The organism is Streptomyces sp. NPDC045021, assembly GCF_056432645.1.
Genome location: NZ_JBWKIQ010000001.1, coordinates 969,102 through 1,084,444, shown reverse-complemented (window position 1 = coordinate 1,084,444; position 115,343 = coordinate 969,102). Strand labels below are relative to the sequence as shown.

Annotated in this window: 97 protein-coding genes; 53 read left to right on the top strand and 44 right to left on the bottom strand. The window is 70.3% G+C overall.

Going from position 1 to position 115,343, the window contains the following annotated elements:
• Positions 1–248: 248 nt before the first annotated feature.
• Complete coding sequence (locus tag AC07DC_RS04780; RefSeq protein ID WP_478911831.1) at positions 249–770, bottom strand: CU044_2847 family protein; 522 nt, start codon at positions 768–770, stop codon at positions 249–251.
• Between the two features lie 495 nt (positions 771–1,265).
• Between AC07DC_RS04780 and AC07DC_RS04775 the strand changes: the two genes are divergently transcribed.
• The 3 genes from AC07DC_RS04775 (at position 1,266) to AC07DC_RS04765 (ending at position 3,931) form a co-directional block, all read left to right on the top strand.
• Positions 1,266–2,558: a molybdopterin-dependent oxidoreductase gene (locus AC07DC_RS04775; RefSeq protein ID WP_478912612.1), complete on the top strand. Its 1,293-nt coding sequence runs from the start codon at positions 1,266–1,268 to the stop codon at positions 2,556–2,558.
• Positions 2,555–3,043 carry a hypothetical protein gene (locus AC07DC_RS04770; RefSeq protein ID WP_478911829.1) on the top strand — a complete coding sequence of 163 codons (489 nt, stop codon included), beginning with the start codon at positions 2,555–2,557 and terminating at the stop codon, positions 3,041–3,043. Before AC07DC_RS04775 ends, AC07DC_RS04770 begins: the two co-directional genes overlap by 4 nt.
• A gap of 171 nt (positions 3,044–3,214) precedes the next feature.
• Positions 3,215–3,931 (top strand): flavodoxin family protein, encoded by a 717-nt coding sequence (locus AC07DC_RS04765; RefSeq protein WP_478911827.1) that lies wholly within the window; start codon positions 3,215–3,217, stop codon positions 3,929–3,931.
• A 321-nt stretch (positions 3,932–4,252) separates the two neighbouring features.
• On the opposite strand, the gene AC07DC_RS04760 is transcribed toward AC07DC_RS04765, so the two are convergent.
• Entirely contained in the window at positions 4,253–5,506 is a 1,254-nt protein-coding gene (locus tag AC07DC_RS04760) for an AI-2E family transporter (RefSeq protein ID WP_478911825.1), read from the bottom strand.
• 301 nt (positions 5,507–5,807) lie between these two features.
• Here AC07DC_RS04760 and AC07DC_RS04755 point away from each other — a divergent pair, with 301 nt between their 5' ends.
• Positions 5,808–7,955: an MMPL family transporter gene (locus tag AC07DC_RS04755; RefSeq protein WP_478911823.1), complete on the top strand. Its 2,148-nt coding sequence runs from the start codon at positions 5,808–5,810 to the stop codon at positions 7,953–7,955.
• Between the two features lie 385 nt (positions 7,956–8,340).
• On the opposite strand, the gene AC07DC_RS04750 is transcribed toward AC07DC_RS04755, so the two are convergent.
• Together AC07DC_RS04750 and AC07DC_RS04745 are read right to left on the bottom strand one after the other, a co-directional pair.
• The gene (locus AC07DC_RS04750; protein WP_478911821.1) at positions 8,341–9,093 is read right to left on the bottom strand and encodes a hypothetical protein; all 753 of its coding nucleotides are present in this window, start codon (positions 9,091–9,093) and stop codon (positions 8,341–8,343) included.
• A gap of 456 nt (positions 9,094–9,549) precedes the next feature.
• Positions 9,550–11,109: a flavin-containing monooxygenase gene (locus tag AC07DC_RS04745; protein ID WP_478911819.1), complete on the bottom strand. Its 1,560-nt coding sequence runs from the start codon at positions 11,107–11,109 to the stop codon at positions 9,550–9,552.
• A gap of 563 nt (positions 11,110–11,672) precedes the next feature.
• Here AC07DC_RS04745 and AC07DC_RS04740 point away from each other — a divergent pair.
• A complete protein-coding gene (locus AC07DC_RS04740; protein WP_478911817.1) occupies positions 11,673–13,709 on the top strand; it encodes a S8 family serine peptidase in 2,037 nt (678 codons plus the stop codon).
• A 74-nt stretch (positions 13,710–13,783) separates the two neighbouring features.
• Here AC07DC_RS04740 and AC07DC_RS04735 read toward each other — a convergent pair whose 3' ends face one another.
• The 4 genes from AC07DC_RS04735 to AC07DC_RS04720 form a co-directional block, all read right to left on the bottom strand.
• Positions 13,784–15,268 carry an alpha/beta fold hydrolase gene (locus AC07DC_RS04735; RefSeq protein ID WP_478911815.1) on the bottom strand — a complete coding sequence of 495 codons (1,485 nt, stop codon included), beginning with the start codon at positions 15,266–15,268 and terminating at the stop codon, positions 13,784–13,786.
• A gap of 88 nt (positions 15,269–15,356) precedes the next feature.
• Positions 15,357–16,721: a carotenoid oxygenase family protein gene (locus AC07DC_RS04730; RefSeq protein WP_478911813.1), complete on the bottom strand. Its 1,365-nt coding sequence runs from the start codon at positions 16,719–16,721 to the stop codon at positions 15,357–15,359.
• A gap of 43 nt (positions 16,722–16,764) precedes the next feature.
• On the bottom strand, positions 16,765–17,205 hold the full coding sequence (locus tag AC07DC_RS04725; protein ID WP_478911811.1) for an SRPBCC family protein: 441 nt from the start codon (positions 17,203–17,205) through the stop codon (positions 16,765–16,767).
• 85 nt (positions 17,206–17,290) lie between these two features.
• A complete protein-coding gene (locus AC07DC_RS04720; RefSeq protein WP_478911809.1) occupies positions 17,291–18,781 on the bottom strand; it encodes an MFS transporter in 1,491 nt (496 codons plus the stop codon).
• Positions 18,782–19,033: 252 nt separating this feature from the next.
• On the opposite strand from AC07DC_RS04720, the gene AC07DC_RS04715 reads away from it, so the two are divergent.
• Positions 19,034–20,425, top strand: a complete 1,392-nt coding sequence (locus tag AC07DC_RS04715; protein ID WP_478911807.1) for a cytochrome P450, cyclodipeptide synthase-associated — start codon at positions 19,034–19,036, stop codon at positions 20,423–20,425.
• The gene (locus AC07DC_RS04710; RefSeq protein ID WP_478911805.1) at positions 20,401–22,410 is read left to right on the top strand and encodes a sigma-70 RNA polymerase sigma factor region 4 domain-containing protein; all 2,010 of its coding nucleotides are present in this window, start codon (positions 20,401–20,403) and stop codon (positions 22,408–22,410) included. The genes AC07DC_RS04715 and AC07DC_RS04710 overlap by 25 nt, the downstream gene beginning before the upstream one ends.
• 57 nt (positions 22,411–22,467) lie before the next feature.
• On the opposite strand, the gene AC07DC_RS04705 is transcribed toward AC07DC_RS04710, so the two are convergent.
• The 5 genes from AC07DC_RS04705 to AC07DC_RS04685 all read right to left on the bottom strand — a co-directional run bounded on the left by AC07DC_RS04705 (position 22,468) and on the right by AC07DC_RS04685 (position 26,401).
• Entirely contained in the window at positions 22,468–22,869 is a 402-nt protein-coding gene (locus AC07DC_RS04705; protein ID WP_478911803.1) for a DUF4234 domain-containing protein, read from the bottom strand.
• Between the two features lie 211 nt (positions 22,870–23,080).
• Entirely contained in the window at positions 23,081–24,013 is a 933-nt protein-coding gene (locus tag AC07DC_RS04700; protein ID WP_478911801.1) for an amino acid ABC transporter permease, read from the bottom strand.
• Entirely contained in the window at positions 24,010–24,675 is a 666-nt protein-coding gene (locus tag AC07DC_RS04695) for an amino acid ABC transporter permease (RefSeq protein WP_478911799.1), read from the bottom strand. Before AC07DC_RS04695 ends, AC07DC_RS04700 begins: the two co-directional genes overlap by 4 nt.
• A 78-nt stretch (positions 24,676–24,753) precedes the next feature.
• Positions 24,754–25,581: a glutamate ABC transporter substrate-binding protein gene (locus tag AC07DC_RS04690; protein ID WP_478911798.1), complete on the bottom strand. Its 828-nt coding sequence runs from the start codon at positions 25,579–25,581 to the stop codon at positions 24,754–24,756.
• 40 nt (positions 25,582–25,621) lie between these two features.
• Positions 25,622–26,401, bottom strand: coding sequence for an amino acid ABC transporter ATP-binding protein (locus AC07DC_RS04685; protein ID WP_478912610.1), 780 nt, complete (start codon positions 26,399–26,401; stop codon positions 25,622–25,624).
• A 547-nt stretch (positions 26,402–26,948) separates the two neighbouring features.
• Between AC07DC_RS04685 and AC07DC_RS04680 the strand changes: the two genes are divergently transcribed.
• The 5 genes from AC07DC_RS04680 to AC07DC_RS04660 are packed head-to-tail and all read left to right on the top strand — an operon-like array spanning position 26,949 to position 30,561.
• Complete coding sequence (locus tag AC07DC_RS04680; RefSeq protein WP_478911796.1) at positions 26,949–28,565, top strand: sensor histidine kinase; 1,617 nt, start codon at positions 26,949–26,951, stop codon at positions 28,563–28,565.
• Positions 28,566–28,601: 36 nt separating this feature from the next.
• Complete coding sequence (locus AC07DC_RS04675; protein ID WP_478911794.1) at positions 28,602–29,030, top strand: roadblock/LC7 domain-containing protein; 429 nt, start codon at positions 28,602–28,604, stop codon at positions 29,028–29,030.
• Entirely contained in the window at positions 29,027–29,407 is a 381-nt protein-coding gene (locus AC07DC_RS04670) for a DUF742 domain-containing protein (protein WP_478911792.1), read from the top strand. The genes AC07DC_RS04675 and AC07DC_RS04670 overlap by 4 nt, the downstream gene beginning before the upstream one ends.
• Positions 29,382–29,975: a GTP-binding protein gene (locus AC07DC_RS04665; protein WP_478911790.1), complete on the top strand. Its 594-nt coding sequence runs from the start codon at positions 29,382–29,384 to the stop codon at positions 29,973–29,975. The genes AC07DC_RS04670 and AC07DC_RS04665 overlap by 26 nt, the downstream gene beginning before the upstream one ends.
• 25 nt (positions 29,976–30,000) lie before the next feature.
• Positions 30,001–30,561 carry a GAF domain-containing protein gene (locus AC07DC_RS04660; RefSeq protein ID WP_478911789.1) on the top strand — a complete coding sequence of 187 codons (561 nt, stop codon included), beginning with the start codon at positions 30,001–30,003 and terminating at the stop codon, positions 30,559–30,561.
• Between the two features lie 7 nt (positions 30,562–30,568).
• Here the strand turns inward: AC07DC_RS04660 and AC07DC_RS04655 are convergent, their stop codons facing one another.
• The 19 genes from AC07DC_RS04655 to panD all read right to left on the bottom strand — a co-directional run bounded on the left by AC07DC_RS04655 (position 30,569) and on the right by panD (position 51,446).
• Positions 30,569–31,783, bottom strand: a complete 1,215-nt coding sequence (locus AC07DC_RS04655) for an acyl-CoA dehydrogenase family protein (RefSeq protein ID WP_478911787.1) — start codon at positions 31,781–31,783, stop codon at positions 30,569–30,571.
• A gap of 206 nt (positions 31,784–31,989) precedes the next feature.
• Positions 31,990–34,344, bottom strand: a complete 2,355-nt coding sequence (locus AC07DC_RS04650; protein WP_478911786.1) for an FUSC family protein — start codon at positions 34,342–34,344, stop codon at positions 31,990–31,992.
• A gap of 93 nt (positions 34,345–34,437) precedes the next feature.
• Positions 34,438–35,298 (bottom strand): class I SAM-dependent methyltransferase, encoded by an 861-nt coding sequence (locus AC07DC_RS04645; protein WP_478911784.1) that lies wholly within the window; start codon positions 35,296–35,298, stop codon positions 34,438–34,440.
• A gap of 153 nt (positions 35,299–35,451) precedes the next feature.
• Positions 35,452–35,982, bottom strand: coding sequence for a hypothetical protein (locus AC07DC_RS04640; RefSeq protein ID WP_478911783.1), 531 nt, complete (start codon positions 35,980–35,982; stop codon positions 35,452–35,454).
• A gap of 264 nt (positions 35,983–36,246) precedes the next feature.
• Positions 36,247–36,822 (bottom strand): NADPH-dependent FMN reductase, encoded by a 576-nt coding sequence (locus tag AC07DC_RS04635; protein WP_478911781.1) that lies wholly within the window; start codon positions 36,820–36,822, stop codon positions 36,247–36,249.
• Between the two features lie 70 nt (positions 36,823–36,892).
• Positions 36,893–37,345 (bottom strand): PPOX class F420-dependent oxidoreductase, encoded by a 453-nt coding sequence (locus tag AC07DC_RS04630; protein ID WP_478911780.1) that lies wholly within the window; start codon positions 37,343–37,345, stop codon positions 36,893–36,895.
• Between the two features lie 29 nt (positions 37,346–37,374).
• Positions 37,375–38,115: a methyltransferase gene (locus tag AC07DC_RS04625; RefSeq protein ID WP_478911779.1), complete on the bottom strand. Its 741-nt coding sequence runs from the start codon at positions 38,113–38,115 to the stop codon at positions 37,375–37,377.
• Positions 38,116–38,117: 2 nt separating this feature from the next.
• Complete coding sequence (locus AC07DC_RS04620; RefSeq protein ID WP_478911777.1) at positions 38,118–38,900, bottom strand: cyclase family protein; 783 nt, start codon at positions 38,898–38,900, stop codon at positions 38,118–38,120.
• Between the two features lie 16 nt (positions 38,901–38,916).
• Complete coding sequence (gene ilvE / locus AC07DC_RS04615; protein ID WP_478911776.1) at positions 38,917–39,819, bottom strand: branched-chain-amino-acid transaminase; 903 nt, start codon at positions 39,817–39,819, stop codon at positions 38,917–38,919.
• Between the two features lie 70 nt (positions 39,820–39,889).
• Positions 39,890–41,548 carry an FAD-dependent monooxygenase gene (locus tag AC07DC_RS04610; protein ID WP_478911774.1) on the bottom strand — a complete coding sequence of 553 codons (1,659 nt, stop codon included), beginning with the start codon at positions 41,546–41,548 and terminating at the stop codon, positions 39,890–39,892.
• The gene (locus tag AC07DC_RS04605; RefSeq protein WP_478911772.1) at positions 41,545–42,714 is read right to left on the bottom strand and encodes a tryptophan 2,3-dioxygenase; all 1,170 of its coding nucleotides are present in this window, start codon (positions 42,712–42,714) and stop codon (positions 41,545–41,547) included. Before AC07DC_RS04605 ends, AC07DC_RS04610 begins: the two co-directional genes overlap by 4 nt.
• Before the next feature lie 79 nt (positions 42,715–42,793).
• Entirely contained in the window at positions 42,794–43,957 is a 1,164-nt protein-coding gene (locus AC07DC_RS04600; RefSeq protein WP_478911770.1) for an aminotransferase class V-fold PLP-dependent enzyme, read from the bottom strand.
• Entirely contained in the window at positions 43,954–44,733 is a 780-nt protein-coding gene (locus AC07DC_RS04595; protein ID WP_478911769.1) for a tryptophan 2,3-dioxygenase family protein, read from the bottom strand. The genes AC07DC_RS04600 and AC07DC_RS04595 overlap by 4 nt, the downstream gene beginning before the upstream one ends.
• Positions 44,734–44,782: 49 nt before the next feature.
• A complete protein-coding gene (locus tag AC07DC_RS04590) occupies positions 44,783–45,721 on the bottom strand; it encodes an LLM class flavin-dependent oxidoreductase (RefSeq protein WP_478911767.1) in 939 nt (312 codons plus the stop codon).
• On the bottom strand, positions 45,718–47,061 hold the full coding sequence (locus tag AC07DC_RS04585; protein WP_478911765.1) for a hypothetical protein: 1,344 nt from the start codon (positions 47,059–47,061) through the stop codon (positions 45,718–45,720). Before AC07DC_RS04585 ends, AC07DC_RS04590 begins: the two co-directional genes overlap by 4 nt.
• Positions 47,061–48,263: a hypothetical protein gene (locus AC07DC_RS04580; RefSeq protein WP_478911763.1), complete on the bottom strand. Its 1,203-nt coding sequence runs from the start codon at positions 48,261–48,263 to the stop codon at positions 47,061–47,063. The genes AC07DC_RS04585 and AC07DC_RS04580 overlap by 1 nt, the downstream gene beginning before the upstream one ends.
• 36 nt (positions 48,264–48,299) lie before the next feature.
• A complete protein-coding gene (locus tag AC07DC_RS04575) occupies positions 48,300–49,571 on the bottom strand; it encodes an MFS transporter (RefSeq protein WP_478911761.1) in 1,272 nt (423 codons plus the stop codon).
• Entirely contained in the window at positions 49,568–50,956 is a 1,389-nt protein-coding gene (locus AC07DC_RS04570) for a DUF6002 family protein (RefSeq protein WP_478911759.1), read from the bottom strand. The genes AC07DC_RS04575 and AC07DC_RS04570 overlap by 4 nt, the downstream gene beginning before the upstream one ends.
• A gap of 70 nt (positions 50,957–51,026) precedes the next feature.
• Positions 51,027–51,446: an aspartate 1-decarboxylase gene (gene panD, locus AC07DC_RS04565; protein ID WP_478911757.1), complete on the bottom strand. Its 420-nt coding sequence runs from the start codon at positions 51,444–51,446 to the stop codon at positions 51,027–51,029.
• A gap of 789 nt (positions 51,447–52,235) precedes the next feature.
• Between panD and AC07DC_RS04560 the strand changes: the two genes are divergently transcribed.
• The 13 genes from AC07DC_RS04560 (at position 52,236) to AC07DC_RS04500 (ending at position 67,418) form a co-directional block, all read left to right on the top strand.
• Positions 52,236–53,009 (top strand): hypothetical protein, encoded by a 774-nt coding sequence (locus AC07DC_RS04560; RefSeq protein ID WP_478911756.1) that lies wholly within the window; start codon positions 52,236–52,238, stop codon positions 53,007–53,009.
• Between the two features lie 25 nt (positions 53,010–53,034).
• Positions 53,035–57,420, top strand: a complete 4,386-nt coding sequence (locus AC07DC_RS04555) for a non-ribosomal peptide synthetase (RefSeq protein ID WP_478911754.1) — start codon at positions 53,035–53,037, stop codon at positions 57,418–57,420.
• A complete protein-coding gene (locus AC07DC_RS04550; protein ID WP_478911752.1) occupies positions 57,417–57,770 on the top strand; it encodes an acyl carrier protein in 354 nt (117 codons plus the stop codon). The genes AC07DC_RS04555 and AC07DC_RS04550 overlap by 4 nt, the downstream gene beginning before the upstream one ends.
• Positions 57,767–58,528: a thioesterase II family protein gene (locus AC07DC_RS04545; protein ID WP_478911750.1), complete on the top strand. Its 762-nt coding sequence runs from the start codon at positions 57,767–57,769 to the stop codon at positions 58,526–58,528. The genes AC07DC_RS04550 and AC07DC_RS04545 overlap by 4 nt, the downstream gene beginning before the upstream one ends.
• Positions 58,522–59,145 (top strand): LysE family translocator, encoded by a 624-nt coding sequence (locus AC07DC_RS04540; RefSeq protein ID WP_478911748.1) that lies wholly within the window; start codon positions 58,522–58,524, stop codon positions 59,143–59,145. Before AC07DC_RS04545 ends, AC07DC_RS04540 begins: the two co-directional genes overlap by 7 nt.
• Before the next feature lie 137 nt (positions 59,146–59,282).
• Positions 59,283–59,834 carry a PadR family transcriptional regulator gene (locus tag AC07DC_RS04535; protein WP_478911746.1) on the top strand — a complete coding sequence of 184 codons (552 nt, stop codon included), beginning with the start codon at positions 59,283–59,285 and terminating at the stop codon, positions 59,832–59,834.
• 22 nt (positions 59,835–59,856) lie between these two features.
• Positions 59,857–61,557, top strand: a complete 1,701-nt coding sequence (locus AC07DC_RS04530; RefSeq protein WP_478911744.1) for an acyl-CoA dehydrogenase — start codon at positions 59,857–59,859, stop codon at positions 61,555–61,557.
• Positions 61,558–61,705: 148 nt separating this feature from the next.
• A complete protein-coding gene (locus AC07DC_RS04525; protein WP_478911742.1) occupies positions 61,706–62,647 on the top strand; it encodes a hypothetical protein in 942 nt (313 codons plus the stop codon).
• Positions 62,648–62,795: 148 nt separating this feature from the next.
• Complete coding sequence (locus tag AC07DC_RS04520; RefSeq protein ID WP_478911740.1) at positions 62,796–63,881, top strand: S-(hydroxymethyl)mycothiol dehydrogenase; 1,086 nt, start codon at positions 62,796–62,798, stop codon at positions 63,879–63,881.
• Positions 63,881–64,519, top strand: coding sequence for an MBL fold metallo-hydrolase (locus AC07DC_RS04515; protein ID WP_478911738.1), 639 nt, complete (start codon positions 63,881–63,883; stop codon positions 64,517–64,519). The genes AC07DC_RS04520 and AC07DC_RS04515 overlap by 1 nt, the downstream gene beginning before the upstream one ends.
• Positions 64,520–64,658: 139 nt before the next feature.
• On the top strand, positions 64,659–65,021 hold the full coding sequence (locus AC07DC_RS04510; RefSeq protein ID WP_478911736.1) for a bifunctional 3-phenylpropionate/cinnamic acid dioxygenase ferredoxin subunit: 363 nt from the start codon (positions 64,659–64,661) through the stop codon (positions 65,019–65,021).
• A complete protein-coding gene (locus tag AC07DC_RS04505; RefSeq protein WP_478911734.1) occupies positions 65,018–66,190 on the top strand; it encodes an NAD(P)/FAD-dependent oxidoreductase in 1,173 nt (390 codons plus the stop codon). Before AC07DC_RS04510 ends, AC07DC_RS04505 begins: the two co-directional genes overlap by 4 nt.
• Before the next feature lie 91 nt (positions 66,191–66,281).
• Positions 66,282–67,418, top strand: coding sequence for an aromatic ring-hydroxylating oxygenase subunit alpha (locus AC07DC_RS04500; protein WP_478911732.1), 1,137 nt, complete (start codon positions 66,282–66,284; stop codon positions 67,416–67,418).
• Here the strand turns inward: AC07DC_RS04500 and AC07DC_RS04495 are convergent.
• Positions 67,406–68,152: an IclR family transcriptional regulator gene (locus AC07DC_RS04495; RefSeq protein ID WP_478912608.1), complete on the bottom strand. Its 747-nt coding sequence runs from the start codon at positions 68,150–68,152 to the stop codon at positions 67,406–67,408. The genes AC07DC_RS04500 and AC07DC_RS04495 overlap by 13 nt on opposite strands.
• 203 nt (positions 68,153–68,355) lie before the next feature.
• On the opposite strand from AC07DC_RS04495, the gene betA reads away from it, so the two are divergent.
• A complete protein-coding gene (gene betA, locus AC07DC_RS04490) occupies positions 68,356–70,014 on the top strand; it encodes a choline dehydrogenase (RefSeq protein WP_478911730.1) in 1,659 nt (552 codons plus the stop codon).
• Entirely contained in the window at positions 70,011–70,832 is an 822-nt protein-coding gene (locus AC07DC_RS04485; RefSeq protein WP_478911728.1) for a methylenetetrahydrofolate reductase, read from the top strand. The genes betA and AC07DC_RS04485 overlap by 4 nt, the downstream gene beginning before the upstream one ends.
• Positions 70,833–70,908: 76 nt before the next feature.
• Here AC07DC_RS04485 and purU read toward each other — a convergent pair whose 3' ends face one another.
• Positions 70,909–71,781: a formyltetrahydrofolate deformylase gene (purU, locus tag AC07DC_RS04480; protein WP_478911727.1), complete on the bottom strand. Its 873-nt coding sequence runs from the start codon at positions 71,779–71,781 to the stop codon at positions 70,909–70,911.
• Between the two features lie 196 nt (positions 71,782–71,977).
• On the opposite strand from purU, the gene AC07DC_RS04475 reads away from it, so the two are divergent.
• The 8 genes from AC07DC_RS04475 (at position 71,978) to AC07DC_RS04440 (ending at position 85,407) form a co-directional block, all read left to right on the top strand.
• Positions 71,978–73,453 (top strand): aldehyde dehydrogenase family protein, encoded by a 1,476-nt coding sequence (locus AC07DC_RS04475; protein ID WP_478911725.1) that lies wholly within the window; start codon positions 71,978–71,980, stop codon positions 73,451–73,453.
• Between the two features lie 66 nt (positions 73,454–73,519).
• The gene (locus tag AC07DC_RS04470) at positions 73,520–74,614 is read left to right on the top strand and encodes a quaternary amine ABC transporter ATP-binding protein (protein WP_478911723.1); all 1,095 of its coding nucleotides are present in this window, start codon (positions 73,520–73,522) and stop codon (positions 74,612–74,614) included.
• Positions 74,614–76,626 (top strand): ABC transporter permease, encoded by a 2,013-nt coding sequence (locus AC07DC_RS04465; RefSeq protein WP_478911721.1) that lies wholly within the window; start codon positions 74,614–74,616, stop codon positions 76,624–76,626. Before AC07DC_RS04470 ends, AC07DC_RS04465 begins: the two co-directional genes overlap by 1 nt.
• Positions 76,627–76,649: 23 nt before the next feature.
• Positions 76,650–77,639, top strand: a complete 990-nt coding sequence (locus AC07DC_RS04460; protein ID WP_478911719.1) for an ABC transporter substrate-binding protein — start codon at positions 76,650–76,652, stop codon at positions 77,637–77,639.
• A 263-nt stretch (positions 77,640–77,902) separates the two neighbouring features.
• Entirely contained in the window at positions 77,903–80,350 is a 2,448-nt protein-coding gene (locus tag AC07DC_RS04455) for a GcvT family protein (protein WP_478911717.1), read from the top strand.
• A 15-nt stretch (positions 80,351–80,365) separates the two neighbouring features.
• Positions 80,366–81,598 (top strand): sarcosine oxidase subunit beta family protein, encoded by a 1,233-nt coding sequence (locus tag AC07DC_RS04450; protein WP_478911715.1) that lies wholly within the window; start codon positions 80,366–80,368, stop codon positions 81,596–81,598.
• Positions 81,599–81,611: 13 nt separating this feature from the next.
• Positions 81,612–84,809, top strand: coding sequence for a sarcosine oxidase subunit delta (locus AC07DC_RS04445; protein ID WP_478911713.1), 3,198 nt, complete (start codon positions 81,612–81,614; stop codon positions 84,807–84,809).
• A complete protein-coding gene (locus tag AC07DC_RS04440) occupies positions 84,802–85,407 on the top strand; it encodes a sarcosine oxidase subunit gamma (protein ID WP_478911711.1) in 606 nt (201 codons plus the stop codon). Before AC07DC_RS04445 ends, AC07DC_RS04440 begins: the two co-directional genes overlap by 8 nt.
• 37 nt (positions 85,408–85,444) lie before the next feature.
• On the opposite strand, the gene AC07DC_RS04435 is transcribed toward AC07DC_RS04440, so the two are convergent.
• Together AC07DC_RS04435 and AC07DC_RS04430 are read right to left on the bottom strand one after the other, a co-directional pair.
• On the bottom strand, positions 85,445–85,894 hold the full coding sequence (locus AC07DC_RS04435; protein WP_478911710.1) for a DUF7144 family membrane protein: 450 nt from the start codon (positions 85,892–85,894) through the stop codon (positions 85,445–85,447).
• Between the two features lie 136 nt (positions 85,895–86,030).
• Entirely contained in the window at positions 86,031–86,282 is a 252-nt protein-coding gene (locus AC07DC_RS04430) for a hypothetical protein (protein ID WP_478911708.1), read from the bottom strand.
• Positions 86,283–86,369: 87 nt separating this feature from the next.
• Between AC07DC_RS04430 and AC07DC_RS04425 the strand changes: the two genes are divergently transcribed.
• The gene (locus tag AC07DC_RS04425) at positions 86,370–87,758 is read left to right on the top strand and encodes a VWA domain-containing protein (RefSeq protein ID WP_478911706.1); all 1,389 of its coding nucleotides are present in this window, start codon (positions 86,370–86,372) and stop codon (positions 87,756–87,758) included.
• Positions 87,759–87,817: 59 nt separating this feature from the next.
• Here AC07DC_RS04425 and AC07DC_RS04420 read toward each other — a convergent pair whose 3' ends face one another.
• Positions 87,818–88,747 (bottom strand): SMP-30/gluconolactonase/LRE family protein, encoded by a 930-nt coding sequence (locus AC07DC_RS04420; protein ID WP_478911704.1) that lies wholly within the window; start codon positions 88,745–88,747, stop codon positions 87,818–87,820.
• Positions 88,748–88,877: 130 nt separating this feature from the next.
• On the opposite strand from AC07DC_RS04420, the gene AC07DC_RS04415 reads away from it, so the two are divergent.
• Entirely contained in the window at positions 88,878–89,378 is a 501-nt protein-coding gene (locus tag AC07DC_RS04415) for an Lrp/AsnC family transcriptional regulator (RefSeq protein WP_478911702.1), read from the top strand.
• Between the two features lie 90 nt (positions 89,379–89,468).
• Positions 89,469–90,437: a DUF4232 domain-containing protein gene (locus AC07DC_RS04410; protein ID WP_478911701.1), complete on the top strand. Its 969-nt coding sequence runs from the start codon at positions 89,469–89,471 to the stop codon at positions 90,435–90,437.
• On the opposite strand, the gene AC07DC_RS04405 is transcribed toward AC07DC_RS04410, so the two are convergent.
• The gene (locus tag AC07DC_RS04405) at positions 90,438–90,965 is read right to left on the bottom strand and encodes a MarR family winged helix-turn-helix transcriptional regulator (RefSeq protein WP_478911699.1); all 528 of its coding nucleotides are present in this window, start codon (positions 90,963–90,965) and stop codon (positions 90,438–90,440) included.
• Positions 90,966–91,134: 169 nt separating this feature from the next.
• Here AC07DC_RS04405 and AC07DC_RS04400 point away from each other — a divergent pair, with 169 nt between their 5' ends.
• Both AC07DC_RS04400 and AC07DC_RS04395 read left to right on the top strand, forming a co-directional pair.
• Complete coding sequence (locus AC07DC_RS04400) at positions 91,135–92,046, top strand: haloalkane dehalogenase (protein ID WP_478911697.1); 912 nt, start codon at positions 91,135–91,137, stop codon at positions 92,044–92,046.
• A 106-nt stretch (positions 92,047–92,152) separates the two neighbouring features.
• The gene (locus AC07DC_RS04395) at positions 92,153–92,767 is read left to right on the top strand and encodes a nitroreductase family protein (protein WP_478911695.1); all 615 of its coding nucleotides are present in this window, start codon (positions 92,153–92,155) and stop codon (positions 92,765–92,767) included.
• A gap of 61 nt (positions 92,768–92,828) precedes the next feature.
• Here the strand turns inward: AC07DC_RS04395 and AC07DC_RS04390 are convergent, their stop codons facing one another.
• The gene (locus AC07DC_RS04390; RefSeq protein ID WP_478911693.1) at positions 92,829–94,115 is read right to left on the bottom strand and encodes a serine hydrolase domain-containing protein; all 1,287 of its coding nucleotides are present in this window, start codon (positions 94,113–94,115) and stop codon (positions 92,829–92,831) included.
• Between the two features lie 143 nt (positions 94,116–94,258).
• Complete coding sequence (locus tag AC07DC_RS04385; RefSeq protein ID WP_478911691.1) at positions 94,259–95,143, bottom strand: sigma-70 family RNA polymerase sigma factor; 885 nt, start codon at positions 95,141–95,143, stop codon at positions 94,259–94,261.
• 103 nt (positions 95,144–95,246) lie between these two features.
• On the opposite strand from AC07DC_RS04385, the gene AC07DC_RS04380 reads away from it, so the two are divergent.
• Both AC07DC_RS04380 and AC07DC_RS04375 read left to right on the top strand, forming a co-directional pair.
• Positions 95,247–96,008, top strand: a complete 762-nt coding sequence (locus AC07DC_RS04380) for an SDR family oxidoreductase (protein ID WP_478911689.1) — start codon at positions 95,247–95,249, stop codon at positions 96,006–96,008.
• Positions 96,009–96,423: 415 nt separating this feature from the next.
• A complete protein-coding gene (locus tag AC07DC_RS04375; RefSeq protein ID WP_478912606.1) occupies positions 96,424–98,910 on the top strand; it encodes a SpoIIE family protein phosphatase in 2,487 nt (828 codons plus the stop codon).
• Positions 98,911–98,962: 52 nt separating this feature from the next.
• Here the strand turns inward: AC07DC_RS04375 and AC07DC_RS04370 are convergent, their stop codons facing one another.
• Positions 98,963–99,610 carry a DUF1707 SHOCT-like domain-containing protein gene (locus tag AC07DC_RS04370; protein WP_478911687.1) on the bottom strand — a complete coding sequence of 216 codons (648 nt, stop codon included), beginning with the start codon at positions 99,608–99,610 and terminating at the stop codon, positions 98,963–98,965.
• Between the two features lie 72 nt (positions 99,611–99,682).
• The gene (locus AC07DC_RS04365; protein WP_478911685.1) at positions 99,683–100,102 is read right to left on the bottom strand and encodes a hypothetical protein; all 420 of its coding nucleotides are present in this window, start codon (positions 100,100–100,102) and stop codon (positions 99,683–99,685) included.
• Between the two features lie 502 nt (positions 100,103–100,604).
• Here AC07DC_RS04365 and AC07DC_RS04360 point away from each other — a divergent pair.
• Positions 100,605–101,375 carry a maleylpyruvate isomerase family mycothiol-dependent enzyme gene (locus AC07DC_RS04360; RefSeq protein WP_478911683.1) on the top strand — a complete coding sequence of 257 codons (771 nt, stop codon included), beginning with the start codon at positions 100,605–100,607 and terminating at the stop codon, positions 101,373–101,375.
• 34 nt (positions 101,376–101,409) lie between these two features.
• Here AC07DC_RS04360 and AC07DC_RS04355 read toward each other — a convergent pair whose 3' ends face one another.
• On the bottom strand, positions 101,410–101,820 hold the full coding sequence (locus tag AC07DC_RS04355) for a DUF1003 domain-containing protein (RefSeq protein ID WP_478911681.1): 411 nt from the start codon (positions 101,818–101,820) through the stop codon (positions 101,410–101,412).
• Between the two features lie 255 nt (positions 101,821–102,075).
• On the opposite strand from AC07DC_RS04355, the gene AC07DC_RS04350 reads away from it, so the two are divergent.
• The 4 genes from AC07DC_RS04350 (at position 102,076) to AC07DC_RS04335 (ending at position 105,259) form a co-directional block, all read left to right on the top strand.
• Positions 102,076–102,795 (top strand): CBS domain-containing protein, encoded by a 720-nt coding sequence (locus tag AC07DC_RS04350; protein ID WP_478912604.1) that lies wholly within the window; start codon positions 102,076–102,078, stop codon positions 102,793–102,795.
• A 219-nt stretch (positions 102,796–103,014) separates the two neighbouring features.
• Positions 103,015–103,647 carry a hypothetical protein gene (locus AC07DC_RS04345; RefSeq protein ID WP_478911679.1) on the top strand — a complete coding sequence of 211 codons (633 nt, stop codon included), beginning with the start codon at positions 103,015–103,017 and terminating at the stop codon, positions 103,645–103,647.
• 54 nt (positions 103,648–103,701) lie between these two features.
• Positions 103,702–104,622 carry a universal stress protein gene (locus AC07DC_RS04340; RefSeq protein ID WP_478911677.1) on the top strand — a complete coding sequence of 307 codons (921 nt, stop codon included), beginning with the start codon at positions 103,702–103,704 and terminating at the stop codon, positions 104,620–104,622.
• A 181-nt stretch (positions 104,623–104,803) separates the two neighbouring features.
• A complete protein-coding gene (locus AC07DC_RS04335) occupies positions 104,804–105,259 on the top strand; it encodes a pyridoxamine 5'-phosphate oxidase family protein (RefSeq protein ID WP_478911675.1) in 456 nt (151 codons plus the stop codon).
• A 37-nt stretch (positions 105,260–105,296) separates the two neighbouring features.
• Here the strand turns inward: AC07DC_RS04335 and AC07DC_RS04330 are convergent, their stop codons facing one another.
• Positions 105,297–107,012, bottom strand: a complete 1,716-nt coding sequence (locus tag AC07DC_RS04330) for a sensor histidine kinase (protein ID WP_478911673.1) — start codon at positions 107,010–107,012, stop codon at positions 105,297–105,299.
• A gap of 279 nt (positions 107,013–107,291) precedes the next feature.
• On the opposite strand from AC07DC_RS04330, the gene AC07DC_RS04325 reads away from it, so the two are divergent.
• From AC07DC_RS04325 to AC07DC_RS04300, 6 genes are all read left to right on the top strand, one after another.
• Positions 107,292–108,005: a response regulator gene (locus AC07DC_RS04325; RefSeq protein ID WP_478911671.1), complete on the top strand. Its 714-nt coding sequence runs from the start codon at positions 107,292–107,294 to the stop codon at positions 108,003–108,005.
• A 195-nt stretch (positions 108,006–108,200) separates the two neighbouring features.
• Positions 108,201–108,656 carry a Crp/Fnr family transcriptional regulator gene (locus AC07DC_RS04320; protein ID WP_478911670.1) on the top strand — a complete coding sequence of 152 codons (456 nt, stop codon included), beginning with the start codon at positions 108,201–108,203 and terminating at the stop codon, positions 108,654–108,656.
• Between the two features lie 189 nt (positions 108,657–108,845).
• The gene (locus AC07DC_RS04315; protein ID WP_478911668.1) at positions 108,846–111,239 is read left to right on the top strand and encodes a phosphoketolase family protein; all 2,394 of its coding nucleotides are present in this window, start codon (positions 108,846–108,848) and stop codon (positions 111,237–111,239) included.
• A gap of 92 nt (positions 111,240–111,331) precedes the next feature.
• The gene (locus AC07DC_RS04310) at positions 111,332–111,565 is read left to right on the top strand and encodes a DUF5133 domain-containing protein (RefSeq protein WP_478911666.1); all 234 of its coding nucleotides are present in this window, start codon (positions 111,332–111,334) and stop codon (positions 111,563–111,565) included.
• Between the two features lie 186 nt (positions 111,566–111,751).
• The gene (locus AC07DC_RS04305) at positions 111,752–114,067 is read left to right on the top strand and encodes a terpene synthase family protein (protein ID WP_478911664.1); all 2,316 of its coding nucleotides are present in this window, start codon (positions 111,752–111,754) and stop codon (positions 114,065–114,067) included.
• Positions 114,068–114,296: 229 nt separating this feature from the next.
• Positions 114,297–115,199: an oxidoreductase gene (locus AC07DC_RS04300; protein WP_478911662.1), complete on the top strand. Its 903-nt coding sequence runs from the start codon at positions 114,297–114,299 to the stop codon at positions 115,197–115,199.
• Positions 115,200–115,343: the final 144 nt, after the last annotated feature.

Sequence of the window (115,343 nt, the reverse complement as noted above, 5' to 3'; positions counted from 1 at the left end):
GCCAGGCCGGTCCAAGGTGATTCGCCGATTTCTGTAATGCCGACCCCAACCGGGAACCCTCCTCGAACCATGACCGAGAATTCGACAGTGGGGATGCCGGACCGCAGTCGCCTCGGTCGCCGACCGCGGTGGTGCGTGCCGCGCAGCAGGGCGACCACAGGGCGCTGGACGTACTGGTGGCCGACTACCTGCCCAGACCGCGCAGCGGTGCGGGGCCGTGCTGTCGCGCAGACCCAGCCGCGGCGAGGTCACTCCTGCTGCCCCGTTCCGGCGGGCGCGGGTCCGGCAGCGGGATCGGGGGCGGAGGCGGGCGTGCGTTCGGGAGCGGTGGCGGGCGTGGGTTCGGCAGCGGGATCGGGAGCGGCGGGGGCGAGCGCGGCCCGTTCCCTGCGCGCCGCGAGGTCCCAGGAGAGCGTGACGGTCAGTCCGGCCTCGCTGCCCGCCTCGGCGATGATCCCGAACAGCTGCCCGGACTTCACGGCGAGCTTGAGGCCGAATTCCACCTCGAAGTGGTCGGGAGACCCGGCCGCGCCCTGGTTGATGCTCTCGGCCGCCCACCGGCCGACGCCCTGCACGGTGCTGCGCACCTGGTCCAGCGTCAGAGCCACGGCGGAGCCCAGCTGTGCGGCCCGGCGGCCGTCGCCGAAGCGGACATCGCCGTACCCGCCGGCCGCCCCCGGTTCCGCGGGCTGTTGGAAAGGCAGATCCCCGATGACCTCCGCCGTGACGGTGGAACCGTCCCCCAGATCGATCGTCACTGTCTCGGTCACCGGAATTTCCCTCCCCGCAGCCACCTCCGACTGATCAGCAGAATAGTTCCGGGAGGGCCCCTCAGGGGCGGGTTCCGCACAGGCGCGGCCTCTGGACGGGTTTCCGGCCGCGAAGTCCGATCCGGTGTGTGCCATCAGCGGCGTATTCCAACTCCCGGGAAGGAACCGCACCCCAACTCCTCACACGCCTGCTCTCCGGCACCCCGATGTCCACCCGAGGTACCGGCGCGGCGCTCCTGCGACGGCTTGAGGCGAACAAGATGATGGTGTAGCGCGGCCCCGCCTTCCTCCACTTTCCTCCGCGCGCGCACGCGAAGGAGTGCCGCACTGAACGCCCACGACCAGGACCACGACCATGACGAGCACGAGCACGAGCACGAGGACGAGCCCCGCAGCCCCACGCCCGGCCCCCACCAGTCGCCCGCACCCGGCCACAAGCCCGGCCCCGCACCCGGCCACAAGCCCAGCCCCGAGCCCGAGCGCCGGGCCTCCCCACTGCGTACGGCGCTCGCCGCAGGGCCGCCTCCCGGGCCCGCGCGACCGGAGTTCTGGCGCAGCCCGCTGCGGGGCCCCTGGCTCACCTCCGTGTTCGGCCTGGTCCTGCTGGTCGGGATGACGGTGATGTTCGTGACCGGTCTGCTGTCCTACGCCGCGTACAACCCGGACCTGGCCGCGGTCAACGACCAGACCCCGGACAAGGGTTGGCTCGGCTTCTACCTTTTCTCCTGGCCGACCAGCCCCACCTGGCTCTACCGCCTGAACCAGGGAGTCCACGTCACCCTCGGCATCGCGTTGATCCCGGTCCTGCTCGCCAAGCTCTGGTCGGTCATCCCCAAGCTCTTCGCCTGGCCGCCGGTCCGCTCGCCCGCCCACGCGATCGAACGACTGTCCCTGTTGCTCCTGGTCGGCGGGGCGCTGTTCGAGGTCATCACCGGTGTCCTCAACATCCAGCTGCACTACATCTTCCCCGGCTCCTTCTACACCCTGCATTTCTACGGCGCCTGGGTCTTCATCGGCGCCTTCGTCGTCCACGTGGTCTTCCGCATCCCCGTCATGGTCCGCGCCCTGCGCAGCCGACGCCTGGGCACCGAACTGCGCACCGACACCGCCGGCACCGTCCCCGAGCCACTCGACGACACCGGTCTGGTCTCTCCGAGGCCCGCCCCCGCGACGGTCTCCCGCCGCGGAGCTCTCGCCACGGTCGGTGCCGGCTCCCTCGCCCTGTTCGCGGTGACGGCCGGTCAGAGCATCGGCGGATGGTGGCGCACGACCGCGCTGCTCGCCCCGCACGGGCAGGATCCCGGCACGGGCCCGAACGGCTTCCAGATCAACAAGACCGCGGCCGGCGTCGGCATCCGCCCCGCCGACATCGGCCCCGACTGGCGGCTGACGATCCGCGGCCCCGGCCGCGAGGCCGTCCTCACCCTGGACCGGCTCAGGCAGCTCCCCCAGACCTCGGCGGCCCTGCCCATCGCCTGCGTCGAGGGCTGGTCCACCCCCGATCAGCAGTGGACCGGCGTGCGGCTGACCGACCTGGCCGCGCTCGTCGGCCTGGTCGACAGCCCGCCGGACGTCTTCGTCGAATCCGTTCAGCGCGGCGGGTCGTTCAGTTCCACCGTCCTGCGCGACAACCAGGTCCGCGACTCCCGCTCCCTGCTGGCCCTACGCGTCAACGGCGCCGACCTCTCACCCGACCATGGCTACCCCGCGCGGATCATCGTCCCCGCCAACCCCGGTGTCCACAACACCAAATGGGTCACCCGCCTCACCTTCGGAGCCACCGGATGAAGCGCCTCGGTGGCTTCCGCGTGCGCTACGGAGCATCGCCCCTGCACCTGCTCCTTCTCCTGTGCTCGCTCGCCCTGACCCTGTACGCCGGGATCCGTCTCCTCAAAGGCGATCCGCTCGGCGTCGCGATCTGGTTCGTCGGAGCGGCGCTGCTCCACGACCTGGTCCTGCTGCCGCTCTACACCCTCACCGACCGGGCCGCCCAGGCCCTGACGGGCAGCCGCCGGGGCGCCACCGGCGGGGCGCACCGGGTGCCGACGGTCAATTACCTCCGCGTGCCCGCCTTCCTCTCCCTGCTCCTCCTGGTCGTCTGGTATCCGCTGATCCTGCGCCGCGTCCCGGGCTACCACTCCGGCACCGGCCTGGACCCCGACCGCTTCCTCGGGCACTGGCTGCTGCTGACCGCCGCGTTCTTCGCGCTCTCCGCGGTCTGCCTCCTGGCTGCGATGGCCCGCCGGCGTGGAGCCGGCAAGGCTGCGACGTGACTCGACGAAGAGGAGCGCGCGGCGTGGTCGCGACGTCGGGGCGCCCGCTCCCGGCTCTCGTCAGGAGTGGTCTGCCTCTCATGCGTCCGGCCCAGCCCCGCCAGCGCCGCGGGGATTCACCTGATGAAGTGGACGAGAACCCACGCCCGTCCGACGACGGAAGGCACACCCATGCCGGACGCAGAGACCTCGTACACCGACCTGCGCGCCCTGGTCATCAACTGCACGCTCAAACGTTCACCCGAGCGCAGCCACACCCAGGGACTGATCGACGTCAGCCGCGGCATCATGGAGCGCCAGGGTGTCGCGGTCGACGTCGTCCGCGCCGTCGACCACGACATCGCGACCGGTGTCTGGCCGGACATGACCGAACACGGCTGGGAGAGCGACGAGTGGCCGGTCCTGTACAGCCAGGTGATGGCCGCCGACATCCTTGTGCTGGCCGGGCCGATCTGGCTGGGTGACAACTCCTCCGTGACGAAGCGGGTCATCGAGCGGCTGTACGCCTGCTCGTCGATCCTCAACGACGCCGGACAGTACGCCTACTACGGCCGGGTCGGCGGCTGCCTGATCACCGGTAACGAGGACGGGGTCAAGCACTGCGCAATGAACGTGCTCTACAGCCTGCAACACCTGGGCTACACGATCCCGCCGCAGGCCGACGCCGGGTGGATCGGCGCCGCCGGCCCCGGACCGTCCTACCTGGACGAGGGGTCCGGCGGACCGGAGAACGAGTTCACCAACCGCAACACCACCTTCATGACCTGGAACCTCCTCCACCTCGCCCGCATCCTCAAGGACGCCGGCGGCATCCCCGCCCACGGAAACCAGCGCTCCGAGTGGGACGCGGGCTGCCGCTTCGACTTCGAGAACCCCGAGCACCGCTGAGCGGCAAGCTCACCGGCGAACTCACCAACCACTGACCGCCCGACACCGCCTGTTCCGACCCGGCGGTGTCAAGAACCGTGAAGGGCGGGGTTTGCCGGCGCGTACGTTCTCGCGCCTCGTACTCGCCCCTGCGCGTGCCTAGGCTTGAAGGAGCGAGTGAGTCGTCGGGGGCCGACGGGGCCGACCGTGAGGGCAGACGAGGACCCGACGTATCCATCGACTGCACCGGCGACTGGACCCAGACCGTCCAGGACGCCCTCGGCGGTTCTGGGCGCGACGATATTGACCGTTATGTGGAGCTGGGCCATGTTCACAGGGGTCCTAGGATCCTCTCCCACCGTCGGGGGCCCGGTTCTGCGGTGGACCCGGTTCGCCCGTTCGGCGCAGCGCCTGATGGACCGACCAGAGGACGGACACCAGCGGAACGGCCACCACCGCGCCCACTACTCCTGCCGCGATGGCGCCGCCGATGACCGTGAACGCGACCACCACCGGATGCAGCCGGACGGCCCAGCTCATCACCATCGGGTGCAGCAGATGGCCCTCGATCTGCCCGATGATCACGATGAGGGCGACGACCATGGCCGCGATCAACGGGCCTTTGGCCGCCAGGGCCACCACGGCGGCGACGGCGAGGGCGATGGGTGAGCCGACCAGCGGGATGAACGCGGCGAAGAACTCCAGCAGAGCCAGCGGGACCGCGAGCGGCACGCCGAGAGCGAAGAGGGCTACGCCGACCAGGATCGCGTTGGTCGCGGCCACCAGCACGATGCCGTGGGTGTAGCCGGTGAAGGTCCGCCAGGCCGCGCCGCCCGCGACCGACACCCGTTCCCGCGCCGCCGGCGGAAGCTGAGCGCAGAACCAGCCCCACTGACGGTCACCGGAGTGGATGAAGAAGACCGAGGAGAACAAGGCCAGGACGAACACGGTCAGGACTTCGACCAGCCGGCTCGCGCCACTGACCGCCGTACTGATGAGGGTGGACCGGTGGCTGGACAGGAACTGCCCGATGCGGGACTGGATGTCGGTGAGTGTCCCCGGGTTGAGCCGGAACGGCGGCTGCTGGAGCCAGCGCTCGATCCTGCCGACGCCTGCCCGGAACTCCCGCACGAGCCCGGCGCTCTCTCCCGCCACTGCCCCGCCGACCAGGGCCAGTACGCCGAGGGCGAGGACGATGCTTCCGAGCAGGGTGAAGGCGACGGCGAGCGGTCGTGGCAGGACACGCGCCACGATGTCGGCCACCGGCCGGAGCATCGCGGTGATGACCAGGCCGAGGAAGGCAGCCACGGCGATCTCGTGGAACCGCCCCAGCACGGAGAAGACCGCGTACACGAGGACGCCCACCACAAGAATCCGCCAGGCGTACGCGGCAGCCGTCCGCAGGGCGGGGAACACTCGCGGCTCGCCACCGGGCCGGGGGCGGGACACCGGGCGCCTACCGCCCGGGTTCCGGGCCGGAGGAGGGGTGATGCCGCGCAGCGCTTGGCGCGATGCCTTACGGATCCGGTGCCGGCGCCCGGCGGAGGGCGCGACGGGGTCCGGATTGCCGGACTGCGGATGCGATGGCCTGGACATCCACCAGTTCGTACCACCGGGGCCCTTCCCGCAACGCCACCGGCGCGATGTTCGCCCGAAGGCACGCGGACTGTGTGGCGTAGACCGCCGGGGACGCGTCACGGGAACGGACATTCGACGGCCCCGAGCCGACGGCCCCGAGCCGACGGCTCCGAGCTGACGGCTGCGCCGTGGGCATCGGCGTCGTCTGCCGGCCTGCAAGCTCTGCCGAGTGGTTCAAAGTGTGCAAATCTGTCTGATATCAGAGGAAAGGGACCGAGGATTGGGCTCGGGCATCCTACGGCGCGCGGGAGGACCGGGCATGCGACGGTGGGCCGAGTTCGTTCTGCGGCATCGCAGGGCGGTGGTGGGGTTCTGGGGTCTCGTGCTGGTTGCCGGCGTGCTGCTGGCGGGCCGGACGACGGATCGGCTGACGATCGACTTCTCACTGCCGGGCCAGCCCGGCACCGTGACGGCGCACAAGATCAAGCAGGTCTTCGGTAGCGGCGGTGACACGAGTCCGTATCTGGTCTCGGTCACGCTTCCGGCAGGGCAGTCGATCACCGGTCACGAGGCCGATGTCAGCCGGGTGTTCACCGCGGTGGGCGACGCGGTCCCGAACGTGCGAGTGATCGACGAGGCGAACACCGGGGACAAGGCCTTCCGGACGAAGGACGACCGGACGGCCTATGCGCTGGTGTTCTACCGGTTCAACCCGTCGCCGAGTCAGAAACTGCTGACCGATCCGATCCAGTCGGCGGCGGAGAAGGCCATGCCCTCCGGCGCCACGGTCGGGGTGACGGGCCAGGACACCCTGGCCTCCGGGGGCGATGACAGCGGCGGGCCGGGGGTGCTCGGGGAGACGCTCCTCGGTGCCGTCGGCGCCCTCGCCGTGCTCGCCTTCGTGTTCGCCTCGTTCCTCGCCCTGCTGCCGTTGCTGGTGGCCGCGGTGTCGATCCTCGCGACCTTCGTGATGCTGCTGCCGCTCACCTACGCCACCGATGTGTCGTTCATCGTGCAGTTCCTGGTCGCCCTCATCGGCCTGGGTGTCGCGATCGACTACTCGCTGCTGTTCGTCACCCGCTGGCGCGAGGAGCGCGACCGCGGCCGGGACAATCACGACGCGGTCGTGGTCGCGATGGAACGGGCCGGCCATGCGGTGGTGTTCAGCGGCGTGACCGTGGCGATCGGCCTGATCGCCCTCGTCGTCCTGCCGGTCCCGTTCATGCGCAGTATGGGGTACGGCGGGGCGCTCATCCCGTTGGCCAGCGTGATGACGACGCTCACCCTGACACCGGCGATCCTGGGCGGCATCGGGCCGCGGGTCGACTGGCCCAAGATCCGCCACGAGAACCGGGCGAGCCGCACTTGGAGTCGATGGACCGCCGCCGTGGTGCGGCGCCGCTGGATCGCGGCCGGCGGCGCGTTGGCCGCGCTCGCGGTCCTGATCGGCGTCTTCTTCGGCATCAAGATCGGCCTTGCCTCGTCGGAGTCGCTGGCCAAGAGTGGCCCGGGCTACGAGACCCTGACCACGCTGAAGCGTGGTGGTGTACCGACGGGTGCGCTGACCCCGATGGAGGTACTGGTCCGCACCGATCAGGCCAAACCGGTCGCAGCCGAGTTGGCCAGGATCGACGGCGTGAGTAGTGCGTTCACGCCCTCCGGGCCGGTGGGCAACCGGGACGGGCAGAGCATCGTCGTGGTCATCCCGGACAACGAGACGGTGAACTCGAAGAGCGTCGGCGTGGTCAAGCGGGTCAAGAGCGCCACGGCGAACTTTCCCGGGGTCAGCGGTGTCGCCGGCATCGGGGCGGCGCAGATCGACTTCATGCACGCCGTCTACGGCAACTTCCCGATGATGCTCGCGATCATCACGGTGCTGACCTACGTGCTGCTGGCCCGCGCCTTCCGCTCCCTGCTGCTGCCGCTCAAGGCGGTGCTGCTCAACCTGATGTCCCTCGGGGCGACGCTCGGGCTGATGGTGATCTTCTGGCAGAACGGCCACGGCTCCAACGCGATCTTCGGAATCGCGGCCACCGGGGCCATCACGTTCTGGATCCCTCTCATGGTCTTCGCCTTTCTGTTCGGACTGTCGATGGACTACGAGGTGTTCATCCTGTCCCGCATCCGCGAGGAGTACGACGCGGGGCAGTCGACCGATGCATCCGTCATCGAGGGCGTCGGCCGTACGGGCCGGCTCGTCACCAGCGCCGCGCTGATCCTCTTCCTCGCCTTCGCCGCGCTCGCCTCCGGCCCCGGCACCGACCTCAAAACCCTGGCGACCGGACTCGGCCTGGGCATCCTGCTCGACGCAACCATCGTGCGGATGCTGCTCGTTCCGTCCCTTGTCTCCCTGTTCGGCTCGTGGAACTGGCACCTGCCCGCATGGGCAGCCCGCCCACTGCGCGTACAGCCGTCCTACCCGCACCCTGAGCAGCCTCAGCCCGAGTCGAAACCACCCATGGGCTGACTCCGAGGTTGGGGGTTCGGGTAAGACGGGTGCGCGAACCGTACGGTGATTGCCAGACCCCGCTCATGGCAGGCGGCCTGCTGCTCCACAAACGCGACGCATAGTCACCACAGCAGAGCGGCGACAACCAGCGCCTGCGCCGGGCAGCCGGCCTCCATCCGTCCGGTCGATTCACGTCTCATCCGACAAGCACATGGCCCTGATCGGGGGATGCTCTCTCACTCGATTTGGGGGCTCGGCGACGCCGGGCGTACCACCGGCGTTCCCCGTTGCGTTGCAGTGTCATGAACAGCACCCCCACAACGAAGGTGTCTCCCTTGGACCATGGCGCGCGTCCTCGGGCATACGCCGACACAGGTGTTCCGCACGGGATGCACCCGCCGATCTACACCGCTCTCGTCGTCGAATGGTGGGCTGAAGGGCGCATGCTGCCGGGTCTGCCGGATACGCAGTGGGCCGCGCTCGCAACCCCGCCCGGGAGCGGACGGCAGGCGACCGTGAACTCCGGGACGGGCTCGGGGTCGTGGGAACGCGTGGCCCCATCGTGGCCTGGCACCGATCGGGCAGACTGAGCACTCCTACCCGATATGTGCGGGTCATCCCGGTCGTCCGTCGGTACCGGGCCGCTTGCCGGCCACGGACCACGATGGCTGCGGCGGCCCAGGACGGTGGCCTGCTGCGAGACGGAGTTGATCAGGGAGGCGAGTGTCCCGCTCGCCCGCAGGAGCGCCAACTCCACGGCGGCAGGCGCATACAAGGTGCCACTGCCGTCCGGCGGGACAAGCCACCGCAGGGGCCCGGCGGCCCGCCGTGGCGCCGGGGCGGCGATCCATGCTCCGTGACCGGCGTAGCGGATGCCGGATCCGACCCAGCGGCCGGCGGGGTCGGGAGGCATGAAGAACCCCACCCGGTGGGCGGCGAAATCGGCCAGCGTGGGCCCGGGCTCCTGCTGCGGGGTGCGCAGCAGGAAGTCGACGGCGAGCAGGCCGAGCTCCTCGGGGACGCTCAGCACGTCCCAGAACCGACCGCAGGCCAGAACCGCTGTTCCTTCCTCGCGGTGCCATTGGCGCTTGCACTGCCTCGGGTCGGACGCGGCGGCGGCGAGCCATTCCACTGCTTGCCTGGCGTCGGTTCTCATGGCGCACGCTCTCCTTCGCGGGGGACGGCGTACGGCCGGCCCGGGTGTGGGCAGGCCGCAAAGTTGTGCGAAATTCCGACGGTCTGTCCGGATTCGCCAGGCACATGCTTGTAGGTATTTCTCACTGGCGGAAGAGGTGGCGCACCGTGGCGTTTTTATGGCGCGACATTCCGCCGGAGCATCGGCGTACCCCGGCTGCGGCCGAGGTTCAACCAGAGGCGCCCACCATGAAGAGATGGCTCGTGTGCATCTGCGCAGCGAAGGTCCGCAGTGCATGGCTCAGGTGGAGTTTTGCGACACAAGACCCGCTCGCACCCCTCATCAACAGCGCGAAGCAACTTGACTACGGTGCCGGCCGGTTCAACAACCCCGCCGATCAGGACGGTTAGCCAGGATGCAGGGGCGCCAGATACGGCCTCAGCGCTCGGCGGCAACATGACGACTTCGGGCGCCGCGTCATGGCCGCTCGCCCTTCTCGGGCACCGTACGGTCGTTGTGCTGCGGCCTCGCCTGTACGGGCAGGAGGGCGGGTCCGGCCGGTGTGTACCAGGTGTAGGAACCGGGGTCGAAGCGGCTCAGTCGGCGGGTGAGTCGCCCGGTGGACCACGGCCAGGCGAAGGTGTTCCGCCCGCTGGGGCTGAAGTAGTAGCTGGTGCAGCCGCCGGAGTTGTACACCGTGGTCCGCAATGCCTCCTGCACCGCGGTGTTGTGCGCGGCCTGTGCGGTCGGCAGGACGTCCAGGGCCAGGTGGCCGCCCCGGTCGAGGTGAGCCAGGGCGGCGGTGAGGTAGGTCAGTTGGGCTTCGAGGACAGTGATCGCGGAGGTGGAGCCGCCGAGCAGATTGGGCCCCAGAAGCAGGAAGAGATTGGGGAAACCGCTGACGGTGGTGCCCAGATGCGCCTGCGGTTCGCCGTCCCAAGTCTCGTGCAGAGTCCGGCCGTTGGTGCCGTACAGGCTCCGGGCCAGCGGCAGTTCACCGATGCGGAAGCCCGTCGCCGTGATGAGGACATCGGCCTGGGTCACGGTGCCGTCGGCGCCGACGACTTCGTCCCCGCGTACGGCCGTCACGGCGGTGGGGTGCAGACGAACATGCGGCTGGGCCAGGGCGCGGTAGAAGGTGCTGGACGTCAGAAGACGCTTGCAGCCCAGTCGGTACTCCGGCGTGAGCGTCCGGCGCAGCCGCCGGTCACGGACCGCGAGCCGCAGGTGCGCACGGGCACCCACCTCGATGAGGCGGGCGAGCTGCGGGTGCCGGAAGGCATAGCCGAAGCCTTCCTGCAATGCGTACTGCCCGGCGCGCAAAAGGGTGCGGACACCGGGTAAGCGGTCCAGGAACCGGTTGAACAGCGCGGGGACCGGAAGGTCGGGCTTGGGCAGCACCCACTGGGCGGTCCGCTGGAAGAGGTGCACGGCTGCCGCCCGGCCCGCGATCGCCGGGACGACCTGGACAGCGGAGGCGCCACTCCCGACCACGGCAACGCGTCGCCCGGTCAGGTCGACGCTGTGGTCCCACCGGGCGGTATGGAGCACGGGCCCCGGGAAGTCCTCGATCCCGGGAACGTCGAGGTGCTGCGGGACGTGCCACGGTCCGGTGGCCAGGACCAGTACCGCGGCGCTGTAGGGCCCGTCGCTGGTCTCCAGCAACCAGCGCCCGGCCGCCGGGTCCCACCGGGCTTCCAGCACGTGCACTCCGCAGCGCAGCACGTCGCCGAGCCCGTAGCGCTCGGCCGTCGTGCGCAGATAGGAGTGGATCTCCCGCTGCCCGGCGAAAACCCTGCTCCAGGCGGTGTCCGGGGTGAACGAGTAGCTGTAGAGCGTCGAGGGCACATCACAGGCGCAGCCCGGATAGGTGTTCTCCCGCCATGTGCCACCGAGTTGCGGCGCCTTCTCCAGAACGAGCACATCGCGGAACCCGGCCTGGCGCAGCCGGATGGCGGCGCCGATACCGGAGAATCCCGCTCCGACGACCACGACGCGCACGTCCTTGCCGGGCCGCGTGGCCTGCGCCGGGATCACAGCGATGGTCCGGTCAGGCCGGCGGCCGCGCGCCGACGGGGTGTGCGCAGTCCCCGTGAGGCCGTTCGGCAGGCGGATTCGGGCGAGAGCCTGATCTTGAACCGCGGATACCCAGTACGTTCCACCGTCGACATGGGCCGCATGATCTCGAACCGCTCACGCGGGCAGAGCGCGCACGGCTGATGCCGGAAAGGTGAAGAAACCTCACGAGCTGGGGTTCTGCTCATCTCCAGCCGCCGACAACATCACTCGAACGGAGTACTGGGCAGCGCGCTCCGGCGTGATTCCGGTGTATTCCGTGGAGGCGCAGGCCGACGCTGCGCCGGCGCTGCTCTCGAGTGCCATCCGGAGTGACAGCAAGCCCGGATGAGGGCGGCCTCCCCCCACGCTCGACGTGCGGGTGGACAGTCGCCCGCCTAGCGTTTTGGGCGAACGGAAGTAACCACGCAGCCCGGCGTGCCACCGGTTCAGACGGGCTTCGGCCATGTGGGGGTCGGCACGAGCTGTGCCGGGGCGCCACGGCTGCCCGGTGCGCGCCTTCCCCAACCCTCCGGGAGTTCGGCATGGCCCGTATCACCATCAACGGCGTCACGGTGGACCCGCTGGTCCAGGCTGACGAGCTGGTCACCGCATCCCTGACATCCGCGGACGCCTCCGCCTCGAACTACCTGCTCGTCCAGACCACGCACCCACCCACGGCCGAGGAGAAGGAACAACTCGCGGCGCACGGGGTAGTGGTCCACGAGTACGTTCCGGAGGACACCTACCTGTGCGGCTACCGGGCCACGGACCTGGACGCTGTGCGCGCACTGCCGTTCGTGGCCTGGGCGGACGTCTACTTCAACGGCTTCAAGATCGGCCGGTCGCTGCAGTCCGCCCGGCTGCGTTCGAGCGTCGCCGTGCTGGCCGATCCCCTGGAGGCGGCGGGTGACGGGACCCGCACCGTCGACATCGTCCTGCACGAGGACGTCGATGCGAGCGTGGACGGCGTACGGGACCGGATCGCGGCGGCGACCGGAGCCAGCCCCGGCGACGTACAGCCCAGCCGGGGCAAGGTGCGTATGACGATCCGCAGGGAGGACCTGCCCGCACTTGCCGCGCTCGACGAGGTGAAGGAGATCGAGGACGTCCCGGAGCGGGTGCTGTACAACACCGTCGCGGGGACGCTGATGCACGCCCACGTGTCCCTCAACGGTACGAAGTTCCAGGGTGAGGGCCAGATCGTGTGCGTCGCCGACACCGGCTTCGATCAGGGGTCGACCACCGATGTGCACCCGGCCTTCGCCGGCCGGGTCAAGCGCCTGGTCGCCCTGGGACGCACGAGCCCGGCGCGGGCGGACGACCCCGCCGGGCACGGTACCCACGTGGCGGGCTCGGTCCTCGGCGACGGGACGTCGCAGTCCATGGGCGGCGCCATCACCGGTACGGCGCCCAAGGCGCGACTGGTCCTCCAGTCCGTGATGGCCGAGAACGGAAAGCTCGCCGGCATCCCGCACAACCTGCTCGACCTGTTCGAGCCGCCCTTTCTGGAGGACGAGGTACGGATCCACACCAACTCGTGGGGCCCGGTCACCCCAGGGCTTCCGTACGGCCCGGCCGCAGGCGAGGCCGATCAGATGGTCTGGGACCACAAGGACTTCGTCATCTGTTTCGCCGCGGGCAACGACGGCACGGACCGGGACGGGGACGGGCGCATCAACCTGAGGTCCGTCAGCGGCGAGACGGGAGCCAAGAACGTCATCACCGTCGGTGCCAGCGAAGGCAACCGCCCCGAGATCCCGTTCACCTACGATGGCAGGCTGCTCAACGGACCGACCAGGTTCCCCGCCTCGCCGATCCACGGGGACAAGATGGCGGACAACCCCGCCGGGATGGCGGCCTTCAGCAGCCGCGGTCCGACCGCGGAGGGCCGGTTCAAGCCCGATGTCGTCGCCCCCGGCACGTCGATCCTGTCGACGCGCTCGCGGGTGGCACCCGACCACCAGAGCTTCGGCGTCTCCACAGACCCCGCGTTCATGTTCGACAGCGGCACCAGCATGGCCACCCCGCTGGTCGCCGGCTGTGTGGCGGTGCTGCGCGAGACGCTGGTGAAGAACGGCACCCCGAAACCGAGCGCCGCGCTCATCAAGGCCATGCTGATCAACGGTGCCGATGAGCTCGAAGGCCAGTACGTCCCCACCGAGGCGGGCCCTTCCCCGAACAACAACTCCGGCTTCGGCATCGTCAACCTCCAGCGCGCCGTCGTCCTCCCGACCGATGGCGACCGGGCGGGCTTCACCGACGCCGAGGAGCTGAACCAGGGAGAGGAACGCGAGTTCCGCATCTCCGTTCCGGAGGGGGCGGGCCACACCCTGAAGATCACCCTCGTGTGGACGGACCCACCCGGGGCGAGCCTGCAGAACGACCTCGATCTGATCGTCCGCGCAGGCGGTCAGGAACGCCACGGCAACATGGGCACGGATCCCGGTTTCGACCGTCTCAACAACGTCGAGCAGGTCCACTGGCGGGACATCCCCGCCGGGGAGGCCGAGGTCGTCGTCCGCGCCCACCGGATCACCCGGTTCGCCCAGCCCTACGCCGTCGCCTGGCGCATTCTCTGACGCGAGAGTCACCAAGGGCCGGGCACGGTCGTTCAACCCTCACCGTGCCCGGCGAAGTGGCCCGGTGCTGCTTCTCAGGTGGTGCAGATGCGGCCGGGGGCGGGCAGGGCGCGGGTGGTCAGGTAGCGGTTGGTGGCCTCCTGGACGCACTTGGAGACCAGGAACATGCTGTAGTCGTCGCCTTCGTGGCCGAGGACGACGCTGCCGGGCAGCTGGGCGGCCATGGCCGCGCCCGCGCGGTACGGGGCGAGGGCCTGGTGGGTGGACTGGACGATCAGTGCGGGCGGTGCGCCGTGGACCGGGGTACCCGCCGTGACGGGCTCGGCCGGGGTGGGCCAGCCGAGGCAGCCGACAACGGCGTTGTAGGAGCGCACGGCGCCGCCGAGATGCGGGGAGACTCGGGCGAGTTCAGTCCGCAGCTGGGTGAGCTGGGCGAGGGTCTGCACCGGGCGGGCGTTGTCGAGACAGGCGGGCACCTGTACCTGGACCGGGTCGAGGGTGTCGTCCGGGTCGTGGGTGAAGTCCTTCGCGTCGCCGCCCTGGGCGTTGACGATGGCCTTCGCCAGTTCCGGCCAGGTCGGACCGGACAGACCACCCAGGAAGTCCTGGGTGGTCTCGCGGATGTCTTCACCCGTCAGCGGCTCATGCGCCGCGTTCCCGGTCGGGATCGGGTCGCGGTCGGCACGGGCGACGAGGGCGTCGTACTCGGCCGCGACGTCCTTGCCGTGCAGGGCGCAGTCCTTCGACGTGGTGCACCAGGCGGTGAAGCGGTTGAAGGCCGTCTCGGCGGTGGCCGCCTCCTGGGTGACCCGCGAGAGAGGCGAGCCGGTGTCGTCCAGGGCTGTGTCGAGGACCATGGTGCGCAGTCTGCCGGGGTAGAGCTTGGCGTAGGTGCGTCCGAGGAGGGTGCTGTAGTGGATGCCGTACCAGTTCAGTTGCTGTTCGCCCAGTCCGATCCGGACTGCCTCGAAGTCCCGCGCGGTGCTGGTCTGGTCGACGTGGGCGATGAGCGGGCCGTTGCGGCGCAGGCAGTCTTCGGCGAAGGTCCGGTTGTGGGACACGAGCGCGTTGAACGCGGTCTGGTCCTGCGGGAAGTGGCTGACTCCGGCGGGCTTGAGCGGTTCCGCGCAGCGGATCGGCGTGCTGTGCCCGACTCCGCGCGGGTCCACCGCGACCAGGTCGAAGTTCTGGGTCATGGCGCCGGCGAAGGACGGCATGTGGATGTGCATCGCCAGTCGCAGCTGCTCGATGGAGGAGCCGCCGGCTCCGTCGTTGAGGAGCAGGGTGCCCTGGCGGTGGGCCCGGTCGTCCGCCGGGCGGCGGACCAGGGCGAGGGTGGTGCTGTCGGCGCGGGGGTGGGACCAGTCCACCGGTACCTGGATCGATCCGCACTGCATGTGCTGGAAGTCGGTGTCGGCGCAGGCGTGCCAGTCGATGCCATGGGCGGGGGTCCGGTGGTCGGCGTCCTCGGTCTGCGCGAGCGCCGGTACGGCGATGGTGGCTACGAGCGCCGCGAGGGCGGCGGCGATCCAGCCTACGTTCTTCCGGTTTCTTGTCATATCGACTTTCCTTGGTCGTGCGCCTCGGCCTGTGCGGGTTCGAGACGTTGTTGCGGGAGTTGCTCGGGCTGCTCCGGGAGGACGGGCGTCAGCCTTCGCTTCCGTCCAGGGCGGTGTCGGGGATCCAGGAGCCGTGAATGCCGGCGGTCACGCGGCGGGGCAGGTGGACGGTGGAGATCCGGTCGAGGCCGGAGGCGTCCAGGACCAGTAGTTGTGAGGCGTCCTGCTTGAGGTCGGAGACGACGGTGAGCAGATAGCCGTCGTCCTCATTGGTGGCGCCGGCCGCGGGGACGAACACCGCCTCGCTGGGCAGCCGGGCGTCGCCGACCTGGTGGATGCGGCGGGCGCCGGTGGTGCGGTCGTACTTGACGACGCCGTAGCCGCCGAAGCCTTCCTGGTCCGGGAAGGACACCGCGTACTGATAGCGGTGCTCGGCGCCCAGGTACTCCTCGTTGAGGGTCGGGAACTCCACCGCGAGGTCGTCGATGATCTGCTCGTCGACGGTGCCGGCCGTCGGGTCTATCACCCAGCGCCGGGTGTAGGAGCGGGTGTTGGGCTCGGTGCCGCGCCCGGGCGCGCCGACCCACCAGTTCCAGGAGAGCTGGAACCCCTCGCGGTCCACGGTGGGGCCTTCCAGAACGATGCGTCCCTGGCCGTCCTCATAGGCGTTGGCCGCGTGCAGCATGTTGCCGGGTTCGATGGAGAACCAGCGGATGTGCCCGGCGCCGTCGGCACCGCGGGGCATGACGCCGATACGGGAAGGCTGCTGATCGCTCCAGCCGTACGGGATGCCGGAGTGCTCGGCGGGGTCGAAGGTGACGTTGCCCTCGATGAAGACCACGTGGTGGCGGGTGATGGCGAAGTCGTGCTTGAGCGAGGCGGTCGCTCCCGGGATCTCGGCGCTGTGGACGATCTCACCCTTGGCATCGGCGACGTAGTACATCAGGTGGGGCGGGAACGGCGAGGAGCCGAAGAAGTGGAGCTCTCCGGTCACCGGATCGACCTTGGGGTGCGCGGTCATGGCGGTGTTCAGCCGACCGTTGAAGTCATGGGCGCCGACCGTCTCCAGGTCCCGGGTGAGCTCGAAGGGAAGGTTGGCCTCGCAGAGGGCCAGCAGGCGGCCGGCGTGCTCGATGACGTGGGTGCCGGCGGTGCTCGCGGTCAGGTCGGGCCCCCGGTCGGTCATGTAGGGGGCGCCGTCGAGGGCGGGGGTGTGCACCCAGCGGTTGCGGTACCACTCGGCGCGCCCCTCGCGGAGCCGGATGCCGTGGACCATCCCGCTCCCCTTGAACCAGTGGGTCGGAGTGATGCCGGGCTTGGGGTTGTGGCTGTTGCGGATCAGCCGGCCGGTCAGCTCGGGGGGCAGCGAGCCTTCGACGGTGAGTCCGGTGGCGGTGACCTCGTCGGCGACGGGGGAGTAGTGGCCGGTCAGGTAGGGCTTCGCAGCAGTCATGGCAGGAATCTCCTTCGGAGGGAGTGAGATGAGATGGTTTTGGTCAGACGGCTTGTTCGGCACGGGCCTTGAGGTGGGAGAGCCAGCTCTCCAGGGAGTCGTGGAGGGCCTTGCCGAGGTGGTCGGCCGCGGCTTCGACCGGGGCGCCGCTCCAGGACTCCTCGGTGCGGACGGTGACGTGGTCGCCGACCTGCTCGAATGTCCACACGTGGATGCCGGTGATGCCGTCGACGGGGCCGCCCCACACGATCCGCTCGTCGGGGACCAGCTCGTGCACAGTGGAGGTGATCTCCAGGCCGTGGGTTCGCCAGCTGAAGGAGTTGCCGGGCATCACGGGGCCGTTGAGTTCGGCCCGGTCGATGTCCGTGTTCCAGGTGGGCCAGGCCGCGATGTCGGTGTGCAGCTCCCACACCCTCGCGAGCGGGGCGTTGATCTCGGTGCTGAGGCGGGCAATGACGGGGGCGGTCTCGTCGATGGTGAACATGACTGCGGGTACCTCTCTCTGGATGACATGTTTCGGTGGCGCGGCTGATCCATCGGTTCAGCCGGATTCAGGAGATTGAGAAGATTCAGGCGATTCGGGCGGGTTGCGGGTCGGCAGCCGGGCCGGTGGCGGCGGTGGCAGTGGTTGCGGTCCGCGGGCTGGTGCGGCGGGTGAGGATCAGCGCGAGGAGGGCTGTTGCGGCCAGGACCGCGGCCGAGACCGTGAAAGCGGCGCGGTAGCCGGCGGTGAGGGCTTCCAGATGGGGCTGGTGGGTGGACGCGTGGGCGGTGACGGAGCCGGCCAGGGTGGCCAGTGCGGCGAGGCCGATCGCACCGCCGACCTGGCGGGTGGTGTTCACCAGTCCACCAGCCAGCCCCGCGTCCTGTTGCGGGACCCCGTCCACGGCGAATGCGGTGAGCTGGACGAAGGCGATGCTCAGGCCGAGGCCGATCAGGATGCTCGGACCGAGGATGTCGGCGACGTAGCTCCCGTCGGCGCTGATCCGTGACAGCCACAGCAGCCCGGCGGCCTCGGTGAGCAGGGCCGCGGTCACGGTCGCGGTGCCGCCGATGCGCCGGGAGATGCGGGGCGACACTGCGGCGCCGAGCATATTGGCCCCTGCGAGGGGGAGTTGGCCCGCACCGGTGACCAAGGGAGTCGATCCGAGGACCAGTTGCTGGTAGAGCGGCAGGAAGAAGAACAGGGCGATCCACACGGATCCCAGCAGCGCCATCAGCAGGTTGCCCGCCGCGACCCGGCCGGTGGTGAGCAGTCGCGGTGAGATCAGCGCGTCGGGTCGGCGAAGCTCGATCAGAGCGAAGGCCGCGAGCAACGCGGCGGCGCCGAAGAGAGCGCCGAGCACCCGGACGTCCGTCCAGCCGGCGCCGCGTGCGGTCGTCAGCCCCCAGACCAGGCAGGTCAGGGCGAGTGTGACGGTGGCGGTGCCCAACACGTCGAACCGCCCGGCCTTCCGCCCGGCTGCCGCCCGTGGCACGAGGGCAACCACGGCGACCAGGACCAGCGCCGCCCCGAGTGCGACGGCGTAGAAGATCCATGGCCAGCCCCATGCCTGGGTGAGCACACCGCCCAGCAGGACACCGCCCGCCCCTCCCGCACCGGAGACCGCGCCCCACACCCCCAGCGCCCGGCCACGACCGGGGCCGGACGGGAACAGGTCCATCGTCAGCGCGAGCGCGGCCGGGGCGATGGCGGCGGCGCCGAGGCCCTGAACGGCGCGGGAGGCGATCAGCACGCCCGGGGAGGCCGCCACTCCTGCCACCAGCGAGGACACCGAGAACAGCATGAGGCCGGCGATCAGCACCCGGCGGCGCCCCAGCAGGTCGGCCGTCCGCCCGCCCGCCAGGAGCAGCGCCCCGAACGCCAGGCCGTAGGCGTTGACCACCCAGGTGGTGCCGCCGTCCGACAGGCCCACCCCGGCGCGGATCTGAGGCAGCGCCACGTTCACTATCGAGGTGGCGAGCATGACGGTGAACTGCGCTGCGGCGAGCGCCGCGAGCACGGCCGCCGGCCGAGGGGTGGGGGGCGACTGGCCCTCTTGTCTGCGTCGGAGGTTCATGACGCGAAGCCTCGTGCCGGGCGCTGTCCACTTTCCAGGCCCGGCAGGGGCGGCCACTGTCCACTCCTGTCCGCGCCTGTCCACCCGGTCCCACCGGTGCTTGTGGAACAGGACCTGACTGACCGGCCTCAGGCCCAGGGCTTCACGTCCCGGCGGATCTCCGGGCTATAGTCCACACACCAATCTCCATGGGTGGGTCGTCGTCGAGTCATCCTGGCGGGGCGCCCGTTCCCTCGAGAGGCCGACGTACCCATGGTTGATCCTCGCTTCAGCATCCTGTCCGAGGACTTCGCCGCCGCTCCCTACCGGCACTTCGCCCGGCTGAGAGAGCACTCACCGGTGCACTACGAGCCGGCCATCGACAGTTACTTCCTCTCCCGTCATCAGGACGTGAAGCGGGCCCTGACCGATCACGAGGCGTTCACCACCGAGACGCTCCAGGTGCGCGCGGAGCCGGTGATGCGCGGACCGGTCCTCGCCCAGATGACCGGGGCCGAGCACACCGCCAAGCGAAAGATCGTCGTCCGGGGCTTCACCGGGCAGGCCCTGCAGGACCAGATACGCGCCATCCACGCCAACGCCGCCGAGCTCGTCGCGCCCTTTCTTCCCCGGGGACGGATGGACCTCGTCAACGACTTCGGCAAGCCCTTCGCCGTCTACGTGACGCTCGACGTCCTCGGCCTGGACAAGCAGGACTGGCAGCAGGTCACCGCCTGGCTCAACGGGGTCGGCGAGTTCATCACCAGCATGGTCCTCACTCCCGAACGCCGTCGGCACTGTTTGGACTGCGCCGAGCAGTTGGAGGCCTACCTCGCCCCTGCCATCGAACGGCGGCGCCGCCACCCCGGCGAGGACCTGATATCGCAGCTGTGCACGGCCGAGTTCGACGGCATCGCCATGAGCGATCGGGACGTCACCGCGCTGGTCATCAACGTCCTGGTCGCCGCGATCGAGCCCGCCGACAAGACCCTCGGGCTGCTCTTCAAGCACCTGATCGACCACCCCGAGCAGATGGCGCAGGTCCGCCAGGACCCGGCCCTGCTGCCGGCCGCGATCGCTGAGACTCTGCGTTACACCCCGCCCGTCCAGCTCATTCCCCGCCAAGCGGAGCACGACGCCGTGTTCGCCGACACCGTCGTCCCGGCAGGCGCCACCGTCTTCTGCATGATCGGCGCGGCGAACCGCGACCCCGACGCCTTCAGCGCCCCGGACACCTTCGACATCCACCGCCCGGACCTGGGCACCGCTCGCTCTTTCACCGCAGCCGCCCAGCACCTGGCCTTCGGCACCGGACTCCACCAGTGCGTCGGTGCGGCCTTCGCTCGCGCCGAGATCGAGACCGTGGCCGCGCTGTTGCTCCCCCTGCTCGACCAGGTCCGCTACAGCCCCGGCTTCCTCTACCGGGAGACCGGCCTGTACACACGCGGTCCCGTCTCCCTGTCGCTGGACTTCACACCGGTCAACAAAGGCGCACCGGTCTACGAAGGCGCATCGGCCATGGCGGAACCCCGACCCTCGTCCCGGCCTCTACCAGGTCGGCCGGCGCCTGTCACCGCGGGGCTTGAAAGGGACTTCCGGACAGCGTTCTCCGGAACTGAGACGAGCGGAGGGGAGCCGCCATGGTCTCCATCGGAGAGCGACTGAGCAGCGCGCGAGTACAGGCCTTCGTCGGCCGGGACGATGAACTCGCGTGCTTCGAGAAGGCTCTGGCCGGCGATCCGCAGGCGCCGTTCGCGTTCTACGCGTTCGGGCCGGGCGGCATCGGGAAGTCGACGCTGCTGCGGCGGCTGGCGGACCACGCTCGTACGGCGGGCCGGCTGCTCGTCGAACTGGACGGGCGTTTCGTCGGCCGGGACCCGGCCGACTTCGAGCGAGCGGCCGGCCCGTTCCTCGACGTCGCCGGCACCGTCCTGTTCGTGGACTCCTTCGAACACTGCCAGTGGCTGGAGAGCTGGCTGTGGCACCACTTCCTGCCCCGCGCCGCGGACGGCGCCCTGGTCGTCCTGGGCGGTCGGCTCGCGCCGCAGCCGCAGTGGAGCGCCGACCCCGCCTGGGCCGGGCTCCTGCACGTGACCGAATTGGAGCCGTTCTCCGAGGAGCAGGCCCGGAGCCTGCTGGTCGCCGCGCGAATCCGGCCCGAACTGCGAAATCTGGTGCTCCGCTTCGCCGGAGGCAACCCACTGGCCCTGTCCCTCGCGGCGGCAGCGGATTCGACGGGCTGGAGCAGGGAGGAGATCTGGGCGCCGTCGGCCGACGTCCTGCGCACCCTCTTGGCGGGGCTGATCGGAGAGGTGCCGACGGCGGCTCACCGCCGTGCCCTGGAGGTGGTGGCTCAGGCCCATTCGACCTCCGAGGAGCTGCTGGCCGCGGTGCTGCCCGAGGAGGACGCCCATCTGTTGTTCGGCTGGCTGAGGGACCTGCCCTTCATGGAGTCCACGCACCGAGGGCTCCACCCGCACGACGCCGCACGCGAGACCCTCGCCGCCGACCTGCGCTGGCGGGCGCCCAACGCCTTCGTGACGATGCGCCGGCGGCTGGCGGACGAGTACCTGCGCCTGCTGCGCGAGGCACCCGAGGAGCGGGTCTGGACCGTCACCGACGAACTCTTCTACCTCTTCCGTGAGGTGGAGACCCTGGCACGACTGCGCAGCTGGTCCCGCGAGGACGAGGTGCACGACCGTCCGCTGCACCCGGACGACCTCGACGTCATACTGCGCATGGCCGCGGAGACCGAGGGCCCGGCCTCCGCGGATCTCGTCCGCTACTGGGCGCGGCGCCAGCCGCAGGCCTTCAGCGTCTACCGTCTGGTGAACACGGGCCGGATCGTGGCGTTCACGGCCCGACTCGCTCTGCCGGCCCCTCCCGATCCCCAGGAGCTGGCGACCGATCCGGTTGTCGCGGCCGCCTGGGAGTACACCGATGCCACGGCGCCGGTGAGCCCCGGCGACCACATCGGCATCAGCCGCTTCTCGATCTACCCCGAGCGGTACCAGGTCCCTTCGCGCGTCATCGACCTGAGCAGTTCCCGCGCCCAGGCGGAGGCCGCCCGCGCCCGCGGCCGCGCATACGGTTTCGCCGTCTGGCGCGACGCCGATGCCTGGGCCGAGCGCGTCAGGGGCACCCTCACCGACACCCGTGCGCGACCGCGGGTCGGCGAGCACACCTACGGGCTGTTCGGCGTCGACTGGCGCCAGGTGCCCGTCGAGGCATGGCTGCACCGCTTCATATCGGTCCCCGACCTGCCTGCCCAGCCCGGACCGTCGCACGGCTCGCGCACCGTGTTCGACCAGGCCGTGCGCGAAGCCCTCTCGTACTGGCGCGATCCGGGTGCCTTCGCCGCCTGCGCCCTGATGCGCGCCCGCCTGGTGGCCGACTCCGCCGACCCCGTCGAGGAGCTGCGCGCCTTGTTGCGTCAGGCCGTCGAGGAGCTCGCCGGCGACCCGCGCGGAGTGCGGGCCCGCGAAGCCCTGACGGCGAGTTACTTCTCCGGTGCGCCCACTCAGGAAGCCGCCGCCCGCCGCCTGGGCCTTCCCTACGGCACCTACCGGCGCCATCTGCGCCAGGGCCTGGACCTGCTGTGCGAGGCCCTGTGGGAGCGGGAGCTGCACGGCCCCCACAAGGCTTCGTAGCGCCAGGCGATACGACGCCGGCTGTCCGGGGCGTGATGAGTGTCCGCGGCGTGGGCGTCAGGCGGCCAGGGGGACGCGCTCGCCTTCCTCACGATTCCCGTAGTGGGCCCAGATACGGTTCATTTCCTGCTGGTAGTACAGCGGGTACAGGCCAAGGATGAACATGAGAATGAGGCCGATCCATGGATTGCAGGTCGGTTGCATCCCGGCCGAGCGCTGCATTTGCGCAATGCGCCCACCTGTGTTGTAGACCGACACGAACGGGGGCACGATCACGATCCAACCCACGGCGATGGCCAGAACCGCCAGCCCTGGCTGGACCTCGATGCGCTCATCGAAGTCGCGAGCTTCGCGGTTCACCTTGAAGTACCAGACCAGGTGATAAATGCCCAAGGTGATCAGCGGCCAGATGAGCCAGACGAGAAAGATGTTGCGAGTCTTGCCTACGCGGCCGGTCATGAGTACCTCCGCTTCGGTGAAGGCGGTGCACAGCGGCCCAGAGCAAGCTGCGACCGACGGGGCAGCTGCGGCCGCCCCTTCGTCCACTCGTTCCGCATGCATCCCTCAGAGGCGATGCATGGTCCTACCTGTCCAGTGCAGCACGACGGGTCCCATTGCGCGCGTCAGCGGGGCTGCCGGAGCTCCGGCAGCCCCCGGACCTGCGGTGGCGTCACTTGCCGGAGGTGCCGCCCGGGCCGCCGAGGTCGTCGTGGCTCACGTGTTCGCCCGGGGTCGCCAGTTTCTCCACCGCGTCTGCGCCGACCACCGCGCCGGTGGACCTCTTGCCGCGCCGGAGCCGGCCTTCCAGCCAGCTCGCGAAGGACGTGAGCGCGAAGTTCACCACGACGAAGACCATTGCGACGACGGTGAAGCTGGCGATGGTGTTCGCGCCGTAGTTCGCGCTCATCGGGCGGACCGATGCCAGTAGCTCGGAGAAGCCGAGCAGCGCACCACCCAATGCGGTGTCCTTCACGATGACCACCAGCTGGCTGACGATCGCCGGCAGCATCGCGGTGACCGACTGCGGCAGCAGCACGTAGCGCATGACCTGGTTCTTGCGCATGCCGATCGCCTTGGCCGCGTCGGTCTGGCCCCGGGGGAGGGACAGGATTCCGGCGCGTACGATCTCCGCGAGCACGGAGGCGTTGTAGAGGACGAGACCGGTGACCACGGCGTACAGCGGCCGGCTGTCGGTGCTGACTTCGGTGTACTCGGAGTACGCCGCGTTCGCGAAGAGCATCAGGATCAGCACCGGGATGGCACGGAAGAACTCGACGACGATGCCGGCCGCACCCCGTACCCACCAGTGGTCGGAGAGTCGGGCGATGCCGAACAGCGCTCCGAGCGGCAGCGCGATGACCATGGCGAGCGACGCGGCGATGAGCGTGTTCTCGAGCCCCGGCAGGAGGTACGTCTGCCACGCGCGGGAGTCCGTGAAGAAGGGCCGCCACTTGACCCATTCGAGCTGGTTCTTGTCGGCGAGGCTCCGGGCCACCCACCAGATCACGGCGGCGAGGGCGATCAGGAACACCACCGTGAGCAGCACGTTGTTCCGTTTGGCACGCGGCCCCGGGACGTCGTACAGGGTGGATGGCGGGCTCATCGCTTGACCGACACCTTCTTGCCCACCCAGCCGAGGAAGAGCCCGGTCGGGAGGGTGAGGCAGATGAAGCCGAACGCGAAGATGGCGGAGATGAGGATGAGCTGCGCCTCGTTCTCGATCATCTCCCGCATCAGCGCCGCGGCCTCGGCGACACCGATCGCGGCGGCCACCGTGGTGTTCTTCGTCAGGGCGATCAGCACGTTCGCCAGCGGACCCACCACGGAGCGGAAGGCCTGCGGCAGGACGATGAGCCGCAGCACCTGCGGGAAGTTCAGGCCGATGGCACGCGCCGCCTCCGTCTGACCGACCGGCACCGTGTTGATGCCGGACCGCAGCGCCTCGCAGACGAACGACGCGGTGTAGGCGATCAGACCGAGCACGGCGAGCCGGAAGTTGATCGTCGTGAAGTTGTCGGCGCCGAGGGTGACGCCGAGCGTCTGGAACAGGCCCAGTGAGGTGAAGACGATGATCACGGTGAGGGGGATGTTCCGGACCACGTTGACGTAGGCGGTACCGAAGCCGCGCATCAGGGGCACCGGGCTGACGCGCATGGCAGCGAGCACAGTTCCCCAGATCAGAGCGCCGATGGCGGAGTAGAAGGTGAGCTGCACCGTCACCCAGAAGGCCCCCAACAGGTTGTAGCCCTCAAGAAAGTCGAACACGGTCTCCCGGCCTCCCGCGTGGATGAAGGGCGAGGCGCGCCGCTTCGAGGGCGACGCGCCGTCCGTGGGTCAGCTGCTTCAGCTGACGATGACGCCGATCTTCGGTGCGGGCCCGCTCTGGAAGTTGGCCGGGCCGAAGTTTTTCTTGACGGCCGCGTCCCAGGAGCCGTCCTTGACCATCTTCTCCAGGGCGGTGTTGATCTGCGCCTTGAGAGCGCTGCCCTTCTGCACGCCGATGCCGTAGTTCTCATTGCTCAGCTTGAAGCCGCCGAGCTTGAACTTGCCCTTGAAGTCGGGCTGCGCGGCATAACCGGCGAGGATCACGTTGTCGGTGGTCAGAGCGTCGATGACCTTGTTCTCCAGGCCGGTCAGGCACTCCGAGTAGCCGCCGTACTCCTGCAGCTGGGCCTTCGGCGCGATCCTTGACTTGACGTTCTGCGCCGAGGTGGAGCCGGTGACCGAGCAGAGCTTCTTGTTGTTCAGGTCCTCGGGCTTCTTGATGGAGTCGTCGTCCGCCCGGATCAGGACGTCCTGGTGCGCCAGGAGGTAGGGGCCGGCGAAATCGACCTTCTCCTCGCGCTTGGGGGTGATCGAGTACGAGGCGGCGATGAAGTCGACGTCGCCGCGTTGCAGCAGCGTCTCGCGGTCGGCGCTCTTGGCTTCCTTCCACACGATGTCGCCCGGGTCATGGCCGAGTTCCTTGGCGACGTACGTGGCCACGTCGACGTCGAAGCCCGTGTACTTGCCGTCCGGGGTCTTCAGGCCGATGCCCGGCTGGTCGAACTTGATACCGACGGTGATCTTCTTGCCGCTGCTCGAGCCGCCGTTGTCGGAACTGCAGCCGGCGGCGGTCAGCGACAGGGCAAGCGCAGCGGCGGCCGCGACGGTGACCTTGCGAAGCTTCATGGTGATCATCCCTAGTGCTCACTGGTGCTCAGGAGTCCGGTCAGTGGTGAAGGATCTTCGAGAGGAAGTCCTTGGCCCGCTCGCTGCTCGGGTTGCTGAAGAACTGCTCCGGCGTCGTCTCTTCCATGATCCGGCCGTCCGCCATGAACACCACGCGGTTGGCGGCCGAACGGGCGAACCCCATCTCGTGGGTGACGACGACCATGGTCATTCCGTCCTGGGCGAGCTGCTGCATGACCTCCAGCACCTCGTTGATCATCTCGGGGTCGAGTGCGGAGGTCGGCTCGTCGAAGAGCATGATCTTCGGGTCCATGGCCAGCGCTCTGGCGATCGCGACGCGCTGCTGCTGGCCACCGGAGAGCTGCGCGGGGTACTTCTCCGCCTGGGAGGCGACACCCACCCGGTCGAGCAACTGGCGGGCCCGCTCATCGGCGGCCTTCTTGTCCTTCTTGCGGACCTTGACCTGGCCGAGCGTCACGTTCTGCAGCACGGTCTTGTGCGCGAAGAGGTTGAAGGACTGGAAGACCATGCCCACATCGGCCCGCAGCGCGGCCAGCTCGCGGCCCTCGGCGGGCAGCGGCTTGCCGTCGATGGCAATCTCGCCCGAATCGATGGTCTCCAGGCGGTTGATGGCGCGGCACAGCGTGGACTTCCCGCCCCCGGACGGCCCGATCACGACGACGACCTCGCCACGGGCGATGGTCAGGTCGATGTCCTGGAGGACGTGGAGCTCGCCGAAGTGCTTGTTGACGTTGCTCAGTACGACCAGATCGCCCGTGGCCGGGGTGGGAATCTCCTTGGTCACCCTTACTCCGCTCATCGGCTTCATGGTCCGTCCTCCGAAAGGAAGCCGCACGCCGAAAGTGGGGGTTTGGGACCATTCGAGGAGTTGACCAGCCCTGACCTGGGCGATCGGGAGCACACTGGGCCGGCGGATAGGGTACGTCAGGCTTGGGGGAGCGCTTGGGCCGTCGCGCGCCCTCCTGCTTCGAAACCGCGCGCCGGTGACGGCGCCGCGCCTCGGCCTCGGGCCGCCCTCGGCTCAGTTGGCGCCCAACACGCCGAATATGGGAGGGTGTTGAAGCTCCCTGGAGCACGGGAGGTTCGGCCCGGCGGGATGATGGTCCCGTGGGACGGAAGTGTCAACTCCTCCCACATGTGTGGCGAGCGGTTACTAGTGTGATGGTTGTTGCCAACCGGTCACCCTCCTTGTGCTGAGGACGTTGATGTCTGAACTCCCTTCATCCGGCGTGCGGTCCGATCATCGGGACAGTGGACGCCACGGCAGATCCCAGGCTCGCGGCCGCCGTTCCCCGGAGCGTGAGGGCCCCGGGCTGCGGTGGATCGCCGTGCTGCCCGCTGCGCTCATGGCTGTGCTCGGCGGTGGTGTCGCGGGCTGGCTGATGGTCGTGGAGCCGTCCAGGTCCTTAGCCGCCATGGTGTTCGCCGGGACCGCCGTCCTCGGCGGTGTGATCCTCGCGGTGGGTGCGGCCGCCGCGCTCTCCGCCGACCGTGCGGTGGACCGCCGGGTGCAGGAGGCCCGCGCGATCAACTCGCGCGGCTGGGAAGAGCTGCAGAGCCTGGTCGCGCAGGTGCGGCGGGGTGAAACCCCCGTGCCCTACGGCCCGGCGCCGGCCACCACGGCCGGCCGGGACCGCTTCACGGCCCTGACGGACGAGCTGCGCCAGGCGCAGTACGCCGCGTGCGCCGCGGTGGTCCAGGCGGCGGCCCTGCCGGTCGCTCCGGCCAGCGCTGCGGACCAGCAGGTCGTGGTGTTCGTCAACCTCGCCCGGCGGCTGCAGTCCCTGGTCCACCGGGGCATCCAGCTGCTGGATGAACTGGAACACCAGGTCGAGGACCCGGATCTGCTGCGCGGACTGTTCCAGGTCGACCACCTCGCCACCCGTATCCGCCGGCACGCGGAGAACGTCGCGGTGCTCGGCGGCGCGGTGTCGCGCCGCCAGTGGAGCAAGCCGGTGCCGTTGACGCAGGTCCTCCGGTCGGCCGTCGCGGAGGTGGAGCACTACGCCCGGGTCAAGCTGGTCCCGCCGATCGAGGGCGAACTCGACGGCCGGGCCGTGGCCGACGTCGTGCACCTGATCGCGGAGCTCATCGAGAACGCCACCACGTTCTCCCCTCCGGAGACCCAGGTACTGCTGCGCGCGCAGAAGGTCACGGCCGGTCTGGTCATCGAGGTCGAGGACCGCGGCCTGGGACTGGATCTGGCCGCTCAGGAGAACAACAACGCGCTGCTGGCCGACCCGGAGCGCATCGACCTGGACACGCTGCTGAAGGACGGCCGGATCGGGCTGTACGTCGTCGCCGTCCTCGCCCGCCGCCACGGCGTCACCGTCCAGCTGCGCAGCAACGTCTTCGGCGGGATCCAAGCCTTCGTCATCCTGCCGCACGCCCTGGTGGGAACGGAGCGCGCACAGGAGGAGCCGCCGGCGCGGGTCCAGGCACGGCCCGCGACGCACGCGGCGCCGGTGCCGGCGGTGCCTCCGGTACTGCCGGTGCTCCCGCAACGGCAGCCCGCGTCGTCCTCGCCGCGCCCCGGCATCGGCGCCACGGCAGGCCAGCACGCCGCCGTGGCGATCGACGCGGTACCCGTGCACAGCCGCCCCCCCGTGCCGGCCCGCTCCATGGAGAGCCGACGGCCGGTCCACCCCCAGCAGCCCGCCGAGATGCGGGCCGCCGTACCGGAGCCCGCCCGGGCGCCCGAGGCGTACCCCGTCTCCGGCGGATCCGCGGGAGAACCGACCGGCCGTCCCCCGGCCGGGGGAGAGCGACCTTCGTTGCCGCAGCGTCGCGGCCAGTCCCACCTCGCACCCCAGTTGCGGAACGGCCCCGCGCCCCGCAGCGACGACCAGGGCGGCGAGCCCGATCCGAACCTGATGGCCGCATTCCGCATCGGGGTACGTGAGTCCGAGGCCAACGCCGAGCAGCCCGACGGTCTGCCGGGCCGACCGGACACCACCCCCTGATCCTGCGTCACCTTCCCCGCAAGGAGTCCTTTCACCATGGTGAGCGACGTCCCCCCTGGCCGCGACCTCGCATGGCTGCTGACCGACCTGGTCAGCCGCGTCCCTCATACCCGCAGCGCAGTGCTGCTCTCCTCCGACGGGCTCAAGAAGGCCGTCCACGGCCTTGACGGCGACAGCGCGGACCATCTGGCCGCGGTCGCCTCGGGCCTGAGGTCCCTGGCCGGCAGCGCGGGTGCGCGCCTCGGCGGAGGGCCGCACGTACGCCAGGTGGTGGCCGAACTGGAGGACGCGCTGCTGTTCGTGTCCGCAGCCGGCTCCGGCAGTGCCCTGGCGGTCATGGCCGGCCGGGACGCCGATGCCGGCGTCCTCGGCTACGAGATGAACCGGCTGATCCAACAGGTCCGGCCGAACCTCGAGACGCCTGCCCGCGCCGCGACGGCCGTTACGGGTGACGTTGTACGGTGACGGCGGCGGAAGAGCAGGACGAACCGTGGATCGACGACGATGCCGGCCGCTTAGTCCGCCCCTACACCGTCAGCAACGGCCGTACCCGCCCGACCGCGGCTCTGGACATGCTGTCCATGGTCCGCGCCACCGGGCGGGTCCCCTCGGCGCACCTGGAACCCGACCACGCCCGGGCACTGGACCTGAGCCGGGGGCCGGTCACGGTCGCGGAAGTGGGTGCGCAGCTGCGACTGCCCGTGGCCATCACCAAGATCGTGCTCTCCGACCTCATCGACTGGGGGGCGCTGACCGCGCGACCTCCGCTCCCACCCGCCGATCTCACAGACCGAGCCGTTCTGGAGGAAGTGCTCGATGGCTTACGCCGACGACAGCAGTGACCTGTTTCCCACCGCGCTGAAGATCCTGGTCGCGGGAGGCTTCGGCGTCGGCAAGACCACGTTCGTGGGCGCGGTCAGCGAGATCGAGCCGCTCAGCACCGAGGAGATCCTGACCTCGGCCAGTGTCGGCACCGACAGCCTGGCCGGCGTGGAGAACAAGACGACCACCACCGTCGCCATGGACTTCGGCCGGATCACCCTGGACCCGGCGCACATCCTGTACCTGTTCGGAACCCCCGGACAGGACCGCTTCTGGTTCATGTGGGACGAGCTGTCCGACGGTGCGCTCGGCGCCGTCGTCCTGGCCGACACCCGCCGGCTCGCGGACTGCTTCGCAGCCGTCGACTTCTTCGAACGGCGCGGCATCCGCTTCCTCGTGGCGATCAACGAATTCGCCAGCGCCTACACCTACGGGCCGGACGAGGTCCGAGCCGCGCTGGACCTGAGCCCGCACGTACCGGTCGTCATGTGCGACGCCCGCGAGAGCCGCTCCTCGACCGGAGTGCTCATCGACCTCATCAGCCATCTGCTGAACAGCGCGTCATCCCGACGCCAGCCCGCCCACTAGACATGCCCGACCAGGGAGGCCCGTCATGATCTATGACCCCGCAGAGCGGCACCTGCTGATCCCCGAGGACACCGAAGCGGTTCAGCGCGACGAGCGGCTGCGCGCGATGGGTCTGACCGACCGCCCGGACGCCCAGCTCGACGAGTTCGCCGCCCGCCTCGCGGCGACCACCGGCGCCTCGTACGCCATGGTCAACCTGTTCATGGACGGGCGGCAGTACTTCGCCGGACTGCACACGCCCTCCGGGCCGCAGACCGCCCCCGCCGCGGAGGCGGCCGCGGAACCGGGCCGGGAGATGACCTACGACCAGGGCTTCTGCCCGCACGTCGTCAACCGGCGCAAGTCCCTGGTCCTCGAGGACGTGTGCGACTACCCCCGGTTCGCCGGGAACCGGGTCGTCGACGAACTGGGCATCCGCACCTACCTGGGCGCCCCGCTCATCGACCACACCGGCACCACCCTCGGCACGATCTGCGTCGTCGACATCGAGCCCCGGCCCTGGGGCCAGAGCGGTCTGGAGACCATCAAGGCCCTGGCGGCCGAGGCCGTGGAACTCCTCGAGCAGCGCGAGGCGGGGCTCGCGTAGCGGCGGGTCAGCCGGTCAGCCGGTCGTCGTACGCCACATTGGACCGCACCACGTCGGCGAACCGTTGCGACCACTGACCCTTGCCCAGGCCCAGCGCCACCTCGCCCAGCCGCAGCAGCTGCACATCGGAGGTGCCGGCCGGAGCGAAGATGTGGTGCGCGTCGCGTACGTACCGCTCCACCGGCCGGTCGGTGAACAGGCCGCTGGCGGCGTGCACCTCCATCGCGGTGCGCGCCGAATCCAGCGCGTACTCCACATTGATCAACTTGGCGTTCATCAGTTCCGCGTCGCACGGCACTCCCAGATCGAGCAGATGCGCCGCGTGATAGGCGGCGAGCCGCGCCGTCATCAGGCGGGACTGCATCTGGCCCAATTTGAGCTTGACCGGACCCACTTCGTGGAGCGGCTTGCCGTAGCGATGTCGCTCGGCGCAGAACGCGGCGGTTTCCTCCATCAGCGCCCGGTGGATCCCGAGCGAGACGGCGGTCAGGTTCGGCCGGCCGTACAGCACGCTGGAGGAGTACGCCACGGCCAGCCCGTCGCCCTCGGAGCCGAGCAGATTCCCTGCGGGGATACGGCAGTTGTCGAAGGTCAGCTCGCCGAAGCTGAAGCCGTGGAGCCCCATCGCCGGCTGGTGCAGGCCCAACGAGACGCCGGGACGGCCCGCCTCCACCAGGAACGCCGACAGCCCGCCGGAGCCGGTATCGGTGCGGGCGACCACACCGTGCAGATCGCCGACGTGGCTGTTGCCGACGAAGACCTTGCGGCCGTTGAGCACGTAGTCGTCCCCGTCGCGCTCCGCGCTCGCCGTCATCCCCAGGACATGCCCGCCCGACCCGGGTTCGGTCACGGCGATGGTCGGCAGGCACTCCCCGGCGGCGATCGCGGGCAGCCACTGCTTCTTCTGCTCCTCGCTGCCAAAATGAACGATCTTGGCCACGCCGAGCTGGGAGGCCTGCACCATCGCTCCCATCGCGCCGTTGACCCGCGACAGCTCCTCGATGATGACGGTCTTCGCCAGGTGTCCCAGCCCCATCCCGCCGTACTGGGCGCCGATCGTGACGCCGATCCACCCCTGTTCGGCGATGAGCCGGGACAGTCCGTGTTGAACGGCCCGGGAGGACTCCATCTGCGGTATCCGGGGTCGTACTTCCGTCTCGGCGAAGATACGGACTTCTTCTCGTAGAACCTCGTGCTGCTCCGTCGTGAAGTAGCCGTGCATGTGAGCCTCCGTCAAGTCTCGCCTGCAGGCCGCGGGTTCGGCACAACAGGTGATGTCTAGGCCCACGCTGCCCCTGAACAGGTCGACAGGTTCATGGTGAATATCCCGGGCGCACCATTCAAGATCGTTTGTTGGATTGGCTGGATCTCGACCTCTTGCTGTCTGCAGGAGGATGTGCGTTCTCGCGCGATTCTGGTTGCCGTCAATCAACGACGATGATTTCGGCTCGGTCCGGCGGCGGATACCGGAGGTCGGTGGCCCGAGGCGATGCGGTCGAGGTCGGCGTCGAGGCCCTGCAGCCAGGCGCCGGTGTCGAAGAGCAGGGGGAGGGCGGCGGGAGGCGTGTCCGAGCGGGTGTCGGCGAAGACGGTGTTCTCCAGAGGCGGCAGGGCCGGCCAAGGCGTTTCGGGGAACGCGCCGACGCTCTCCAGCTGTTCGGCGAGGTGCAGGAAGCGGGCGGCGACACCGTCGGCGAAGTCCTTGGTCCGGGCGCTCGCAACGGGGCCCAGGCGCGTACCCGGCGGGCCTCGGTGATCCAGAAGTCGCTCCGCGCCGCGCACGGCATGGTGACCGGCGATGAGGGCGGCCTGCCAGTCCAGGCGATGCGACCAGGGGACCGTGGGCTCACTCTGGGCCTGCGTGTACGACGACTCCATGAGGACCAACGCGTGCCGGATCGGCTGATGGCGGTCGGCGGAACGAGCCGGGTCGTCCCGCGTGCCGGTGAGGGTGGCGACGGTGGAAGTGAGGGTCTCGGCGACGGTCCGCAGCAGCGAACCGGTGTCCCGGCGCAGTTCGTCGAGACCACCGCGGGGCCAGGCGAACAGCCCGCAGACCAGGCCGATCAGGCTGCCGGTGAAGACGTCGACGAACCGGGCTTCGGCCAGATGCCAGCCCGCAGGGGCGAGTTGGGCGAACACGGTGGAGACCGTCACCGTGAAGAGGCCCTGGGCCCAGCCGACGCCCAGGGTCGGCCCCAGACAGAAGGTGGCCAGCATGATCAGCGGCAGCGCGACGGCGTACACATCGGTGTTCCGGCCGACCAGGACGAGAATGCCCGCGGCTGTCATCGCACCCAGCAGCGTGCCGGTGAGCGCCTGCCGGACGGTGGTACGGGTCTGCACGACCGTGGTGCGCGTCAGGGTCAGCGCGGCGAGCATGGCCCAGAAGCCGTGCGGAAGGGACACGACACCGGCGACCGTCCGGGCGACGGCCAGGCCCAGGCTCATGCGTACCGCGTTCTGGAAGTAGACGGAGCGTCGTACGAGGTGGCCGGCCAACCGGTGCCGCCACAGCGCCGGCAGGCTCATCTCCGCGTACCAGAAGGTGCTGTCGGCGCGGGCCGGGGCGGCGGCCGGAGCCGGCGGCTCCCGGCGGAGCGGCCGACCAGGAGGCTGGCTCCGCTTCAGCGGCGCGGCAGTCGCGAACGCGACATCGACCGCGCGCAGCGTGGTCAGGGCCGACTCGGCCGCGTCGATCAGCTCCGCCTGACGTCGCAGTACCGCTGCTGACGTTCCCTCGCCGTGCGCCTCGCAGCGGGCGGCCCGTTCGCGCCGGAACTCACGCAACGACTCCTGGAGCGTCGAGGGTGACGGAGGAGCCGCGCCGCTGCGCAGCGCGACGGCCGCCGCGTCGGCTCCCGCTCTCACTTCGTACAGCAGTTCCTGCCCGCGGGCGCCAGGGTGCAGGTTCGGCCGCGGCGCGCCCGTGTCCGGCGCGCTCGGCTGCTTGCGCAGCAGGGACAGGTCCTGCAGGCGCGCCAGCAGTTCGCGGCAGGCCCCGCCCGCGTGGGCCAGGGCGCGCTGCCGCGCGCTGGGCCCGGCCGGCCGGTCGGCTTCCGGGATCCGGGTCGGGCGCAGCGCGTCGGCGGTCGCCCGGGCCCGGTGGCGCGCTGCCGCCGTCACGGCCCACGGAGCACGGGCCAGGTCGTCGGCGCAGCGTCCGGCCGCGTCGGCGCCGGCTGCCAGCAGCCGCGGGAAGTCCGGGCGGCGGGGGTCGGGCAGCAGGAAGCGCTCCGCCGCGATCAGCAGGGTGATGCCCAGGGTCGTACCGGCCAGGCGCTCGTCCAGGGTCTGCGGTGCGAAGGGCGGGAAGCACGGCAGGATGTAGAGCAGTTGGAGTCCTGGTACGGCCCCGCCGAGACGCGGTCCGGTCACGGCGGAGAAGGCCAGCGCGAAGCCGATGAGCGCCATGCCTGCGACAGCCGCCCAGGTCCGCACGGCCAGCAGCGTTCCGGCTGTCACCAGCAGCCAGGCGAGCGGCAGGGTGGACGCGATGGTGGCGGCGCGCTGCCGGCCCGAGCCCGGGATCCGGGAGAGGCCGGCCATGGCGATGGCGGAGAAGAGCGCGTAGGTCGCGGCCACGGGCCGGTCGAGGCCGTACAGGCAGGTGTAGAAACCCGCGCAGGCGGCAAGGGTGATCCGCACGGCGCGTCGGATCGCGGTCGGCGCCGGATCCGCGCCGGTGCGCCAGCCGGTGACGGCCAGCCGCACCGCCCGCGGACGGGACACCTTCCCGGGTGTCGGAAGGGCCGACTCGCCGTCGTCCGGTTCGGCGTCCATGGAGCCTCGTCCGTCTGCCCGTCTGCCCGTCTGCCCGTCTGCGCGCCTGCTCATCTCCAGCATCGCATCGGCCCGGGAGCGGCGCATTCCCGGTCAGGCCGGGCGGCGCCCCCAGGCGGTGATCATGCCGGGGGAGAGCTCGGCCAGCTCAGGGGAGGCCAGATAAGCCAGCGCCTCGTCCACCGTCGTCGGGTCTGCCGGCGCGGTGGAGTCCAGACCGGGTCGCATCCGCTCCCAGGTGGCCCGCCAGAAGGCGGTTACCGGCGCGTCGGGGGTCAGCGGCGGCACGTAGATCTCCGCTCCGACGTCCGAGAGCCCATGGGACCGCAGCAGTCCCGGATACTCGGTGACCCAGCTGATGTCGGTGCCGATCGTGTCGCCCAGTGCCTGCCACATGGCTTCCATCGTGCGACGGTAGGCCGGGTGCGCGGAGCGGGCCGTGGTCAGGTCGACGGCGTCGCTGACGACGAGCCACCCGCCGGGGGCCACCCACTCCGCGAGCCGCGCCAGCACGGCATCGTGCCGGGGCAGGTGCATGAGGACGAACCGACAGTGCACGAGGTCGAACCGGCCCGGTCCCAGGTTCGGATCGGCCAGGTCCGGGTCGGCGAGGTCGGCGACGACCGCGTGCACCCGGCCGCCCGGCGGTACCGCCAGAAAGCGGGTGTCGCGATCGACGGCAAGAACGCTGTCGACGCCTGCGGTCTCGGCCAGCCAGCGAGTGACGGTCCCCGTTCCGGCGCCCGCGTCCAGGCAGGCCCACCCGGGCCCGGCTCCGAGCGCGGCTAGCCGCCGGAACGTCACCTCGTCGTAGGCCAGCGCGCCGTAGTCGATCCGCGTGGACTCCCCCTGGCGCTCCGGCGGGAAGAGGTCTCTGCCGTAGTGGCCGGTCGCCGGCGGGCCGGCCGAGCGGTCGTTGCCGCCCGCAGGGGTGGACGGCGGGGAGTCGGACATCGGAGCCTCGTTTCTGCCTCGCCTTCGATCGTGGAGCCGCGGAACGGATCCCGCCACCGCTGCCGGCTGACGGTCCAGTGCGGCACACCTGCGTGGATCACGATCGCGGCCGGAGTCGTCGTCGCCCCGATCTTCAAGGCCGGCAGCCGGGGGTCAGGCGCAGCGCACACCGTTCTTGGTCGCCTCGCTCAACAGGGCTTCCACCAAGGCTGGTTGTACCCCCAGCGCCAGGAACCCCAGGGTCGCGCAACCGTTCCGTACGAACTCGAGCCGGTGGAAGGACATGAGGAGCGACTGCGAGCCCATCAGATGCATCGCTCGCACGTCGCTCCACACGACCACTTCTCGCACACCGCCGAAGACGTTGGTGACGACGAAGCCGCCCGCGAACAGGTAGCACCTGGTGAGCCCGAACCGGGCGGACACCCGGCGCCATATCAGCGTGAGGCCGAGCACGGCGAGCGCCACAACTCCTGTGACAGCGCCCTTGATGAACGCGTTCCGGGGCGTGGTGACGAACAACGTGATGACCATGGCGACGCAGAGCCCCAGGATGAGCCGCCGCGCGACCTGTAGAAGGCCGCCCCCCAGTCCCGCGACGGCATGGCTTCCCTGCGCCGTGCCGAGACCGAACCCGTGCCCGTGGCCCCGCGGGACGAAGTGCCGTCCTCGGTCCGATTCCATGATTCCCCCCGTTGGTCAACGCCCGCTGTACAGGGCGACGTTAGGAGGCGGGACGGCATTCCACCAGCGACCAGATCGCATCGGGGCCATGCGCTGGGGGAATGGGTCGGCGATCGACGCGCGGGAGCCGCAGCAGTAGCCGGTCCCCACTGCTCACCCGCCACTGCACACCCGCCGCATGCGAAAAAGCCGGGCCCGACACCCCAGGGGTGTCGGGCCCGGCAAGGGCGGGCGGGTGCTGCTGCGGGTCGCTGCCGGCGAGTGCTACTGCTGCCGCAGCGGGGACAGCGCGGTGGTGAGCCGCAGTGTCTCGTCCAGCAGGTCCTTGGCGTCCTCGTCCCGGTCCTCGGACGGCTTGAGCCGGCCCTCGCTGTCGAGCTGTTCGCGGACATAGTGGAGGGCGACCGAGGTGGTGACGGGCATCATGCGGAGCGTGGTCACCACCTGCTTGATCATCTGGACGGCCCGCAGCCCGGCCGAGGTGTTCCCGTAGCTGACGAAGCCGACCGGCTTGTACTGCCACTCGTGGTGCAGGAAGTCGATCGCGTTCTTCAGCGCGCCGCTGAAGCCGTAGTTGTACTCCGGCATGACGAAGGTGAAGGCGTCGGCCGAAGCCACCCGGGCGCTCCAGTCCCGGGTGTGCTGCTGGACGTACCGCCGGGTCATCGCGGGCTCGGGCTCGTCGAGGAACGGCAGGTTGATCTCTGCCAGATCGACCACGTCCACCTCGAAACCGCCGTGGTGGACGGCTCGTTCGGTGAACCACTCGGCGATGGCCGGGCCCACCCTGCCGGGTCGGGTACTGGCGATGATGATCTGCAGCCGCGGCGTGGCGGGCATGACGCGTCAACTCCTGTCGGTTGTGTGTCGGGCGGCTTGGGGCCGCGACCCGCGACCCCGGCCCGGCCGCTCAGCCCTCGGTCGGGCCCCAGCCGTACCAGCCGTAGATCCGGTTCACCGGCAGCCGGATCACCAGCCGCCGGTCGTCGACCATGGCCTGCCGGAACTCCGCCCAGTCGGGGTGCTCGCCCGAGATCGCGCGGTAGACCCCGACCAGCTCGTCGACGGTGGCGTCGTCCGGGGCGGCGGCCACCGGGCTGAGCTCCGCGTCACCCTCGGCCGCGATGTACGCGCCCATGTTGGGCGTGGTGACGTAGAAGGTGGCGCGCGGGTCGCGGCGCAGATTGCGGGTCTTGGCCCGGTCGTCGGTGACGGAGATTCTGATGGTCCTGGACTCCGGGTCGTAGCTGAATCCGACGTTGGACAGCTGGGGCCGGCCGTCGCGTTTGATGGTGGCGAGGACGCCCCGGGGCAGCTCGGTGAGGAGCTGTTCGAGTTTGGCCTGCTCGGAGGCATCAGTCATGCGGTGGCCTTCCTACTTCTCCATGAGGTTCAAACAGCCGGTTTCCGGTGGATTCTAAACTCGCTCCAGGGTCCGCCGCCGACAGGCAGCAGCTCCAGCAGCTGGAAGTCGATGGTCACTTCCAGCACCGCCTCGGACGAGTACAACTGCTCGATCCGCAGCCCCGCCTCCTCGCACATGGTCCGCAGCCTGGGCCAGTTGCCCAGGTCGCTGAAGCCCAGCATCAGCCGGCCGCCGTCCGTCAGATGCCGGGGCGCCTCGCGCAGATAGGTGGCGTGCGCGGTGTACTCCGGGTCGAAGAAGGCGTGGTGCAGGTCCGTCTCGTTGACGAAGTCCGCCGGTGCCTCCACGAAGTTGGAGTTCCAGAACATCAGATCGAAGGCCTCGCCGGGCTTGAGCGCTTCGAACATGTCGCTGTGCCGCACATCGACCCGGTCGGCGACCTTGTGCCGCTCGGCGTTGCGCCGGGTGTTCTCGACGGCGGCGGCGCTGATGTCGAGGGCCACCACCTCACGGCAGCCTGCGAGCGCGGCGCTGACCGCGGTGACTCCGGCGCCGGATCCCATCTCCAGGAAGGTGCCGCCCTCGCGGAAGGGCAGCCAGGTGGTGAACAGCCTGGTCACCGGGGTGTAGGTCGGGGTGAACACGCCGGGAAGGAGATCCCACTCGCGGTCGAGAAGGGTGAACAGCGAGGTGCGGTCGGGGTCGGATGCGGCCGCTACATGCCGTTGCAGCAGTTCGTGACCCCGGTCAAAACTGCGTTCTTCCATCGTCAGGCTCCTGCCGGGTCGGAGTGCTCGATCAGGGCCAGGACCCGGGCCGGGCTGCCGGAGCCGCGGACGATCGGCAGTGGCGCGGCGACCACCACGGCGCCCTGGGCGGGCAGCCGGGAGAGGTTCCGCAGCTGGGTCAGCCCGTACTTGCCCGCGCCCTGGAAGAACCAGTGGCAGGGGTAGGGCTGATCGGTGAAGGTGCCCGCCTGGCCGGCGTCCGTCCCCACGGTCTCCACGCCGATGCCGAGCAGCCCGGTGGAGTGGGCCAGCCAGCGGGCGCAGCCGGGTTCGACGCCCGGAGTGTGGCCGTCGTTGAGGAACTCCTTGGCGTTGCCGCCGCGCTCGTCCCAGCCGGTGCGGTAGAGCAGCCACCCGCCGTCGGGCAGCGGCCCGTGTTCCGCCTGCCAGGCCTCGACGTGTTCGCGGCGCAGCAGGAAGTCCGGGTCGGCCGCGGCCTGTTCCGAGAAGTCCAGGACCGCGGCCGGGCCGACCAGGCGGATCGGCGGGACCTGGGAGACATCCTCCAGGTCCTGGCCCGGCAGCCAGTGCGCCGGGGCGTCGAAGTGCGTACCGGTGTGCTCGGACAGCCGCAGGTTGTTCCAGTAGACCTCCGGTCCCGCGGCGTCGAAGTGGCTGATCGGTTCGCGGCTGAACGGCCAGGGCTGGCCGCGTTCGGGCGGCAGGCCGATCACCGGGGTGTCCTCGGACAGGGGGGCGGTGAGGTCGACGACCTCCAGCGATCCGGATCGCAGGCCGGCCACCACGGCTTTCAGTACGGACACGTCGGGTTCTCCTCGTCTACAGCGCGGTCGAGTGGTCGGACAGGACCGTGGCGGCGAACAGCGCCTGGAGCTTGCGGGTCAGCGGCCCGGGGGCTCCGTCGCCGATCGGCATCCGGTCCAGGGAGGTGATGGGGAGCACCTCGGCGAGAGTGCCGCACAGGAACACCTCGTCGGCCACGTACAGCTCGGTGCGGTCGATCTCCCGCTTCTCCACCGGCATCGCGAGTTCCTCCGAGGCGAGCCGCAGCACGGTGTCCAGCGTGATGCCCTCCAGCACCCCGCTGGTGCCGGGCGGCGTCACCAGCCGTCCGTCCCTGACCATTGCCACACAGGCGCCCGGGGCTTCGGAGATGTTGCCGCGCTGGTTCATCAGCAAGGTGGTGTCGTAGCCGTTGCGGGTCGCCTCGTGCTGCGCCAGCCGGCTGTTGTGGTAGTTCGCGCCGGTCTTGATGCGCGGCGGCATCGTGTCGTCGCTGATCCGTCGCCAGGACGAGACGCAGGCGGAGGCGCCGCGCTCCCAGCCGGGCGAGCGCGGCTGGGGCACGACGGTGATGTGCACCCCGGTCTCCTCGGTGTGCGACATCGGGTCGTAGTTCGGTCCCATCCCGAAGTACGCCACCACGCACAGGTGCAGGTCCTCCTGGAAGCCGCCGGCCCGCACGGTGTCCGCGCAGGCCTCGGCGAGGTCGGCGGCGCTGTACGGGATGTCCATCCGCAGCGACTTCATGGAGCGGCCGAGCCGAGCAAGATGATCCTCCAGCCGGAAGGCGCGCAGCCGCCCCTCGTCCGGGTTCCAGTAGGCGCGTACGCCCTCGAAGACGTTGGCGCCCCAGAAGGCGCCCTGGGAACGCGCGTGCACCACGCACTGGTCCCAGGGGACGACCTTCCCGTTGAGCCAGGCGGCGGGGGGTGATGGCATGGGGTGACTCCTTGTTCGTCGTGCCGATGTGTCGTTGTGTCGTCGGGGTTCCGGCGCGGTTCCGGCTCGGTCAGGCGACGGTGGTGGCGTCCCGGCCGGCGGTGGCGGCGGCTCCCGCGCAGCGGCGCAGGGCGGTGGTCAGGGCGTCCAGATCGCCCTCGCCGCCGGTGGCGGCGATGTGCCCGTCGGGCCGCACCAGGAACCAGCCGGGGTGGGGTCCGTAGGCGGCCCGGACGGCGCCGTCGGCGTCCACGACGACCTCGCCGACGTCGGAACCCTGGCCGATGTCGGAGTCCGGGCCGCTCTCGAAACCCGGGCCGGGCGCTCCGTCCGGCAGGACGGCGAAGGCGCGCAGCGGCACCGGGGACGGCAGCGCGGTGACGGCGTCGGCGAACTTCGCGGCGGACGGAGCGTCATCCGCCAGGTGCAGCACGGTGAACCCGTCGCCGAACGCCCGGCGTAGCCGGGTGCGCCCGGTCTCGCCGCGGACGTACCCGTCCGGCGCGAACGCCCCCACCAGCGGGTGGCCGCCGGAGGCGTCGACCAGTGGGGAGTCCCGGTAGTTGAAGGGCTCGGCCATTCGTCCGCTGTTGACCCGGCCGCGCACCGACTTCATCCTCGGGGCCAGCGCCAGCAGCACCGTGCGGGCCCATTGCCGCGCACGGCTGGGCGGGACCATGAAGCGGATGGTGGCCTCGGTGATGGCCAGGTTCTCCACCGCGGCGGCGTACCGCTCGGTGTGATAGGTCTCCAGCAGCTCCTCGCCGCTGTTGCCCGCCAGTACCGCGGCGAGCTTCCAGGCGAGGTTGTCGGCGTCCTGGATGCCGCTGTTCATACCGCGGGAACCGTACGGCGGCAGGGCGTGCGCCGCGTCGCCCGCGAGGAAGAGCCGGCCGACCCGGAAGCGGTCGACGACTCGCTGGTGGAAGCGGTACGTGCTCATCCAGTCGATCTCGTACGGGATGTCGCCGATCACGTCGCGGATCCGCCGGTCGAGCCGCCCGTCCTGCTCCTCGGCGGCGATGTCGGCATCCGGCGGCAGCTGCCAGTCGATCCGCCAGACGTTGTCCGGCTGCGGGTGCATCACCAGCTGGCGGCCGGGGTTGAAGGGCGGGTCGTAGTGGAAGTGGCGTTCCTGGGCGAGCGGCAGTTCGGCCTTGATGTCGGTGATCAGGAACCGGTCGCGGTGGCTGTAGCCGGTCCACCGCACGCCGCTCAGTTCGCGCAGCGAGCTGCGTACCCCGTCGCAGGCCACCAGATAGCGGAAGGCCAACTCCTGGGATCCGTCCGGGGTGTCGGCCGTCACCCGGATTCCGTCGTCGTCCTGCCGGATCCCGGTGACCATGTGGGACCAACGGATTTCGGTCAGCGGTTCCGCGGCGGCCCGCTCCGCGAGGAGCTGCTCGATCCGGTACTGCGAGATGTTGACGAACGGGCCGAAGCCGATCGGCCGCGGGTAGTGGGTGGAGCGGATCACCTTCCCCCGGACATAGGTCCTGGCCACCGTCCAGGTGACGCCCTCGTCGGCGATCTGCTCCGCGCAGCCGAACTTGTCCAGCACCTCCAGGACGTCGCCCTGGATCAGGCAGGCCTTGGAGCCCTGTTTGCGCAGCTCCGGGTCGCGTTCCAGGATCACGCTCCGTACCCCCAGCGCGGCGAGACGCAGGGCCAGCGACAGGCCGACCGGTCCGGCTCCGACGATCCCTACGGGTTCGGCGTCGATGCTCACTGCGGGCCTCCCTTGATGCTCGCCCCGTCGTCCGGACCTGTGCTGCGGAAGACCGGGATGGTCCGCACGTCGTACAGGTACGGCGTGCCCTCCGTGTAGCCGGTTCCGGCGCGGCCCTCGCCGAGCATCCGCACCGCCATGCGGTAGTGGGTCTGCCGCCAGTGCAGCAGGGTGGCGGCGAAGGCGTCCATCGCCGCCGTCAGCACGGTCCGCTCGTTGGGCAGCAGCCGGCCCGCCCCGTCCATGGACCGGATGACGTCGTCGAGATTGGCCTGTCCTGCCAGCACCCGGTCCCTCAGTTCCGGCACCGACAGATACGCGGCCGAGTCCAGCCGCGGTTGGTCCGGCACCCTGCACAGCGCTTCGACGGTCTTGTAGTTGCGCGACTGGATGGCGCTGGCGCCCTCGGTGTAGAGGCGGAAGGTTTGGAAGGACCCCACCTGCATGGTCGCCAGCAGCGGGAACAGCCCCGCCGACTCCCGCAGAGCGGCCTCGGCCGCCACCAGCCGTTCCGACGACGCCTCCGCGTCGCCGCCGGACAGCTGGTTCACCGCCGCGGTCAACTCCACCGCGAGCAGCGCGAATACCGTCTCGAAGGCCTGCAGGATCCGCAGGAAGAGATATTCGTCGTGCGACACGTAGACCGGCAGCATGCTGTGCGCCAAGGACTCCCGCTCGTCGTCCCGCCGGTCCGCCGAGGCGGCCCCGATCAGTTCACGGAACGCCGCCGCCGGGTCCCCGGAAGGGTCGGGGACGGGCAGCCCCATACGGGCGGCGGCCGGTGATACCGCGCGTACGCCGAGGCGGAAACGTTTGACGGCGGTCTGTGGGGACGGCCGCATCTCGGGGAAGAAACCGGTCCGTCCGGAGCCGGCCGCGTCCTCGAACTCCAGCGCGTCCAGGATGAGATGGGTGAAGAGCCGGTCCCTGCCGACCGCGGCCGCCGCGCCGTCGCGCACCGGGTCCTGCGCCGCGGGCAGCGGCAGTACGCCGAGGGCGAGGTACGTGCGGTAGTCGTAACGGCCGTCCCACTTGTCGAGTGCGGTGTCGAGGAAGGCCGCGAGGACGGGGTCGCTGTCTCCCGCCGCGCTACGGACCGCGTCCAGCGCACCCAGCAGCTCTTTCGACACGAAATGCTTGCCCACCTGGTGGTAGGCCTCGATCACTTTTCCGTACGGGAAGCTTTGAGCGTGAGGGGATAAGAGCCAGTCGTCCAGAACGAGCATTGCATTCAACTCCCGGTGGTCACACCTCTGCAGAACTCCGGTACTTGTCGATCTCCTGGCACACCGCGGCCACATCGGCGGCGGTGTTGTAGTAGTGGAACGCCAGTCGCAGGACATCGCCCCGCGGGGCGACAGCGATCCGGCGGCTCGCGAGATGGGCGGCGAGCGCGGTGGGTGACGGGTCGGCCAGCGCCAGGGACGCCCCGCGGGCGGCGGCGTCGACGGGCGACGCCAGTACTTCGCCCTGGGCGGTGAGCTGCTCGGCCGCCAGGGCACCGAGCTCACTGATGTGGCGGCGGACCGCGGACGGATCGAGGCCGCGCAGCAGACCGAGCCCGGCGTTGGCGGCGTACAGCGACGGCACCGGCGGGGTGCCGGTCTCGAAGCGGCTCGCGGCCTGCGGGAAGTCCAGGGTGCGCGGGTCGAAGGCGAAGGGGTCGGTACGGCCGAACCAGCCGGTCAGCTGGGGCGGCAGCACGGCGGCGGCGGGTTCCCTGGCATAGAGGAACGCGACGCCGGGCAGGCCCAGCAGGTATTTGGACGTGCCGGCCGCCAGGAAGTCGCAGCCCAGCTCGCCGACATCCAGCGGCTCCACACCCGCGGCCTGATAGGCATCGACGAACACCGCCGCCCCGGCCGCGTGCGCGGCCGCTGCCACGGACGACACCGGAAGCCGGGCACCGGTGCGGTAGGTCGCCATCGGCACCGAGACCAGCGCGGTGCGCTCGTCGATGGCGTCCCGGTACCCGGCCGTCCAGGCCGCCGCACCGTCCACGGCGCCCTGGTCCGGCCGCTGGTCCGGGACGAAGGCCGGCTCCGCGCCGCGAGGGCGCTGCGCCAGCCAGACATGGGCCAGCGACGGGAACTCGGCCTCCGTGGTGACGATGCGCCGGCGCTGCCCGAACTCCAGCCCGGAGACGGCCTGGTAGGCGGCAACCGAGACATTGGGCACCAGCGCGATCTGCTCCGGCGCGGCACCGATCAGGTCGGCGAAGCCGCTCCGGGCGGCAGCCGACTCCTCCTCGAAGGCGTGCCAGGGCGCGCCCTGCGAGGCCATCGCGGCGAGCATCCGGGCCAGTGCCTCGTCCAGTTCGGTGGAGCGCGCGCCCAGACTGCAACTGGCCAGGTGGACAACGGAGTCCAGCATCGGGAAGTGCGCCCGGAACTCCTCCGGCGTGGTCACAGCGGGCAACGTCCCGAGGACTCCGCGGCGGGTTCGCCGGAGGAGGCAGCGGCCGCCTCCGCTTCGACCGCTGCCTCCTCCGCGGACCGCTCGGCGTCCAGGGTGAGTCCGGTACGCACCGCCCACAGCCCGGGGAAGAACTTGTGGGCGATCAGCTTCGTCAGGACGTCCACCGGGGTGCCCTTGGTGCCGATCACGCCGTGCCCGATGATCCGGGTGGCGATCTTGTAGTGGCGCACCCGCCACAGCGCGACCCGCTCGTCCCACTCGACCATCGCCTCGGCCAGCCGGTGCAGCGGCTCGTCCGGGTCGCCCCGGTAGAGCTCGGCGAGGTCGGCCTGCCGGCTCTCGACCAGTTTGTCGAAGGCTGAGCCCAGCTCCTCGCTGCGGCGCCGTACTCCGATCCAGCCGGGCGACTCGAAACCCGAGCCGTTGCCGAGCACCAGGCGGAACTCCTGGAAGTCCCGGGGGGAGAGATGTCGCAGCATCTCCAGCTGGCCGGTGACCAGTTCGATGGCGAGCGAGCCCCGGGCGATCAGCCGTACCGCGGCCGCCGGTTCGCCGTCGGCGACGCGCAGAGCGGCCTCCGCGACTTCGGAGCAGGCGAGCTTGAGCCACAACTCGGTGGTCTGGTGGACGATCTGGAAGAGCAGCTCATCGCGGTGAGCGGCCTCTTCGGGGCTTCGTTGGAGGGCGAGCAGCGTGTCGGTGCGCATGTAGCGGGCGTAGTCGTTGTCGCCCTCGCCGGGCAGAATCGCCGGATATTCCTTGCTCATCGAGCATGTTCCCTTCGATCGTGCCTGTCAGGTCGCGGAGAGCAGGTACTCACGCATCCAGGTGCCGACTTCGGCCGGCGGCGCCGGTCACCCCGGTGATCGCCCGTTCGAAGGCCGCCGGGTCGCCCGCGTAGGTGCCCTGGCGGCGGGGGTAGTTGACGACGAGATCGGTGAATCCCAGCTTCCCGACCCGGTCGACCGTCTCGGCGAACCGGTCGGCGGAGCCGTACGGGTCGGGCAGCACCCGGCTGATGTGGACGAGCCTGCGCAGCGCGGACGGGTCGCGGCCGGCAGCGTGGCAGACCTCCGCGAACCGGTCCATCTGGTCCCGCAACATCCCGAAGGCCTCTTCGTCGGTCTGCTCTCCCGGAGCCGCGACGGCCCCGTTGGTCACCCAGATGTCCCCGTACTCCACAGCCAGCCGCATCCCTCGCGGCCCGGTGGCCGCGACGGCCATCGGGACGCGGGGCCGCTGCACGCAGCCCGGCACGACCCGGGCGTCCACCGCGCTGAAGTGCTCTCCGGCGACCGTCGTGGGACCCCCGCGCAGCAGTTGGTCGGTGAGGGTGACGAACTCCCGGAAGCGGGCGGAACGTTCCGCGGCACTCGGGGCGGGGCCGCCGAGCGTCGTGCTGTCGGTGCCGCCGGCCCCGGCCCCGACACCGAGGACGAAGCGCCCGCCGCTGAGGTGATCCACCGTCATGACCTGCTGCGCCGTGGTCACCGGGTGCCGGAAGTCCGGTGAGACCACCAGAGTCCCCAGGGTCATCCGGCGGGTGGCACCCGCCACCGCGGCCAGGGTGGTCATCGAGTCGAACCACGGCCGGTCCCGTACCGAACGCCAGGCCAGATGGTCGAAGGTCCAGGCGTGCTCCGCCCCCATGTCCTCGACGTCGCGCCAGATCCCGAGCCCTTCGGTCCCCGGGTACTCCGGCAGCACCGCGACGCCGATCCGCACGTCGGTGCCGCCGCTGAGCGGCACGGTCATGCCTCCGCGAGGAGAACGGCCAGCCGCGCGTGCGACATGGCGCTGACCACTCCGGGCCGGGGCGTCGAGACGAAGCGGGCGAAGCAGCCGGCGGGCGCGCCACCGATGCAGAACGGGCTGATCACCGAGTTGGCCGCGATCCGGACGACCTCTCCGGACTCCTCCAGCACCTCCACCGGATAGGGCGCGGTCTCGACGACCTCCTGCGCCACGTAGTAGCCGGTCTTGACGCTCTCCTCGATCAGCTCCAGCCAGGCGTCCGGGCTCATCCGCCCGCCGAAGAAGACCTCGTTTCCCGACCACCCGGTGGCGCCCTTGAGTACGAAACGGTCCTGCTTGGCGGCGAGCAGCGCGGGCAGGTTCTGGGTGCCGCCCTGCCAGTCGACGGCGCGGTCGGAGACCACCCGGGTCCAGGGGAGGTAGCGGTCCGCCAGCTCGCGGTCGGCGCCGCTCATCCACGGTTGGCCCTCGGAGACCAGCGCGAGGACCTTCTTGGAGTGCAGCAGCCAGGCGCTCTGCGAGGGCAGCATCATGAATCCGGCGTTCTGGGCCTCAAGCCCGGGGCCGGTGTCGAAGCCGACCTTGCGGGCGTCCTGCACGCTGTACTCGCAGATGCCCACCTTGTGCCGCAGCGCGCGCGGCAGCCCGAGGCCCTCCAGCAGTCCTTCCACGGGTATGAACTCGGCGTTCACCCCGTGCCCGCGCAACAGGTCCACCTGGGCGTCGAACAGCCGGGGGGTGGTCTCCGGGTTGAGCGGGCTCAGGTTGTCGACGATGGCCACCGAGGGCGGCACCCCGTAATCGGCGCAGGTGCGTTCCACCAGCTGGGCGAGGCGGGCGAAGGGGTCGATGCCGATGAAGGCGGGCCGCCCGGCGATCGCGTTGATGCGCTGCCACGCGCGGTGGTACATCTCGAAGTGCACCATGCCGCCGAAGGCACCGCTGACGTTGAACTCGATGAACTTCGGTCCCTCGGGGCCGATCACCACGTCCGCCCGGCCCATGTCGGCGCAGTGCGCCAGTTCGAAGTCGTCGTCCGGTGCGAATCTCGGGCAGTCGTCCGGGTCGATGCCGAGCCCGGCCAACCGGCCCTCGCGGGTCGGCGAGAGCTCGACGACGGCCCGGCGCAGCAGATCGAGCACGGACCTGGTGGCGCCCATCAGTTCGCGGTACGACGACAGCGGAACGACGAACGGCTGCAGCGTCACCGACGATCCGCCGACCGGCAGGCCGTCCAGTGCCTCGCGGATCACGTCGGCGGTCTGCTCGGGGGACACCCCGGTCTGCAGCGGCTTTCGGCGGTTGCCGAACCACGGTTGGGTCACCCTGGAAGCTGGCATCAGGCGGTTCTCCCTTGCGATGGTGTGGTCGTGCGGGGTCCGGCCGGGACACCGGACAAGAACGCGTCCAGGTGCTCGGTGCGTCGTTCGGTGACGTTGGCGCAGCGGTGCGACAGGTCGAAGCGGGCCGGGCGCGACGCGTCGTGGAAGTACACGGCCCGCAGCCGTCTCTCGTCGGCCGGGTCCTGCTCCAGGACGGGATTGGCCACCAGGAAGTCCCGCACCGCCGGGGTGTCCCGCCGGGCGTGCCACCACACCGCGAGGTTTCCGAGGTGATCGGGTGCCACCGCCGCCCGGGCGCCGAACTTCCGTTTCCACTGGAAGGTGCCCTGGCTGACCCAGGCTTCGGTGCCTCCGAAGTCGACATGGCGCAGCCCGCCGCGGTCGGCCCAGTCGAGCATCAGATGGTCGTGGATGCGCAGCGCACCCTCGTCGTAGAGCTGTTGGGATCCGTCCAGTACGCCGACCAGCCGGATGGTGAGGGTGCCGGTCTGCCGGTCGACGTGGCAAAGGGCCCCGGACACGCGCTTGCCGTCGAGAGTGGCGAAGGCCAGCAGCCCGCCCCGGAAGAGGCAGGCGAAAGCGCGCGCCTTGCCCTCGCTACGGGTCCGCCCGCCGTGCCGCAGCCGCATGGTGGGCAGATGCATCCGGTCGTAGAAGAAGTGGAACGACTCGTCGTCGGAGGCGAGTTCCAGGCCCCAGTCACGGGATCTGCTCTGCGCGGTGAACCACTGGCGCTCCCGGCGGGAGACCTGGCGGCGCCACTGCCCTTCGCCGTCGGGCAGGTCCACCACCAGGTGCAGCCGGAACGGCAGCACCAGGGCGGCCCGGTCCGGCAGCCGCCGGGCCTGCGCCGGGGTGCAGCCCACCGCGACCAGGTCGGAGGGGGGCAGCCAGCGCCCGGCGAGGAGCGCGGGGCGGTCCACCGGCAGACGGGTCTGGACGGGTGGGGTGCCACCAGGCGGCTGGGCCTGCCGTTCGAGCAACTGATGGATTTTGACGAGCCCGGGACGCACCCCCGCGTATCCGATGCTCGGCGCGTCCGGCCCGGGCACCGAGATCGCGCAGACCAGGGGACGAACCCGGGTGTCGAGGGCGGTGCGGGCGGCGGTGAGCCTGGGGTCCGCGCTGTGGTCCCAGGCGTAACCCGCCCGCAGCCGCCACCTGGCCGGTAAGGAAGGGGACTGTACGGCAGTACTCATCACTGTTCGTTCTTCTTCCCTCGGGCCTCACTGAGGTCAGGAACTGCCGGTCGCGGCCTCCGGGGCCGGTACCGCCGCCGTGCCGGCGGGCCGGGTGCGCAGCGCCCAGCGGCTGACCGGGACGGTCGGGATCCCGCCGACGAGGAACAGCCCGGCCAGGACGAACCAGCCGGTGACGCCCCAGTCGACGACCAGGGTGGTCATCAGCGCGGGGGCGAACATCAGGGCGGCGGCGGGCCCGGCGGCGAACACGCCCTGGTACTCGCCGTGCGCGTCGTCCGGTGACAGCCCGACGGACAGGCCCCAGCCGCTGGCGACGAAGAGGAGTTCGCCGACGACGTGCACCAGGGTCGCCGCGATCAGCAGCACGATCACCCAGGCTCCAGCGCCGTTGTAGCTGGCCGCGAAGAGCAGGCACGACAATGCGAGTGCGGCACCGCACCAGACGGCGAGCCGGGCAGCGCCGGGGACCGAGGCACCTCCCCGGCTCACCCGGTTCTGGAACAGCACGATCGCCACCGCGTTGATCGTGGTCAGTACCCCCATGATCCAGTTCGGGGCGCTGGTGTGCTCGTCGATCCACAGCGGCACGCCGCTGCCGAGCATGCCCCAGTTCAGGGCGAGGAGGGCGCTGAGACCGGTGATGGCCAGGAACGGTCTGTCCCGCAACACCATGACGTTGCGCTTGACCTTCCGGTCGCTGAGGGTCGGCACATGCGGCACCGCCCGCACGATCAGCCCGAACCCCAGGAACGAGGCGCTGGAGAGCAGGACCAGGCCGATGTACGCGGGCCTGGTGTCCAGATACAGCACCAGCGCCCCGGCGCCCGCCCCGACCGCCGCCCCGATGTGCGCCATGACGACGGTCGTGGAGATGTTCTGCAAGCGGTCCTCCTCGCGGGTCAGCGAGGAGATCAGTGCGATGCGGATGCCGGGCGCCGAGCGCTCGCCCGCGACCGCGAAGCACGAGACCAGGAGGAAGGACCAGAACTCGTGCGCCAGGACATAGCCGAGGGCGGCCACTCCTTGGGCCAACGAGATGCCGACCAGCATCTCCCTGGCCCCGAACCGGTCGGCGAGATAGCCCAGTGGGCTGCCGGCCAGCAGACCGATCACCCCGGCGATGGTGATCCCGAGGCCGAACTGCGTGGGCGACAGTCCGACCGAGCGGACGGTGAAGATGGCCAGGCACGTGTACCAGGCGCCGCTGCCGATGTTGGACACCAGCGTGGCGAGGCAGATCTTCCTGATCGGGCCGCGCGGCAACCGCGCGATCCACGGGGACCGAGCAGGCGGAACCTGAGTCATACGGCCTTGCCCTCGGCCGCGCTCTCGGCGAGTTCGGCCAGCTGTCCGACATCGGCGACCCGGCTGAGGTGCGGCGCGGGGAGCGGCGAGAAGTCGCCGTCGTGGTAACTGCCGGAACCGTGCACGAGGATGTCCTCCTCCTCCACCAGACCCCGGTCGATGCCGTTGAGCAGCCCGGTCAGCGCCATCACCAACGACCATTCCCGCAGTTCGCGCGGGTCGGCGGGCAGCACCACCCCGGCCGGCGCCAGCATGGCCCGCAACCGGGGGTAGCGCTCCAGGCACTCGGGCAGCGAGACGACGATGCCGCCGCCACCCTGCCGCCGGATGATCGGGTTCATCTCGTCCGAGGTCACCGGCCGCCGGGTGTAGAACGTCGGGTCGAGGTTCTCTCCCGGGTCGTACGCGGTGGCCGGGAAGCGCGGGTCGGTGTCCTGCCGGAACAGCCCGGTCGTGTCGTCGTACACGTACTCGGGCAGGTGCGACCGGTCGTGCGATCCGCGGTACAGGCTGAGCACCATGTCCGGGGTGTCCAGGTGCTGAACGAGGAAGTAGCGGGCGGTGGGCTCGCCGTGCCCGGCCGCGGCCAGTCGCTGCGCCCCCAGATGGTGTCCGAGCAACCCGTACGCGCTGGACACGGCGTGCACATGCAGCCGAGCGTCCGACGGGGGGAGGAACTCGTGCTCGGCGTAGGCGCGCAGGATGTCCGCCGCCTTGTAGTTGTTGATGTCCAGCGTGTACCAGAGGTTGATGCCGACGCGGTCCCGCAGATCGGCACCGTGCCCGTCGGACAGGGCGCGGGCCAGCGTCTTCACGTCCCCGCGCTCGGCCCCGTCGTACACGGCCACCGGGTTGCGGGCGCGCAGCCACTCGTCCTCGGAGAGCGGTGAGGCCCAGAGCTTCGCCCGCGAGGCACCGGGGACCACGACCAGGATGGACAGCTGCTCGGGTGTGGCCAGCCCCGTCTCATGGGCTCGCAGTACGGCGTCGCGCAGCGCGGTGGCCTTGTTGCCCGACGAGGGGGAGAGGATCATGACGCGCTCGTCGGTCCGCCGGATGTGCTCGACGGCGCGCGCGACGATGGGTAACGAGGCGAACGTCTTGGTGGTGCGGGTGCGTGGATTGCGCATCAGGTCGAGCAGCCGGACGCGTTTCCCCCGGTAGCTCCCGAGGTCACTGAAGGCCAGGTCGGAGACCTCGAAGTAGCGGGTCAACTCCTCGCTCTCCGAAGGAAGTTCGAACCCTGGACCGAATCCGGTGGCGTTCATGTCGCCGGAACTTCCCGTCGGGTTCGCACTCAGGTCGGCCAGCGCGGCACGAATCTGCGCACCGTACCTGTTCAAGGCATTTTCGACGACGACCGGGTCGGTGGTGCTGGGCAGCATGGATACACGCCTCTCGTGCCGGTGGGGAAGGAGATGGGTGTGCGGTGAACCGCCGGTCGGATGCCTCGGCTCAGCGGGGCGCGACGATGTCGCCGCGCACGGTGCCGGTGCCGGGCCGGGCGGCCGCGGGGTCGTCGCCCTGCTGGACGATGCGGTTCTGCTCGTCGACGAAGACGACGCGGGGCAGCAGCCCCTTGGCCTCGGCGTCGGGAACCGACGCGTAGCTGATGATGATGACCAGGTCACCGGGGCTGATCAGGCGGGCGGCCGCCCCGTTGATCCCGATGACACCGGCGCCGGGCGGGCCGGGAATCACGTAAGTGGTGAGCCGGGCACCGTTGTTGATGTCGACGACGTCGACCTGTTCGCCCGGCAGGAGGTCGGCGGCTTCCAGGAGGTCGGTGCTGATGGTGAGAGATCCGACGTAGTGGAGGTCGGCCTGAGTCACGGTGGCGCGGTGGATTTTCGACTTCAGCATCGTGCGGAACACGACAGAGAGAACCCTTCTGAGGGGTGGCAGGCATGCTGCCGCTGCATGAGGGAAGTGGGAAATGCGCAGGTGGGCACATGTGCGATGGCTTGGGCGCGGTTCTTCGGCGGCTCTTCGGCGGTTCCTGGGCGCGAGGGTCCGGCAGCTGGGAGGCCGGTTTCCGAGGTCATTTCCCCTGCGGGGGGACCTGATTGTGGGCGCAGAACACCAATCTGAGCGTCATCTTCTTGGAGCCAGGTCGCACATGTCAACACCCTTTCCACATGCGCGGACTCGGACGCGATGGCCGGACCGACTCCGTTCGGACGGTCCGAACGCCCGGCTCCGGGAGGACGGCGACATCGCCCGAAGCCACCGGATCACCCCCGAGATCGGGCCAGTGGTGACGCCCGGCGGGGGTGGCTCGAACACCCGTGGCCGGTTCCGGACCGGCCGTCCGCCCCGGCGGGCCCTCGTCGACGCCGTGCGGACCCCTTCCGGCTCCCGAACCGGAACCGGAGTCACGGAACACTCTCCGGAATCCGGACACGCCGACAGCACCAGGAGAACGCCCCGCCAACTGCGCGGATCCCCGGTCGTCTGCTGCCCGTCCTGCCGGAAGTACCCCGCCGTTTCACCGCTGACATGCGGAAACGGACGATGAGTCACCTCGCCGTTCGGCCGCGTCGAGGCCCGGCGCGAGTGCGCCATGACGTGTGAACGCACATGGAATCTCATTGCTCGGACACCGGATCGCTTGCTTCGCTGCTGCGGTGACCGCGATTTCGCGGCGGGGGAAGGAAGCGTTCAGTGCAGCACGCCGAACTTCGCATTTCGCACCAATGTTCCGTTGGAAAATCCGAGTTATGCCGGCTCTGCCGGGAACAGTTACAGAGCCAACTCACCAAAATCCCTGATCTCTATGCGGGCCTGGAGGCTGCCCTCCTCCTGGCTCCCGTCGCGGGTGACCGAGTCACCGGGAGCGGCAGACCGGGCATCCCGCTCAACGTCGAGGCCGTCGAGGCCCGAGCCGCGATCCGCGGCACCCTGGCCGCCTGGGCGGATCTGACCGCAGAGGCCCGCGGCGTCCGTCCCGTCCGTCGTACCGTTCCCGCACTCGCCGGATTCCTGCGCCGCCACATCGACTGGCTGGCCACCCACCCCGCCGCCTACGACCTCGTCACCGAGGTCGACGCAACTACGCGCCGGGGTGTACGGATCGCTCAGCCGCCCGCCGAGCGCTACATCTCCGTCGGGGCATGCATCGAACCCGACTGCCCCGGATCGCTGATCGCGATGGTCCACGACCCGGACGCGCTGCTTCCGTCGGTCGTGGAATGCGACACCGACACCTCGCACCGCTGGCCTGCAGGCCGCTGGAACGCCCTGCGCCGACCCGGCGCCGCGGCACCGACCGGGTTGACCGCCCGGGAGATCTCCGCGACCTGGCGGATGCCCACCGGCACCGTCTACTGGCTGGCCAACGAGCACAAATGGCGCCGCGAGCGCACCGGACGGCGGGTGCACTACGCCCAGGAGGACGTCCTTCGGACCCTGGGAAGTGCCGTACCCGAACAACCGTAGACGCTCCACAGGGGGAGATCAGTACATGTCGAACGAGTCCTTTCCGCTGACCGAGATCCAGTACGCCTACTGGGTCGGACGCGGACCCAACTTCGTCCTCGGAAACGTCGCACCCCACGCCTATTTCGAACTGGAGGGGCGCCGCCTGGACGCGGATCTCCTCACCCGCGGCTGGCGACATCTCGCCGACCGCCACGACATGCTGCGAGCCGTGGTCGACGACGACGGCAGGCAGCGGGTCCTGCCCGACACCCCGCCCTTCGAGATCATCTGCGAGGACCTGTCGCAGGCCTCGCCGGAGACCGTGCGGGAACGGCTCGACGCCACCCGCGCGGAGATGTCGGAGCGGGTGTACGACCCGTCGCGCTGGCCGCTGTTCGACATCCGCGTCAGCCGGCTGGCCGACCACGACCGGCTGCACATGAGCCTCGATCTGCTGATGGTCGACCTGGCCAGCATCACCGTCCTGTTCAGCGAGTGGAGTGCGCTGTGCCAGGACCCCGGCCTGGTCCTGCCTCCGATCGATGTCACCTTCCGCGACTATGTGCTGGCGCTGGAGGAGGGCACCGAAGCGCCGCGCCACAAGAGGTCGCTGGACTACTGGGCGGCGCGCGCCGACACCCTCGCGCCGCCCCCGGAACTGCCGCTGGCCAAGGCGCCGGCCGCGATCCCCAAACCCGGTTTCACCCACCGCGAGTTCCATCTGCCGTCGGAGGACTGGCAGCGGCTGCAGGCGCGGGCCGAGAAGCGCGGACTCACCCCGACCGCGGTCCTGGCGACCGTCTTCGCCGAAGTCCTCGCCACCTGGAGCGGCACCTCCCGCTTCACGCTCAACCTCACGCTGTTCAACCGGTTGCCGCTGCTGCTCTCCCAGGACGACACCGGCCGCCGCATCGTCCATCCGCATCTGCGCCGGGTCATCGGCGACTTCACCTCCATCTGCCTGCTGGAGATGGACACCACCGGGGCGCCCTTCGACGAACGGGTCGTCCGCACCCAGACCCAACTCCAGCAGGATCTGCGGCATCGCTACGTCAGCGCTCTGCACACCCTGCGCGAGCGCCGCAGGCGCGGTCTGCAGAGCGGTTTCGAGACCATGCCCGTCGTCTTCACCAGCGGACTCGGCACGGTCGCCGACGTGTCCACCCCGATGGCGTACTTCGGCGACATCAACTACCGGCTCAGTCAGACCCCGCAGGTGTGGCTGGACCACCAGGTCGTCGACTTCACCGGCTCCCTCGACCTGACCTGGGACTGCGTCGAGGAGCTCTTCCCCGAAGGACTCCTCGACGCCATGTTCGCCACCTACTGTGACGCCGTGGCCCGGCTCGCGGACGAGGAGCAGGGCGAGGCGTACTGGACGTCAGACGCCGGCGTCGGCCTGCCCGTCGACCAACTGGCCGCCCGCGCAGAGGCCAACGCCACCGCGGTCCCGGCTCCCGCGGGGCTGCTGCAGGACGGAATGCTCCGCTGGGCGCAGCGCGACCCGGCGCGACCCGCGGTGCTGCACAGCTCGGGCACCGTGTCCTACGGTCGGCTCGCCGAGCAGGCCGGCGAACTGGCCGCCCGGCTGGCCGGCACGTGCCCCGGCGCCCCGGCCCGCGACCGGCTGGTCGCCGTCACCCTGGAGCGCGGCCCCGACCAGGTGGCCGCCGCGTACGGCGTGCTGCTCGCCGGAAGCGCGTATCTGCCCGTCGGGTCCGACCTCCCCGAACAGCGCCGCACCACCCTCATGACGGACGGTGAGGCGATGGCCGTCATCACCGACAGCGCCCTCGACGCCCGGCTCGCCTGGCCCGAGAACCTTCCCCGGCTGCTCACCGACGTCCTGCCGCCCGCACCGGCCGCCGGCACCTCGCCCACGGAGACCGCCGACCCCGCCGACCTCGCCTATGTGCTGTACACCTCCGGATCCACCGGCACGCCCAAGGGCGTGATGATCGAACACGGAGCCGCCCTCAACACCGTCGCCGACATCAACCAGCGCTTCGGGGTCGGCCCGCAGGACCGGGTCCTCGGCCTGGCGGGCCTCGGTTTCGACCTCTCCGTCTACGACCTGTTCGGCACCCTCGCCGCCGGGGGCGCCCTGGTGCTGCCCGACGAGGAGCTGCGCCGGGAACCCTCGCACTGGGCGGAGCTGATGGCCCGGCACGGCGTCACCGTGTGGAACTCGGTGCCCGCGCAGATGCAGATGCTCGTCGAGCACCTCGAAGCGGGAGCCGACATCCCGGCGGGTCTGCGCCTGGTGCTGCTCAGCGGCGACTGGATACCCCTCGACCTACCCGGCCGGATCACCGCCCTGTGGCCGGACGCGCAGGTCATCAGCCTCGGCGGCGCCACCGAGGCCTCCATCTGGTCCAACTGGCACCCCGCGGAAGAGGTCCCGGCCGGGCTGCCGAGCATCCCGTACGGAAAGCCGCTGGCCAACCAGGCCTTCCACGTCCTCGATCAACGGCTGCGGCCCTGCCCGACCTGGGTGGCCGGCGAGCTGTACATCGAGGGGTGCGGACTGGCCCGCGGCTACTGGGGCGACGCGGAGCGCAGCGCGGCCTCCTTCATCACCCACCCCGTCACCGGCGTGCGCCTCTACCGGACCGGTGACTACGGTCGCTATCTGCCGGACGGCACCCTGCAGTTCCTCGGCAGGCGGGACGGCCAGGTCAAGATCGGCGGCCACCGGATCGAGTGCGGCGAGGTGGAGGCGGTCCTCGCCGGACACCCCGGCGTCGAGCGCGCCGTGGTGGTGAAGTCGTCCGACGACAGCGCCGGCGCCCGGCTGCTCGGCTACGCAGTACCGGACCGCACCGACGGTTCGCTGCTCCGTACGGTGTCCGCCGACCCGGCGGACACGGCCCGATGTCGCACCGCCCTGCGTTCCGCGGCGGCGACCGCCGCCCCCGGCCCCACAGCCGCCGAACTGCTCGACGCCTGGGCCCGACTGGACGACGTCCACGTCCACGCCGCGGCCGCCGCGTTCCGGGCCCTCGGCCTGCCGCACCAGGTCGGCGAGCGTTTCGACCCGGCCGCGGCCCGCGCCGCCGGAGTCGTCCCGCGCTACGAACGCTGGACGGACCGCGCGGTCGGCGTCCTGCTGGACCGCGGCTTCCTGCGCACCACCCCGGACGGCCTGTGCGTCGCCCGGGAGCTGCCGCAGTCCCTCTCCGCCGAGATCACGGACGGCGCCCGCAGGGCGCTGACCGGCACCCTCGCGGTGGACGACGACCTCGTCGACTGGATGCTGGAACTGTCCGGCAACCTCGCCGCGATCCTCACCCAGTCACTGCACTCCGCCGAGCTGTACACCTCCGACCGCACCCCCGAGGTGTACGCCCGGCTCTTCGGCCCCGCCTACCACGTGGCCACCGAGGCCGTCCGGGCCCTGGCCGCGCAGTGGCCGGCCGACCGGCCGCTGCGGATCCTGGAGGTCGGCTCCGGCTACGGCACCCTCACCGGCCATCTGCTGCCGCACCTGCCCGCCGATCGCACCGACTACCTCTTCACCGACATCTCCGGCTACTTCCTGGAGCGCGCGCGGGAGGAGTTCGCCGGCTACCCGTTCGTCCACTACGGCATCTACAACCTCGACCAGCCCCCGGAGCTCCAGGGCCATGACGAGCTGACCGCCGACCTGGTGATCGCGGCCAGCGTGTTGCACGACACCCGCGGTATCGACATCTCCCTGAACGCCCTGCGGTCCGTCCTCGCCCCCGGCGGCAGCCTGCTGATGATCGAACAGACCGCCATGCACCCGTGGTTCGATCTCACCATGGGACTCCAGCAGGGCTTCGACGGCTACGAGGACACCGGGCTGCGCACCTGGGGCCACCCGCTGCTGGACCGCGGACAGTGGACCGACCGGCTGGCCGCCGCGGGCTTCACCAGCAGCGCGGTGCTCACCCGGGACGGCGACGGCCCGGCCGCCGTCGGATTCGATGTGATCCACGCGCAGGGACCCGACCAACGGGCCACGTTCGACCAGCAGGCACTGCGTGAGTACGCGGCCGAGCGGCTGCCGAAGCACATGGTCCCCGGCCGCATCCATCCGCTGGACGCGATCCCGCTCAGCCACACAGGCAAGGTCGACCGGACCGTCCTGGCCAAGGCGGGCTCGCGCGGCCAGGGCCGCAACCGGATCTCCAGCCCCCCGATCACCGACCGGCAGCTCAAACTGGCCGGCATCTTCGCCGGCGTACTGGGCCTCAACCAGGTCGACCTGGCGGACGACTTCCTGGAGGAGGGCGGTGACTCGCTGCTCGCCGCCCGGCTCGCCGCGGGACTGCAGGAGACCTTCGGGGAGGTGGTGCCGGTGGCCGTGATTCTGCAGAACTCGACGGTCGCGGCGCTCGACGGCTGGTTCGAGGAGATCCTCGGCCCGTCCACCCCGCTCACCGACGTACTGGAGGGAGCATGACGACCCGGATGATCCAGACGCCCAAGATGCTGCTCACCGAGGAGCAACTCACCGACTGGCTGGTGGACTTCATCACCGAACTGCTCGACATCCGCTCCGAGGAGGTCGGTACCGACATACCGTTCGGCTTCCTGGGAGTGGACTCCGCCACCACGCTGGTGCTGATCTCCGATCTGACCTCACGCACCGGCCGGGACGTCCGGCCCGCCGAAGTCTTCGCGCACCCGACGATCGCGGAACTCGCCGCCCATCTGGCCGGTTCCGGTACGGCGAATGCGGCTCCGGCCCCAGCGGACGCGGCTCCTGCAGGGACGGTGTCCGCGACGGGATCCGTGGTGGGTGCCGAATGAACACCCACACCACACCCGCGGCCCGATGGCTGGTCCGCGTCCCGACGGGGGACCGTCCCGGCCCCGCCCGCCGGGTGTTCTGCTTCCCGCACGGCGGGGGCGCGGCGGCCGAGTACATCCGCTGGGGCCGGGGGCTGCGGGACGTCGAGTTCATCGCCGTCCAACTGCCCGGCCGCAGCGGACGGATCGGCCAGGAGCCCTTCACCGACATGGCGTCCCTCGTCGGCGCGCTGGTGGACGAGGTCACCTTCACTCCGCCCTACACGCTCTTCGGCCACAGCCTCGGCGCCCTGATCGCCTACGAGCTGGCCCACGCCCTGCGGGCGGCCGGCCGGCCGCTTCCGGAACGGCTGCTGGTCTCCTCGTACCCCGCTCCCCACCTGCCGAGGCAGCGCAGCGGCCTGCACCGGCTCCCCGACGACGAGCTCCTCGACGAGGTGGGGCGCAGGCACGGCGGCATCCCGGAGGAGGTCCTCGACCATCCCGAACTCCGGGAGGCGGCGGCGCGCTGCCTGCGGGCCGACTACGCGATCCTGGAGACCTACAGCTGGCAGCCGCGCGAGCCGCTGCCGGTACCGGTGACGGTGCTGGGCGGGCGCGAGGACCCCCTGGTCACCCGGGATCAGCTGGCGGCTTGGGAGGAGCTCACCACCGTACGGCCGTGCCCGGTGCGGACCTTCCCCGGCGGGCACTTCTATCTCCGGCAGGGGCCGCAGCACGCCGTCCACCGGCTCCTGACCGCGGAGGCGCCGTGCTGACCTTCGCCGTGGCCGCGTTCGTCCTCATCATGATCCCGGGTCCCGACCAGGCGCTGATCACCCGTAACGCACTGATGGGCGGACGCGGCGCCGGGCTGTACACGATGGCGGGCGGCATGCTCGGTCTGAGTGTGCACATCAGCGCCGCGTCACTGGGGGTCTCGGCGCTGCTGCTCGCCTCGGCCACCGCGTTCACGGTGCTCAAGGTGGTCGGCACCGTGTATCTGGTGTGGATGGGTGTGATGACCCTGCGCAGCGCCCGCCGCGGCAGGCCGCAGGAGCGGAAACCGGCCGCGGCGTCGCCGTCCGCTCCGGGGCTGCCCGCACGGCGCTGCGTGCGGGACGGCTTCCTGTCCAACGCGCTCAACCCCAAGGTCGCCCTGTTCTTCGTGACCTTCCTGCCGCAGTTCCTGCCGACGGAGGGCGCGACGCTGGGGCGGGCGCTGGTGCTGTCGGTGGTGTTCGTGCTGCTGTACCTGCTGTGGTTCAGCCTGTACGTGCTCACCGTCGATCATTTCGGCGCGCTCCTTCGCCGTCCGTCGGTACGCAGCCGCATAGAGCAGGCCACCGGCGGACTGCTGATCGCCTTCGGGATCCGGCTGGCGATCCTGCACTGACCCTTCGGTCGCCCGGTCCGGGCCCGGCCCCCCTCGGGCGCCGGGCCCGGACCGGCGCTCGTCGCCGTGCGTGATCCGTGTCTCAACCGGGCCGGGCGTCATTGCCTATGCAACTCGTTGCATAGCAGGATGCGGGCATGGCACTAGAGCACGCGATCCTCGTCTCCCTGCTGGAGCAGCCCGGCTCCGGGTACGAGCTGGCGCGCCGCTTCGACCGTTCCATCGGCCGCTTCTGGACCGCCACCCACCAGCAGATCTACCGGGTGCTGCGCCGGATGGAGACGGACGGCTGGATCCTCGCCGAGGAGGTCGCCCAGGACGGGCGGCCCGACAAGAAGGTCTACTCCGCCGCCGGGCCGGGCCGGGCGGCCCTGGCGTCCTGGCTGCGCGAGCCCGTCGAACCGGAGACCGTCCGGCACGAACTCGCCGTCAAGATCCGCGCCGCCGCCTTCGACGGTCCGGCCGCGCTGACCTCGCTGATCTCCGAGGTCGAGCGGCACCGCGAGAGCCATGCCGCGCTGCTGGCCCGCTACCTCACTGGCGAGCGGCGCGACTTCCCCGACCCGGCCTCGCTCTCCGCCCAGCAGGAGCTGCAGCACGTGGTGCTGCGCGGCGGCATCGAGTACGAGCGGATGACCCTGGCCTGGCTGGACGACGTGCTCGCCACGCTCCACCGACTTGCCAACTGACCCTCATTTCACTGGAGTTGACATGCTCTTCAATCCGCGCACGTACGATCCCGTGCAGTTCGACGAGCGCACCCGCCGGCTGCTCCGCGCCACCGTCGACTGGTTCGAGGCACGCGGCAAGAAGGCACTCATCGACACCTACGTCGAGCGCGCCTGGTACGGCGACTTCCTCGAATTCGCGGCGAAGGAGGGGCTGTTCGCGGAGTTCCTCACCCCCTCCTCCGTGGACGGCTCGAAGCGCTGGGACACGGCGCGGATCGCCGAGCTGAACGAGATCCTCGGCTTCTACGGCCTGGGCTACTGGTACACCTGGCAGGTCACCATCCTGGGTCTGGGACCGGTCTGGCAGAGCGAGAACGAAACCGTGCGCGCGCACGCCGCCGAGCTCCTGGCGGACGGCCATGTCATGGCGTTCGGTCTCTCCGAGCGGACGCACGGCGCGGACATCTACTCGACCGACATGATCCTCACCCCGGACGGCGAGGGCGGCTTCACCGCCAGCGGCCCCAAGTACTACATCGGCAACGGCAACGTCGCCGGCCTGGTCTCGGTCTTCGCCCGCCGCTCGGACATCGAGGGCCCGGAGGGCTACGTCTTCTTCGCCGCCGACAGCCGGCACGAGGCATACCACCTGGTGAAGAACGTGGTGAACGCGCAGATGTACGTGAGCGAGTTCCGCCTCGACGGCTACCCGGTGCGTGCGCAGGACGTGCTGCACACCGGCAAGGCCGCCTTCGACGCCGCGCTGAACACCGTCAACGTCGGCAAGTTCAACCTCTGCACCGCGTCCATCGGCATCTGCGAGCACGCGATGTACGAGGCCGTCACGCACGCGCACAACCGGGTGCTGTACGGCCGGAAGGTCACCGACTTCCCGCACGTGCGCCGCGAGCTGACCGACGCGTACACCCGCCTCACCGCGATGAAGCTGTTCAGCGACCGCGCTGTCGACTACTTCCGCTCCGCCTCGCCCGAGGACCGCCGCTACCTGCTCTTCAACCCGATGACCAAGATGAAGGTCACCACCGAGGGCGAGAAGGTCATCGACCTGATGTGGGACGTCATCGCGGCCAAGGGCTTCGAGACGGACACCTACTTCGACAAGGCCGCGCGCGACATCCGCGGCCTGCCGAAGCTGGAGGGCACGGTGCACGTCAACCTCGCCCTGATCCTCAAGTTCATGGGGAACTACCTGTTCAACCCGGCCGAGTACCCCGTCGTGCCGAGCCGCCTCGACCCGGCCGACGACACCTTCCTGTTCCAGCAGGGCCCGGCCCGGGGCCTGGGCGCGATCCGCTTCCACGACTGGCGCACCGCGTACGACGCGCACGCGCACCTGCCGAACGTGGCGCGCTTCCGCGAGCAGGCGGACGGCCTCTGCGCGCTGCTCCTGACCCACGCGCCGAGCGAGGCCCAGCAGCAGGACCTGGACTTCCTGCTGGAGATAGGCCAGCTCTTCGCCCTGGTGGTCTACGGCCAGCTGGTGCTGGAGCAGGCCGAGACGACCGGCCTGGACGCCGACCTGCTGGACGAGATCTTCGACGTCCTGGTGCGTGACTTCTCCGCCCACGCCACCGAGCTGCACGGCAAGAGCTCGACCACCGACGAGCAGGCCGCCTGGGCGCTGGCCCACGTCCGCCGCCCGGTCTCGGACGCGGGCCGCGCGGCCCGCGTCTGGGAGCAGGTGGCGGCCCTGTCGGGTGCGTACGATATGCAGCCGTAGGACGCGTCGAGGGGGTGCCACGCGCCGGTGCGGCACCCCCTCGACGTCCGCCCGGTGCGCGCCGCCGTGACCGGCGCAGTTGTCATCGCGATAACGATTCAGGGTGAAATCTGTCCGGTGCTCCCGGTTCGCTCTAGGCTCCGGCGCCATGGCGATACTCAGACCCCGCAGGAGAACGACCCCGCGCTTGGCTCCGGAACTCGACGACATCAAGGCAGGGAAGGTCCGTAACCAGCTGGTAGCCCCGCAACGGCCCGGGAACATGGGCGTCCTGTCCGGTCTGCTGGAGCAGGTGATCCAGGACGCGGGGCGGGACTGGGACCGCCGTACACACCGGATCGTCGTCCTCGCCGGAGCGGCCTCGCCGGCCCTCGCGAAGTCCTGGCTCCGCAGCTCACCCGGCATCGCCGACGCGATGCTCTTCCACGCCTGGGTGAGTCTGGTGCACGGCGGCCTGGACGAGAGTCCGGCGGAATCGCAGTCCGTGGCCGACGCCTGCTACGCGGCAGCCGACCTGGAGCCGGAGGACCCGCTGCCGTGGGTCACCCTGCTGGGGCTCCTGAGAGTCCTGCGCCGTCCGTCGCGGGAGGTCTTCTCCGTCTGGCGCGAGATCACGGCGCGCGACAGCTGGAACCGTGAGGCGCATCTGCAGATGCTCGGCTACCTCTCTCCCGACGAGTGCGGCTCCCACGGGCAGAGGCTCGACTTCGTCGACGCGGCGCGCTCCGCGATGCCGCCGGGGGCCCCGGCCGCGAGCGTGGAGCTGGTCTCGATGATCGAGCGCCATCACCGGACGGTGTCGGCCGGCGGCGTCACGGAGCTGCTGGCGCGCCGGCAGTGGCAGCAGTCGCCCATGTCGGACGCCCTGGACCGGGCGTTCGCCGACTGGCCCAGGCCCGGGTTCCTCACGCACGCGGCCGCGCTGGCGGACCTCAACCTGCTGGCGTACGCCCTCGTGCAATCCGGCCGTTCGCTGGACGCGGCCGAGGTGTTCAAGGCGATCGGCGCACCCGTCACACCGTGGCCGTGGGTGCTGGACGGCGACCCCCTGGAGCAGTACACGTACTGGCATGCCCGCGTTACGCGGTGAACCGCGGAGCCGCGGCGGGTCCCGCCCCGGGCGCGAAACCCGGGGGGCGCACCCGCCCCGGTCCTTGACCGCCGAGTTCGCTTCACGGATCCTTTCGTTGCGACGCGTGCGCTGCGTGCCGCGATAAGCAACCAGCCGAGGAGCAGTCATGGCTCACCAGGTTCGTGCCGTCATCGCCCGGGGGAAGGGCTCCCCGGTCAGTCTGGAAACGATCATCGTGCCGGACCCCGGACCGGGCGAAGCCCTGGTGAAGGTCCAGGCCTGCGGGGTCTGCCACACCGACCTGCACTACCGCGAGGGCGGCATCAACGACGACTTCCCCTTCCTCCTCGGCCACGAGGCGGCGGGGGTGGTCGAGGCGGTCGGCGAGGGCGTGAGCGATGTGGCCCCCGGCGACTTCGTGATCCTCAACTGGCGTGCGGTGTGCGGTCAGTGCCGCGCCTGTCGGCGTGGTCGCCCCTGGTACTGCTTCGACACCCACAACGCCCAGCAGAAGATGACCCTGCTCGACGGCACCGAGCTCTCCCCGGCGCTGGGCATCGGCGCCTTCGCCGAGAAGACCCTCGTCCACGCCGGGCAGTGCACCAAGGTCGACCCGGCCGTCTCCCCGGCGGTCGCCGGGCTGCTGGGCTGCGGTGTCATGGCCGGTATCGGCGCCGCGATCAACACCGGCAACGTCGGCCGCGGTGACTCGGTCGCCGTCATCGGCTGCGGCGGCGTCGGCGACGCGGCCATCGCCGGGGCCCGGCTGGCCGGCGCGGCGAAGATCATCGCGGTCGACATCGACGACCGCAAGCTCGAGACCGCGCGGCGGATGGGCGCCACCCACACCGTCAACTCCAAGACCACCGACCCCGTCGAGGCCATCCGCGAGCTGACCGGCGGCAACGGCGCCGATGTCGTCATCGAGGCGGTCGGCCGCCCGGAGACGTACCGGCAGGCGTTCTACGCCCGCGACCTGGCCGGGACCGTCGTGCTGGTGGGCGTGCCCACGCCCGAGATGAAGCTGGAGCTGCCGCTGCTGGACGTCTTCGGGCGCGGCGGCGCGCTGAAGTCGTCCTGGTACGGCGACTGCCTGCCCAGCCGCGACTTCCCGATGCTGATCGACCTCTATCTGCAGGACCGCCTCGACCTGGGAGCCTTCGTCACCGAGACGATCGCCCTGGACGACGTCGAGAAGGCCTTCGACCGGATGCGCCAGGGCGACGTGCTGCGCTCGGTGGTGGTCTTCTGATGGCCGCCCCTGCCGTCCGCATCGACCATGTCGTCACCAGCGGGACGTTCCGTCTCGACGGCGGCAGCTGGGACGTCGACAACAACGTCTGGATCGTCGGCGACGACAGCGAGGCGATCGTCATCGACGCCGCGCATGACGCCGCCGCCATCGCCGCCGCCGTCGGGGACCGTTGGCTGCGCGCGATCGTGTGCACGCACGCCCACAACGACCACATCGACGCGGCCCCCGCGCTGGCCGCACTGACGGGTGCGCCGATCCTGCTCCACCCGGAGGATCTCTTCCTGTGGAAGCAGACCCACCCGGAACGGTCCCCCGACGGCGAACTCGCCGACGGCCAGGTGCTGTCGGTGGCCGGGACCGAGCTGACCGTCCTGCACACCCCGGGCCACGCGCCGGGCGCCGTCTGTCTGTACGCGCCCGCGCTGGGCACCGTCTTCACCGGCGACACGCTGTTCGCCGGCGGGCCGGGTGCCACCGGCCGTTCCTTCTCGCACTTTCCGACGATCATCGACTCCATCCGGGAGCGGTTGCTCACCTTGCCGCCCGACACGGTCGTACGCACCGGACACGGCGACGGCACGACCGTCGGAGCCGAGGCACCGCAGCTCGACGAATGGATCAAGAGAGGCCACTGACCGCCCCTGAACTGCCCGTTCGTACGTCAACCGCCCCATGCTGTGGGGCGGTTTTCGTGTCTCTTGACAGCGGCTGGGGGCGCCTCCAAACTGTTGTTGCGCTCCCCGCAATCAGTTTCGTCATACGCACCGAGGTGTCATGAAGATTCCCGTGTGCCGGCTCGCGGATCTGCCGCGAGGCGAGGCCTACCGGCTCGAAATCGACCCCCCTGTCTCGGTGTTCCACACCGACGACGGAGAGGTCTTCGCCATCGACGACACGTGCACCCACCAGGACGCCTCGCTCGCGGACGGCTGGCTGGAAGGGTGCGAGGTCGAATGCCCGCTGCACGCGTCGAAGTTCGACCTGCGCACCGGCGCGGTCGACGCGATGCCGGCCAAGCGGCCCGTCCGTACGCACCAGGTCCTCGTCGAGGACGGCATGATCTACATCGAGCCGTCCCTGGCCGCGCCCAATCTCCCGCCCTGCGTCGGGGCCCGGCTCGCCGGAGGCCCCGCGTGAGAACCGTGGCCGTGGTGGGTGCCTCGCTCTCCGGTCTGTCGGCCGCCCGCTCCCTGCGCAAGCAGGGGTACGACGGGCGGCTCGTCATCATCGGCGACGAACCCCACCGGCCGTACGACCGGCCGCCGCTGTCCAAGGAGTTTCTCGCCGGGACCATCGGTGAGGCCGACCTCGCACTGGAGGCGGAGGACGAGGAGCTGGGCGCGCGGTGGCTGCTCGGCACCCGTGCCACCGGCTTCGATCGCAACGAGCGCCTGGTGCGTCTCGCCGACGGCACAGCTGTCCGTGCCGACGGCTTCGTCATCGCCACCGGCGCCGCCGCCCGCACCCTGCCGGGCCGCGAGGGCCGTGGCGCCCTGGCCGGCGTCCATACGCTGCGCACCCTGGACGACGCCCGCGCGCTGCGCGCCGACCTTGCCCGCGGCGGGCGCCTGGTCGTCATCGGCGGCGGCTTCATCGGTGCCGAGGTCGCCTCGACCGCGTACGGCCTCGGGCTGGACGTGACGGTCGTCGAGGTCTCGCCGACCCCGCTGGCCGGACCGCTCGGGGAGACGATGGGCGGTGTCGTGTCATCGCTCCACGCGGACCACGGCGTGCGGCTGTTGTGCGGCGTCGGGGTCAAGGCACTCAGCGGCGGATCGACCGTGGACGCGGTCCTGCTGGCGGACGGCCGCAGGCTGCCCGCCGACACCGTCGTCGTCGGGGTGGGCGCCCGGCCGAACGTGGAGTGGCTGGAGAGCTCCGGCGTCGAGTTGGAGAACGGCGTCAAGTGCGGTGCGGACGGCCGCACCAGCCTCGCCGGCGTCGTGGCGGTCGGCGACTGCGCCAACTGGTACGACCCCGCGGCCGGCATCCACCGCCGCGTCGAGCACTGGACCGGCGCACAGGAACGCCCCGCCGTCGCCGTGGCCACCCTGCTCTCCGGCGGAGCTGGGCAACCGGGCCCCGTACGGCCGCCGTACTTCTGGTCGGACCAGTACGGCGTACGGATCCAGTTCGCGGGCCATGCGGCCGTGGCCGACAGCGTCACGGTCGAGGAGGGGGCGGCGCACGACCGCAGCTTCCTCGCGGTCTACCGCCGCGCCGGTGATCCGGTCGCGGTGCTCGGTATGGACCAGCCCCGGCTGTTCACGCGCTGGCGCAGGCAACTGGCTGCCGCCGGCTCTTGACAGCGCGGCCCACGCGCCACATTCTGCCCGCTAGAAGTTGCGTAATCCACGTCAGGTTGCACATCACACAACATCCCCGGGGAGTGCCCACGTGACATCGACCAGCCTGCCGGACAGCCTGATCGCCACCCTCCCCGGCTCCTGCTACACCGATCCGGGGATCTTCGCCCAGGAGCAGGAGCGCATCTTCGAGACGATGTGGTTCTGCGTCGCGCGCTCCGCCGAACTCGCCAGGCCCGGCGCCTTCAGGACCGTCGACGTGGGCCGTGAGAGCATCCTCGTCACCCGCTCCCGCGACCACGCGATCCGCGCCTTCTTCAACGTCTGCCGGCACCGCGGCGCGAAGCTCCGCACCGAGGAGGCCGGCGCGGTCGAGCGGGCCTTCCAGTGCCCGTACCACGCCTGGACGTACGACCTCACGGGCAAGCTGATCGCCGCTCCCAACCTCACCAAGATGCCGGACGTCGGTCGCACCGAGTACGGCCTGGCGAGCGTGCACGTACGCGAATGGCTCGGCTACGTCTGGGTCTGCCTGGCCGAGGAGCCGCCCTCCTTCGAGGAGCAGGTCATCGGCGCGGTCGTGGCGCGGCTGGGCGAGGTGGAGCCGATCGAGCACTACGACATCGAGAACCTCGCGGTCGGCAAGCGCATCGTGTACGACGTCAGGGCGAACTGGAAGCTCATCATCGAGAACTTCATGGAGTGCTACCACTGCGCGACGATCCACCCCGAACTCACCGAGGTCCTGCCGGAGTTCGCCGACGGCTATGCCGCGCAGTACTACGTCGGCCACGGCGCCGAGTTCGGCGCGGACATCCAGGGCTTCACGGTCGACGGCACCGAGGGACTGGACCGGATACCGGGCGTCTCCGACGACCAGGACCGCCGCTACTACGCGATCACCGTCCAGCCGCAGGTCTTCATCAACCTCGTGCCGGACCATGTCATCTTCCACCGGATGTACCCGGTCGCCGCCGACCGCACGATCGTCGAGTGCGACTGGCTCTACCTGAAGGACGTCGTCGACAGCGGCAAGGACGTCACCCGCTCCGTCGAGCTCTTCGACCGCGTCAACCGGCAGGACTTCGACGCCTGCGAGCGCTGCCAGCCCGCCATGAGCTCGCGGCTGTACGCCAAGGGCGGCGTCCTGGTCCCCAGCGAGCACCACATCGGCGCCTTCCACACGTGGGTCCAGGAGCGGCTGGGGGCGGCTCCTCAGCCGAGGTAGCCCATGCGGTGGCTGATCTCCGCCGCTCCTCTGATCAGCACCGGCGCCAGCTCGTGCATCCGCTCCTCGGTGAAGCGGTAGGACGGCCCGGAGACCGTGACCGCCGCGATGACCTCGCCGTCGCGGGAGCGGACGGGCGCGGCCATGGCGTGCAGGCCGAGCTCCAACTCCTCCAGGGTCCAGGCGTAGCCGCGCTCCCTGGCCTCGGCGAGGTTCTTCTCGAGCTTGGTCTTCGAGGTCAGGGTGTGCGGGGTGATCTTCTCCAGACCCGCCTCCGCGATCAGCTCGGCACGCTCCCGGGCGGGCAGGTGGGCCAGCAGGATCTTGCCGCTGGAGGTGGCGTGCAGCGGGGTCAGCTGGCCGACCCAGTTGTGCGCGGTGACGGCGCCGGGGCCGCGCACCTGGAAGAGGTTGATCGCGAACTGCTTCTCCAGGACCGCGATGTTGACGGTCTCCTCGAGCTCTTCGGCCAGCCGCTCGCAGGCCGGACGTCCCTGCTGGGTGATGTCGATACGCCCGGTGACCGCGCCGGCCAGCCGCACGATCCCGAAGCCGAGCCGGTACTTGCCGCGCTCGTTGGCCTGCTCCACCAGGCCGCGCGCTTCCAGGGCGCCCAGCAACCGGAAGGCGGTCGACTTGTGCACGTCGATCTCCGCGGCCACTTCACTCACACCGGCCTCGCCGCGCTGGGCGAGGATCTCCAGGACGCTGATCGCGCGGTCGACGGACTGCACTCCGCCGGTCTGCGGCCCGGCTGTTTCGTTATCTGCACTGAAGTTGCTCACAGCGAAACTATACGCGCGGTAAACAACGGCCCGAAGGAAGCGACAGGGGGAATCTCGGCGATCCAAGTTGCGTTGCACGCAACCTGGTGCGTATGGCGGTACTCGTACTAGCATGCCTCGCGTATCGACGGCGCGAGCGAGACGAGACAGCCATGGCTCCCTTGCAGTACGACTTCGTCATCGTCGGCGGCGGCTCGGCCGGCAGCGCACTGGCCAACCGGCTCTCCGCCGATCCGGCCAACCGCGTGCTGGTGCTCGAAGCCGGCCGCTCCGACCACGCGTGGGACATCTTCATCCAGATGCCCGCCGCCCTCACGTTCCCCATCGGCAGCCGCTTCTACGACTGGAAATACGAGTCGGAGCCCGAGCCGCACATGGGCGGCCGCCGCGTCTACCACGCCCGCGGCAAGGTCCTGGGCGGCTCCAGCAGCATCAACGGCATGATCTTCCAGCGCGGCAACCCCCTGGACTACGAGCGCTGGGCCGCCGACCCGGGCATGGAGAAGTGGGACTACTCCCACTGCCTGCCCTACTTCCAGCGCATGGAGAACTGCCTGGCGGCCGACCAGGACGACGAGTTCCGTGGCCACGACGGCCCGCTCGTGCTCGAGCGCGGCCCCGCGTCCAGCCCGCTCTTCCCCGCCTTCCTCGCGTCCGTCCAGGAAGCCGGCTACCCGCTCACGGACGACGTCAACGGCTACCGCCAGGAGGGCTTCGCCGCCTTCGACCGCAACGTCCACCGGGGCCGTCGCCTCTCCGCCTCCAAGGCCTATCTGCACCCCGTCATGAAGCGGCCCAACCTGACGGTCAGGACCCGGGCGCTCGTCACCCGCGTCCTGTTCGAGGGCAAGCGCGCGGTGGGCGTGGAGTACCAGCGCGGCCGCGGCAAGCCGCAGCGGGTGCGGGCCGGTGAGGTCATCCTCTGCGGCGGCGCCATCAACTCACCCCAGCTGCTCCAGCTCTCCGGCGTCGGCCGGGCGGAGGAGCTGCGCGAACTCGGCATCGACGTCGTCCACGACCTGCCGGGCGTCGGCGAGAACATGCAGGACCACCTGGAGGTCTACGTCCAGTACGCCTGCAAGCAGCCCGTCTCCATGCAGCCGTACATGAAGAAGTGGCGCTACCCCTTCATCGGCCTGCAGTGGCTGTTCCGCAAGGGTCCGGCCGCCACCAACCACTTCGAGGCGGGGGGCTTCGCCCGCAGCAACGAGGACGTCGACTACCCCAACCTGATGTTCCACTTCCTGCCGATCGCGGTCCGTTACGACGGTTCCTCGCCGGCCGGCGGGCACGGCTACCAGGTGCACGTCGGGCCCATGTACTCCGACGCCATCGGCTCGGTGAAGATCAGGAGCAAGGACCCGCGCGAGCATCCGGCGCTCCGCTTCAACTACCTGTCGACCGAACAGGACCGGCGGGAGTGGGTCGAGGCGATCCGGGTGGCACGCAAGCTGCTCAACCAGCCCGCCATGGAGCCGTACAACGCCGGCGAGGTCTCTCCCGGGCCGTCGGTCGCGACGGACGAGGAGATCCTGGACTGGGTCGCCAAGGAGGGCGAGACGGCCCTGCATCCGTCCTGCACCTGCAAGATGGGCACCGACGAGATGGCGGTCGTGGCGCCGGACAGCCTGCGGGTGCACGGCGTGGATGGTCTGCGCGTCGTGGACGCGTCCGTCATGCCCTACGTCACCAACGGCAACATCTACGCCCCCACGATGATGATCGCCGAGCGGGCGGCGGACCTCATCCTCGGCAAGGACCCCCTGCCGCCCTCCAAGGCGGAGTACTACCGTCACCGCGACCCCCGGTGAGAACCCTGCTGCGGCGGGTCCGCTACGAGGTCCTGCCGGCCGACTCCACCGAGGAGAAGGTCGTCGCCCATGTCCCGCGCGACGTCGTGATCACCGTCACCGCGTCGCCGGTCAAGGGCCTCGACCCCACGCTCGACCTCACCGTCCGGCTCGCGGGCCATGGCTACCGCGTCGTCCCGCACGTGCCCGCGCGGCTCCTGCGCGACGGTGCGCACGTCGCGGATATCGTCGACCGGCTCCGGGCCGCCGGCGTGGACGACGTCTTCGTCCCGGCCGGTGACGCGAACCCGCCGGCAGGCGCGTACGAAGGGGCCCTGCCCGTACTGCGGCGGCTGGGCGAGCTGGGCAGCCCCTTCCGGCACGTCGGCATCACCGGCTACCCCGAGAGACATCCGCTGATAGCCGACGACATCACCATCCAGGCCATGTGGGACAAGCGCGCCCACGCCACGTACATCGTCAGCAACCTGTGCTTCGACTCGCACGTCCTGGGGGAGTGGCTCACGCGCGTCCGGCGCCGCGGCGTCACCCTCCCGGTTCATGTCGGTGTGGCCGGGTCCGTCGAGCGGACGAAGCTGCTCGCCATGGCCACCAAGATCGGCGTCGGCGAGTCGACGCGCTTCCTCGCCAAGCACGCCTCGTGGTTCGTCCGCCTCGCCGCGCCCGGCGGCTACTCGCCGGAGCGGCTCCTGGCGCGCACCGCGCCCGCGCTGACGGCGCCCGCGGCGGCGGTGGCGGGGCTGCACGTCTTCACGTTCAACCAGATCTCCGAGACCGAACGCTGGCGCCGCGCGATGCTGGACCGCGCCGGAGGTTGAGATCCCCGACGCCGCCCCGCGATCGTGTACGGCCGGGTGTCACGGCCGGCCGCTACGGCCGGGGTGCCACGGAGCTTCAGCGGAAGACCACCGTACGGTTCCCGTCGATCATGACGCGGCTCTCGCTGTGCCATTTCACCGCATGCGCGAGCACCTGCGCCTCGACATCCCGCCCCACCGTCACCAGCTCTTCCGGGTCGAGCGAGTGGTCGACCCGGACCACGTCCTGCTCGATGATCTGCCCCTCGTCGAGCTCCGGCGTGACGTAGTGCGCCGTCGCCCCGACCAGCTTCACTCCGCGGTCGTATGCCTGGTTGTAGGGGCGCGCGCCCTTGAAGCTCGGCAGGAAGGAGTGGTGGATGTTGATCGCCCGCCCCTCCAACTGCTTGCAGAGCTCATCGGACAGGACCTGCATGTAGCGGGCCAGCACCACGAGCTCGACGTCCAGCTCGCGCACCAGCTCCAGCAGCCGCGCCTCGGCCTCGCCCTTGGTCTCCCGCGTCACCGGCACGTGCAGGAACGGCACGCCGTACGTCGTCGCCAGTTCCTCGAACTCCCGGTGGTTCGAGACGATCGCCGGGATCTCGATGTTGAGCGAACCGGTCCGCTGCCGGAAGAGCAGGTCGTTGAGGCAGTGGCCGAACTTGGACACCATGATCAGCGTGCGCGTCGGCGTGGCCGCGTCCCGCAGCGTCCACCTGACCCCGTACGCCTCGGCGACCGGGCCGAATCGGCTACGCAGGGTTTCGAGACCGGTGTCCGGATCAGAGATGTCGAAGTGGACCCTCATGAAGAACCGGCCCTTGAGCCGTTCGTCGAACTGCTGACTCTGCAGGATGTTGCCGGAGTTCCGTACGAGGAAGCCGCTCACCGCGTGGACGATGCCGGCCCGGTCCGGGCACGAGAGGGTGAGGACGTACTCGTGGCCCGGTTGCGGTCGAGGAGACATGTGCGACCTCCGCTGGTGCGTAATGAGCAACAGGGTGAGTGATACGCAACATGGTCCAGGCCCGCGCCACCTGCGGTCAAGAGGTGGAAGCCGCAGGTATCAACCTCTTGACGCGCGCCACCCGTTCGGCCAGGGTGTTCCACCACAAGCAATTCGATGCGCTATGCGCAACGGATTCGTCTGAAGGGCTCCGCGAGTGGCAGACCTGTACGTGGACGGTGAGTGGCGCGGCCCGGCTGAGGGTGGCAGCCGGGAGATCCGCTGCCCGGCCGATGGCACGCTCGTCGCCACCGTGGCCGAGGGGACGCGGGCCGACACCGAGGCCGCGATCCTCGCGGCCCGCCGCGCGTTCGACGCGGGTCCGTGGCCGAGGACACCGGAGCGGGAGCGCGGGGCGCTACTCCTTCTCGTGGCCGACATCCTGGAACGGGACGCCAAGGAGTTCGCCCGGGCCGAATCGCTCGACACGGGCAAGCGCCTGGTGGAGAGCGAGTACGACATCGCGGATGTCGTCAACTGCTTCCGCTACTACGGCGGGGTCGCGGGCACGAGCGCGGGCCGGGTCATCGACACGGGCCGGGACGACGCCGTCAGCCGGGTCGTCTATGAGCCGATCGGTGTCTGCGGCCTGATCACCCCCTGGAACTACCCGCTCCTGCAAGCCTCCTGGAAGGTCGCGCCGGCCCTCGCCGCGGGCAACACCCTGGTCCTGAAGCCCAGTGAGCTGACCCCGTCCACCGCGATCCTGCTCATGCGGGCGCTGGAGGAGGCCGGGCTCCCCGCCGGAGCCGCCAACCTCGTCCTGGGCACCGGCCCGGAGGTGGGCGCGCCGCTCTCCGAGCATCCCGACGTGGACATGGTCTCCTTCACCGGCGGGCTGGAGACCGGGAAGCGGATCATGGCCGCTGCCGCCGCGACCGTGAAGAAGGTCGCGCTGGAGCTCGGCGGCAAGAACCCCAACGTCATCTTCGCCGACGCGGACTTCGAGACGGCGGTGGACTTCGCGCTCACCGCCGTCTTCCTGCACTCGGGCCAGGTCTGCTCGGCCGGCGCCCGTCTGATCGTCGAGGACTCCCTGCACGACGCTCTCGTCGACGAGGTCGTACGCCGCGCGCGGTTGATCCGCCTCGGCGGACCCTTCGACGCCGAGGCCGAGACCGGCGCGCTGATCTCCGCGGCCCACCGCGACAAGGTCGAGGCCCATGTCGCCGCGGGCATCGCCGAAGGCGCCGTGCTGCGCTGCGGCGGCGCCCGCCCGAGCGACCCCGCGCTCGCGGACGGCTTCTACTATCCGCCGACCGTTCTCGACGCGTGCACGCAGGACATGCGCGTGGTGCACGAGGAGTCCTTCGGCCCGGTGCTGACCGTCGAGCGCTTCCGGGACGGCGACGAGGATGACGCCGTACGCATCGCCAACGACACGGAGTTCGGACTGGCCGGCGCCGTATGGACGCAGGACGCGGGCAGGGCGCAGCGCGTCGCCCGGCGGCTGCGGCACGGCACCGTATGGATCAACGACTACCACCCCTACGTGCCGCAGGCGGAGTGGGGCGGGTTCGGGCAGTCGGGCGTGGGCCGGGAGCTGGGACCTGCCGGCCTGGACGAGTACCGCGAGCCCAAGCACATCTGGCAGAACATCCAACCGCGGCCGCAACGCTGGTTCCGCGGCTGAAGCCCCGAGCCCTGAAGCTCCGTAGCCCTGAAGGCCGAACACCTGAATCCCGGAAAGAGGTCGACAGTGATCCCAGCACAGACCGAGGCGTCGCAGCAGCGCGACACGTCCCAGGACCAGGCTCAGGGCCGGACCCCGGTCGTCTCCGTGCGCGGGCTGTGGAAAGTGTTCGGGCCGAAGGCCGAGAAGGTGCCGGAGTCCAAGGAGTTGTGCGGTCTGTCGCGCCGCGAGCTCATGGACCGCGCGGGCTGCACGGCGGCGGTGCGGGACGTGAGCTTCGACGTGTCGCCCGGCGAGGTCTTCGTCGTCATGGGCCTGTCCGGCTCGGGCAAGTCCACCCTCGTGCGATGTCTGACCCGGCTGGTCGAACCCACCGCCGGCCAGGTCCTCTTCGAGGGCGAGGACATCCGCGACGCCGACCCCAAGCGACTGCGGGAGCTCCGCCGCCACAAGTTCTCCATGGTCTTCCAGCACTTCGGGCTGCTGCCGCATCGCCGCGTGGTCGACAACGTCGCGTACGGCCTGGAAATTCGCGGCATGGGCAGGGCGGAGCGCACCAGGCGCGCCCTCGAAGTCGTCGAGCTGGTGGGCCTGTCCGGCTACGAGAACTCCTACCCCGCCCAGCTCTCCGGCGGAATGCAGCAGCGCGTCGGCCTCGCCCGGGCGCTGGCCGGCGACCCGGATGTGCTCTTCTTCGACGAGCCGTTCTCCGCGCTGGACCCGCTGATCCGGCGGGACATGCAGAACGAGGTCATCCGGCTGCACCACGAGGTCGGCAAGACCATGGTGTTCGTCACCCATGACCTGTCCGAGGCGCTCAAACTCGGCGACCGCATCCTGATCATGCGCGACGGCAGGACAGTCCAGTGCGGTACGGGCGACGAGCTGGTCGGCGCCCCCGCCGACGACTACGTACGCGAATTCGTGAAGGACGTGCCGCGCGCCGATGTCCTGACCCTGCGCTGGATCATGCGCCCGGCGGGGACGGACGACGCCCTCGACGGCCCAGAACTGGGCCCGGACGTGGTGGTGCGGGAGGCGACCCGCGCGGTGCTGGCGGCCGACAAGCCGGTCAAGGTCGTCGAGAACGGCAAGCTGCTGGGCATCGTCGGCCACGAGGAGATCCTCGCGGTGGTAGCGGGCGTGGAAGGCGGTGCGTGATGGCCGTCGTCGCCGAGACGCCCGCGCGGCCGAAGGCGATCCGCGCGGTCCCGCGCCGGGTCGTGGTCGCCGGGATCCTGGTCGCCTGGCTGGTGCTCTTCGCCGTGCTGCGCGGCCACCAGACGCTCGCGCTCGCGGCGGCCGACCTGACCGGGCTGCACCGCTGGTTCAACGACGTCAATGACACGATCGGCGCCGACCGCAACAGCAATCCGCTCTTCCTGTACTTCTTCAACGAGATCCGGCTGGTCATCGACAACCTGGTGACCTTCATCCAGTCGTTGATATCCACGCCCGCGGCCGGCCGCGGGGTCCCGCAGATCGGCTGGCTCGGAGTCGTCGGCATCGTCGGCTACGTCTCCTGGGCCTTCGGCAGCGCGCGCGTCGCCCTGCTCGCCATGGCCGGCTTCACCTTCTTCGGGCTGCAGGGCCTGTGGCAGGAGAGCATGGACACCCTGGCGCTGACCCTCTCGGCGGTCTTCGTCTCGCTCCTCGTCGGCATCCCGCTCGGCGTGTGGGCCGGGATGTCCGACCGGGCCGAGCGGATCATGACGCCCTTCCTGGACTTCATGCAGACGATGCCCACGTTCGTCTATCTCGCCCCGCTCACGCTCTTCTTCCTCATCGGTCCGGCCTCCGCCACGATCGCCACGCTGATCTACGCGGCGCCTCCCGCGATACGCATCACCGCGCACGCCATCAGGTCGGTGCCCGGGACCACGGTCGAGGCGGCCTACTCGCTGGGCTCGACGCGGCGGCAGACGCTCACCAAGGTGCTGCTGCCGATGTCCCGGCGGACCGTGGTGATGGGCATCAACCAGACCATCATGGCCGCTCTGTCCATGGTCACCATCGCCGCGCTGATCGACGCCCCCGGCCTCGGCAAGACCGTGGTCAAGGCCCTGCAGTCGCTGGACGTCGGCACCGCCTTCAACGCCGGTCTCGCCATCGTCGTCATGGCCATCGTCCTCGACCGTGTCACGACGGCGGCGAGCGAACGCGGCGGTACGGAGGCACCCGCGGCCGGGGGTGCCGGCCGGCCGGGCGGCATCTTCCTGAAGTGGCGCCGGCACCTGCTGGTGGCGGGCGGTGTGGTGGCGGCGGTCCTGGTGTATCCGTCGCACACCTATGTGTGGGCGGCGGAGTTCCCCGGCGAGGGGAGCACCGGCAGCACCATCGCGAGCGCGGCCGACAACGTCACCACCTGGGCGCAGGACCACCTCTCCGGGATGACGAACGCGCTGCGCGACGCCGTCACCAACGGCCTGCTCAACCCCTTCCAGTCGCTGCTGACCGACTCCCCGTGGTGGCTGGTCGGTGCCGTCCTGGTCGCCGTCGGCGCCGTACTCGGCGGCCGGCGGGCCGGGGCCACGACAGGGGTGTGCGTCGGTCTGCTGGTCGGCACGGGCATGTGGTCGGACAGCATGACGACGCTGGCGTCGACCGCCGTGGCGACCGTGCTGGTGATGGCGCTCGGCGTCGTGGTGGGCGTCTGGATGGGGCGCAGCCCGATGGCCGACCGGATCATCCGGCCCAGTCTTGACGCGGCGCAGGTCATGCCGCCGTTCGTCTATCTGGTGCCGTTCCTCGCGCTGTTCGGGGCGACCCGGTTCACCGCGATCGTCGCCGCGGTGGTCTATGCCGCGCCCGTCACCATGAAGATCATCGCGGACGGGGTGCGGGCGGTACCGGAGACCACCGTCGAGGCGGCCACGGCTGCCGGGTCCAACACCTGGCAGATCATCACCAAAGTCCAACTGCCGATGGCACGCAGCGCCCTGGCTCTCGCCACCAATCAGGGCCTGATCTACGTGCTGTCGATGGTTGTTGTGGGCGGCCTGGTCGGTGCGGGCGCCCTCGGTTACGACGTCGTGGCCGGCTTCTCGCAGGGCCAGCTGTACGGCAAGGGCTTGGCGGCGGGGCTGGCCATCGTGCTGCTCGGCGTCATGTTCGACGGGATCACTCAGGCGGCGGCGCGGCGCACCACGGCGGTGAACGGCAGTCGGCACTAAGGCAGTCAAAAGGAGCACGACACATGGCAATACACCTCGTCGCGGGCACCGGTTCCGCGAGACGGCGCGCCGGCGTGGCCGGACTGGTGGCACTCGGCCTCGCCCTCACGGCCTGCGGAGGCGCCAAGGTCGGTGACACCTCCTCCGACGCGGGCGGCAGCTCCGGCAAGTGCGGGAACTTCAACCTCGCGGTCAACCCGTGGGTCGGCTACGAGGCGGACGCGGCGGTCGTCGCCTATGTCGCGCAGCACAAACTCGGCTGCACGGTCAAGAAGAAGGATCTGAAGGAGGAGGTCGCGTGGCAGGGCTTCGGGACGGGTGAGGTCGACGCCGTCCTGGAGAACTGGGGCCACGACGATCTGAAGAAGAAGTACATCACCGATCAGAAGACCGCCGTCGCGGCCGGCCAGACCGGCAACAACGGGGTCATCGGCTGGTACGTACCGCCGTGGCTCGCGAAGAAGTACCCGGACATCACCAGCTGGAAGAACCTCAACAAGTACGCGTCGCAGTTCAAGACCTCGGAGTCGGGCAGCCAGGGCCAGCTGCTGGACGGCGACCCGTCGTACGTCACCAATGACGCGGCGCTGGTGAAGAACCTGAACCTGAACTTCAAGGTGGTGTACGCGGGCAGCGAGACCGCGCTCATCCAGGCCTTCCGGCAGGCCGAGAAGCAGCAGCAGTGGATCATCGGCTACTTCTACGAGCCGCAGTGGTTCCTGTCCGAGGTGCCGCTGGTCAAGGTCGAGCTACCCCCCTACAAGGCGGGTTGTGACGCCGTCGCGGCGGCGGTCGCCTGCGACTACCCCGTGTACGACCTGGACAAGATCGTCAGCACCAAGTTCGCCGCGTCGGGCAGCCCGGCCTACAACCTGGTCAAGAACTTCTCGTGGACCAACGACGACCAGAACCTCGTGGCGAAGTACATCGCCGTCGACAAGATGTCGGACGAGGCGGCGGCGAAGAAGTGGGTCGACGCCAACGCCGACAAGGTCGCCGCCTGGGTGAAATGACCCGTCGGGTGGCGGGCGGACGTTCCGCTGCGGATTCCCCCTGACGAGGTCCGGGGGAGGGGCGGGCCGGCGCGACCGACCACCGGCGTGAGGCGCGCCGACGAGACCGCAACCGCAGTGCCCGGTGGGCTGTTCCGACAGCCCGCCGGGCACTGTCGTTTGCCCCCTTGACACCTCCCGGAGGGACCGGCACATTGAGTTGCGCAACCTGAAGCTTGTTGCGCTGAAAGCAACTCGAACTGCTGTAAGGCGGAGGTGCGGCGATGGCGGGACCCCGGGTGGTCATCATCGGAGCGGGCGTCGTGGGAGCGGCGCTGGCGGACGAACTGTCCGCCGCGGGCTGGACCGGGATCACGGTCGTCGACCAGGGCCCGCTTCCCGCCGCCGGCGGATCCTCGTCGCACGCCCCGGGTCTGGTCTTCCAGACCAACTCCTCCAAGACGATGACCGAGCTCGCCCGCTACACCGTCGAGAAGTTCTCCTCTCTCGACGTCGACGGCCGGCCCTGCTTCCTCCAGGTCGGCGGCCTCGAAGTGGCCACCACGACCGAGCGCCTCACCGAACTCCGGCGCCGCCACGGCTGGATCACCGCCTGGGGCGTCGAATCCCGCCTGCTGAGCCCCGAGGAGTGCGTCGAGCTCCACCCGCTCCTGAACCCCTCGCGGATCCTCGGCGGGCTGCTGGTGCCCACGGACGGCATCGCCAAGTCCGTGCTCGCGATCGAGGCGCAGATCCGGCAGGCGAAGGAGCGCGGCGTACGCTTCCTCGCCCGCCACGAAGTCCTCGACGTGCTGCGGAGCGACGGTCGCGTCAGCGGCGTCCGTACCGACCAGGGCGAGATCCCCGCCGACATCGTCGTGTGCTGCGCCGGCATCTGGGGCCCGAAGATCGCCCGCATGGTCGGCATGAACCTCCCGCTCACCCCGCTCGCCCACCAGCTCGCGTGGACCGGTCCGGTGCCCGCCCTGGAAGGTCAGACGGAGGAGGCCGTCCGCCCGATCCTGCGCCACCAGGACGCCGACCTGTACTACCGCGACCGCTTCGACCGCATCGGCATCGGCTCCTACGGCCACCGTCCGATGCCGGTCTCCGTCGACGACATCCTCTCCGTGGACGCGGCTGACGCGGCCGAGGGGATGCCGTCGGTGCTGCGGTTCACCGAGGACGACTTCGCGGACGCCTGGACGGAGACGCTCTCCCTCCTCCCCGCCACCCGCGAGGCAAAGATCGAGGAGGGCATCAACGGCCTCTTCTCCTTCACCACCGACGGCCTTCCGCTCCTGGGCGAGTCACCGGAGGTGAAGGGCTTCTGGGTCGCCGAGGCCGTCTGGGTCACCCACTCCGCCGGCGTGGCGCGGGCCGTCTCCGAATGGCTGATCGACGGCCACTGCTCCTCCTTCGACCTGCACGAGTGCGACGTCAACCGGTTCGAGCCGCACCAGCTCTCCCCGGAGTACGTCCTCGCCCGCGACTGCCAGAACTTCGCCGAGGTCTACGACATCCTCCACCCGCTCCAGCCGCCGGGCACCCCGCGCCCGATCCGCACCAGCCCCTTCTACGGACGGCAGCAGGAGCTCGGCGCCTTCTTCCTGGAGGCGAACGGCTGGGAGCGCCCCCAGTGGTACGAGGCCAACGCCGCTCTGGTGGAGGGCCGTTCCATCCCCACCCCGAACGACTGGGCCGCCCGCTACTGGTCCCCGATCGTCGGCGCCGAGGCCCAGACCACCCGCGAGACCGTCGCCATGTACGACATGACGGCCCTGAAGCGGCTGGAGGTCAGCGGGCGCGGCGCGGCTGCCTTCCTGGAGCGGATGTCCACCGGCAAGATCGACAAGTCCGTCGGCTCGGTGACGTACACGCTCCTGCTGGACGAGGACGGTGGCATCCGCAGCGACGTCACCATCGCCCGTCTCGCGCTCGATCTCTTCCAGGTCGGCGCCAACGGCAATCTCGACCTCGACCGGTTCACCCGCCACCTCCCGGCCGACGGTTCGGTCGCCGTGCGCGACATCACCCCCGGCACCTGCTGCATCGGCCTGTGGGGCCCGCTCGCCCGCCAGGTCCTCCAGCCGCTGGCCGACTGCGACTTCTCCAACGACGGCCTGAAGTACTTCCGCGCCAAGCGCGCCCACATCGGCTCCGTGCCGGTCACCGCGATGCGGTTGTCGTACGTCGGCGAACTCGGCTGGGAGCTCTACACCACGGCCGACCTCGGCCTGAAGCTCTGGGACACGCTGTGGGCCGCCGCCCGGCCGCTCGGCGGCATCATCGCCGGCCGCGGCGCCTTCAACAGCCTGCGCCTGGAGAAGGGTTACCGCTCCTTCGGCACCGACATGACCTACGAGCACGACCCGTACGAAGCGGGCGTCGGCTTCGCCGTCAAGCCCGACAAACCCGACTTCATCGGGAAGGTCGCACTCGAGCGTCGCAAGGCGGAGGTGAAGCGCCGCCTGACGTGCCTGACGATCGACGACCCGTCCGCCGTCGTCATGGGCAAGGAACCCGTCTACGACGGCGACCGCCCCGTCGGCTACGTCACCAGCGCCGCTTATGGCTACACCATTGGCAAGGGCATCGCCTACGCCTGGCTCCCCGCCGAGCTCGCCACCCCCGGGCGCGTGCTGCACGTCGGCTACTTCGACCGGCGTGTCGCCGCGCAGGTCGCCGAGGAGCCGCTGTTCGACCCGTCCATGTCCCGCCTCCGCCGCTAGTACAGGAGACGCCCGATGAGCCCCCGCACCCCCGGCGCCGATCTCCCCGAGCACCCCGACTGGCTGTGGCGCACACCCGAGCCGAAGAAGTCGTACGACGTCATCATCGTCGGCGGCGGCGGACACGGCCTCGCCACCGCGCACTACCTGGCCAGGAACCACGGCATCAACAACGTCGCGATCCTGGAGAAGGGGTGGCTCGCGGGCGGCAACATGGCCCGCAACACCACGATCATCCGCTCCAACTACCTCTGGGACGAGAGCGCCGGGATCTACGAGCACGCGCTCAAGCTTTGGGAGGGTCTGGAGGAGGAACTGGACTACCCGATCCTCTTCTCCCAGCGCGGCGTCCTCAACCTCGCCCACAGCCTCCAGGACGTGCGCGACAGCGTCCGCCGCGTCGAGGCCAACCGCCTCAACGGCGTCGACGCCGAATGGCTCGACCCGCGACAGGTCCAAGAGGTCTGCCCGATCGTCAACATCTCACCGGACGTCCGCTACCCGGTCATGGGCGCCACGTACCAACCCCGCGCCGGCATCGCCAAGCACGACCATGTCGCCTGGGGCCTCGCCCGCTCGGGGGACGCGGCCGGCATCGACATCATCCAGAACTGCGAAGTCACCGGCATCGACATCGCCGGCGGCCGCGTCATCGGCGTACAGACCACCCTCGGTCCGATCGCCGCGGGCAAGGTCGCGCTCTGCTCGGCGGGCCACTCCTCGGTCCTCGCCGCGATGGCGGGCTTCGAGGTGCCGCTGCAGAGCCACCCGCTGCAGGCGCTGGTGAGCGAGCTGTTGGAACCCGTCCACCCCACCGTCGTGATGTCCAACGCCGTGCACGTCTACGTCAGTCAGGCCCACAAGGGCGAGTTGGTGATGGGCGCGGGCATCGACTCGTACAACTCCTACACGCAGCGCGGCGCCTTCCACATCATCGAAGAGCAGATGTCCGCCGCGCTGGAGCTCTTCCCCGTCTTCGCCCGCGCGCACGTGCTGCGCACCTGGGGCGGCATCGTCGACGTCAGCCCCGACGCCTCACCGATCGTCGGCCTGACCCCGGTGGAGAACCTGTACCTCAACTGCGGCTGGGGCACCGGCGGTTTCAAGGCCACCCCCGGCGTGGGCTGGGTCTTCGCCCACACCATCGCCCACGACACCCCGCACCACCTCAACGCCCCCTTCTCGCTCGACCGTTTCACCACCGGCGCGCTCGTCGACGAGCACGGCGCGGCCGCGGTAGCCCACTGAGGAGCCCGAAACCATGCTGCTCATCCCATGCCCCTGGTGCGGACCCCGCGACGAGGCCGAGTTCCACTACGGCGGTCAGGCACACATCGCCTACCCCGAGGACCCCTCCGCCCTGACGGACGAGGAGTGGGCCCGCTATCTCTTCTTCCGTGCCAACCCGAAGGGTCCCTTCGCCGAGCGCTGGATGCACTCGGCGGGATGCCGCCGCTGGTTCAACGCGGTACGTGACACCTCGACGAACGAGTTCGTGACGCCGTCATCGCCGTCGGGTGGGCACAACCCGACCACCGGCCCGCAGTCGGCGACGAAGCCTCGGGGTCCAGGGGCAGCGCTCCCGGTTCCGGAAAGGAGGGAGTCCCCCCGGCCCGAGGTTGGGGGAAGGGCAGCGGCGACCCAGCCGTTCAGGCTCAGCACCGGCGGCCGCATCGCGCGCAGCGACCGGTTGACGTTCACCTTCGACGGGGTCGGCTACCAGGGCCACCCCGGCGACACCCTCGCCTCCGCCCTCCTCGCCAACGGCGTCATCCGCACCAATACCAGCATCAAGCTCGGCCGCCCCCGGGGCATCTTCTCCGCCGGCGTCGAAGAGCCCAACGCCGTCATCCAGATCGAGGAGCCGTTCCCCGAGCCGATGCTCCCGGCGACGACCGTCGAGCTGTACGACGGCCTCGTCGCGACCGGCCTCCCCGGCCGGGGACGGCTCGCCACCGAGCCCGACCCCGCCCGCTACGACGCCGTGCACGCCCACTGCGACGTGCTGATCGTCGGAGCGGGACCGGCCGGACTGGCTGCAGCCGCTGCCGCCGCCCGCAGCGGCGCCCGCGTCATCCTCGCCGACGACCAGCCGGAGCTGGGCGGCAGCCTCCTCGGCACCGGCCAACTCCCCTCCTGGCCCGGCGAGATCGAGGCACTGCTCGACGCGGCCCCCGAGGTACGCGTCCTGCGCCGCACCACCGTCTTCGGCTACTACGACGACAACCACCTCCTCGCCGTGGAGCGCCGCACCAACCACCTCGGCGCACACGCCCCCGACAACGTCTCGCGCGAGCGTGTCTGGCGCATCCGCGCCCGCCGTGTCGTCCTCGCCACCGGCGCCCACGAGCGCTCCCTCGCCTTCGCCGACAACGACCGCCCGGGCATCATGCTGGCCGCCTCGGCCCGTACGTACGTCAACCGGTACGGAGTCGTCCCGGGGCGCAAGGCCGTCGTCTTCACCACCAACGACAGCGCCTACGCCGCAGCCCGTGACCTCGTCGCGGCGGGCGTGGACGTCGTGGCGATCGTCGACACGCGCCGCGAACCGGGCCAGCGGGTCCCCGGTGTCGAAGTCCTGGCGGGCCACGCGGTCATCGGTACGCAGGGCGGGGACCGCCTCACCTCGGTCACCGTCGCGCCGTACGGATCGGAGGGACCGGAGGGATCCGGCTCACCGCAGCGCGAGTTCACCGCCGACCTGCTCCTGGTCTCCGGCGGCTGGAACCCCGTGGCGCACCTGTTCAGCCAGGCCGGCGGCAAGCTCCGCCACGACGACGCCCTCGGCTCCTTCGTCCCCGACAGCTGCCGGCAGGCGGTCGAGGTGGCGGGTGCCGCCAACGGCGTCTTCGACCTGGCCGCCGTCCTCGCCGAAGGCGCGGCCGCCGGCGCCCGCGCGATCGAAGCCGCGGGCCACCCGGCCACGACCCCCCAACTCCCGCCGGTGGCAGGCGAACCGCACTCACCGCCCGCCCACGTCTACGTGGTCCCCGGTACCGCCGAGGCGTCGAGCTTCGTCGACCTCCAGCGCGACGTCACCGTCGCCGACCTCACCCGGGCCGCCGGCACGGGCATGCGGTCCGTCGAGCACACCAAGCGCTACACCACCGCCGGCACCGCCAACGACCAGGGCAAGACCTCCGGCGTGCTGGCCTCCGGCACCGTCGCCCACCTCCTCGGCGTCGACATCTCCGACCTCGGCACGACCACCTTCCGGCCCCCGTACACCCCGGTCTCCTTCGCCACCCTCGCCGGACGCGACCGGGGCGTCCTCCACGACCCGGCCCGCGTCACCGCCCTCCACCCCTGGCACACCGCCCACGGCGCCCGCTTTGAGAACGTCGGCCAGTGGAAGCGCCCCTGGTACTACCCGCTGGCCGGTGAGGACATGGAGACCGCCGTCCAGCGCGAATGCCGCGCCGCCCGCGAGGGCGTGGCCTTCATGGACGCCTCCACCCTCGGCAAGATCGACGTCCAGGGCCCGGACGCCGGAGTCTTCCTCGACCGGCTCTACACCAACATGATGAGCACCCTGAAGGTCGGCATGATCCGCTACGGCGTCATGGCCCGCCTGGACGGCATGATCTTCGACGACGGCACCGCCATCCGGCTCGCCGACGACCGCTTCATCGTCACCACCACCACGGGCAACGCCGCCGCCGTCCTGGACTGGATGGAGGAGTGGCTGCAGACCGAGTGGCCCGAGCTGCGGGTCCGCTGCACCTCCGTCACCGAGCAGTGGGCCACGGTCGCCCTCGTCGGTCCCCGCTCCCGCGACGTCCTCGGCGGCCTGGCCCCCGATCTGGCCGTGGAGAACGACAGTTTCCCCTTCATGGCCTGGCGCGACACGACCGTCGCGGGCATTCCGGCCCGCGTCTGCCGGATCAGCTTCTCCGGTGAGCTGGCCTACGAGATCAACGTCTCGCCGTGGGACGCCCTCGCCCTCTGGGAGGCACTCGACGAAGCGGGGGCCCGGTACGGGATCACCGCGTACGGCACCGAGACCATGCACGTCCTGCGCGCCGAGAAGGGCTACCCGATCATCGGCCAGGACAGCGACGGCACCGTCACCCCGCAGGACCTGGGGATGAGTTGGGCCGTATCGAAGAAGAAGCCGGACTTCGTCGGCAAGCGCTCCTACACCCGGGCCGACACGCTCCGCCCCGACCGCAAGCATCTGGTCGGACTGCTCCCCGAGGACCCCGGCACCTTCCTCCCCGAGGGCACCCACCTCGTCGCCGACAGCGTGCTCCCGGCGCCCCCCGTTCCCATGCTCGGTCACGTCACCTCCAGCTACCGCAGCGCCGCGCTCGGCCGGACCTTCGCGCTCGCCCTCATCAAGGGCGGCCGGGACCGCATCGGCGAGCGGCTCTACGCCCCCGTCGGCGACCGGATGGTTCCGGTGACCGTCGCCAGCCCCGTCCTCTACGACCCCGAGGGAGCCCGCCGCGATGGCTGAGACCGCCACCCGCACCACCCGCCACAGCCCGCTGGCACACGCCGCCGACCGCTTCGCCGCCGCCACCCGCACCTCGGGTGGCGACCTCCGCCTGGCCGAACTCCCCTTCCTGGCCCAGCTCAATGTCCGCCTCGACCCGAAGAGCCCCGCCGCCGACGCCGTCGGGCTCGCGCTCGGCCTCCCGCTCCCTCTCGAACCCGACACCGCCGTACGCGCCCGTGACGCCGTCCGTGACCTGGCAGTCCTCTGGCTGGGACCCGACGAATGGCTCGTCGTCGGCCCGCCCGGAACCCAGCAGGACCTGGAGACCCGGATCCGTGCCGCCGTCGGCGACGAGCCCGCCGCCGTCACGGACGTCTCCGCCCAGCGCACCACCCTGCTGGTCGCCGGCCCCCGCTCCCGCGACCTGCTCTCCCACGGCTGCTCCCTCGACCTGCACCCCCGCGCCTTCGGCCCAGGCCGCTGCGCGCAGACGACGCTCGCCCGCGCGCAGGTCGTGCTCGTCGGCCGGGAACGGGGCTTCTGGGTCCTGGTCCGTTCGTCCTTCGCCGGCTATCTCGCGGACTGGCTCCTCGACGCGGCCACGGAGTACCTCTGATCGCCGGCCGGCCGGGGGGTCCGCCGCGCGGAGTCGCTCAGGCGGTGTAGTCCGCTGATGTCCCGGAGCGTGCCGGGGCGCACAGGGCCCAGATGACGAAGGTGTCGATGGCGATCAGGACGATCGCCCAGAACGGGTTGTACGGCAGCCACATGAAGTTGGCGATCAGGCTCAGACCGGCGAGAACGACGCCGACTGCGCGCGCCCACAGCGCTCCGGAGAACAGTGCGCAGCCCGCGAGGAGCACGACGATGCCGAGAATGAGATGGATCCAGCCCCAACTGCTCAGGTTGAACCGGAACGCGTAGTTCGTGGTTCTGACGAACACGTCGTCCTTGGCGATGGCGGCGATCCCCTCGAGGATGGCCATCGCTCCGCTGAAGATCATCATGATCGCCGCGAAGACGACCCATCCGGACTGCATCATGTGCGACGACCCGCCGGTACGGGTGCCCGCGGCCTGCGGTTGGTGGATGTTGCCGGCCATAGGTGCCTCCGTGGTCAGGGGAGTCGCCCGGGCCCGCTGAGCGGGCCGGTCGGCAGCTCCTCTTCCAGCGTTCCACGGCTACGCCGATTCCGCTCCTTGTGCCGGTCGCGCGCCTCTGACCTGGGACGGAGGCAGGTTAGGGGCGTGGACCGGCATCACCCGGCCCCTGTCCGACGTCGTCCGGACCCGTGGTGTCGGTGGTCCGGCCGGTCGCGGCCAGCAGGGCGATTACGGCGAGGGCGGCGAGGAGGACGAGCGCCGGCAGCAGGACGGTCAGCACCGTCGGGTGGTTCCACAGGGCGAAGACCAGCGCGAGCACCAGCAGCACGCCGATGGTGAGCCACCGCCGGTAGCGCACCGTCCAGGCGCCGACCCGGCCGGTGTGCACCCCGTGGGCCCCGCCCCAGCGCGCGGCGGAGTCGGCCGTGTTCTCGGCCGCGCCTGAATCGGTCGTTCGTGCGGCAGAATGTCCGTCGTGACCTCGACTCCTTCGCTCGGCAAGGGCGCCAACGTTCCCGTCGCCGCCACCGCCGTCCGGGCCGTGCTGACGTGGGGCGCGGGTCCGGGTGTGCCGGACGTCGATGCTTCCGCGCTGCTGCTCACGGACGGGGGGCGGGTGCGTTCGGACGCCGACTTCGTCTTCTACAACCAGCCCGACCACCCCATGGGCGCCGTGCGCCATGTGGGCTCGGCGGCGTCCGGCGAGGATGTGATCGACGTGGACCTGGACCGGATCGAGCCCGGCATCCACCGTGTGGTGCTGGGCGCGTCCGCCGACGGTGGCACGTTCGGCCAGGTCCCGGGGTTGCGGCTGCGGCTTCTCGACCGGGCTACGGACGTCGAGCTGGCGCGGTTCGACATGACGGCCACGACCGAGACCGCCTTTCTGGGCGGCGAGTTGTACCGGCGCGGGGACGCCTGGAAGTTCCGGGCCGTGGGGCAGGGGTACGCGTCGGGTCTCGCCGGCCTCGCGCAGGACTTCGGGATCAGCGTGGACGAGGAGCCGCCGGCTGCGGCCCCGCCGCCGATGCCCGTGCAGCCGCCGGCCTCGCCCTCGCAGCCCCCGACGGGCGCTGCCACCCCGGGTGTGCTGGCCCGGCTCACCAAGGGCGAGGAGAACCTGCCCGTCGACATGCGCAAGCGGCTCTCGCTGCGCAAGCAACAGGTCGCCGTCAGCCTGCGCAAACACGGCGCGGAAGGCGTGGTCGCCCGCGTCATCCTCGTCCTCGACGCCTCGGGATCGATGGCCGGCCTCTACTCGCGCGGCACCGTCCACAGCGTCGTGGAGCGGATGGCCGCGGTCGCCGCCCAGGTCGACGACGACGGCGAGATGCAGGCATGGACCTTCGCCTCGCATCCGGCCCGGCTGCCCGACCTGACCGTCGGCGAACTGCCCCGATGGCTCGAACTCCACGTACGGGTCGGCCAGATCAGCCTCTTCGGCCGCAAGAAGCCGCCGAAAGGGCAGCTGCCGGGACAGGTCGACATGCGCGTGGTCGGTATCCAGAACGAGGAGCAGAAGGTCATCGCCGAGGTCCGCGCGTACGTGCGCGACAACCCCGCGCAGGCGCCGACGCTGGTGCTGTTCTTCTCGGACGGCGGCGTGTACCGCAACGCCGAGATCGAGACGGAGCTGCGCGGGGCGGTGGAGGAGCCGGTGTTCTGGCAGTTCGTCGGTCTCGGCCGTGCCAACTTCGGCGTGCTCCAGAAGTTCGACACCCTGCCGGGCCGCAGGGTCGACAACGTCGGCTTCTTCGCCGTTGACGACATCGACAAGATCTCGGACGAGGAGCTGTACGACCGGCTGCTGCAGGAGTTCCCGTCCTGGCTGAAGGCGGCCCGCTCCGCCGGGATCCTGCGCTAGGTACCGCGCGGGATCCTGCGCTGGGCACCGCACCCTGGGCGCCGGTTGCGCCGGTAGCGTCACACCGCGCTGTGCCGGTCGTACGGTCGGGGCGCGCCGTTCACGGTCAACGTGATCGAGTACAGCGAGGTCGAGGCGCAGATGAACAGGCGGTTGCGCTTCGGACCGCCGAAGGTGACGTTCGACGTGGTCTCCGGTGTGAGGATGCGGCCGAGGAGAGTGCCGTCAGGCCGGTAGCAGCGCACGCCCTCGCCGGCGGCGAGCCAGATGCGACCGCTGTCGTCCAGGTCGAGGCTGTCGAAATGCACACCCGGCGCGCCGTCCGCGGAGGCGATGACCTCGCCGCCCGCCAGGGTGCCGTCGTCCTTGACCTCGAAGGCGCGCAGGTGATTGGCGCGCGAGTCGGCGACGTACAGGTGGCGCCCGTCGGGGGAGAAGCCGATCCCGGTCGGCTGACTGAAGTCGTCGGCCATGAGGGTGCATTCGCCGACGGCCGGGTCCACCCGGTAGAGGCCGCGGGCACCGATCTCGCTCTCGCCGCGGTTGCCCTCGTAATCGCTGTCGATGCCGTACGAGGCGTCGGTGAACCACACCGCGCCGTCGGCGGCGATCACGACATCGTTCGGGCTGTTGAACCGCTTGCCCTGGTAGCGGTCGGCGAGCACGGTGACACGGCCGTCGTGTTCGGTGCGCGTCACCCGACGGTTGCCGTGCTCGCAGCTGATGAGCCGTCCGGCGGCGTCGAGCGTATGGCCGTTGGTGTACCCGGCGGGGGAGCGGAACACGCCGACGGATCCCGTGGTCTCGTCCCAGCGCAGGATCCGGTCGTTGGGTATGTCGCTCCACAGCAGATATCGCCCGGCGGGCACGTAGACCGGGCCCTCCGCCCAGCGGGAGCCCTCGTGGAGCTTCTCGATCCGCATGTCCCCCTCACAGCGGACGAACGCCGGATCGATGACCTCGTAGGGGGTGGCGTAGGACGGTTCCATGAGATTGCTCCTCCGTAGGTTCCGAATGAGATCCTGTCTATCAGGAAAGTAGCCGAATGAGCTACGGTAGTCAGCAAGTTGAACCGATGAACCATCGGTCGGTTGCCGGGCCTGGAATGAGCGGAGCGGGATGGACGAGATCGACCGCCGGTTGGTGGCGCTGCTCCAGGAGGACGCCTCCCAGTCGTACGCGGCGCTGGGGAAGGCCGTCGGGCTGTCCGGCGGCGCCACACACGACCGGGTGCGCAAGCTCCGCGAACGGGGCGTCATCCGCCGCACGACCATCGAGGTCGACCCGGCAGCCCTCGGCCTGGGCGTGCTGGCTCACGTCCTCGTCGACTCCAACGCGTGGATGGGTGACCCGCCCACCAAGGAGGCCCTGCTGGCGCTGCCCTGGATCGAAGAGGCGCACATCATCGCGGGAGCGGCATCCGTGCTCGTCAAGGTGCGTACATCGACCACCGAGGAGCTCCAGACGGTGCTGCGGTGTCTGCACGCGGTGGACGGGGTGACGGGCACTCAGGCGATCGTGGTCCTGGAGACCTTCTTCGAGCGTCCGCCCGCCCCGTTCGACCCGGCGGGGCGTGCGCAGGGTCATGCCTCGGGGCGGGACGACGTGACGGCCGACTGATGTGCTCGGTGCGGCCCTTGTAGCGGGCTTGTTACCGGAATGGTGACGCCCGTCACGGCCCGACGTGGTCCAGGCTGATCGACTCGACCCATGCGTAGCGCCTCTCTCACCCTTCCCCTGGCCGTCGCCGGCGTCCTGCTGCTCACGGCTTGCGGATCGCAGAGGGCCGCTTCGCCGGGCGACAGCCTGTCGCGGGGGTCCGGCTCCCCGGATCCTTCCGGCGAGTCCTCCTGCGGGGCTCAGGCATCCGGCGCAGCGAGCGCGCCCAGCAAATCGCCCCTGCCGGGAAACCCGTCCGATCTTCAGAAGGACGGAGTCAGGATCACCGCCCTGGGCAACGGTGCCCATGCGTGCGCCGAGTTCGACGTCACCAACCACGGGACCGAACCCTTCACCTACACGATCGCCTTCGACCTCCTGTCGGAATCCGGTGAGGCGCTGGACCGTCCGACGCAGACCGTTCCGTCCGTCAAGCCCGGTGAGACCGCGAAGGGCACCATTGCGATCGACGAGCCTCGGTTGCGCGCAGGCGGCACGACGCGCATGCGGATCGGCAAGGTCAGGAGCGTTCCCGCCGACGAGGCGCCCAACGAAGGAGGCGCCTGCCCGGCCTCGGGAGTACGCGTCTACACCGACCTGGGCGACGCCGCGATGGGACTGCGCGTCGTCGGTGTCCACCTGCAGAACTGCGGCACCGGAACCAGCCGGCTCAACGGCTACCCACAGCTCCAACTCCTCGACGAGGACCACAAGTCGATCAGCGGCGTGAAGATCCTCCCCGGCGGTGACTCCGTCGCCACCGGTGCCGGAGTCGACGGTGTACCCCAGCCGCTGGTCCTGGAGCCCGGCGAGGGAGCCTACGCCCAACTCGTGTGGCGCAACACCGTCGAAGCCGGTGTGGGCAATCCCGTGAACGCGCCGTACGTGAGGGTGTGGGCGAAGCCCGGTGCCGACCCGGTGATGGTGATCCCGGAGCTCGACCTGGGTACGACAGGGAAGCTCGGTGTCGGTCCCTGGAAGAAGGACGAGACGCGCAGGCCGGTCACCGGCGTCGCGTGATCACTTCCCGCCGGTGTGCGGCGCCGCCTTCGAGTGATGGTTCAGCAGCCGGGTGAGCAGCTCGGTCAGTTGGCCGCGTTCGGTCTGGTTCAGGGGCGCGAGCAGGTCGTCCTGGATGCCGTTGATGATCTCGTCGAGGCGGCGCAGGTGGCTGCGGCCTTCTGAGGTCACGGTGATGATGTTGCGGCGGCGGTCGTCGGGATCGGGTGCGCGCTCCACGAACCCCCGGTCGGCGAGGTCGTTGATGACCGCGACCATGTCGCTGCGGAAGACGCCGGTGCGGCGGCTCAGGGTCGACTGGCTGGCCGGGCCGCCCTCGGCGAGGGCGACGAGGACCACGAAGTGCCATTTGCGGGCGCTCTCGGTGGCCAGCGCCTCGTTCACCAGGCGGTCGGCGTGTGACGCGGTCCGGGCCAGCAGCCTGCTGGGCAGGTTGCGCACCCGCTCCGGCGTCGCCTGGTCGTCCATGTGCTCGTCGCCGGAGCCGGTGGTCGTCGCCGCGGTGGCTGTGGCGTCCTCATTGGTCATGATGCTGATCCTACCCGTTGCGTTAGTGGCACTAACGATGTACGGTCGCCCATGTAGCAAACGTTAGTGTGACGAACGTTTGTCGAGTGAACGGATTGCGGGGGAAGCCGCGTGCGCCGCGTCCCCGTCGGGCCCGGCCAGTGAAACGCCACGAAAGGACATACCGATCATGACCACCATCAACGTGAACGTCATCGACTCCCACATCGCCTACACCGAAACCGGTGAAGGCGGCCATGAGGGCGGCCTGCCCGTGGTGTTCCTGCACGGCAACCCCACCTCCTCGCACCTGTGGCGCAACGTCACTCCGCACATCGCAGGACGATCCCGTGCCCTGGCTCCCGATCTGATCGGTATGGGTGCCTCGGGAAAACCCGACATCGACTACAGCTTCGCCGACCAGGCCCGCTACCTGGACGCCTGGTTCGAGGCGCTGGGCCTGAACGAGGTCGTCCTCGTCGGCCACGACTGGGGCGGTGTGCTGGCGCTGGACTGGGCGGCCCGTCACCCGGCCCGGGTGCGCGGCGTGGCCCTGCTGGAGACCATGCTCAAGCCCCTGAAATCCGAGGAGTTGGCGCCTCCCGCGCGCTCCCGGTTCGAGGCGTTCCGCACCCCCGGAGTCGGAGAGAGGATGGTGCTCGAGCAGAACATCTTCATCGAGACCGCGTTCACCGGCGGCGTCCTGACTCCACTCGGAGAGGCGGACGTCCAGCCCTACCGCGACCCGTACCCGACCCCCGAGAGCCGCCGGCCCCTGCTTGCCTGGCCGCGCATGATGCCGATCGACGGCGAACCGGCCGACGTCGTCGCCCGCATCACCGACTACGACGCCTGGCTGGCCAACAGCACCGAAGTCCCCAAGCTGCTCCTGACGTTCGCCTCCTCGCCGACCCTGCTGATCGCCGAGGAGATGATCGCCTGGAGCAGGGAGAACATCGCCGCCCTGGAGATCGAGCACTGCGGGCCGGCGGGACACCACGCCCCCGAGGACCAGCCCGACGCCATCGGCAGGGCGATCGCCCGCTGGCTGGACGCACACGGGCTGGACGCGCCCGGGCTGGATCTCGCCGGGCGGCGGTAGCACCGGGCGGCACCGGGGCGCCATCGGGGGCGGTACTGGAGCGGCGCTGGGGTTCCGCCGCGGTGCAAGGTGAGCGGGTGCGGAGCGCGATGAGGAGCGACTGCTGATGGAGTTGGAAGCCGCCATCCGGACCCGCCGTAGCGAGCACCGGCTGATCGAGCCGGCCCCGAGTGGCGAGGAGTTCGTCGATCTGCTCGGATGGGCGGCGACCGCGCCCGACCACGGACACCTCCGCCCCTGGCGGTGGATCCTCGTGCGCGGGGACAGCCGGGCGGCACTGGGCGCGTCCTTCGCGTCCGGCGCCGGCGACGCGGAGAGCGTGCGGCGGGAGACGAGGAAGCCACTGCGCGCCCCGCTCCTCGCGACGCTGGTCTTCGTGCCCCAGCGCAACCACCGCGTGCCGGCCTGGGAGCAGCTCGCCGCGAGCAGCGCGATGGTCAACTCGCTGATGCTGCTCCTGCACGACAGGGGGTTCGGCAGCATCTGGCGTACCGGCTCGTCCGTCGACTCCGCCGGGACGCGGACCCTGCTGGGCCTCGCCCCGCACGAAGGACTCATCGGCTGGCTCTACATCGGCACGCCGGACCCCACCCGGCGTTCCGTACCGCGCTCCCCGGTACCGGTCGGCCACCGGGTCTCCCTGTTCACGCCCCCGGCGGCCCCGGCGCAGAACCGTCCGCTCCAGCCCACCGGCCACCGGCGGGTGAGCGAGACGTTCTGAGTGCGGCGGCGGGGTGGCCGCGCGCCCTCGAAGGGTCGCGCGGCCACCCCGCCGGAATTGCTCAGTGGCGGGCGATGTTCGGGGCGATGTCCTCGTAGAACGGGGCCGACGGGGCGGTCACCGCCAACCGCTTCGAAGTCGTGGCCGGAGCGTTCGCGGCGGGGGTCTTGCCGCAGAAGGCCGCTTCGAGCGTGTTGCCGAGGATGGTGTTGACGTTGCCGTTGTTGGAGGTGTTGGCCATCGAGGTGACGCTGCGGCGGCCGTCCCGGGTGGTGAAGGCGTAGGAGTAGAAGCCCTGAACGGTGCCGGTGTGGCCGTAGACCGAGATGCCGCAGGACAGGTCGCGTTGGCGCAGACCCAGTCCGTAGAAGCGGGTCCCGGTGTCGTCGCTGGGGGTCATCTTGAGCATCTCGGTGAGCATGCCCGCGCTGAGCAGACGGCCGCTCATCAGGGAGGAGAAGAAGCGGTTGAGGTCATGGGGGTTCGAGACCATCGCACCGGCGGACTGGGCCCAGGAGACGGTCTGGTCGGTGGAGTCGACCAGCGGCGCGCCCGCCTGGTCGGGAGTCAGATAGCCGTTGATGTGGCGGCCGGGGATGGTGGTGCTCGGGTGCACGTACACGGTGTCGTTCAGGTGCAGCGGGCCGATGATGCGCTGCTGGTACTCGGTGGCCACCGGGTGGCCGGTGATCTTCTCGATCAGTGCGCCGACGACCACGAAGTTGGTGTTGGAGTACTGGTAGGCGGCACCCGGCTTGGCGGTCATCGGGTGGGCGAGCGAGAGCTTCACCAGCTCCTGGTACGTGAACACCTTGTTCCGGACCGCCTCGAAGCCGGGGACGGTGTTGGCGAACATGTCGTTCGTGTAGTCCCACAGGCCACTGCGGTGGGTCAGCAGGTGCCGCACCGTGATCGTCGAGTCGGGCAGCAGACCCGGCAGGTACTGGTTGACCGGCGAGTCCAGGGCGATCTTGCCCTCCTGGACGAGCTGCAGCAGCACCACGGTCGAGAAGGACTTGGTGATGCTGCCGATACGGAAGCGCGCATCGGTGTCCATGGCCCGCCCGTTGGAGCGGTCGGCCACCCCGGCGGTCTCCCGGTAGACGGTGTTCCCGCTGTCGATACGGGTCATCACACCCGGCGCGCCACCGGCCATCACCTGTGTGAAGACCTGATGCAGGGCATCGAGATCCGGCTTCCGCAGCCCGTCACTGGGCGCCTGCCGAGTAGCGACCCCCTCCACGGTCCTGGTCGCGGACTGGGCCGCGAAGGCCGGGACCGGGGTCGCGACCAGAGCCAGCACCGCCGCGCCCATCGCCGCGCGCTGACCGAACTTGCCTTGCACCATGACGCTCCTTGTTCTTCGGGGGCTTTGTACTACTGCGGATGAGGACATGACCGATCCGTGATCATGGCAGCTGCGCAGGCTTCTGCCGTGCATGCCGCGCATCTTCTCCCCGTCGAAGAGAGCCCTGCGGCGTAATCGGTTCCTCAGTTGTCGAGGACGGCGAGGTCGATCCGGCGGAGGGCGTCCGGATCGGCGATCACGTCGATTTCGGTGATCCCTTCGTCCGTGATCGTGAAGCGGAGCACCAGGAACAGCCGTCCGAGCGGGGCCATCGCGAGTCCGACCGTTCCGTTGACCAGCGCCGTTTCGGTGGACTGGGCGCGCTCCATGGCGGCCATCGCGCTCGTGGCCACGGTGCGGGCACCGCTGATGACGACGGGCTCGGGGGTGGGGATGACGGCCTTGTCGGCTCGGAGTACGACGTCCGGATGGAGCAGTGCGACCAGCGCGTCGAAGTCGCCACCGCGGGTGGCGGCCAGGAACGCGTCGACGACTCGGCGTTGGCGGTTCAGGTCGGCGTCGGGCACCGCCGCGGCCCCCTTGACCCGGCGGCGGGCGCGGCTCGCGAGTTGCCTCGTCGCGGCGGGGGAGCGTTCGAGCATCGGGGCGATCTCGTCGAAGGGCACGGTGAACAGGTCGTGCAGTACGAAGGCGAGCCGCTCGGGCGGCGTCAGCGTGTCGAGCACCACCAGCAGGGCCAGCCCGACGGAGTCGGCCATCAGCGCTTCCTGCTCGGGGTCGATCCCGTCCGCCCCGCCGAGGGCCGGTTCGGGCTCATGCAGTTCGAGCGGTTCCTCGCGCCGGTGCTCGCGCGACCGCAGCATGTTCAGACACACGCGGGAGACCACCGTGGTCAGCCAACCACCCAGGTTCTCCACGCCGCTGGTGTCGGTGCGGCTGAGGCGCAGCCAGGTTTCCTGCACGGCGTCCTCGGCCTCGCTCACCGAGCCGAGCATCCGGTAGGCCACTGCTCGCAGGCGAGTGCGGTCTTCCTCGAAACGCTCGATCAGCCATGCGTTCTCGTCCATCGGTCACATTCCTTCGTCGCCGGGGGTCATAGCAGTAGATCCACAAAACCCAGCCGAAGGTATCGGGAGGCGGACTCCCGGGCCGAACGAATTTGGAGCAGCCATGACGTCAACCATCCTGGTCACCGGTGGTACGGGCACCCTGGGGGGACACGTCGTCCCGCTGCTGCGGGCGGCCGGCCGCGAGGTCCGGATCCTCAGCCGGCACAGCCGTGAGTCCGTCGCCGGCGTCGAGTACGTCAGCGGAGACCTGCTCAAGGGCGAGGGGATCGAGGCCGCGGTGGACGGGGTCGAGGTGATCCTGCACCTTGCCGGCGGTCCCAAGGGCGATGACGAGGCGACGCGGAACCTGATGCGGGCCGCGGCGAGAGCGGGGGTACGGCACGTGGTGTACATCTCCGTCATCGGCACGGACAAGATGCCGCTGGGCTGGTTCCAGGCGAAGTTGGGCGCGGAGCGGGCCGTCGCCGAGTCCGGCATTCCGTGGACGACGCTGCGGGCCGCCCAGTTCCACGACCTGGTGCTGACCGTGGTGGAGAAGATGGGCAAGCTGCCGGTGATTCCGGTCCCGGGCGGGTTGCGGTTCCAGCCGGTGGACTCGCGCGAGGTCGCCGCCCGGCTCGTGGAGTTGACCCTCGGTGAGCCGGCCGGCCTGGTGCCCGATCTGGCAGGACCGACGGTGTACGGGATGGCCGACCTGAGCCGCGGCTACCTGCAGGCGCGCGGCAAGCACCGTTTGATGATGCCGGTCCGGATGCCCGGAAAGGTCGGCCGCGCCTACCGCGCCGCCGAGAACCTGACGCTGGAGGGGGCTGCCGTGGGCAAGCGTACCTGGGAGGACTTCCTGGCGGAGCGGGTCGGCTAGGGCCGGTCCGGTCGGCGCCCCCGACCGGTCAGCACGCCGGCCATGGCCGCGAGCACGGCACCACGCGGCAGTACACCCAGGTCAGCGGCTTCTGCGTCAGCGGCGGGCAGCACGGCGCGAGCATCTACGACAATCGACGCTGGTGGCTGCTGCTCGGCCCCCGGCACCGTGGATATGGGTACCGGTGCTCCCGCACGCACCGTGTCCGGCGGCTGCTGACCGCGTCGCCCCTTCACCGGGGTCGGGTTGGTACGGCCGCTGGTCCGGTGGGTGGTGCGGAGCTCGTGGTTGCGCCATTCGGCGTATCGATGGGCCGGACAGGCCCGGACGCGGAACGGCGGGGGAGCCTGAGGCGCGTCGGAGCGGTTGTGGCGCCGGGGCTCCGGGCCCACCATGAGGTAGCGGACCAAGTCGGATTTGTGCGATGGACGGAGCTGACGGGGTGGACTCCCGCGGACCCCTCGACGTCACGAGAGCAGCCACGGCGGTGCTCGACGCCCGAGGCGGGGTCATCGGGTGGAGCCCGGCGGCGGAGGAACTGCTCGGCTACGAGGCGCACGAGGTGCTCGGACGCCCCGCTGACGACCTCCTGGCACGCGGTGCGGACACCGGCGGCCGGGCGCGCCCGCCGAGGGCGGGCCGCAGTACTCGCAACGTCGTTCTCCATGTGCGCCACCGGGACGGCCGCCCGATGCGGATCGCCACGACGATGATCCCGGTGACCTCCGCCGGGTCCGGTCCGGCCTGGCTGCTGGTGGCGTCCGACGCGGAGGAGCTGGCCCGGTGGGAGGACCAGCAGGCGATGCTTCAGGGCCTCGTCACCCGTTCGTCCGTAGGGCTCGCCATCTACAACGCCGACATGCGGGTGGTGTGGATCAACGCCGAGCTGAACCGCGAAATGGGCTCCACGCAGTACATCGGCATGTCCCCGGACGAGATGCTGCTCAACGCCGCGATTCTCTCCGAGGGCTATCCGCCCACGCTGGAAGAGGTCATGAGGGACGTGTTCGCCACCGGCGAGCCCGTCATCGACCTGCACTATCGCGGCCGCGCGCCCGTCGACCCGGACCACTACCGCGTCTGGTCCCTCTCCTACTACCAGCTGCAGGACACCCAGGGTAAGTCGACGGGCGTCTGCGAGGAGTCGGTGGACATCACCGACCGCTACCGGGCCCAGCAGCGGCTGGGCCTGCTGGTGCGGGCCGGAGCGCGTATCGGTACGACCCTGGACATGAGCCGCACGGCGCGGGAGCTTGCCGAGGTCGCCGTCCCGCAGTTCGCGGACGCCGTCACGGTCGACCTGCTGGAGGCGGTGCTGGAGGGGGACCAGTCCACGCCGGGGACCACGGCCGGACGGCGCCTGGTCCGTATGTGGGGCGCCACCGGGCCTGCGAACGGGCAGGCGAGCGGTCCGCGGAACGGGTCGGCGGCCGCGGGAGACTCGCGACGTGCCGTACGGGAGCTGGTCGACTACCCACAGACATCTGCCCAGGCCCGCAGCCTGTTCTCGGGCCGGCCGGTGCTGGAGAGCCGCACAGAAGCCCAGGAAACCGCGAACGGCGACCCATCGCGCAGCTCGCGCCTTGCCGTGCCGCTCCGCGCCGGAGGCAGCACGATCGGACTCGTCACGTTCTTCCGGGAACGGCACTCCGACCCGTTCGACGGTGGTGAGCTGGACCTGGCGGAAGAGCTGGTCGCGCGCACCGCGGTGAGCCTCGACAACGCCCGCCGGTTCACCCGTGAGCACATGGCCGCCCTCAGGCTGCAACGGAGCCTGCTGCCGCAGAGCCTGCCGCCGCAGACAGCTGTCGAGCTGGCCTACCGCTATCTGCCCGCCGACAGCCGGGCCGGGGTCGGCGGCGACTGGTTCGACGTCATTCCGCTGTCGGGCACCCGCGTCGGCCTCGTCGTCGGGGATGTGGTCGGCCACGGTCTGGGGGCCGCCGCCACCATGGGGCGCCTGCGCACGAGCGTCCGCGTCCTGGCCCAGTTGGACCTCCCCCCGGACGAACTCCTGACGCGGCTGGACCACTTGGTCGGTCAGGCCGCCAAGGAGTGGGCAGCGGTGCGGGGTGAGGGCGGCGGCGGGCCGGAGAACGACGAAGCCCTGGGCGCGACCTGCCTGTACGCGGTGTACGACCCGGTGACCGGACAGTGCAGCATGGCGCGCGCGGGCCATCCGCTGCCTGCCGTCGTCGACGCCGACACCGGCGCCGTCAGCTATCCCGAACTCCCGGCGGGGCCGCCCCTGGGACTGGGCGGCCTGCCCTTCGAGAGCACGGACGTACAACTGCCCTCGGGCAGCCTCATCGCGCTCTTCACCAATGGCCTCGTCCAGTCGTCCGACCGCGACATCGACGCCGGGCTCGACCGGCTCGACGAGATCCTCGCCGACCACCGGCGCCCCCTGGAGGAGCTCTGCGACCTGGCCGTCTCGATGCTGCTCCCGGGGCCGTCGGACGACGACGCGGCCCTGCTCCTCGTCCGCACCCGACGGCTCGACAGGTACCGGGTGGCCGTGTGGGAGTTGGCCGCCGACCCGGTCATGGTCGGCCGGGCCCGTGCCGCGGCCACCGGGCAGCTGGGCGAATGGGGACTGGACGACGTGTCCTTCACCACCGAACTGATCGTCAGCGAGCTGGTCACCAACGCCATCCGCTACGCCGAAGGCCCCATCCAACTCCGGCTCATCCGCGACCAGACCCTCATCTGTGAGGTCTCCGACTCCGGACACACCTCACCCCACATGCGCCATGCGGCGACCGACGACGAAGGCGGCCGCGGCCTCTTCCTCATCGCCCAGATGACCGAGCACTGGGGAACGCGCTACACACCCACGGGCAAGACGATCTGGGCCGAACAGGACCTGCCGCCCGCGGAAACCGCGTGGGATTCCCTGTAGTCCAGGGGTGCGACACACCGCCTCGCGCTGCGTCAGCGAGTCAGTGCCTTCGTCAGCGAGCGAGTGCCTTCGTCGGCCGGGGCCGCCGCAGCAGCCACTGCAGAAAACCGCGGCGGGGCGGCCTGGGCGGTCGCACGGTGATGCTGCCGCTGCGTACCTTCCCCGACACATGGATGTGCAGCCGCACCGGCGTTCCGTCGGCGACATGTGCCCGATTGCGCACGCTGCCGCTGCTCACCGCCACTTCGTCGACGTCCACGAAAACGTCCGGTGGAACCACCAGCGTCACCGACCCGCTGCGCACCGACGCGTCGATCTCCAGCGTGGGCGACGCGATGACGGCACTGGTGAAGTCAAGAACGACGGAGCCGCTGTTGGACTCGATCTCCATGCGCAGCGGCACTGCCCAGGCGCCGTCCCGCTTCGTGCTCCCACTGTCGACCGTGATCCGCGACAGTTCCTTCGGCGCAGCGGCCGGGACACCGCCCGCCCACGCCGGTCCGGTCGCCGGCAGATCCGTGAGCAGCGACTCAAGTTCTCGGTAGGTGCGGGCCGTCAGAGCGACCTCGAGCCGTTCGTCCAGCTCGTCCGCGGTCAACCGGCCGTCGCCCGCGGCGACCCGCAGTTGCTCCACGACCTGGTCCCGGTCCTCGTGGGACGCGCGCAGTTCGCCATGATCGGGCACCAGTTCACCGGACATGCCCTCACTGTAGTGGCTGTCCGCGGAGCGGGCACAGGTGGCAGCCGGAGGGTAGGGGGCGCCCTCGTGCGTTCAGTGGGGCCAATGCCGACTTGAGCCGACGAGGTGGTGGTGGTGCGGGTGGTGCGGGTGGTGCGGAGGCGCGGGTGCCTTGCGGTGCGGCAGTTCGACGACCTCGGCGCCGGATCCCCGGAGGAAACCCATGACGGAGTCCGCCGTGTGGTCGTCGAGGGAGAAGACCCAGCGGCCGGGTATCAGCACGGTGTCTATGAGCCCCACCGAGACCCGGGCGAGCAGCAGGCGCAGCTGCGGCCGTACCGTCCGGCAGGACACGCCGTTGTCCAGGAAGATCTCGGGGGCGTGGTGACCGAGGCATTGGGCGTGCTCTTCGAGAGCGTGCAGGTGGAGCGCCATCCGCCAGTGGTCGTAGGGGTAACAGCGCAGGTACGCGGCAGCCCCCGCACGGACCCCCAACGGGTCTGCCGTGGCCATGACGCCTCCTTGTCGAGCGGGCCGGCGCTCCGGCGGCCCCCGGAGGGAGGGGCGCGGCCGACGGCTTCGCGAAGGAACAGCTCTGCGGGCCCGACATGACGCTCTGTGACTGTCTGTGCGCCTTCTGGGGGGCCCTTGGCCTGGTGGACTTTCCATTCGCGATACGGACTCATCGAGCGTCGGCTTGGCCGGTTCCGGCGTTGAGATCTGTCCCACGACCTACTACATACCGCCCATACTGGACCGGGACGGTCATCGTTGTCTATACCATTGGCGGTAATTCTTCGAGAGGTGGGGGCGCTTGGAGCCGCGCGACCCGGCCCGCCCGGCCATCCACCGGCAGCAGGGCCGGGACGCCGTCGGCCGCCCGCGGACGGCGCTGTGGCAGGCTGCGAGGAGCAATCCCGGCCGTCCGGACTGCCGACGCCCGGGGCCGGAGACATCACGGAGGTAACCCACGGTGAACACGTCGTCCGATCGTTCGGATCATTCGGGTCGCAGGGTGACCTCGATCGATCACTGCGATGCCGTGGGGACCGAGACCGCCAGATTCGTGGCGGTGGTCAAGGGAGCCGACCTGACGACCCCGGTGCCGAGCTGTCCCGGCTGGACACTCGCGGACCTGGTCCAGCACACCGGCAGCGTGCAGCGCTGGTTCTCCGTCCTGCTGCGGCAACGGGTCCAGGAGCGACCCCGCAGCCGGGACGTGGAGCTGCGACTTCCCGCGACCCAGGACGGCTACCCCGGCTGGCTGACGGAGAGCGCGGCCGAGGCCGCCGGCGCCTTCGCGGCCACCGACCTCAATGCCCCGATGTGGGTGTGGGGCGCCGATCACCATGCCCGGTTCTGGGCGCGGCGGATGCTCTTCGAGACGCTGGTGCACCGCACCGACGCGGAACTCGCCATGGACCTGCGGCCCGAGATCGACCGCGACCTGGCGGCCGACGGGGTGGACGAGTTCCTGACCAATCTGCCCTTCGCCGCATCCTTCGCACCGAAGGTGTCCAACCTGCGCGGCGACGGGAAGACCATCCGGTTCCGTCGCACCGACGGCAACGGCGACTGGCTGGTCCGCCTGCGGCCCGACAGCTTCGGACTCGACCCGCACCCCGGCGGGCCGCAGACGCCGACCACCGCCGACGCCACCGTGCAGGGCCCTGCCGCGGATCTGCTGCTGCTCCTGTACGGACGGCTCGACCGCGACTCGGACCGCTTCCGGGTCCGGGGAGACGAGGAACTGCTCGCGCACTGGTTCGCCAACTCGGAGTTCTGAGGCAACCACCGGCGACAGCGGAGCGGGGTGGCGGTTACGCCCTGCCGCTGTCCTCCTCCGATGCCAGTCGCCGGTGGATCTCCGTGGTCATGGCGTGGATGGCCCGGGTCAGCTCGGTGTTGGTCTTGAGCTCCAACTCCTGCTCGACGAAGTCGTGATCCGCCTTGGCCTGCTGGAACACCGCCTGCCGATTCTGGCCGATCATGACGAACGTCGACAGGAAGATCGCTTCGAGCGACACGACGAGAGTCAACGTGGGCCAGGGATTGGACTCGACGACGAGCATCCACACCACGAAGGCGACGGCGTGGAGATAGACGAACATCATGGAGCCGGCGAACTTGGTGATCGCATCGGCGATGCGCAGCTGAACGTCCGAGGAACGGCCGGCGCGGTGCGCGACGACAACCGGATGGTGACGCGTCTGGTTGTCAGTGCTGCTCATCGGGATGTACCCCCTTGTGGTTGCCGGCCGGCGCCGTGGCACCGGGTGAACTCGCCTGCATCGTGTCAGACCCTTCCACCCTCCACGCGGGCCCGGGCCGGTCGGCCCGCGGCAGGGACCTGTGGCCTCTCGCTCTGCCGCCCTGCGGTCAGCAGGCTGGAAAGGAGCAGGCCTGCTGGAGCACGGCGATCCCGGTGAAGCGAATCCGGCGGCTCGCCGTGCGCCTCCCGCAGCCGTCAAGGAGGAGAAGGCGTGATGAAACACAACCGGGTCACCGACGTGATGACGAGCGAAGTCGTCAGAGCGGCCCACAACACACCGTTCAAAGTGGTCGCCGAGCGCCTCGCCCGGCACGGCGTCAGCGGGCTTCCTGTGGTGGACGACGACGAGAAGGTCATCGGCGTCGTCTCCGAGACCGACCTGTTGGCGCGCCAGGCGGCCACCATGGATGCCGGGGGACGCCGGCCGTTCGCATGGTCCCTTTCCGCCCGCAGGGGGCAGGCCAAGGCGCGCGCCCGCACGGCGGGGCAGCTGATGTCCCAGCCGCCGGTACTCGTGCACGCCGAGGAGTCGATCGCGGACGCCGCGCGCGTCATGGCGAAGCACCGCGTCGAGCGGCTGCCGGTGGTCGACGAGCAGGATCGGCTGATCGGGATCGTCACCCGGCGCGATCTGCTGCAGATCTTCCTGCGGCCGGACATCGAGATCCGCCAGGAAGTGATCGACGAAGTGGTGGTCAAGACCCTCTGGTTGGCCCCGCTGAGTATCGGCGTCGGCGTCCGCGACGGCGTGGTCACGCTGGAGGGCCGGTTGGAGCGGCGCAGTGAATGCGGGATCGCGATCCATCTGATCCGCCAGATCGACGGTGTGGTGGGGGTGCTCGACAAGCTCAGCTACGAACTGGACGACTCCCACCTGCGGCCCACCGAACAGGCGCTGCAGGGCGTTGCGGACGACTGGCTGCGGAAGCTGTGACGAGACCCGTCAGGACCGGCCAACGCGTGCTCGTCGCGTACGCGTCGGGGAACGGCTCGCCTCCGCCATCGCCGACCGGCTGAACGGGCCCTCGCAGTAGGGACGTTCGGCCCGATCGTCGGGACTGCGGACCCCTGCGGTCCCGGCTCCCGGGGCGGCACATTGAGACCGGACGCGGTTGCCGCGTCTCTCCTCCAGATCCCGGAAGGGATGGCCGTCATGGCAGTCCACGAGCACCCGCAGCACACCAGGTTCCACCTGCCGGCCCGACACAAGACCGGTGCGGCAGCGGTGTCCGGCGCGTCGCAGGTCCAGGATCGGGCTCTGGCGGTCACGTCGACCGGCGCTCGGGTCTTCGCCGGGGTCCGTGTCCTGACCGGGTTCGTCTTCCTGTGGGCCTTCCTCGACAAGGCGTTCGGCTGGGGTTACGCGACCTCGTCGGGCAAGGGCTGGGTCGACGGTGGTTCGCCGACGAAGGGCTTCCTCAGCGGGGTCTCCGCCGGCCCGATGCAGTCGACGTTCCACTCCTGGGCGGGTGCCGGCTGGGCGAACTGGATGTTCATGCTCGGCCTGCTGAGCATCGGCGTGGCCCTGACGGCCGGTGTCGCACTGCGGTTCGCCGCGGTCGCGGGCACGGCCATGATGGCGCTGATGTGGATGGCGGAGTGGCCGCCGGCCCGGCATCTGTCCGACGGCTCGCTGAGCATGTCCAGCAACCCGCTCGTCGACTACCACGTGCTGTACGCGGCCGTCATGATCGCGCTCGCCGTCGCCTCCGCCGGAACCGTCTGGGGACTCGGCCGGACCTGGGCCCGACTGCCCGTCGTCCGTGACCACCGCTGGCTCCGCTGACACCCGCCCGAGCGGCGGCCCGCCCTGTCCACATCCCCGAGAGAGGCCCACACCATGTTCCCCACCATCACCGCCGGTCTGGACGGTTCCCCCGAGAGCCTGGCCGCAGCGGACTGGGCGGCCAGGGAAGCGCTGCGCAGAGGGCTTCCCCTGCACCTCGTCCACGCCGGCGAATGGCAGCCCGACTCCGTCACCCCGCACACGCCGCTGGGCGGTCCCGGCCCCCCGCAGCGCCACTGGGGGGATCGTGTGCTGCGCGACGCCCGGGCACAGGTGCGGCTGCGTCACCCTGATCTGCAGATTGTCAGCGAGCAGATTTCCAACGAGCCCGTGGCGGCGCTCCTGGGCGCCTCGAACGACATGGAGATGCTGGTCATCGGCTCACGGGGGCTGAGTGCCGTCGCCGGTTTCCTGGTCGGCTCGGTGGCGCTCGGGGTCGTCGGGCGAGCCACCCGGCCGGTGGTCCTGGTCCGGGCCGGGGAACCGGACGGGAAGGCGCTTGTGGCGGACGCCTCCGTGACCGACTCGACCCCGGTTCCGCCCCGCGATGTCGTGCTGGGGCTCGACCTGAACAGGCCGAGTGATGCCGTGATCGCCTTCGCCTTCGAAGCCGCCGCCCTGCGTCAGACGGCGCTGCGCGTCATCCACGGCTGGTACCTGCCGGCCTACTACAGCTTCGGGGTCCCGGACGTCGCCATGAGCCAGGACGTCGGCGGGGAACTGGCCGAGCAGAAGAAGACCGCGCTGGCGGACGAGCTGCGTCCGTGGCGGGAGAAGTTCCCCGGAGTGGAGGTCACCGCTCAGGCGGTGATCGGCGGGGCCTCCCACCATCTGGTGGAATCCGCCCGCAGCGCCGATCTGGTCGTCGTCGGCCGGCGCACCCGCACCTCGGCGATCGGCGCGCACATCGGCTCCGTCACCCATGCGGTGCTGCACCATGCCGCCGCTCCGCTCGCGGTCGTCCCGCACGACTGAGCACGGCTGAGCACGGACAGGCACGACTGGGCACGCCCGGGCACGTCTGCCGGGCGGCGCCCAGGGCCATGTGGCCCCGACCTGGGACATGCGGCCCTATCGTGTGCGGGCGCCATGAGGAAGCATGGTCAGTGGGCGAATGGATCGTCAGGACTGCATGGACGGTATTGAGGATCGAACGATGCACCGACACAACGGTTTCCGGGAGCTGGATCGCCGGGAGAGCCTGCGTCTGCTGTCACTGGTGACGATCGGCCGGGTCATCTACACAGAAGACGCCCTGCCCACCGTTCTGCCGGTGCACTTCCTCCTGGACCCTGATGGTGCCGTGCTGTTCCAGGCTTCCGCCGCCTCACACATGGCCCGTGCGGTGCGGGGTGCGGTGGTCGCGTTCGAGGCGGACCACTTCGACGACGCCGGCCACACCGGATGGAGCGTGGTGGTCACCGGCCGGGCCTCGGTGGTCACGAATCCGGTCAAGGAAGCGCGGTTGCGGTCGAGCGGTCCGCGGCCGTGGTTGGAAACGGGTGACGGCGTCTTCATCCACATCGAACCCGAACTCGTCGCAGGGCGCGTCGTGGACCAGAACGGGTACGTCCCGGCAGAGCAGGTGAAGTCTCCCGCCGACATGCCGTGATGACGGCCGACCCAGCAGGAAGCCTGTCGCGGATCCGTTATTCCGTCTTCACCGGCACCTGCCAGACGAGAGTGGTCCCGCCGTCCGGCGGGCAGATCAACTCCATGTCGCCGCTCATCTGCAGGGCGCGCTCCCGCATGTTCCGCAGGCCGTTGCCGCTGCGTTCCGTCGGCAGGCCGACGCCGTTGTCGGTCGTCGTGAGGACGACCTGACGGCCATCGGTCTCCAGGGCCACCTGCACGCGGGTGGCGTGTGCGTGCTTCGCGACGTTGCTCAGCGACTCCGCGAGCACCGCCAGCACATGGTCGGCGACCTCCCGGGGCACCTGGGTGTCCAGCAGCCCTTCCATCCGCACGCTGGGAGTGAAGCCGAGTACCGCGGCCGCGTCGGAGGCGGCCCGCACCGTACGGGCCCGGAGGGTGTGGTCGGCGCCGGTCTCACGGGACCGCAGACCGAAGATGGTCGAACGGATGATCTTGATGGTCTCGTCCAGGTCGTCGACGGCGCGCCTGACCCGTTCCGAGGCCTCGGGGTGCTCGATGAAGCGGCCCGCACTCTGCAGCGTCATGCCAGTGGCGAAGAGGCGCTGGATCGCGAGGTCGTGCAGATCGCGGGCGATCCGGTCCCGGTCCTCCAGCAGCGCGATCTGCTCGGCGTCGGTACGCCGTTCGGCCAGTTCCATCGCCACCGCCGCCTGCCCGGCGAAGTCCTGCAGCGGTTCGATCTCGCCCTCGGTGAAGGCCGTCTCGCCGGCCGCGCGGACCAGGAGCAGCACGCCGCGCGGGCCGTCACCGGTACCGAGAGGGACGGCGACCGCGGCCTCCAGCCCGGCATTTCCCGGCACATCCGTGCCGACCGGCTCGTTCTTGTTGATATCTGCGCTGGTCACGGGCTTCGCGGAGGAGAAGGCCGCGCCCACGAGGCTGCCCTCGACCGGCACGACCAGACCGCGCAGCGCGGGCGCGTCCCGACCGATGACCAGGTCGACGGAGAGCGACGCGGCGTCCTCGACGGGCAGCGCGATGAGGGCCAGTTCGGCACCGGTGATCTCTCTGGCCCGTTCGGCGATGAGGCTGATGACCGCGCTGCGCGGGCTGCCGGCCATGAGGGTGTGGGTGATCTCCGCGTTGGCCTGGAGCCAGCGCTCGCGGCGCCTGGACTCCTCGTACAACCGGGCGTTGTCGATCGCCACGCCGGCGGCCACGGCAAGCGTGGCCAGCACGGACTCGTCCTCGGCGTCGAACTGCCCGCCGCCGCGCTTCTCCGTCAGGTACAGGTTGCCGAAGACGTGGTCGCGCACCCGGATCGGTACCCCGAGGAAGGAGTCCATCGGCGGGTGGTTCGGCGGAAAACCGTACGACGACGGGTGATCGGAGATCCGCGGCAGCCGCAACGGGTGCGGATCGCGGATCAGCACGCCCAGGATTCCGTGGCCCGACGGGTACGCGCCGATCGCGGTGATCTGTTCGGGCGTGAAACCGACGGTCAGGAACTCGCCGAGCCGCTCGCCGTCCGGTCCGATCACGCCCAGTGCCGCGTACTCGGCCTTCACCAGTACGGCCGCCGCCTCGACGATATTGCGGAGCACCTGCTCCAGATCCAGCTCACGTCCGACGGAGAGCACCGCCTCCAGCAGACCGCGCACCTGGTCCCGGGTGCCGCGCGCCGCGTCCAGCCTGGTCTGGAGCTCCTCCAGAAGCTCGTCGAGCCGCAGTTGCGGGGAGTGCTCGGGCCCCTCGTCGACGTTTCCCACCGATATGCCTCCAGGTGCATGGTGACGCGTCGGAGGCCTACCTTCCCAGCCCCTTCCACCGTACTCGCCACGCGACGCCGTGATGCCGCCCGCGGGGACCCTACGGCGCCCGGGCCCCGAAGGGCGGAGAATGGGAGGTGCGCGGTGGTGATGCCGCCATGGAATCAGGGCCACCTGGCCCTGGTAGCGCTGCGCGGGGAGCCGCAGACTGATGGGTGAGCGCGGTTCGGGGCCTGTCCGCTGGACGGGGAATCCCGGCGCAGGATTCAGGAGCTCTTGATGTCCGACAGCGACCGTCCCACCCCCGCGGCCGGGATCACGGTCTTCCTGCTCGACGACCATGAAGTGGTGCGGCGAGGCGTGCGTGACCTGCTGGACGACGAACCGGACATCACGGTGATCGGCGAGGCGGGGACCGTGGAACAGGCCCTCATCCGCGTTCCCGCGCTGCGCCCGCAGGTCGCCGTGCTGGATGTGCGGCTGCCGGACGGTGACGGAGTGACGGTCTGCCGGGAACTGCGCTCCCGGATGCCCGATCTCGCCTGTCTGATGCTCACCTCCTTCGACGACGAGGAGGCGCTGCTGGACGCGATCATGGCCGGTGCCTCCGGGTTCGTGCTGAAACAGATCCGCGGCTCGGACCTCGTCTCGGCCGTGCGCACCGTCGCGTCCGGACAGTCGACGCTCGACCCCAGCGCGGCGGCCAGGCTGATGGCCAAGTTGCGCGGCGTGGAGGAACCGGCACCGGAACTGGTGGCGCTGCCGAGCCTGACCGACCGGGAGCGGGAGATCCTGGCCCTGGTCGGCGAGGGGCTGACCAACCGGCAGATCGGCCAGCGGCTCTACCTGGCGGAGAAGACCGTCAAGAACCACATCTCACGGCTGCTCGCCAAACTGGGAGTCGAGCGGCGGGTCCAGGCCGCCGTGATCGCGACCCAGGCGCAGGACCGGCTGAACCAGGAAAGCCGGCATGACGCCGGTCACCGACGGTGACCCCATGGGTTGAGCTCGCGATGGCGTCGTACCCGGGCCGTCCTGACCGCAGCTGAGGACGTTCGGCCCCTGCGCGCGTCCGCGCCCCCTGGGCGAGGATGAGAGGGCAGGCAGGAACGATGGACAACCAAAGCGGCGAAGCGCGACCACGCCTGCACCAGTCGGAGACCGCGGAGCCGCGGAACGGACAGTGCGATGTCCACGACACACTCCATTCTCGACAGCCTCACCACCGCACACCGTGACCGACTGCTGGCGTTGTCCACCCCGGTCTCCTTTCCCGCGGGCGCACGGATCTTCGACGCCGATCGGACCGCCGAACGGTTCTGGGTCGTGGACCGCGGCGAGGTGACCCTGGACCTGCACGTTCCCGGCCGCCAGGCGGCCGTGGTGCAGACCGTCTCGGCGGGCGAACTCCTCGGCTGGTCCTGGCTCTTCCCGCCGTTCCGCTGGCAGTTGGGCGCACAGGCGCACACCGCGGTGCAGGCCACGGAGTTCCCGGCAGCGGCGGTTCGTAACCTGTGTTCGGCCGACCCCGGACTGGGACACGAATTCACCCTACTCTGCGCGGCTGTCATCGGGAGCCGGCTGCACGCCACCCGTACCCGGCTGCTCGACCTGTACGGCCCGGCCGGCAGTGGTGTGCGGTAGCTCCGAACGGATGCACGCGCGACGGAGCGGATACCCGCGCGACGGAACGGATACGCGCGCAGCGGAGCGGATACCCGCACAACGAGGGCCGTTCGGCCCCCGGATGTCCCTCATCGGCCCAAGAGGCGGGGCCCCACCCGATCGCAGAGTAGGAGCGACGCCGGTTCGGCGCTTGCGGAGGAGATGGAAATGCCTGGCACCAGCTCAGAGACGCACACCAAGGACAGCTACCTTGACGACGCCGAACTGGCGGCACTGGACGCGCATTGGCGGGCGGCGAACTATCTGGCCGTCGGCCAGATCTACCTGATGGCCAACCCGCTGCTCACCGAACCCCTGCTCCCGGAGCACATCAAGCCCCGGCTGCTGGGCCACTGGGGAACGTCGCCCGGTCTCAACCTCGTGCACACCCACCTCAACCGGTTGATCAAGGCGCGCGACCAGGACGCTCTGTGCGTGTGGGGGCCGGGGCACGGGGGACCGGCGGTACTGGCGAACTCCTGGCTGGAAGGCACCTACAGCGCGACGTACCCGGACATCGGCCGGGACGCCGAGGGCATGGGCAGGCTGTTCCGGCAATTCTCGTTCCCCGGTGGGGTACCCAGCCATGTGGCCCCCGAGACCCCCGGATCGATCCATGAGGGCGGGGAGCTGGGCTACTCGCTCTCGCACGCCTACGGCGCCGCGCTGGACAACCCCGGCCTGCTGGTCGCCTGCGTCATCGGCGACGGCGAGGCCGAGACGGGACCGCTGGCCGCCTCGTGGCACTCCAACAAGTTCCTCGACCCGGTGAACGACGGAGCGGTCCTGCCGATCCTGCATCTGAACGGCTACAAGATCGCCAACCCCGCCGTACTGGCCCGCATCCCCGAGCCCGAACTCGACGACCTGATGCGCGGACTGGGGCACGAACCGATCCACGTCACCGGGGACGACCCGCTCCAGGTGCACCAGGCCATGGCCCGCGCGATGGACACCGCGTTGGACCGGATCGCCCTCATCCAGCGCACCGCCCGCGAGGGGGGCACCGCGGAGCGCGCCCGCTGGCCGGTGATCGTCCTTCGCACCCCCAAGGGCTGGACCGGTCCCGCGGAGGTCGACGGGCTTCCCGTCGAAGGCACCTGGCGCGCCCACCAGGTCCCGCTGTCCGGGGTGCGGGACAACCCCGAGCACCTGCGCCAGTTGGAGGCATGGCTGAAGTCCTACCGGCCGGCTGAGCTCTTCGACGAGCACGGCCGCCCGCGCGATCAGGTGCTGGAATGCCTGCCGGACGCCGAACGAAGGCTCGGCGCGAGCGTGCACGCCAACGGCGGCCTGCTGCTGCGGGACCTGCCGATCCCGGCGCTGGAGCGGTACGCCGTCCCCGTCGACAAGCCCGGCGTGACCCTCCACGAGCCCACGCGCATCCTGGGCGACCTGGTGGAGACGGTCATGGAGGACACCGCGGACCGCCGTGACTTCCGGCTGGTCGGCCCGGACGAGACCGCGTCCAACCGGCTGCAGAGCGTCTACCGGGCCACGGGCAAAGCGTGGCAGGGCGAGACCCTGGAGGTCGACGAGCACCTGGACCGGCACGGCAGGGTCATGGAGATCCTGTCCGAGCACACCTGCCAGGGGTGGTTGGAGGGCTACCTCCTGACCGGCAGGCACGGGCTGTTCTCCTGCTACGAGGCGTTCGTCCACATCGTCGACTCCATGGTCAACCAGCACATCAAATGGCTGCGCGTCTCCCGGCGGCTGCCCTGGCGCCGCCCCATCGCGTCGCTGAACTACCTGCTCACCTCGCACGTGTGGCGGCAGGACAACAACGGCTTCTCGCACCAGGACCCCGGCTTCATCGACCACGTCCTGAACAAGAGCCCCGAGGTCGTGCGGGTCTATCTGCCGCCGGACACCAACACGCTGCTGGCCGTCGCGGACCACGTGCTGCGCAGCCGGGACTACGTCAACGTCGTCGTCGCCGGCAAGCAGCCGTGTTTCGACTGGCTCTCCCTGGACCAGGCCCGCGCGCACTGCGCCCGCGGCGCCGGCGTCTGGGAGTGGGCCGGTACGGAGGACGGCGCCGGCGAGCCCGATGTGGTGCTCGCCTGCGCAGGGGACGTTCCCACGCTGGAGGTCCTCGCCGCCGCGCAGCTGCTGCGCGTGCACCTGCCGGAGCTCCGGGTGCGGGTCGTCAACGTGGTCGACCTGGCCCGGCTCCTGCCGAAGGAGGAACACCCGCACGGCATGCACGATGCCGAGTACGACGCCCTCTTCACCCGCGACAGGCCGGTCGTCTTCGCGTACCACGGCTACCCGTGGCTCATCCACCGGCTGGCCTACCGCCGTGCCGGACACGCGAACCTGCACGTGCGCGGCTACAAGGAGGAGGGCACCACCACCACGCCCTTCGACATGGTGGTCCGCAACGACCTCGACCGCTACCGCCTGGTCATGGACGTCATCGACCGCGTTCCCGGCCTCGCCGTCCGCGCCACCACCGTCCGCCAGCACATGGAGGACGCCCGGCTGCGCCACCACGCCTGGATCCGCGAACACGGGGTGGACCTGCCCGAGGTCGCGGAGTGGACCTGGTCCGGCTGAGGCCGGCCGTACGGAACGTCCGCACGGAGCAGTCGCACGGAACCGCCGCGCAGAGCTGCCGCACCGAACCGCTCAGCCGAGGGAGACCCACGATGCTGATGGCCCACCCCGCCGTACTGCGGAACCTGCTGGAACGCTACGACGCCCTGCAGTTACTCTCCCGCTCCGAAGCCGTCGACCCGTACGTCCACCGGCAACTCCAGGACACCGCGTACACGTTGTGCGTCTCCACCGGCACCCGGGACATCGGGGCGGCACTCATCGCCGCCCGCGAGCAGACCCGGCTGGTCCCCACCGATCCCCGCACGCCCACCGCGGTCGGCTGAGGATCCGGGCTCGTCCTCGCGACGGTTCTGCGGAAGCGGCCTTCTGCAGAACCGCCCGCGCGTGCGGGGTCTTTTGGCGGAACGTCATACTTTCGTGTGAGACGACGCGGTCCTCCGTATGGCCACCGGCTCCTTGGGCATGACTGGGCCTGACCAACTGGCGCGCGATTTTGGAGGGGCGGCCCAGTGACTCAGCCGTTCGACCTGCCCGAGTTCTACATGCCGTACCCGGCCCGGCTCAACCCGCATCTGGAAGCGGCCCGTGAGCAGTCCAGGGTGTGGGCCCGGGGCATGGGCATGTTGGAGGGTTCAGGGATCTGGGAACAGAAGGACCTCGACGCCCACGACTACGCCCTGCTCTGCTCGTACACCCACCCGGACTGCGACGCGGACGTGTTGTCGCTGGTCACCGACTGGTACGTGTGGGTGTTCTTCTTCGACGACCACTTCCTGGAGCTGTTCAAACGGACGCCTGACCGCCAGGGCGGCAAGGAGTATCTGGACCGGCTGCCGGCGTTCATGCCGATGGATCTGGACGACGGCTTCCCGGAGCCGCAGAACCCGGTGGAGGCGGGGCTCGCCGACCTGTGGGCGCGCACCGTGCCGAGCATGTCGCACGCGTGGCGCGAGCGGTTCGCCGAGTCGACCCGCAACCTGCTCAACGAGTCCCTGTGGGAGCTCGCCAACATCGACACGGGGCGGATCGCCAACCCCGTCGAGTACATCGAGATGCGGCGGAAGGTGGGCGGGGCGCCCTGGTCCGCGGGGATCATCGAGTTCGCGGCGGGAGCCGAGCTCCCGGTCCCGGTCGCGGGGACCCGTCCGCTGCGGGTTCTCACCGACGCGTTCTCGGACGGCGTCCACCTGCGCAACGACCTCTTCTCCTACCAGCGGGAAGTGGAGGACGAGGGCGAACTCAGCAACGGCGTGCTGGTACTGGAGACCTTCCTGGGCTGTTCGACCCAGGAGGCGGCCGATTCCGTCAACGACCTGCTGACCTCCCGCCTGCAGCAGTTCGAGAACACCGCGCTGACCGAAGTCCCCGCGCTCTGCTTGGAGAAGGGCCTGAATCCGGCGCAGTGCGCGGCGATCGCGGCCTACGTCAAGGGGTTGCAGGACTGGCAGTCCGGTGGGCACGAGTGGCATCTGCGCTCCAGCCGCTACATGAACGAAGGCGCGGTCACCTCCCGGAACACCCTGTTCGGCGGAGGCGTCGGCTCCTCGGTACTGGACATCAGGACGCTCTTCGGCCGACCGGCCAGGGCCCGGCTGCGCAGCCACAGCCATGTGTCGCGCCAACATGTCGGGCCCTCTCAACTGCCCGACTTCGACCTGCCGTTCCCGTTGACGATCAGCCCCCACCTCGATCTCGCACGGAAGGAGTCCGTCGCCTGGGCCGGACGGATGGGTCTGCTCGCCGACATCTGGGACGAGGACAAGCTCGCCGGATACGACTTCGCCCTCTGCTCGGCCGGCCTCGATCCGGACGCCACGCGGGAGGAGTTGGAGCTCAGCGCGGAGTGGCTGACGTGGGGGACGTACGGCGACGACCTGTACCCGCTCGCCTTCGGCCGCACCCACGATCTCGCCGGGGCGAAGCTGTGCAACGATCGCCTCAAGGCCTGTATGACCGTCGAGGACCCGGCCGTCGGAGCGGCCCTGGCGGTCACCCCGATGGAACGCGCACTCGCGGACCTGTGGGGCCGCACCGTCGTGCCCATGGACCTGGACCAGCGCCGCGCCTTCCAGCGAACCGTCGATGTGATGCTGGACAGTTGGCTGTGGGAACTCCACAACCAGCACCAGAACCGCATTCCCGACCCCATCGACTACATGGAGATGCGCCGGCTGACGTTCGGCTCGGACCTGACCATGAGCCTGTGCCGGATGCGGCACGGCAAGAAGCTGCCGCCGGGCATCTACGAGAGCGGGACGCTGCGCGCGATCGAGAACGCGGTCTCGGACTACGGGTTCCTGATCAACGATGTCTTCTCGTACCAGAAGGAGATCCAGTACGAGGGAGAGATCCACAACCTCATCCTCGTCGTCGAGAACTTCTTCGACTGCGACTACGCGACGGCGCTGAGGATCGTCGCGGATCTGATGTCGTCGCGACTCGCCCAGTTCCAGCACGCGATGGAGTACGAACTTCCCGTGCTGTACGACGACTTCGACTTGGACGAGGAGGGCCGGGCGACGTTGGACGAATACATGAAGGAACTGCAGGACTGGCTCGTCGGCATCCTCAACTGGCATCGGGAGGCGCGCCGCTACGACGACGTCGATCTGCCGGGCGCCCTGCCCTACAGCGGCATCCCGCACGCACCCGTCCCGCAGCAGACCACCCCGCCGTCCGCACCCCAGGCACCGCCGTCGCTGCCGTCATCGGAAGGGCACGTCTGGTCCGTCCCGGGCGGACTGGGCACCTCGGCGGCCCGCATCTTCTTCCCCTCACCCACGGAGACAGCCCACGACCGAGGTGCCCGACGGGGTGCCCTCTGAGGGGCTTCGCGGTGTGACGTCGATACCCATCACAACCGGGTTCAAGGGCAGGCCATTCCCGCTCCGGGTGTGATGATCACCGCACGGGTTCCGGCTTCCCGGCGTGCTCGTCGGGACCTCATAATCCGATCGCGACACCGACGCCGGGACGGGGCGGACGAGGGGACGGTGCTCCTCCGCAGGTCCGCCCCTCCCGGCACGGACGAAGATCAATCGAGAGGAACCGCTCTTGCCCGCACGGACGATCACTGCCGAGGCCGCAGGTACGTGGAAGCTCGGTGATCGGGTGGTCAACCGGATCGGCCTCGGCGCGATGCGGCTGACCGGCAGCGCCGCCTTCGATCTCGGCACGCCGAGCGACCGCGACCGGTCGATCGAGGTGCTGCGGCGGGCGATCGAGCTCGGCGTCAACCACATCGACACCGCTGCCTTCTACTTCTCACCGCTGCGCTCCGCCAACGAGCTCATCAACCGGGCACTGGCCCCGTACCCGGACGATCTGGTCATCGTCACGAAGGTCGGTCCGAGCCGGGACGCGTCGGGTGGGTGGCTGCCCTGGCCGACCCCGGACCAGCTGCGCGGCCAGGTGGAGGAGAACCTGCGCCAGCTCGGTCGCGACCACCTCGACGTGGTGAATCTGCGGATGAACGCACCCGGCCCGATCGCCGAGCACTTCGGGGCGCTGGCCGAGCTGCGCGACGCCGGTCTCATCCGCCACCTCGGCCTGTCGAATGTCCGCGTGGAACACCTCGCCGAGGCACAGGCCATCGCGCCCGTGGTCTGCGTGCAGAACCGGTACGGCCTCGACGCGCGGCGCCCGGGTGCCGACGACTTCCTGAAAGTGTGCGGGGAGCAGGGGATCGCGTTCGTGCCGTTCTTCGCGATCGCCGGCGAAGGCCGCGAGTCGGGCGTGACCGGCGCGGAACACCCGCAGGTGCTCGCCGTCGCGAACGCGCACGGCGTGTCGCCCGCGCAGGTCCGGCTGGCCTGGACGCTGCAGCAGGGGCCGCACGTGCTGGCCATCCCGGGCACGGGCAATCCGGACCACCTCACGGCCAACGTGGCCGCCGGCGCGTTGCGTCTCACGGAGCAGGAGATGGCTCTCCTCAACGCGCCCGACGGCGAGGCGTAGCGGATCCCGGGTGCCCACGGTCGGGGCCCCCCGCGGGGGGGGGGGGGGGGCGCCGGGGGGGCGGGGGGGCGGGGGGGGGGCGGGCCCCCGGCGCGGCCACGGGTTCTGGGGCCACGGGGGGGAAGGGCGGGGCCCCCCACAAGA

What these genes read in the sequence shown, in the direction of transcription:
- AC07DC_RS04770 (WP_478911829.1), top strand. Translation starts at nt 2,555, where the DNA reads ATGAAGCGCCTCGGTGGCTTCCGCGTGCGCTACGGAGCATCGCCCCTG.
- AC07DC_RS04765 (WP_478911827.1), top strand. Translation starts at nt 3,215, where the DNA reads ATGCCGGACGCAGAGACCTCGTACACCGACCTGCGCGCCCTGGTCATC.
- AC07DC_RS04760 (WP_478911825.1), bottom strand. Translation starts at nt 5,506, where the DNA reads ATGTCCAGGCCATCGCATCCGCAGTCCGGCAATCCGGACCCCGTCGCG.
- AC07DC_RS04755 (WP_478911823.1), top strand. Translation starts at nt 5,808, where the DNA reads ATGCGACGGTGGGCCGAGTTCGTTCTGCGGCATCGCAGGGCGGTGGTG.
- AC07DC_RS04750 (WP_478911821.1), bottom strand. Translation starts at nt 9,093, where the DNA reads ATGAGAACCGACGCCAGGCAAGCAGTGGAATGGCTCGCCGCCGCCGCG.
- AC07DC_RS04740 (WP_478911817.1), top strand. Translation starts at nt 11,673, where the DNA reads ATGGCCCGTATCACCATCAACGGCGTCACGGTGGACCCGCTGGTCCAG.
- AC07DC_RS04735 (WP_478911815.1), bottom strand. Translation starts at nt 15,268, where the DNA reads ATGACAAGAAACCGGAAGAACGTAGGCTGGATCGCCGCCGCCCTCGCG.
- AC07DC_RS04730 (WP_478911813.1), bottom strand. Translation starts at nt 16,721, where the DNA reads ATGACTGCTGCGAAGCCCTACCTGACCGGCCACTACTCCCCCGTCGCC.
- AC07DC_RS04725 (WP_478911811.1), bottom strand. Translation starts at nt 17,205, where the DNA reads ATGTTCACCATCGACGAGACCGCCCCCGTCATTGCCCGCCTCAGCACC.
- AC07DC_RS04720 (WP_478911809.1), bottom strand. Translation starts at nt 18,781, where the DNA reads ATGAACCTCCGACGCAGACAAGAGGGCCAGTCGCCCCCCACCCCTCGG.
- AC07DC_RS04715 (WP_478911807.1), top strand. Translation starts at nt 19,034, where the DNA reads ATGGTTGATCCTCGCTTCAGCATCCTGTCCGAGGACTTCGCCGCCGCT.
- AC07DC_RS04710 (WP_478911805.1), top strand. Translation starts at nt 20,401, where the DNA reads ATGGTCTCCATCGGAGAGCGACTGAGCAGCGCGCGAGTACAGGCCTTC.
- AC07DC_RS04705 (WP_478911803.1), bottom strand. Translation starts at nt 22,869, where the DNA reads ATGACCGGCCGCGTAGGCAAGACTCGCAACATCTTTCTCGTCTGGCTC.
- AC07DC_RS04700 (WP_478911801.1), bottom strand. Translation starts at nt 24,013, where the DNA reads ATGAGCCCGCCATCCACCCTGTACGACGTCCCGGGGCCGCGTGCCAAA.
- AC07DC_RS04690 (WP_478911798.1), bottom strand. Translation starts at nt 25,581, where the DNA reads ATGAAGCTTCGCAAGGTCACCGTCGCGGCCGCCGCTGCGCTTGCCCTG.
- AC07DC_RS04685 (WP_478912610.1), bottom strand. Translation starts at nt 26,401, where the DNA reads ATGAGCGGAGTAAGGGTGACCAAGGAGATTCCCACCCCGGCCACGGGC.
- AC07DC_RS04680 (WP_478911796.1), top strand. Translation starts at nt 26,949, where the DNA reads ATGGCTGTGCTCGGCGGTGGTGTCGCGGGCTGGCTGATGGTCGTGGAG.
- AC07DC_RS04675 (WP_478911794.1), top strand. Translation starts at nt 28,602, where the DNA reads ATGGTGAGCGACGTCCCCCCTGGCCGCGACCTCGCATGGCTGCTGACC.
- AC07DC_RS04665 (WP_478911790.1), top strand. Translation starts at nt 29,382, where the DNA reads ATGGCTTACGCCGACGACAGCAGTGACCTGTTTCCCACCGCGCTGAAG.
- AC07DC_RS04660 (WP_478911789.1), top strand. Translation starts at nt 30,001, where the DNA reads ATGATCTATGACCCCGCAGAGCGGCACCTGCTGATCCCCGAGGACACC.
- AC07DC_RS04655 (WP_478911787.1), bottom strand. Translation starts at nt 31,783, where the DNA reads ATGCACGGCTACTTCACGACGGAGCAGCACGAGGTTCTACGAGAAGAA.
- AC07DC_RS04650 (WP_478911786.1), bottom strand. Translation starts at nt 34,344, where the DNA reads ATGGACGCCGAACCGGACGACGGCGAGTCGGCCCTTCCGACACCCGGG.
- AC07DC_RS04645 (WP_478911784.1), bottom strand. Translation starts at nt 35,298, where the DNA reads ATGTCCGACTCCCCGCCGTCCACCCCTGCGGGCGGCAACGACCGCTCG.
- AC07DC_RS04640 (WP_478911783.1), bottom strand. Translation starts at nt 35,982, where the DNA reads ATGGAATCGGACCGAGGACGGCACTTCGTCCCGCGGGGCCACGGGCAC.
- AC07DC_RS04635 (WP_478911781.1), bottom strand. Translation starts at nt 36,822, where the DNA reads ATGCCCGCCACGCCGCGGCTGCAGATCATCATCGCCAGTACCCGACCC.
- AC07DC_RS04630 (WP_478911780.1), bottom strand. Translation starts at nt 37,345, where the DNA reads ATGACTGATGCCTCCGAGCAGGCCAAACTCGAACAGCTCCTCACCGAG.
- AC07DC_RS04625 (WP_478911779.1), bottom strand. Translation starts at nt 38,115, where the DNA reads ATGGAAGAACGCAGTTTTGACCGGGGTCACGAACTGCTGCAACGGCAT.
- ilvE (WP_478911776.1), bottom strand. Translation starts at nt 39,819, where the DNA reads ATGCCATCACCCCCCGCCGCCTGGCTCAACGGGAAGGTCGTCCCCTGG.
- AC07DC_RS04595 (WP_478911769.1), bottom strand. Translation starts at nt 44,733, where the DNA reads ATGAGCAAGGAATATCCGGCGATTCTGCCCGGCGAGGGCGACAACGAC.
- AC07DC_RS04590 (WP_478911767.1), bottom strand. Translation starts at nt 45,721, where the DNA reads ATGACCGTGCCGCTCAGCGGCGGCACCGACGTGCGGATCGGCGTCGCG.
- AC07DC_RS04585 (WP_478911765.1), bottom strand. Translation starts at nt 47,061, where the DNA reads ATGCCAGCTTCCAGGGTGACCCAACCGTGGTTCGGCAACCGCCGAAAG.
- AC07DC_RS04580 (WP_478911763.1), bottom strand. Translation starts at nt 48,263, where the DNA reads ATGAGTACTGCCGTACAGTCCCCTTCCTTACCGGCCAGGTGGCGGCTG.
- AC07DC_RS04575 (WP_478911761.1), bottom strand. Translation starts at nt 49,571, where the DNA reads ATGACTCAGGTTCCGCCTGCTCGGTCCCCGTGGATCGCGCGGTTGCCG.
- AC07DC_RS04570 (WP_478911759.1), bottom strand. Translation starts at nt 50,956, where the DNA reads ATGCTGCCCAGCACCACCGACCCGGTCGTCGTCGAAAATGCCTTGAAC.
- AC07DC_RS04555 (WP_478911754.1), top strand. Translation starts at nt 53,035, where the DNA reads ATGTCGAACGAGTCCTTTCCGCTGACCGAGATCCAGTACGCCTACTGG.
- AC07DC_RS04550 (WP_478911752.1), top strand. Translation starts at nt 57,417, where the DNA reads ATGACGACCCGGATGATCCAGACGCCCAAGATGCTGCTCACCGAGGAG.
- AC07DC_RS04545 (WP_478911750.1), top strand. Translation starts at nt 57,767, where the DNA reads ATGAACACCCACACCACACCCGCGGCCCGATGGCTGGTCCGCGTCCCG.
- AC07DC_RS04535 (WP_478911746.1), top strand. Translation starts at nt 59,283, where the DNA reads ATGGCACTAGAGCACGCGATCCTCGTCTCCCTGCTGGAGCAGCCCGGC.
- AC07DC_RS04530 (WP_478911744.1), top strand. Translation starts at nt 59,857, where the DNA reads ATGCTCTTCAATCCGCGCACGTACGATCCCGTGCAGTTCGACGAGCGC.
- AC07DC_RS04525 (WP_478911742.1), top strand. Translation starts at nt 61,706, where the DNA reads ATGGCGATACTCAGACCCCGCAGGAGAACGACCCCGCGCTTGGCTCCG.
- AC07DC_RS04520 (WP_478911740.1), top strand. Translation starts at nt 62,796, where the DNA reads ATGGCTCACCAGGTTCGTGCCGTCATCGCCCGGGGGAAGGGCTCCCCG.
- AC07DC_RS04515 (WP_478911738.1), top strand. Translation starts at nt 63,881, where the DNA reads ATGGCCGCCCCTGCCGTCCGCATCGACCATGTCGTCACCAGCGGGACG.
- AC07DC_RS04510 (WP_478911736.1), top strand. Translation starts at nt 64,659, where the DNA reads ATGAAGATTCCCGTGTGCCGGCTCGCGGATCTGCCGCGAGGCGAGGCC.
- betA (WP_478911730.1), top strand. Translation starts at nt 68,356, where the DNA reads ATGGCTCCCTTGCAGTACGACTTCGTCATCGTCGGCGGCGGCTCGGCC.
- purU (WP_478911727.1), bottom strand. Translation starts at nt 71,781, where the DNA reads ATGTCTCCTCGACCGCAACCGGGCCACGAGTACGTCCTCACCCTCTCG.
- AC07DC_RS04465 (WP_478911721.1), top strand. Translation starts at nt 74,614, where the DNA reads ATGGCCGTCGTCGCCGAGACGCCCGCGCGGCCGAAGGCGATCCGCGCG.
- AC07DC_RS04460 (WP_478911719.1), top strand. Translation starts at nt 76,650, where the DNA reads ATGGCAATACACCTCGTCGCGGGCACCGGTTCCGCGAGACGGCGCGCC.
- AC07DC_RS04455 (WP_478911717.1), top strand. Translation starts at nt 77,903, where the DNA reads ATGGCGGGACCCCGGGTGGTCATCATCGGAGCGGGCGTCGTGGGAGCG.
- AC07DC_RS04450 (WP_478911715.1), top strand. Translation starts at nt 80,366, where the DNA reads ATGAGCCCCCGCACCCCCGGCGCCGATCTCCCCGAGCACCCCGACTGG.
- AC07DC_RS04445 (WP_478911713.1), top strand. Translation starts at nt 81,612, where the DNA reads ATGCTGCTCATCCCATGCCCCTGGTGCGGACCCCGCGACGAGGCCGAG.
- AC07DC_RS04440 (WP_478911711.1), top strand. Translation starts at nt 84,802, where the DNA reads ATGGCTGAGACCGCCACCCGCACCACCCGCCACAGCCCGCTGGCACAC.
- AC07DC_RS04435 (WP_478911710.1), bottom strand. Translation starts at nt 85,894, where the DNA reads ATGGCCGGCAACATCCACCAACCGCAGGCCGCGGGCACCCGTACCGGC.
- AC07DC_RS04420 (WP_478911704.1), bottom strand. Translation starts at nt 88,747, where the DNA reads ATGGAACCGTCCTACGCCACCCCCTACGAGGTCATCGATCCGGCGTTC.
- AC07DC_RS04415 (WP_478911702.1), top strand. Translation starts at nt 88,878, where the DNA reads ATGGACGAGATCGACCGCCGGTTGGTGGCGCTGCTCCAGGAGGACGCC.
- AC07DC_RS04410 (WP_478911701.1), top strand. Translation starts at nt 89,469, where the DNA reads ATGCGTAGCGCCTCTCTCACCCTTCCCCTGGCCGTCGCCGGCGTCCTG.
- AC07DC_RS04405 (WP_478911699.1), bottom strand. Translation starts at nt 90,965, where the DNA reads ATGACCAATGAGGACGCCACAGCCACCGCGGCGACGACCACCGGCTCC.
- AC07DC_RS04400 (WP_478911697.1), top strand. Translation starts at nt 91,135, where the DNA reads ATGACCACCATCAACGTGAACGTCATCGACTCCCACATCGCCTACACC.
- AC07DC_RS04395 (WP_478911695.1), top strand. Translation starts at nt 92,153, where the DNA reads ATGGAGTTGGAAGCCGCCATCCGGACCCGCCGTAGCGAGCACCGGCTG.
- AC07DC_RS04390 (WP_478911693.1), bottom strand. Translation starts at nt 94,115, where the DNA reads ATGGTGCAAGGCAAGTTCGGTCAGCGCGCGGCGATGGGCGCGGCGGTG.
- AC07DC_RS04385 (WP_478911691.1), bottom strand. Translation starts at nt 95,143, where the DNA reads ATGGACGAGAACGCATGGCTGATCGAGCGTTTCGAGGAAGACCGCACT.
- AC07DC_RS04380 (WP_478911689.1), top strand. Translation starts at nt 95,247, where the DNA reads ATGACGTCAACCATCCTGGTCACCGGTGGTACGGGCACCCTGGGGGGA.
- AC07DC_RS04370 (WP_478911687.1), bottom strand. Translation starts at nt 99,610, where the DNA reads ATGTCCGGTGAACTGGTGCCCGATCATGGCGAACTGCGCGCGTCCCAC.
- AC07DC_RS04365 (WP_478911685.1), bottom strand. Translation starts at nt 100,102, where the DNA reads ATGGCCACGGCAGACCCGTTGGGGGTCCGTGCGGGGGCTGCCGCGTAC.
- AC07DC_RS04355 (WP_478911681.1), bottom strand. Translation starts at nt 101,820, where the DNA reads ATGAGCAGCACTGACAACCAGACGCGTCACCATCCGGTTGTCGTCGCG.
- AC07DC_RS04350 (WP_478912604.1), top strand. Translation starts at nt 102,076, where the DNA reads ATGAAACACAACCGGGTCACCGACGTGATGACGAGCGAAGTCGTCAGA.
- AC07DC_RS04345 (WP_478911679.1), top strand. Translation starts at nt 103,015, where the DNA reads ATGGCAGTCCACGAGCACCCGCAGCACACCAGGTTCCACCTGCCGGCC.
- AC07DC_RS04340 (WP_478911677.1), top strand. Translation starts at nt 103,702, where the DNA reads ATGTTCCCCACCATCACCGCCGGTCTGGACGGTTCCCCCGAGAGCCTG.
- AC07DC_RS04335 (WP_478911675.1), top strand. Translation starts at nt 104,804, where the DNA reads ATGCACCGACACAACGGTTTCCGGGAGCTGGATCGCCGGGAGAGCCTG.
- AC07DC_RS04325 (WP_478911671.1), top strand. Translation starts at nt 107,292, where the DNA reads ATGTCCGACAGCGACCGTCCCACCCCCGCGGCCGGGATCACGGTCTTC.
- AC07DC_RS04320 (WP_478911670.1), top strand. Translation starts at nt 108,201, where the DNA reads ATGTCCACGACACACTCCATTCTCGACAGCCTCACCACCGCACACCGT.
- AC07DC_RS04315 (WP_478911668.1), top strand. Translation starts at nt 108,846, where the DNA reads ATGCCTGGCACCAGCTCAGAGACGCACACCAAGGACAGCTACCTTGAC.
- AC07DC_RS04310 (WP_478911666.1), top strand. Translation starts at nt 111,332, where the DNA reads ATGCTGATGGCCCACCCCGCCGTACTGCGGAACCTGCTGGAACGCTAC.